At 36.9% G+C, this 115,343-nt stretch carries 113 protein-coding genes, 12 tRNA genes and 1 pseudogene (1 of these 126 running past the window's edge); 43 read left to right on the top strand and 83 right to left on the bottom strand.

The window, feature by feature from the left end:
- Position 1: 1 nt before the first annotated feature.
- From carA to CVT13_RS03155, 6 genes and pseudogenes are all read right to left on the bottom strand, one after another.
- A complete protein-coding gene (gene carA, locus CVT13_RS03175) occupies positions 2-1,120 on the bottom strand; it encodes a glutamine-hydrolyzing carbamoyl-phosphate synthase small subunit (RefSeq protein WP_107811582.1) in 1,119 nt (372 codons plus the stop codon).
- Entirely contained in the window at positions 1,120-1,671 is a 552-nt protein-coding gene (locus CVT13_RS03170) for a DUF507 family protein (RefSeq protein ID WP_107811581.1), read from the bottom strand. The genes carA and CVT13_RS03170 overlap by 1 nt, the downstream gene beginning before the upstream one ends.
- A gap of 49 nt (positions 1,672-1,720) precedes the next feature.
- Positions 1,721-2,161, bottom strand: coding sequence for an isoleucyl-tRNA synthetase (locus CVT13_RS03165; protein WP_107811580.1), 441 nt, complete (start codon positions 2,159-2,161; stop codon positions 1,721-1,723).
- 163 nt (positions 2,162-2,324) lie between these two features.
- Positions 2,325-2,459, bottom strand: a pseudogene (locus CVT13_RS10630) (hypothetical protein); the annotation flags it as partial.
- On the bottom strand, positions 2,449-3,252 hold the full coding sequence (locus CVT13_RS03160) for a DNA-methyltransferase (protein WP_234411954.1): 804 nt from the start codon (positions 3,250-3,252) through the stop codon (positions 2,449-2,451). The gene CVT13_RS03160 and the pseudogene CVT13_RS10630, both read right to left, overlap by 11 nt.
- Complete coding sequence (locus CVT13_RS03155) at positions 3,245-3,580, bottom strand: type II restriction endonuclease (protein ID WP_234411967.1); 336 nt, start codon at positions 3,578-3,580, stop codon at positions 3,245-3,247. Before CVT13_RS03155 ends, CVT13_RS03160 begins: the two co-directional genes overlap by 8 nt.
- Between CVT13_RS03155 and CVT13_RS03150 the strand changes: the two genes are divergently transcribed.
- On the top strand, positions 3,569-3,916 hold the full coding sequence (locus tag CVT13_RS03150; protein ID WP_107811577.1) for a DpnII family type II restriction endonuclease: 348 nt from the start codon (positions 3,569-3,571) through the stop codon (positions 3,914-3,916). The two genes, CVT13_RS03155 and CVT13_RS03150, sit on opposite strands and share 12 nt — an antisense overlap.
- Here CVT13_RS03150 and CVT13_RS03145 read toward each other — a convergent pair.
- The 15 genes from CVT13_RS03145 to CVT13_RS03075 all read right to left on the bottom strand — a co-directional run bounded on the left by CVT13_RS03145 (position 3,872) and on the right by CVT13_RS03075 (position 18,462).
- Positions 3,872-4,033, bottom strand: coding sequence for a type II restriction endonuclease (locus CVT13_RS03145; protein WP_234411966.1), 162 nt, complete (start codon positions 4,031-4,033; stop codon positions 3,872-3,874). The genes CVT13_RS03150 and CVT13_RS03145 overlap by 45 nt on opposite strands.
- Positions 4,034-4,055: 22 nt before the next feature.
- Positions 4,056-4,256, bottom strand: a complete 201-nt coding sequence (locus CVT13_RS03140; RefSeq protein ID WP_103576874.1) for a DpnD/PcfM family protein — start codon at positions 4,254-4,256, stop codon at positions 4,056-4,058.
- Positions 4,256-4,969: a hypothetical protein gene (locus tag CVT13_RS03135; RefSeq protein ID WP_107811575.1), complete on the bottom strand. Its 714-nt coding sequence runs from the start codon at positions 4,967-4,969 to the stop codon at positions 4,256-4,258. Before CVT13_RS03135 ends, CVT13_RS03140 begins: the two co-directional genes overlap by 1 nt.
- Positions 4,966-8,226, bottom strand: a complete 3,261-nt coding sequence (gene carB / locus CVT13_RS03130) for a carbamoyl-phosphate synthase large subunit (RefSeq protein ID WP_107811574.1) — start codon at positions 8,224-8,226, stop codon at positions 4,966-4,968. The genes CVT13_RS03135 and carB overlap by 4 nt, the downstream gene beginning before the upstream one ends.
- Entirely contained in the window at positions 8,226-8,981 is a 756-nt protein-coding gene (mreC, locus tag CVT13_RS03125) for a rod shape-determining protein MreC (RefSeq protein WP_103649545.1), read from the bottom strand. Before mreC ends, carB begins: the two co-directional genes overlap by 1 nt.
- Positions 8,971-10,008, bottom strand: a complete 1,038-nt coding sequence (locus CVT13_RS03120) for a rod shape-determining protein (protein WP_021090637.1) — start codon at positions 10,006-10,008, stop codon at positions 8,971-8,973. Before CVT13_RS03120 ends, mreC begins: the two co-directional genes overlap by 11 nt.
- Positions 10,009-10,017: 9 nt before the next feature.
- Positions 10,018-11,250, bottom strand: coding sequence for an ATP-dependent Clp protease ATP-binding subunit ClpX (gene clpX / locus CVT13_RS03115; protein ID WP_021090629.1), 1,233 nt, complete (start codon positions 11,248-11,250; stop codon positions 10,018-10,020).
- Positions 11,250-12,038: an acyl-ACP--UDP-N-acetylglucosamine O-acyltransferase gene (gene lpxA, locus CVT13_RS03110; RefSeq protein WP_107811573.1), complete on the bottom strand. Its 789-nt coding sequence runs from the start codon at positions 12,036-12,038 to the stop codon at positions 11,250-11,252. Before lpxA ends, clpX begins: the two co-directional genes overlap by 1 nt.
- A 21-nt stretch (positions 12,039-12,059) precedes the next feature.
- Positions 12,060-12,506 (bottom strand): 3-hydroxyacyl-ACP dehydratase FabZ, encoded by a 447-nt coding sequence (gene fabZ, locus CVT13_RS03105; protein ID WP_021091063.1) that lies wholly within the window; start codon positions 12,504-12,506, stop codon positions 12,060-12,062.
- Positions 12,507-12,655: 149 nt separating this feature from the next.
- On the bottom strand, positions 12,656-13,729 hold the full coding sequence (locus CVT13_RS03100) for an epoxyqueuosine reductase QueH (protein WP_107811572.1): 1,074 nt from the start codon (positions 13,727-13,729) through the stop codon (positions 12,656-12,658).
- Positions 13,730-13,755: 26 nt separating this feature from the next.
- Positions 13,756-14,505 (bottom strand): ATP-binding cassette domain-containing protein, encoded by a 750-nt coding sequence (locus tag CVT13_RS03095; protein WP_107811571.1) that lies wholly within the window; start codon positions 14,503-14,505, stop codon positions 13,756-13,758.
- Positions 14,502-15,182 (bottom strand): ATP-binding cassette domain-containing protein, encoded by a 681-nt coding sequence (locus tag CVT13_RS03090; protein WP_107811570.1) that lies wholly within the window; start codon positions 15,180-15,182, stop codon positions 14,502-14,504. The genes CVT13_RS03095 and CVT13_RS03090 overlap by 4 nt, the downstream gene beginning before the upstream one ends.
- A complete protein-coding gene (locus tag CVT13_RS03085; protein WP_107811569.1) occupies positions 15,179-15,979 on the bottom strand; it encodes an ABC transporter permease in 801 nt (266 codons plus the stop codon). Before CVT13_RS03085 ends, CVT13_RS03090 begins: the two co-directional genes overlap by 4 nt.
- Positions 15,976-16,914, bottom strand: coding sequence for an ABC transporter permease (locus CVT13_RS03080; RefSeq protein ID WP_107811568.1), 939 nt, complete (start codon positions 16,912-16,914; stop codon positions 15,976-15,978). The genes CVT13_RS03085 and CVT13_RS03080 overlap by 4 nt, the downstream gene beginning before the upstream one ends.
- Positions 16,915-16,926: 12 nt before the next feature.
- A complete protein-coding gene (locus tag CVT13_RS03075; protein ID WP_413784297.1) occupies positions 16,927-18,462 on the bottom strand; it encodes an ABC transporter substrate-binding protein in 1,536 nt (511 codons plus the stop codon).
- 171 nt (positions 18,463-18,633) lie between these two features.
- Here CVT13_RS03075 and CVT13_RS03070 point away from each other — a divergent pair, with 171 nt between their 5' ends.
- Positions 18,634-21,942: a DUF748 domain-containing protein gene (locus CVT13_RS03070; protein WP_107811566.1), complete on the top strand. Its 3,309-nt coding sequence runs from the start codon at positions 18,634-18,636 to the stop codon at positions 21,940-21,942.
- On the opposite strand, the gene CVT13_RS03065 is transcribed toward CVT13_RS03070, so the two are convergent.
- Positions 21,939-22,343 carry a hypothetical protein gene (locus CVT13_RS03065; protein WP_054196078.1) on the bottom strand — a complete coding sequence of 135 codons (405 nt, stop codon included), beginning with the start codon at positions 22,341-22,343 and terminating at the stop codon, positions 21,939-21,941. The two genes, CVT13_RS03070 and CVT13_RS03065, sit on opposite strands and share 4 nt — an antisense overlap.
- A gap of 115 nt (positions 22,344-22,458) precedes the next feature.
- Between CVT13_RS03065 and CVT13_RS03060 the strand changes: the two genes are divergently transcribed.
- The 9 genes from CVT13_RS03060 (at position 22,459) to CVT13_RS03020 (ending at position 29,510) form a co-directional block, all read left to right on the top strand.
- The gene (locus CVT13_RS03060) at positions 22,459-22,662 is read left to right on the top strand and encodes a tautomerase family protein (RefSeq protein ID WP_072593947.1); all 204 of its coding nucleotides are present in this window, start codon (positions 22,459-22,461) and stop codon (positions 22,660-22,662) included.
- A complete protein-coding gene (gene bcp, locus CVT13_RS03055; RefSeq protein ID WP_107811565.1) occupies positions 22,659-23,156 on the top strand; it encodes a thioredoxin-dependent thiol peroxidase in 498 nt (165 codons plus the stop codon). Before CVT13_RS03060 ends, bcp begins: the two co-directional genes overlap by 4 nt.
- Before the next feature lie 9 nt (positions 23,157-23,165).
- Positions 23,166-24,881 carry a phosphoethanolamine transferase gene (locus tag CVT13_RS03050; RefSeq protein WP_107811564.1) on the top strand — a complete coding sequence of 572 codons (1,716 nt, stop codon included), beginning with the start codon at positions 23,166-23,168 and terminating at the stop codon, positions 24,879-24,881.
- Positions 24,882-24,905: 24 nt separating this feature from the next.
- Complete coding sequence (locus CVT13_RS03045) at positions 24,906-25,547, top strand: thiol:disulfide interchange protein DsbA/DsbL (RefSeq protein ID WP_107811563.1); 642 nt, start codon at positions 24,906-24,908, stop codon at positions 25,545-25,547.
- Between the two features lie 104 nt (positions 25,548-25,651).
- Positions 25,652-26,566 (top strand): branched-chain amino acid transaminase, encoded by a 915-nt coding sequence (locus CVT13_RS03040; protein ID WP_054196075.1) that lies wholly within the window; start codon positions 25,652-25,654, stop codon positions 26,564-26,566.
- 17 nt (positions 26,567-26,583) lie between these two features.
- Complete coding sequence (locus tag CVT13_RS03035; protein WP_021090685.1) at positions 26,584-27,702, top strand: prohibitin family protein; 1,119 nt, start codon at positions 26,584-26,586, stop codon at positions 27,700-27,702.
- A gap of 2 nt (positions 27,703-27,704) precedes the next feature.
- Positions 27,705-28,445, top strand: a complete 741-nt coding sequence (hisIE, locus tag CVT13_RS03030) for a bifunctional phosphoribosyl-AMP cyclohydrolase/phosphoribosyl-ATP diphosphatase HisIE (protein WP_107811562.1) — start codon at positions 27,705-27,707, stop codon at positions 28,443-28,445.
- Positions 28,429-28,959, top strand: a complete 531-nt coding sequence (locus CVT13_RS03025; RefSeq protein ID WP_087576542.1) for a DUF2393 family protein — start codon at positions 28,429-28,431, stop codon at positions 28,957-28,959. Before hisIE ends, CVT13_RS03025 begins: the two co-directional genes overlap by 17 nt.
- The gene (locus tag CVT13_RS03020; RefSeq protein WP_021090969.1) at positions 28,959-29,510 is read left to right on the top strand and encodes a DUF2393 family protein; all 552 of its coding nucleotides are present in this window, start codon (positions 28,959-28,961) and stop codon (positions 29,508-29,510) included. Before CVT13_RS03025 ends, CVT13_RS03020 begins: the two co-directional genes overlap by 1 nt.
- 120 nt (positions 29,511-29,630) lie before the next feature.
- Here the strand turns inward: CVT13_RS03020 and CVT13_RS03015 are convergent, their stop codons facing one another.
- The 24 genes from CVT13_RS03015 to mqnP all read right to left on the bottom strand — a co-directional run bounded on the left by CVT13_RS03015 (position 29,631) and on the right by mqnP (position 46,656).
- Positions 29,631-30,293 (bottom strand): hypothetical protein, encoded by a 663-nt coding sequence (locus CVT13_RS03015; RefSeq protein ID WP_107811561.1) that lies wholly within the window; start codon positions 30,291-30,293, stop codon positions 29,631-29,633.
- The gene (purF, locus tag CVT13_RS03010) at positions 30,290-31,627 is read right to left on the bottom strand and encodes an amidophosphoribosyltransferase (protein WP_107811560.1); all 1,338 of its coding nucleotides are present in this window, start codon (positions 31,625-31,627) and stop codon (positions 30,290-30,292) included. The genes CVT13_RS03015 and purF overlap by 4 nt, the downstream gene beginning before the upstream one ends.
- A 9-nt stretch (positions 31,628-31,636) precedes the next feature.
- Complete coding sequence (locus tag CVT13_RS03005) at positions 31,637-31,945, bottom strand: DUF2314 domain-containing protein (protein ID WP_107811559.1); 309 nt, start codon at positions 31,943-31,945, stop codon at positions 31,637-31,639.
- On the bottom strand, positions 31,938-32,708 hold the full coding sequence (gene dapB / locus CVT13_RS03000; RefSeq protein ID WP_107811558.1) for a 4-hydroxy-tetrahydrodipicolinate reductase: 771 nt from the start codon (positions 32,706-32,708) through the stop codon (positions 31,938-31,940). Before dapB ends, CVT13_RS03005 begins: the two co-directional genes overlap by 8 nt.
- 146 nt (positions 32,709-32,854) lie before the next feature.
- A complete protein-coding gene (locus tag CVT13_RS02995; protein ID WP_107811557.1) occupies positions 32,855-33,793 on the bottom strand; it encodes an NAD(P)/FAD-dependent oxidoreductase in 939 nt (312 codons plus the stop codon).
- 9 nt (positions 33,794-33,802) lie between these two features.
- The gene (locus CVT13_RS02990) at positions 33,803-34,249 is read right to left on the bottom strand and encodes a hypothetical protein (RefSeq protein WP_107811556.1); all 447 of its coding nucleotides are present in this window, start codon (positions 34,247-34,249) and stop codon (positions 33,803-33,805) included.
- The gene (gene trxA / locus CVT13_RS02985; RefSeq protein ID WP_012001054.1) at positions 34,249-34,563 is read right to left on the bottom strand and encodes a thioredoxin; all 315 of its coding nucleotides are present in this window, start codon (positions 34,561-34,563) and stop codon (positions 34,249-34,251) included. The genes CVT13_RS02990 and trxA overlap by 1 nt, the downstream gene beginning before the upstream one ends.
- Positions 34,564-34,635: 72 nt before the next feature.
- The gene (locus CVT13_RS02980; RefSeq protein ID WP_107811555.1) at positions 34,636-34,977 is read right to left on the bottom strand and encodes a YraN family protein; all 342 of its coding nucleotides are present in this window, start codon (positions 34,975-34,977) and stop codon (positions 34,636-34,638) included.
- A gap of 1 nt (position 34,978) precedes the next feature.
- The gene (locus CVT13_RS02975; protein ID WP_107811554.1) at positions 34,979-36,241 is read right to left on the bottom strand and encodes a homoserine dehydrogenase; all 1,263 of its coding nucleotides are present in this window, start codon (positions 36,239-36,241) and stop codon (positions 34,979-34,981) included.
- Positions 36,238-37,446: an LL-diaminopimelate aminotransferase gene (locus CVT13_RS02970; RefSeq protein ID WP_084109200.1), complete on the bottom strand. Its 1,209-nt coding sequence runs from the start codon at positions 37,444-37,446 to the stop codon at positions 36,238-36,240. The genes CVT13_RS02975 and CVT13_RS02970 overlap by 4 nt, the downstream gene beginning before the upstream one ends.
- 9 nt (positions 37,447-37,455) lie before the next feature.
- The gene (locus tag CVT13_RS02965) at positions 37,456-38,238 is read right to left on the bottom strand and encodes a hypothetical protein (RefSeq protein ID WP_107811553.1); all 783 of its coding nucleotides are present in this window, start codon (positions 38,236-38,238) and stop codon (positions 37,456-37,458) included.
- Positions 38,232-39,173 (bottom strand): phosphatidylglycerophosphate synthase, encoded by a 942-nt coding sequence (locus tag CVT13_RS02960; protein ID WP_107811552.1) that lies wholly within the window; start codon positions 39,171-39,173, stop codon positions 38,232-38,234. The genes CVT13_RS02965 and CVT13_RS02960 overlap by 7 nt, the downstream gene beginning before the upstream one ends.
- Positions 39,166-39,846 carry a 23S rRNA (guanosine(2251)-2'-O)-methyltransferase RlmB gene (rlmB, locus tag CVT13_RS02955; RefSeq protein WP_054196059.1) on the bottom strand — a complete coding sequence of 227 codons (681 nt, stop codon included), beginning with the start codon at positions 39,844-39,846 and terminating at the stop codon, positions 39,166-39,168. Before rlmB ends, CVT13_RS02960 begins: the two co-directional genes overlap by 8 nt.
- Before the next feature lie 111 nt (positions 39,847-39,957).
- The gene (gene rsmI / locus CVT13_RS02950; protein ID WP_107811551.1) at positions 39,958-40,773 is read right to left on the bottom strand and encodes a 16S rRNA (cytidine(1402)-2'-O)-methyltransferase; all 816 of its coding nucleotides are present in this window, start codon (positions 40,771-40,773) and stop codon (positions 39,958-39,960) included.
- Between the two features lie 3 nt (positions 40,774-40,776).
- Positions 40,777-40,977, bottom strand: coding sequence for a 50S ribosomal protein L31 (rpmE, locus tag CVT13_RS02945; protein ID WP_002942443.1), 201 nt, complete (start codon positions 40,975-40,977; stop codon positions 40,777-40,779).
- Positions 40,978-41,060: 83 nt separating this feature from the next.
- Positions 41,061-41,717 carry a 16S rRNA (uracil(1498)-N(3))-methyltransferase gene (locus CVT13_RS02940; protein ID WP_107811550.1) on the bottom strand — a complete coding sequence of 219 codons (657 nt, stop codon included), beginning with the start codon at positions 41,715-41,717 and terminating at the stop codon, positions 41,061-41,063.
- A complete protein-coding gene (locus CVT13_RS02935) occupies positions 41,718-42,119 on the bottom strand; it encodes a hypothetical protein (protein ID WP_107811549.1) in 402 nt (133 codons plus the stop codon).
- Positions 42,116-42,319, bottom strand: coding sequence for a hypothetical protein (locus CVT13_RS02930; protein ID WP_103588789.1), 204 nt, complete (start codon positions 42,317-42,319; stop codon positions 42,116-42,118). Before CVT13_RS02930 ends, CVT13_RS02935 begins: the two co-directional genes overlap by 4 nt.
- Positions 42,319-42,900 carry a 6-pyruvoyl trahydropterin synthase family protein gene (locus tag CVT13_RS02925; RefSeq protein WP_107811548.1) on the bottom strand — a complete coding sequence of 194 codons (582 nt, stop codon included), beginning with the start codon at positions 42,898-42,900 and terminating at the stop codon, positions 42,319-42,321. Before CVT13_RS02925 ends, CVT13_RS02930 begins: the two co-directional genes overlap by 1 nt.
- Positions 42,900-43,655 carry a 7-carboxy-7-deazaguanine synthase QueE gene (locus CVT13_RS02920; RefSeq protein WP_107811547.1) on the bottom strand — a complete coding sequence of 252 codons (756 nt, stop codon included), beginning with the start codon at positions 43,653-43,655 and terminating at the stop codon, positions 42,900-42,902. The genes CVT13_RS02925 and CVT13_RS02920 overlap by 1 nt, the downstream gene beginning before the upstream one ends.
- Positions 43,655-44,623 carry a GTP 3',8-cyclase MoaA gene (gene moaA / locus CVT13_RS02915; RefSeq protein WP_072593973.1) on the bottom strand — a complete coding sequence of 323 codons (969 nt, stop codon included), beginning with the start codon at positions 44,621-44,623 and terminating at the stop codon, positions 43,655-43,657. Before moaA ends, CVT13_RS02920 begins: the two co-directional genes overlap by 1 nt.
- A 138-nt stretch (positions 44,624-44,761) precedes the next feature.
- The gene (locus tag CVT13_RS02910) at positions 44,762-45,268 is read right to left on the bottom strand and encodes a DUF6115 domain-containing protein (protein ID WP_107811546.1); all 507 of its coding nucleotides are present in this window, start codon (positions 45,266-45,268) and stop codon (positions 44,762-44,764) included.
- 9 nt (positions 45,269-45,277) lie between these two features.
- Positions 45,278-45,799 carry a hypothetical protein gene (locus CVT13_RS02905; RefSeq protein WP_107811545.1) on the bottom strand — a complete coding sequence of 174 codons (522 nt, stop codon included), beginning with the start codon at positions 45,797-45,799 and terminating at the stop codon, positions 45,278-45,280.
- Entirely contained in the window at positions 45,796-46,656 is an 861-nt protein-coding gene (gene mqnP / locus CVT13_RS02900) for a menaquinone biosynthesis prenyltransferase MqnP (protein WP_107811544.1), read from the bottom strand. The genes CVT13_RS02905 and mqnP overlap by 4 nt, the downstream gene beginning before the upstream one ends.
- A gap of 105 nt (positions 46,657-46,761) precedes the next feature.
- Between mqnP and CVT13_RS02895 the strand changes: the two genes are divergently transcribed.
- Both CVT13_RS02895 and miaA read left to right on the top strand, forming a co-directional pair.
- A complete protein-coding gene (locus CVT13_RS02895; protein ID WP_107811543.1) occupies positions 46,762-47,976 on the top strand; it encodes an FAD-dependent oxidoreductase in 1,215 nt (404 codons plus the stop codon).
- A gap of 2 nt (positions 47,977-47,978) precedes the next feature.
- The gene (gene miaA, locus CVT13_RS02890; protein WP_087585265.1) at positions 47,979-48,854 is read left to right on the top strand and encodes a tRNA (adenosine(37)-N6)-dimethylallyltransferase MiaA; all 876 of its coding nucleotides are present in this window, start codon (positions 47,979-47,981) and stop codon (positions 48,852-48,854) included.
- A 30-nt stretch (positions 48,855-48,884) separates the two neighbouring features.
- Here miaA and CVT13_RS02885 read toward each other — a convergent pair whose 3' ends face one another.
- From CVT13_RS02885 to ccoG, 12 genes are all read right to left on the bottom strand, one after another.
- Positions 48,885-49,877: an iron-sulfur cluster assembly scaffold protein NifU gene (locus tag CVT13_RS02885; RefSeq protein WP_054196048.1), complete on the bottom strand. Its 993-nt coding sequence runs from the start codon at positions 49,875-49,877 to the stop codon at positions 48,885-48,887.
- Positions 49,878-49,895: 18 nt separating this feature from the next.
- On the bottom strand, positions 49,896-51,086 hold the full coding sequence (locus CVT13_RS02880; protein WP_087585266.1) for a NifS family cysteine desulfurase: 1,191 nt from the start codon (positions 51,084-51,086) through the stop codon (positions 49,896-49,898).
- Positions 51,087-51,501: 415 nt separating this feature from the next.
- Complete coding sequence (locus tag CVT13_RS02875) at positions 51,502-52,854, bottom strand: thioredoxin reductase (RefSeq protein ID WP_107811542.1); 1,353 nt, start codon at positions 52,852-52,854, stop codon at positions 51,502-51,504.
- Between the two features lie 3 nt (positions 52,855-52,857).
- On the bottom strand, positions 52,858-56,607 hold the full coding sequence (locus CVT13_RS02870; protein ID WP_107811541.1) for a hypothetical protein: 3,750 nt from the start codon (positions 56,605-56,607) through the stop codon (positions 52,858-52,860).
- 2 nt (positions 56,608-56,609) lie between these two features.
- A complete protein-coding gene (locus tag CVT13_RS10180; protein WP_159071099.1) occupies positions 56,610-60,113 on the bottom strand; it encodes an Mbeg1-like protein in 3,504 nt (1,167 codons plus the stop codon).
- Positions 60,114-60,806 carry a tRNA 2-selenouridine synthase gene (locus CVT13_RS02860; protein WP_234411952.1) on the bottom strand — a complete coding sequence of 231 codons (693 nt, stop codon included), beginning with the start codon at positions 60,804-60,806 and terminating at the stop codon, positions 60,114-60,116.
- Between the two features lie 27 nt (positions 60,807-60,833).
- Positions 60,834-61,061, bottom strand: coding sequence for a hypothetical protein (locus CVT13_RS02855; protein ID WP_021090435.1), 228 nt, complete (start codon positions 61,059-61,061; stop codon positions 60,834-60,836).
- Between the two features lie 17 nt (positions 61,062-61,078).
- Complete coding sequence (locus tag CVT13_RS02850) at positions 61,079-62,461, bottom strand: efflux transporter outer membrane subunit (RefSeq protein ID WP_107811540.1); 1,383 nt, start codon at positions 62,459-62,461, stop codon at positions 61,079-61,081.
- Positions 62,451-65,576 carry an efflux RND transporter permease subunit gene (locus CVT13_RS02845; protein ID WP_107811539.1) on the bottom strand — a complete coding sequence of 1,042 codons (3,126 nt, stop codon included), beginning with the start codon at positions 65,574-65,576 and terminating at the stop codon, positions 62,451-62,453. Before CVT13_RS02845 ends, CVT13_RS02850 begins: the two co-directional genes overlap by 11 nt.
- A gap of 10 nt (positions 65,577-65,586) precedes the next feature.
- Positions 65,587-66,747 carry an efflux RND transporter periplasmic adaptor subunit gene (locus CVT13_RS02840; protein WP_107811538.1) on the bottom strand — a complete coding sequence of 387 codons (1,161 nt, stop codon included), beginning with the start codon at positions 66,745-66,747 and terminating at the stop codon, positions 65,587-65,589.
- 108 nt (positions 66,748-66,855) lie between these two features.
- Positions 66,856-67,443 (bottom strand): TetR/AcrR family transcriptional regulator, encoded by a 588-nt coding sequence (locus tag CVT13_RS02835; RefSeq protein ID WP_107811537.1) that lies wholly within the window; start codon positions 67,441-67,443, stop codon positions 66,856-66,858.
- A gap of 68 nt (positions 67,444-67,511) precedes the next feature.
- Complete coding sequence (gene ccoG / locus CVT13_RS02830; protein WP_107811536.1) at positions 67,512-68,837, bottom strand: cytochrome c oxidase accessory protein CcoG; 1,326 nt, start codon at positions 68,835-68,837, stop codon at positions 67,512-67,514.
- A gap of 138 nt (positions 68,838-68,975) precedes the next feature.
- Between ccoG and rpsU the strand changes: the two genes are divergently transcribed.
- From rpsU to CVT13_RS02695, 27 genes are all read left to right on the top strand, one after another.
- Positions 68,976-69,188, top strand: coding sequence for a 30S ribosomal protein S21 (gene rpsU / locus CVT13_RS02825; RefSeq protein ID WP_009294994.1), 213 nt, complete (start codon positions 68,976-68,978; stop codon positions 69,186-69,188).
- 103 nt (positions 69,189-69,291) lie between these two features.
- Positions 69,292-69,924, top strand: coding sequence for a DNA-binding protein (locus tag CVT13_RS02820; protein WP_107811535.1), 633 nt, complete (start codon positions 69,292-69,294; stop codon positions 69,922-69,924).
- On the top strand, positions 69,921-70,538 hold the full coding sequence (locus tag CVT13_RS02815) for a UPF0323 family lipoprotein (RefSeq protein WP_107811534.1): 618 nt from the start codon (positions 69,921-69,923) through the stop codon (positions 70,536-70,538). The genes CVT13_RS02820 and CVT13_RS02815 overlap by 4 nt, the downstream gene beginning before the upstream one ends.
- A gap of 2 nt (positions 70,539-70,540) precedes the next feature.
- Complete coding sequence (locus CVT13_RS02810) at positions 70,541-71,722, top strand: glutathionylspermidine synthase family protein (RefSeq protein WP_107811533.1); 1,182 nt, start codon at positions 70,541-70,543, stop codon at positions 71,720-71,722.
- 2 nt (positions 71,723-71,724) lie between these two features.
- A complete protein-coding gene (locus CVT13_RS02805) occupies positions 71,725-72,660 on the top strand; it encodes a D-2-hydroxyacid dehydrogenase (RefSeq protein ID WP_107811532.1) in 936 nt (311 codons plus the stop codon).
- Positions 72,660-73,418 carry a hypothetical protein gene (locus CVT13_RS02800; RefSeq protein ID WP_107811531.1) on the top strand — a complete coding sequence of 253 codons (759 nt, stop codon included), beginning with the start codon at positions 72,660-72,662 and terminating at the stop codon, positions 73,416-73,418. Before CVT13_RS02805 ends, CVT13_RS02800 begins: the two co-directional genes overlap by 1 nt.
- A 17-nt stretch (positions 73,419-73,435) precedes the next feature.
- Positions 73,436-73,933 (top strand): YajQ family cyclic di-GMP-binding protein, encoded by a 498-nt coding sequence (locus CVT13_RS02795; protein ID WP_107811530.1) that lies wholly within the window; start codon positions 73,436-73,438, stop codon positions 73,931-73,933.
- A gap of 223 nt (positions 73,934-74,156) precedes the next feature.
- Positions 74,157-74,948 (top strand): DUF2314 domain-containing protein, encoded by a 792-nt coding sequence (locus CVT13_RS02790; protein WP_107811529.1) that lies wholly within the window; start codon positions 74,157-74,159, stop codon positions 74,946-74,948.
- A 30-nt stretch (positions 74,949-74,978) separates the two neighbouring features.
- Positions 74,979-76,094, top strand: coding sequence for a hypothetical protein (locus tag CVT13_RS02785; protein ID WP_107811528.1), 1,116 nt, complete (start codon positions 74,979-74,981; stop codon positions 76,092-76,094).
- A 55-nt stretch (positions 76,095-76,149) separates the two neighbouring features.
- A complete protein-coding gene (locus CVT13_RS02780) occupies positions 76,150-77,019 on the top strand; it encodes a hypothetical protein (protein WP_159071098.1) in 870 nt (289 codons plus the stop codon).
- 194 nt (positions 77,020-77,213) lie between these two features.
- Entirely contained in the window at positions 77,214-78,578 is a 1,365-nt protein-coding gene (locus CVT13_RS02775; RefSeq protein WP_107811526.1) for a coproporphyrinogen III oxidase family protein, read from the top strand.
- Positions 78,578-80,212 carry a cyclic peptide export ABC transporter gene (locus tag CVT13_RS02770; RefSeq protein ID WP_107811525.1) on the top strand — a complete coding sequence of 545 codons (1,635 nt, stop codon included), beginning with the start codon at positions 78,578-78,580 and terminating at the stop codon, positions 80,210-80,212. The genes CVT13_RS02775 and CVT13_RS02770 overlap by 1 nt, the downstream gene beginning before the upstream one ends.
- A 105-nt stretch (positions 80,213-80,317) precedes the next feature.
- On the top strand, positions 80,318-80,707 hold the full coding sequence (locus CVT13_RS02765; RefSeq protein ID WP_021090439.1) for an NAD(P)H-quinone oxidoreductase subunit 3: 390 nt from the start codon (positions 80,318-80,320) through the stop codon (positions 80,705-80,707).
- A complete protein-coding gene (locus CVT13_RS02760) occupies positions 80,689-81,201 on the top strand; it encodes a NuoB/complex I 20 kDa subunit family protein (protein WP_012001120.1) in 513 nt (170 codons plus the stop codon). Before CVT13_RS02765 ends, CVT13_RS02760 begins: the two co-directional genes overlap by 19 nt.
- On the top strand, positions 81,198-81,956 hold the full coding sequence (locus CVT13_RS02755) for an NADH-quinone oxidoreductase subunit C (protein ID WP_107811524.1): 759 nt from the start codon (positions 81,198-81,200) through the stop codon (positions 81,954-81,956). The genes CVT13_RS02760 and CVT13_RS02755 overlap by 4 nt, the downstream gene beginning before the upstream one ends.
- The gene (nuoD, locus tag CVT13_RS02750; RefSeq protein WP_107811523.1) at positions 81,953-83,182 is read left to right on the top strand and encodes an NADH dehydrogenase (quinone) subunit D; all 1,230 of its coding nucleotides are present in this window, start codon (positions 81,953-81,955) and stop codon (positions 83,180-83,182) included. Before CVT13_RS02755 ends, nuoD begins: the two co-directional genes overlap by 4 nt.
- A complete protein-coding gene (locus CVT13_RS02745) occupies positions 83,179-83,409 on the top strand; it encodes an NADH-ubiquinone oxidoreductase subunit E family protein (RefSeq protein ID WP_087577200.1) in 231 nt (76 codons plus the stop codon). The genes nuoD and CVT13_RS02745 overlap by 4 nt, the downstream gene beginning before the upstream one ends.
- Complete coding sequence (locus tag CVT13_RS02740) at positions 83,406-84,116, top strand: hypothetical protein (RefSeq protein ID WP_107811522.1); 711 nt, start codon at positions 83,406-83,408, stop codon at positions 84,114-84,116. Before CVT13_RS02745 ends, CVT13_RS02740 begins: the two co-directional genes overlap by 4 nt.
- Positions 84,113-86,413: an NADH-quinone oxidoreductase subunit G gene (locus tag CVT13_RS02735; protein ID WP_107811521.1), complete on the top strand. Its 2,301-nt coding sequence runs from the start codon at positions 84,113-84,115 to the stop codon at positions 86,411-86,413. Before CVT13_RS02740 ends, CVT13_RS02735 begins: the two co-directional genes overlap by 4 nt.
- Positions 86,406-87,401, top strand: a complete 996-nt coding sequence (nuoH, locus tag CVT13_RS02730) for an NADH-quinone oxidoreductase subunit NuoH (RefSeq protein WP_107811520.1) — start codon at positions 86,406-86,408, stop codon at positions 87,399-87,401. The genes CVT13_RS02735 and nuoH overlap by 8 nt, the downstream gene beginning before the upstream one ends.
- Before the next feature lie 8 nt (positions 87,402-87,409).
- Positions 87,410-88,027, top strand: a complete 618-nt coding sequence (nuoI, locus tag CVT13_RS02725; RefSeq protein ID WP_107811519.1) for an NADH-quinone oxidoreductase subunit NuoI — start codon at positions 87,410-87,412, stop codon at positions 88,025-88,027.
- A 23-nt stretch (positions 88,028-88,050) separates the two neighbouring features.
- Positions 88,051-88,587 carry an NADH-quinone oxidoreductase subunit J gene (locus tag CVT13_RS02720; protein WP_107811518.1) on the top strand — a complete coding sequence of 179 codons (537 nt, stop codon included), beginning with the start codon at positions 88,051-88,053 and terminating at the stop codon, positions 88,585-88,587.
- A complete protein-coding gene (gene nuoK / locus CVT13_RS02715; RefSeq protein WP_103577233.1) occupies positions 88,584-88,886 on the top strand; it encodes an NADH-quinone oxidoreductase subunit NuoK in 303 nt (100 codons plus the stop codon). The genes CVT13_RS02720 and nuoK overlap by 4 nt, the downstream gene beginning before the upstream one ends.
- A 3-nt stretch (positions 88,887-88,889) precedes the next feature.
- Positions 88,890-90,728: an NADH-quinone oxidoreductase subunit L gene (gene nuoL, locus CVT13_RS02710; protein ID WP_107709404.1), complete on the top strand. Its 1,839-nt coding sequence runs from the start codon at positions 88,890-88,892 to the stop codon at positions 90,726-90,728.
- Entirely contained in the window at positions 90,728-92,239 is a 1,512-nt protein-coding gene (locus CVT13_RS02705; RefSeq protein ID WP_107811517.1) for an NADH-quinone oxidoreductase subunit M, read from the top strand. The genes nuoL and CVT13_RS02705 overlap by 1 nt, the downstream gene beginning before the upstream one ends.
- Complete coding sequence (gene nuoN, locus CVT13_RS02700; RefSeq protein ID WP_107811516.1) at positions 92,236-93,726, top strand: NADH-quinone oxidoreductase subunit NuoN; 1,491 nt, start codon at positions 92,236-92,238, stop codon at positions 93,724-93,726. The genes CVT13_RS02705 and nuoN overlap by 4 nt, the downstream gene beginning before the upstream one ends.
- 22 nt (positions 93,727-93,748) lie before the next feature.
- Complete coding sequence (locus CVT13_RS02695; protein ID WP_107811677.1) at positions 93,749-96,124, top strand: tetratricopeptide repeat protein; 2,376 nt, start codon at positions 93,749-93,751, stop codon at positions 96,122-96,124.
- A 581-nt stretch (positions 96,125-96,705) separates the two neighbouring features.
- Here the strand turns inward: CVT13_RS02695 and CVT13_RS02690 are convergent.
- The 19 genes from CVT13_RS02690 to tig form a co-directional block, all read right to left on the bottom strand.
- Positions 96,706-96,780, bottom strand: a tRNA-Glu gene (locus tag CVT13_RS02690).
- 8 nt (positions 96,781-96,788) lie between these two features.
- Positions 96,789-96,864 (bottom strand) — tRNA-Lys (locus CVT13_RS02685).
- 121 nt (positions 96,865-96,985) lie between these two features.
- Positions 96,986-97,062 (bottom strand) — tRNA-Asp (locus CVT13_RS02680).
- 8 nt (positions 97,063-97,070) lie between these two features.
- Positions 97,071-97,146, bottom strand: a tRNA-Val gene (locus CVT13_RS02675).
- A gap of 18 nt (positions 97,147-97,164) precedes the next feature.
- Positions 97,165-97,240: transfer RNA gene (locus CVT13_RS02670), tRNA-Glu, on the bottom strand.
- Between the two features lie 13 nt (positions 97,241-97,253).
- Positions 97,254-97,329, bottom strand: a tRNA-Lys gene (locus CVT13_RS02665).
- Between the two features lie 126 nt (positions 97,330-97,455).
- A tRNA-Leu gene (locus CVT13_RS02660) sits at positions 97,456-97,540 on the bottom strand.
- Positions 97,541-97,555: 15 nt separating this feature from the next.
- A tRNA-Arg gene (locus CVT13_RS02655) sits at positions 97,556-97,632 on the bottom strand.
- A gap of 15 nt (positions 97,633-97,647) precedes the next feature.
- A tRNA-Arg gene (locus CVT13_RS02650) sits at positions 97,648-97,724 on the bottom strand.
- Between the two features lie 6 nt (positions 97,725-97,730).
- Positions 97,731-97,807, bottom strand: a tRNA-His gene (locus CVT13_RS02645).
- Between the two features lie 9 nt (positions 97,808-97,816).
- Positions 97,817-97,894 (bottom strand) — tRNA-Pro (locus CVT13_RS02640).
- A gap of 427 nt (positions 97,895-98,321) precedes the next feature.
- Positions 98,322-99,044, bottom strand: a complete 723-nt coding sequence (locus CVT13_RS02635; RefSeq protein ID WP_107811515.1) for a TerC family protein — start codon at positions 99,042-99,044, stop codon at positions 98,322-98,324.
- Positions 99,037-99,624 carry a phosphoribosylglycinamide formyltransferase gene (gene purN, locus CVT13_RS02630; RefSeq protein WP_107695656.1) on the bottom strand — a complete coding sequence of 196 codons (588 nt, stop codon included), beginning with the start codon at positions 99,622-99,624 and terminating at the stop codon, positions 99,037-99,039. Before purN ends, CVT13_RS02635 begins: the two co-directional genes overlap by 8 nt.
- Complete coding sequence (locus CVT13_RS02625; RefSeq protein WP_107811514.1) at positions 99,606-101,009, bottom strand: NAD(P)H-hydrate dehydratase; 1,404 nt, start codon at positions 101,007-101,009, stop codon at positions 99,606-99,608. Before CVT13_RS02625 ends, purN begins: the two co-directional genes overlap by 19 nt.
- A 1-nt stretch (position 101,010) precedes the next feature.
- Positions 101,011-102,516, bottom strand: a complete 1,506-nt coding sequence (locus CVT13_RS02620; protein ID WP_107811513.1) for a YifB family Mg chelatase-like AAA ATPase — start codon at positions 102,514-102,516, stop codon at positions 101,011-101,013.
- Positions 102,513-103,031 carry a peptide deformylase gene (def, locus tag CVT13_RS02615; protein WP_107811512.1) on the bottom strand — a complete coding sequence of 173 codons (519 nt, stop codon included), beginning with the start codon at positions 103,029-103,031 and terminating at the stop codon, positions 102,513-102,515. The genes CVT13_RS02620 and def overlap by 4 nt, the downstream gene beginning before the upstream one ends.
- Positions 103,032-103,045: 14 nt before the next feature.
- On the bottom strand, positions 103,046-104,068 hold the full coding sequence (locus CVT13_RS02610) for a GGDEF domain-containing protein (RefSeq protein ID WP_107811511.1): 1,023 nt from the start codon (positions 104,066-104,068) through the stop codon (positions 103,046-103,048).
- Positions 104,069-104,076: 8 nt separating this feature from the next.
- Positions 104,077-104,667: an ATP-dependent Clp endopeptidase proteolytic subunit ClpP gene (gene clpP, locus CVT13_RS02605; protein ID WP_054196008.1), complete on the bottom strand. Its 591-nt coding sequence runs from the start codon at positions 104,665-104,667 to the stop codon at positions 104,077-104,079.
- The gene (gene tig / locus CVT13_RS02600; protein ID WP_107811510.1) at positions 104,667-105,998 is read right to left on the bottom strand and encodes a trigger factor; all 1,332 of its coding nucleotides are present in this window, start codon (positions 105,996-105,998) and stop codon (positions 104,667-104,669) included. Before tig ends, clpP begins: the two co-directional genes overlap by 1 nt.
- A 137-nt stretch (positions 105,999-106,135) precedes the next feature.
- Between tig and folE the strand changes: the two genes are divergently transcribed.
- A complete protein-coding gene (folE, locus tag CVT13_RS02595) occupies positions 106,136-106,708 on the top strand; it encodes a GTP cyclohydrolase I FolE (protein WP_021090409.1) in 573 nt (190 codons plus the stop codon).
- An 11-nt stretch (positions 106,709-106,719) separates the two neighbouring features.
- On the top strand, positions 106,720-108,012 hold the full coding sequence (fliI, locus tag CVT13_RS02590) for a flagellar protein export ATPase FliI (RefSeq protein ID WP_413784296.1): 1,293 nt from the start codon (positions 106,720-106,722) through the stop codon (positions 108,010-108,012).
- Between the two features lie 602 nt (positions 108,013-108,614).
- Here fliI and CVT13_RS02585 read toward each other — a convergent pair.
- The 5 genes from CVT13_RS02585 to CVT13_RS02565 are packed head-to-tail and all read right to left on the bottom strand — an operon-like array spanning position 108,615 to position 114,593.
- Entirely contained in the window at positions 108,615-110,348 is a 1,734-nt protein-coding gene (locus CVT13_RS02585; protein ID WP_087578205.1) for an ATP-binding protein, read from the bottom strand.
- Positions 110,348-112,024, bottom strand: a complete 1,677-nt coding sequence (locus tag CVT13_RS02580; RefSeq protein ID WP_107811508.1) for a fatty acid--CoA ligase — start codon at positions 112,022-112,024, stop codon at positions 110,348-110,350. The genes CVT13_RS02585 and CVT13_RS02580 overlap by 1 nt, the downstream gene beginning before the upstream one ends.
- Before the next feature lie 12 nt (positions 112,025-112,036).
- A complete protein-coding gene (locus tag CVT13_RS02575) occupies positions 112,037-113,278 on the bottom strand; it encodes an OmpP1/FadL family transporter (RefSeq protein WP_107811507.1) in 1,242 nt (413 codons plus the stop codon).
- The gene (gene nfo / locus CVT13_RS02570) at positions 113,275-114,126 is read right to left on the bottom strand and encodes a deoxyribonuclease IV (RefSeq protein ID WP_107811506.1); all 852 of its coding nucleotides are present in this window, start codon (positions 114,124-114,126) and stop codon (positions 113,275-113,277) included. Before nfo ends, CVT13_RS02575 begins: the two co-directional genes overlap by 4 nt.
- Entirely contained in the window at positions 114,123-114,593 is a 471-nt protein-coding gene (locus CVT13_RS02565) for a hypothetical protein (RefSeq protein WP_107811505.1), read from the bottom strand. Before CVT13_RS02565 ends, nfo begins: the two co-directional genes overlap by 4 nt.
- A 68-nt stretch (positions 114,594-114,661) precedes the next feature.
- Between CVT13_RS02565 and CVT13_RS02560 the strand changes: the two genes are divergently transcribed.
- Positions 114,662-114,736 (top strand) — tRNA-Glu (locus CVT13_RS02560).
- Positions 114,737-114,819: 83 nt separating this feature from the next.
- Here the strand turns inward: CVT13_RS02560 and CVT13_RS02555 are convergent.
- On the bottom strand, positions 114,820-115,343 hold the 3' portion of the coding sequence (locus CVT13_RS02555; RefSeq protein ID WP_107709444.1) for a manganese efflux pump MntP family protein. The gene runs 37 nt beyond the window's last position; 524 of the gene's 561 nt are visible here — the last part of the coding sequence; the start codon falls outside the window, past its right edge; the stop codon is at positions 114,820-114,822.

The raw sequence follows: 115,343 nt of genomic DNA, 5'->3' as shown, positions 1-115,343 counted from the left end.
CTTATAAAATTTCTAAAAACTGCTTAAATATATATTTACTCTCGCTTGGGCCACCACTTGCTTCTGGGTGGTGCTGAACTGAAAAGATCGGATAGTCTTTGTATCTCACGCCCTCGATCGTATTATCAAATAAATTTCTATGAGTCACAACTGCTACTTCTACGATACTCTCAGGCACATTGTAATTGTGATTTTGTGTTGTTATCTCGATCGCTTTTGTCTCTAAATTTAAGACTGGATGGTTTGCTCCGTGCTGACCAAATTTAAGTTTATATGTCTCATATCCAAAGGCATTTGATAGTAGCTGGTGGCCAAGACAAATACCAAATATCGGTATCCTAGCCTCAATCATCTTTTTGATCTCGCCTATTTCGGCCTTTAAATTCTTTGGCTCACCAGGACCATTTGATAAGAATACCCCATTTATCTCGCCATTTTTAAATTTTTCTATCAAAATTTCAGCCTTAGTATCGTGTGGCACGACAATGACTTCAAGACCAGTTTCACATAGCTCGTTTAAGATATTTCTCTTTACACCAAAGTCAAAAACAGCTATCTTTTTACCGATACTTTTTAGCGGCTTATATGACTTTAAATTTCTATCCCAAGCGCCTTTTTTGTGCTCGTACTCATCCATCGCGCTAACTGTTTTTACGTAGTTTATATTTTCGATACGCCCACTACTTTCAAGCCTACGTTTTAGCTCATCTTTGTCACTTATTTGTGTTGAAATATAAGCCATCAAGGCACCTTCATCGCGTAGCATCTTTGTGAGGTATCTAGTATCAACGTCATAAACGCCAAATTTACCTTGCTCTTCGAAAAATTTTCCCAAAGATTTTTGCGAGCGGTAGTTTGATGGAATTTCATTGTAGCTTCTCATTATAACGCCGCTTGCATGAATTCTAAGGCTCTCCATATCGTCTTCATTTATACCTACTATACCTATTTCTGGCATCGTAAAGACGATAAACTGACCAGCATAGCTTGGATCGCTCATGATCTCTTCATAGCCAGTCATCGAGGTATTAAAAACGAGCTCACCTGCACACTCACCATGAGCACCAAAAGCTTTTGCTTCTAAAAAAACACCATTTTCAATATAAATGTAAGCTTTCATTAAAGCATGCCTCTTTTTTTAAGCTCATCTTGATACAAACGCTCAAAGACAAGATCATATTCATCAGTTCCTGGGATTAGCTTATGTTTATAATTTTGTATCATTTCATAGACATCGTCTTCTATCTTCTCATAGTTTTTTAAGTACTCGTCTATTGAGTTATAAATCACATTTTTTACACGATTTTCAGATACATTATAATCAACAAGACCGCTCTTCCAAATAGTTTCAAGCACTTTGTGAGCGATATTACTAAATCTATCTTCGTGGGCTAAAATTACATCAAATTCACCTGCAAGCTTCTTTTTAACGAGCCAAAACATATTTTTGCGGTCAATTTGCATAGTTTGCATCTCGTCTTCATTTTTCTCCAAAAGCTCATTTACTCGCTCATCTAAAGCTCTTTCTTTTTGAATATCGACTGTTAAAATTTCACTTGTTTTTGCTACGATTGGCTCAATGCCTTTATTTAGTCTTACGAAACCACAATTTAGAAGATCTATTGCTATTTTATGTGAAATATACGGAACGTGTGGGAGTTTTAAACGCATTTTAAACCTTTAAATTTTTATGCCATTTTAACTAAATAAAGGTAAAACTTTACTTTGAAATTTTAACGACTTTATTATTATCGCTTCTTAAAAAATAAATTTCTCTTCGTCCTTCATAAAGTATCTTTCCATCAGTCTTTTGCTCATTTTCTAAATTTGATGAGATATCTAAAGATAGCGATTTGCTCATAAAATAATTCTCTCCTAAAGTGCGTCCAAAGTCATGATACCAACTAAAAGCACAAGCTATCAGCAAAACTAAATAAAAGGCTCTAAAAATTTTTCTAAAAGGCGCATAAAAAAAGCAATACCCAAATATAAAAAATACGGGCAAAAGCCATAAGAAAGGCACATTATCAACAAAAATAACATTAAAATACTCGCTTATGCCATAGTAAGAAAAGTAGTTGTTGTAAATTCCAACAAATAACGTAAAAATAGGAGCAAGGACAAATATAATACCCGTAAAAAAAGCATTTAAAATTTTCATAATCTCTCCTTTTGAGTGAGATTATATTAAACATAAGCTTTAATATTACTAGATTGATGAAAGCTAGACTAAAATTCAAAGCAAAATACCATATATGGATATCTACTGCTTCCAGCAATACTTTAAAAACAGTTTAGCTATAAGCTAAACTGCCTTAAATTTATTATTTTTTAGATAAATACTCCTGCAAGCTTTTTACCTCAAGTGCTTTGCCGGTTTGTACCGAGCTTAGCGACTTAGCAGCAGCGAGTGCTGCACGGATCGTTGTAAAGTAAGGTATCTTGAATCTAACCAAATTTTAAGCTATCGAGCAACTTTATATCACTAAATTTATCTCTAAATTTTATAAAATTTGCTTCTAGCTCAGTCTTTCGCTTAAGTGCTATATAAATAAATTCCTGCTCTTTTTCGATACCAACAAAATCTCTACCTAACAAATTTGCAGCTATGCCAGTTGTTGCTGAGCCTGCAAAAGGATCACAAATGATGCTATTTTCGTTACTTGCCATCAATATAAGCCTTATCAAAAGAGAAAGTGGCTTTTGTGTAGGGTGCTTGCCGCATGCTTTCTCCCAAGGAGCGATCGCAGCAAAGCTCCACACATCTTTCATTTGCTTATCGCCATTTATCCGCTTCATAAGCTCGTAGTTAAAGATGTGCTTATGTTTCTCATCTTTTCTAGCCCAAATGATCTGCTCAGTACTATGCGTTAGATACCTACAGCTAAAATTTGGCGGAGGATTAGTCTTTTGCCATGTAATGATGTTTAAAATTTTATAATCAAGCTTTTGAAGCGCTCTACCTATAGAAAAGATATTGTGATACGTCCCACTTATCATCACGCTACCGTTATTACTAAGTGCGTTTTTAGCGAGCTTGAGCCATTCTAGGTTAAACTCATCAATTTCATCGATATTTGTGCCCTCATCCCACTTGCCTTTATTTACACTAACTATCTGTCCATTTTGGATGCTAAGCCCGCCATTTGAAAGAAAATACGGCGGATCGGCAAAAATGAGGTCAAACTCGCCTTTAAATTTAGCTAGTTCGCTAAAGCAGTCGCCATTTATGAGCCTGAAATCGTTATGCATTTTTAAGCTCATTTATAAAAAGGTGCAAATTTGCAAGGTTATAAATCCTCACACACTTATAGGCCTCTTGTAGCTTATTTCTAGCATCGTGCCAACCCCAGCCATCAGTGATCCAGATAAATTTATACTCTGGCAAATAGGAGATCCTTTTGGCTATTTCGATGTAAGCTCTTGCTACTTCGTTTAATTTTGAGCCACCGGCACTATAAAAATTTGCTTCGATTAGATAAGTGATATTTTGTATGCGAGTCGCAAAATCAAATATCTTCACATCACTACCTAAATTTAATGAAAAATTTGAGCTTGATACTTCAGCTTGAAAGCAGATATTTTCACACTTTTTAGAGAATATCGAAGCTGCTTTGAGGTACTAAATTTACTAATTGCCGTTCGAGAAAGTGGTAGAAAAGTTGTGAGCTCAAGCGGCAGTTTACTTGAGCTAAAGAGTTATTTTGATGAGCCAGAGAAAATTTACAGCTTTCTTTTAGAGACTGGGCTTGATGAAGTTTTCAAGGATAGAAAAATTAAAAATTTATGTGATTATGTATTTGGCGTGGAAGTTGGACTTGATACAAACGCTAGAAAAAACCGCAGTGGAACAAATTTTGCGAATTTAATTTCAGAAAGGTTTCATTCTGAAAATATCTGTTTTCAAATCTTTTGAACCAAGCAAAGAATTTAAAGCATTAAGTTTGATAGCGACCTTCGCAAGGTTCTTAGAACATTTTTCAAAATCACAAAAGTAGCCAAGTGTAGCATTTGTCTCTTTTAAACTTGCCATAAATTCATCAAAAGGAGTTATATTATTCATTTTTTACCTTGATCTTTTGGCTTACTTGTGGACAAGATTTAAATTTCACCTCAGTAAAATCATCAGCTCCAAGCACGATCTCGCTCTTTTCATAAGCCTTTTTGGCGATCTTACATGCCTCATGCTGATCTTTTGCTTTAAACTTTATTTTTTTACTTAAAATTTCAGTTATCTCAACTTCAAATTCACTCATTAAATCCCCATTTTTATAAATGCTTGCTCACTCTCTCTTTCAAGCTGCCTTGATATATCTTCGTAACTAGCAAATTTTACCTTTTGAGCTATCTGCTCGTAGATGCTAGCTCTCAAAACGCTTTCATACTCTCTTTCCCTCTTTTTGTCTGCGACTATAAACATCCTAGCATTAAAGTCTTGAAGCTCAAAAAATTTATTTAGTGAATTTTTAAAGTCTGTACTATGTTCAACTTCGTAAAACGAGTTTGGCAAATTTCTTTCGTTAAACCATATTGCATCTATTGTTTTTGCTCTTTTAACGATATCTTCATAACTAAATTTATATATCTCACTCAAGCTCGCAAGCTCGCAAAGTTTCTTATCTGATTTATAAATTTTGTTCTTATCTTGAGCTGGGATGAATGTTTGAAAATGTCTTAAATTTCCTATCTCAACGATAACGCCTTGAAAATAAGAATGTGTAAATTTCTCATTTTGCTCACTCTTACTATCGCCTGTTTTGGCTAAATTTTTATCTCTGAACTCACAAAGCCCCCAAAGTCCGGCTCTGATCTTATAAAATTCTTTATTAGTCTGTACTATCCGTCTTATGCTAGCAAATGGAGTTTTACTACCCCAAGTGCTAACATCAGTTTTATGATAAAGATCAAAAAGCGTTGCCATGCCACCAAGGCTAGCTAACGCTTCTACTACGCACTCTTTTTGGTTCATTTCTCGCTTAGATACTCTTGCAAGCTTTTTACCTCAAGTGCTTTGCCAGTTTGTACCGAGCTTAGCGACTTAGCAGCAGCAAGTGCTGCGCGGATCGTTGTAAAGTAAGGAATTTTAAATCTAAGCACGTTTTGACGGATCTTTTTACCATCATCCACGCTTGATTTTGTATCGCTTGTGTTAATAACAAGTGCGATATCGCCGTTTTTGAGCCTATCTTCGACGTTTGGTCTGCCCTCGCTTATCTTATAGACAAACTCAGCCTCAACGCCAGCTTCACTTAAAATTTTATGTGTACCACCAGTTGCGATGATGCTAAAGCCAAGCGCTATTAGCTCTCTTGCAAGGTCTGGCGCGTAAGACTTATCAGCGTCAGCTAGCGTTAAAAAGACCCTACCCTTGCTTGGCAAAGTATTGCTAGCAGCGATCTGGCTCTTTGCAAACGAGCTTGCAAAATCGTGGCTTATACCCATGACCTCGCCAGTGCTTTTCATCTCAGGGCCAAGGATGAGATCGGCGCCGCTTAGCTTGTTAAACGGTAGTACGCACTCTTTTACACAAATATGCGAACTTACGCGAGGTTTTAAGATGTCGCCATCTTCATAAACAACTTTGTAATCATCATAAAATTTAAGCGCCTCACGTAAATTTCCTTGCCACATAACTCTTGTTGCCACCTTTGCCATAGGCACGCCAGTAGCCTTGCTCACAAATGGCACGGTTCTACTCGCGCGAGGATTTACCTCGATCATATAAAGCTCATTTTCATAGATGGCAAACTGGATATTCATAAGGCCAACGACGCCTAAATTTAGAGCAATATCTCTGGTTTGCTTCTCCACTTTTTTTATCATTTCTTCGCCTAAGCTCATCGGTGGCAATATGCAAGCTGAGTCGCCAGAGTGAATTCCAGCCTCCTCGATGTGCTCCATTATCGCGCCAATATAGACCTCTTTGCCATCACATATCGCGTCTACGTCGAGCTCTTTTGCATCTTGTAAAAATTTATCAAGTAGTACTGGCGAGTGGTTGCTAACTTTGACCGCTTCACTCATATACTCTTTTAGCTCGCTCTCGTTATGCACCCTTCTCATCGCCCTGCCACCAAGGACGTAGCTTGGACGAACTAGCACTGGATAGCCGATAGTAGCGGCTTTTTGCAAAGCTTCTTCTAGGCTAGTGGCGGTGTCATTTTTAGGCTGAAGAACACCTATTTTATTTATAAATTCGCTAAATTTCTTTCTATCCTCGGCCACATCGATCACTCTTGCAGTTGTTCCGATGATCTTAGCACCGATCACGCTTAGGCGTTTTGCAAATTTAAGCGGAGTTTGGCCGCCGAAATGCACGATCACGCCGTCTGGCTTTTCACGCTCGATGACTGATCTAACATGCTCAAAATCAATCGGCTCAAAGTACAAAATATCACTCGTATCGTAGTCAGTCGAGACGGTTTCTGGGTTGCAGTTATACATTATCGTTTTTATGCCAAGGTCTCTTAGGGCGTAGCTTGCGTGCACGCAGCAGTAGTCAAACTCTATGCCCTGACCGATCCTATTTGGACCACCACCTATTATCATCACCTTTTTAGCGTCTTTTGCTAGCTCTTTTTTAGGGAATTTAGTGATATTTGCGGTTGAGTAAAGATACGGCGTTAGCGCCTTAAACTCGCCCGCACAAGTATCGACCTCGTTGTATTCAAGCTCGATGCCAAGCTTTTGCCTAGCAAAATAGATATCATTTTGACTAAGCTCAAGATCGTCTTTTTCATTTATAAGCACAGCTATCATCTTGTCTGAAAAGCCCATACTTTTGGCCTCTCGCAAAAGCTCTTCGTTGTTTAAGATATCCATGTCGATCTTATCTTCAAATTTAACTATCTCATAAATTTGCTCTAAAAACCAAGGATCGATCTTGCTAAACTCATGCACTTCAGCCACACTAAAGCCATCTCTAAAGGCTTGCGCTAGATATAAAATTCTCTGCTCGTTTGCATTTCTGATGCCATAAATCAAAGCATTTTTCTCTAAACTAAGGCTGTTAAATCCGCAAAGATCACGCTCTAAGCTGCAAAGCGCCTTTTGGATACTCTCTTTAAATGTCCTGCCTATCGCCATCACCTCGCCAACTGACTTCATCGCGGTGCCTAGATATGGGTTTGATCCTGGGAATTTCTCAAATGTAAAGCGTGGGATCTTTGTCACGATGTAGTCGATCACCGGCTCAAAGCTAGCAGGCGTGCCTGTAATGTCGTTTTTGATCTCATCTAGACTAAAGCCAACCGCAAGTAGAGTCGCGACCTTTGCGATAGGATAGCCAGTAGCCTTACTTGCAAGGGCTGAGCTTCGACTAACACGTGGGTTCATCTCGATAACGATCATACGGCCTGTTTTTGGGTCTATGGCAAACTGCACATTGCTGCCACCAGTATCAACACCAATCTCACGAAGTATGGCAAAGCTTGCATCACGCATAGCCTGATACTCTTTGTCTGTTAGCGTTAAAGCTGGCGCAACCGTGATGCTATCACCTGTATGCACGCCCATTGGGTCAAAATTTTCGATCGAGCAGACGATAATGCAGTTGTCATTCCTATCTCTGATAACCTCCATCTCGTACTCTTTCCAGCCAAGCAGGCTCTCTTCTATCAAAATTTCATGTATCGGGCTTGCGTCAAGGCCGGTGTTGGCTAGCTCTTTAAACTCATCCATATTATAAGCCACGCCACTTCCTGCGCCACCAAGCGTATAGCTAGCTCTTATGATGAGCGGAAAGCCTATCTCATTTGCCGCATTTAGTGCGTCGTCCATGTTGTAGGCATATCTACTCTCAGGCAAGTCCATGCCGATCTTTTGCATGGTCGCTTTAAAAATTTGTCTATCTTCACCCTTTTTTATCGCTTCTGGGTTTGCACCAAGAAATTTCACATCCTTTAAAAGACCGCTCTCAAAGACCTCCATAGCGGCATTTAGCGCTACTTGACCGCCCATCGTTGGTAAGATGGCGTCAATCTTTTCTTTTTCGATGATTTTTAAAATGCTCTCTTTTGTGATCGGCTCAATATACGTTGCATCGGCAAAATTTGGGTCGGTCATGATGGTGGCTGGGTTTGAGTTGATAAGCACTACGCGGTATCCAAGCTCTTTTAGCGTCTTGGCTGCTTGCGTGCCTGAGTAGTCAAATTCGCAGGCTTGACCGATGACGATAGGGCCTGAGCCGATTAGCAAAATGGTATTTATATCTGTTCTTTTTGGCATTATTTTTCCTTTGTTACAACGTACAGGTAGTTTGGTATGTTTAGCTTTGCATAGGGCTCAACTATCACACTTTGATAGGAGCTCTCTTTTAAAATTTTACTCACACGCCCTACTGGCACCCCACTAAAAAATATCCCATCAAGCCCGCTCGTAAATACCTCGTCGCCCTCTTTTGGGCTGAGCCATTGTGGGATAAATTTCACCATTATTTGACCTTGATTTCCATGCGCGACGCCTGGAATTTTGTCATTTCCTATGTAAACTGCAAATATACTTTTTGGGTCATTTTGCAAGTAAGCTAGTGGCTTGCCATCTTTTGCGATGACGATGCCAGCGCTATTTCCTTGATAGATGAGCCCGTAAATTTTATTTGGATCGTATCCTTCAAACTCGCTTATCCAAATTTTATTATAATCCCCGATATGCACGTAGCTAAGCCCTTTTACAAGCTTTACAGCTGGGGCATAGGCAGTTGAGTTTTTATCTTTTAAAATTTGATTTAGCTCATTTGCAAAAGTAGAAAGAAGCGTGGCTGAGCGCTCTAGCTCTTCATTTTGCGCTCTTAGCTTTTCTATCTCACTAGCCTGCCTAAAATATTCGTTTATATAGTCTTTCACGCCTTTAGCAAAATTGTCGTATGAATTTGTAGCATAGTTACTAAACCCAATAGAAAGATTACTTAAAATTTCTCCCTTGAAAACTGAGACCGTAGCAAGCAATGCTATAAAAACAAAAAGAACAATCTTACTCTTCATTTGTCAGCTGTTGTAAAAGCCCAATCTCTTCAAGTGCCTTGCCTGTTCCTCTAGCAACCGCAAGGAGTGGCTCGTCAGCTACAAAAACTGGAAGTTTAACGATATCAGATAAAAATTTATCAAGTCCTCTAATAAGCGCTCCGCCGCCAGTTAGCACGATACCTGTCTCCACGATATCGCCCGCAAGATCAGGCGGCATCATCTCAAGCACGGTTTTAAGCGCATCTGCGATCTCTTTTAGTGGCTCTCTCATCGCCTCTCTTACATCTTCGCTTGTTAGCTCGACTCTACTTAAAAGACCACTTACTTGGTCGCGACCTTTTACCACTACGCTTAGCTCTTTTTCAAGCTGCACAGCAGAACCTACGGCGATCTTTATCTCCTCGCCAGTTCGCTCACCTATTAGTAGGTTATATTTCTCTTTTATGTAATTAACAATACTAATATCAATCTTATCACCAGCTGTGCGGATTGATTTTGAGATGACTAGACCGCCGAGTGAGACGACACCAATCTCAGTCGTACCGCCACCGATATCAACTACTAGGTTGCCTTGTGGCTCACGAACTGGTAAATTTGCGCCAATCGCTGCTGCCATAGGCTCTTCGATCAAAAATACCTCTCTTGCTCCAGCACTTAAGGCACTTTCTCTAACAGCCTTTCTTTCGACCTGAGTAAGTCCATAAGGAACTGAGATGATGATCCTTGGGCGTAAAAAGCTTTTTCTTTTGTGAGTCTTTTCTATAAAATAGCGTATCATACGCTCAGTCATATCAAAATCCGCAATAACGCCATCTCTCATTGGCCTTATCGCCTCGATATCGCCTGGAGTTTTTCCTACCATCTCTTTTGCAGCATGTCCAACCGCTAAAATTTTTTGTTTGCCATATTTCTCACGCCTTACCGCAACAACAGAAGGCTCATTTATTATTATGCCTTTATCCTTTACCAAAACAAGTGTATTTGCAGTACCGAGATCTATGCCCATATCACTTGAGAAAAAACCTATAACCTGATCTAAAAACATCTATTTCCTTTACGCTATTTTCTTATCGTGCTTTATTAAAATTGGCTTTGCCTTATCTTTTACAGTCTCTTTTGAGATAACAATATCATATTCTTTTAACTCTGGCAGCTCATACATTATGTCTGTCATGAGCTCTTCCATTATACTTCTAAGCCCTCTAGCTCCGGTTTTTCGTTCAATGGCTAGACTTGCTATCTCTTCAAGTGCCTCATCATCAAATTTAAGCGTAGCGCCATCAATCGCACAAAGCTTTTGATATTGTTTTAATATCGCATTTTTTGGCTCAGTTAAAATTTTAACCATATCTTCTTTTGTTATCTCGTTTAAAGTAGCTACTACGTGAAGTCTACCAATAAGCTCTGGGATGAGGCCATATCTTACAAGATCGTCTGGCTCAAGTAGGCTTAGTAAATTTTCTTTTTCATTTTTACCACGTTTTTCTTGGTTAAATCCAAGTACGTTTTTACCAACCCTTCTTTCAATAATATCAAGAAGTCCGTCAAATGCACCGCCACAAACAAATAAGATATTTGTCGTATCTATCTGGATGAAGTCTTGATTTGGATGCTTTCTACCACCTTTTGGTGGGATGTTCACGACGCTTCCTTCGATGATCTTTAATAATGCTTGCTGTACGCCTTCACCCGAAACGTCTCTTGTGATGCTTCTATTTTCACTCATTCTAGCGATCTTATCGATCTCATCGACAAAGACAATGCCCTGCTCCGCCTTTTTAACATCGCCATTTGCAGCTTGTAAAAGCCTAGTAAGGATATTTTCAACGTCCTCGCCGACATATCCAGCCTCAGTTAGGCTTGTGGCGTCGCAAATCGCAATAGGCACGTCGAGAAATCTCGCCAAAGTCTGAGCCATCAATGTCTTGCCACTTCCTGTTGGTCCAACAAGCAAGATGTTTGATTTTGAAATTTCAGTATCGTCTTTGATGTCGCTTTGTTTAAAAATTCTCTTATAGTGGTTATATACGCCGACACTAAAGACCTTTTTAGCCCTGTCTTGACCGATCACATAGTTATCAAGTACCGCTTTTAGCTCCTTTGGTGTGAGCTTTTGATACTCTATCGTTTCGTCGTTTTTACTCTCTTCTACGCTAGTATCTCCATGTATCATATCGTATGCGGCTGCTATGCAGTACTCGCATATATAGGCATTTCCTTCGATATCAGCGAGTAATCTTCTCTCGGCAGACTCTGCCTCTCCACAAAAATTACACTTTCTAGCCATTAATCTCTTCCTTTTGCAAGCGGAATTCCTCTTGTCGTTTCTAATATAAATTTACACATTTTTTTAACGTTTTCGTCGCTGGTTTTTGCGATTAGCTCATTTGCTTGATCTTTTAAGCTTATACCTTGATTAAACAAAAATTTATAAGCGCGAACAAGCTCTTCAACCTGCTCTTTGTCAAATCTACGCCTAATGCCGACTAAATTTAAGCTTCTTATATATGCTCTGTTGCCCTCAGCTAGGCAAAATGGCACAACATCTTGACTAAGCGCGCTTGCACCTGCGATCATGCAGCTTTCACCCACTCTAACAAACTGATGAATAGGCGTAAGACCACCCACAACAGCGTAGTCACCAAGCTCGACGTGACCTGCCAGGGTTGCGTTATTTGCCAAAATGACGTTGTTGCCTATTATACAGTCGTGTGCAATATGCGAATACGCCATGATAAAAGCATTATCACCGATCCTTGTTATGCCATCGCCTTTGTGCGTGCCTGAGTTTATCGTGCAAAACTCACGTATAGTTGCGTGCTCGCCAATAATAACGCCGGTATCAGTCTCATCTTTATAGCTGATATCTTGCGGGATATCGCCCACGATCGCATAGCTAAATACACGAGAGTTATCGCCGATTTTAGTCTTGCCAAGTACCCTTGCACCTTGCTTTATCGTGACGTTATTGCCAAGGACTGCATCTTTACTTACAAATGCATAAGCCTCGATATTTGCGTCATCTCCAATGATCGCTCCATCTTCTATAACGGCTGTTTGGTGGATATTTTTCATTGTATCTCTTTTTCTTAAAGCCTATTTATCGACTATCATCGCTTTTAGTTCAGCCTCGGCGCAAAGTGCGTCATCTACATATGCCTTGCCTTCAAGCACCCAAATATTTCCCTTATGCTTTAGTACATTTAGTCTATACTCTAGTCTATCTCCAGGGCGAACAGGATGGCGAAATTTTGCTCCGTCTATGCTCATAAAATAAACCACTTTATTCTCGATACCAGCCTGATGCTCGTCGCTCATACTCTTAAACGCTAGCACGCCACCAGCTTGTGCCATGCCTTCAATGATCATCACGCCAGGATAGATCGGGTGACCTGGGAAGTGCCCCTGAAATATCGGTTCGCCAATGGTTACATTTTTGTAAGCGACAATGTTTTTTGCAGGCTCTAGCTCGACAACTCTATCTATAAGTAAAAATGGGAATCTATGTGGGAGAATTTTTTGAATTTCTACGACGTCTATCACGTTTTAGCCTTAGTAATGTAAATTTGTGGCGATTGTAACAAATTTATACTAAGAAAAAAATTATTAGCCTCTTTTAAAAATCTCTAAATTTCGCCTTATGTGGCAAAATTTAATTCACTGCTTTAAGATAAATTTTATAAACTCACCTTTTAGTCTAAAACCAAAATTTCTTCACTATCGTTATAAAAAACAGCCTTTGCGTAAATTTCGTAGCTACCCTTTTTGACCTCGTCTAGGATGATGATAGGATTTTGCGAAAACTCCCCGCTTATCTCACGGCGAAATTTCATCTCAGCGCCAAGCTCAAGCGGCCTTTTGCAAAGCTCATCAACGCTTTTAAATTTGCTGTTTGTAAATTTATTAAATCGACTTAAGCTCATAAAAACCACGCCCTCTTTTAGCTCATCGTCCATTTCGCAGGAATTTTCTACATTTAGCTTCAAATTTTCTCTTTTAAAGCCAGAGTAGAGCACAAAGTAGCTTGGTATCACAGCGTTTTGAAATTTCACACTAGCGTGCAAAAGCCTATAGTTTAAAAATCGCCTTCTAAAAAGGTGAAATTTCTCACCTCTTGCCTCGCACTCTCGCACCTTTTTATAAAGCTCAAGCCTAGCTTCTATGCTGCCATAAAGTGCCCTTGCGTGTAGCTCGCTCATTAGCTCACTTTGGGGCAAATTTTGCGAGTCGCGCTGTTTTTTTAGCGCAAAGACACAGCCGCAGTAGTTTTGGTGATAGAGCTTATCTTTTTTAGCCAGGATAAACTGCTCGCTTGTGCCGCCATTTTTTCTATAATCAACTGCGACTGCCTCTAAATTTGAGCCAGCCACCGCCTCATCAAGCGCCTTTTTAAGCTGAGAAAAGTCCTTTTTTGGGCTCATCAAAAGTGTCGTCGTGATCTTACCAAATCCTAGCTCAAGTGCCTTTTTAGCGGAGTCTTTCATACGAAAATCAAAGCAGTATTCGCACCTTTTGCCCTTTTCTGGCTCGTTTTCAAGTCCTTTTGTGCCACCAAGCCACGCTTCGTAGTCATACTCGCCGCATATTAGCTCGATGCCTAGCTTCTCACAGCTTCGTTTCACGTCCTCAAAACGCAGTAAAAATTCGCTATATGGATGTATGTTTGGATCGTAAAAATAGCCTACTATTCGTTCATTTGAGTAATCTTTTCGTAGGCGCTGTAAAAAGTAGTGGCTATCGACCGAGCAGCAGATATGAACTAACAAATTTAACCTTTTTTGCTTGCATTATATCAAAGTTTGGCGTCATAAAATTTAGCTGCATCAAGGTATTTTTTAAGGACATTTTGGCTTGCAAGATCTTCAAATTTACCAAAAGCCACTTGCTTGCCAGATTCGATGATTAGCACCTTTTGCGCTATTTTCATCGCACTTAAGATATCGTGCGTGATAAAGATAATGCTGATCTTTTCATCTAAGTTTAAAAGCAAATTTATGATCTTTTGTTTTGTTTCGTTGTCAAGCCCGCTTGTTATCTCGTCGCAGATTAAGATTTTTGGCTTTGAAAGAAGCGCTAGCAGTATCCCAACCCTTGTCGCCTCGCCGCCACTTAGCTGTGATGGGTATTTCTCTAAAATTTCATCTTTTAAATTTAAATTTGCCAGAAGCTCTTTGAGCTCATTTTCGCTAAAGCTAAGCTTAAGATATGACCTCACATGAGCGATGGCGGTTTTTACTTTTAGCGCTGGATTTAGGGCTTGTTTTTGGTTTTGCAAGATATATCTGATATCTTTTTTGAGCTCATTTTTGTCCGTGATCTCTTCATTATTTATATAAATTTTGCCCCCACTTTTTGGCTCGCTAAATGATATGAGCTTTGCAAGCGTGCTTTTGCCACTGCCACTTTGCCCCAAAATGACTAAATTTTCGCCATCATCAAGTTCAAAATTTATCCCATTTAAAAGGTGTAAGGTTTCACTTTTTGCATTAAAATGCTCCTTAAAGCTTAAACTTTTTGAGACGTTTTCAAGCCTGATTTTCACGCATTTTCCTTTAAATTTAGCCGCTTATCTCTCATCTGCCAAATTTCATCACTAAGATAGTTTGTTAGCGCCTCATCATGCGAGATAAAGATGACGCTCATCTTGCCTTTTAGACTCTCTAAGATACCTGCTACGTGGCTAGCGCTAATGCTATCAAGCCCACTTGTTATCTCGTCGCAGACTAAAATTTTTGGCTTCAAGCAAAGCGCAAGAGCGATCTGCACGCGGCTCGCCTCACCGCCACTTAGCTCGTATGAGTATTTGTGCCAGATGAGATTTGCATTACCCAGCCCAAACTCCCTAAAATAAGCAAATGCAAGCTCTTTATTTGATTTATTATCGCCGCCAAGATAGGCGTTGAAGTGATCGCCGACGTTTAAGAGCGGATGAAGGCTGGCAACAGAGTTTTGAAAAACGAGCGCAGCGACCTTTCTGCGGTACTCCTTTAGCTCATTTTGGCTAAGTTTTAAGATATCTTTTTTATAAATGCTAAATTTATCCGCCCTCACTCTAAAATCATCATCAAAAAGCCTTATTAAACTCTTTGCAAAGAGCGATTTGCCACTGCCACTTGCACCCGTGATACCTATAAATTTACCCTCGCCCATGGTAAAATCAAGCTCTCTCAAAAGCTTTTTATCCTTATAAAAAACGTTTAAATTTTTAATCTCTATCATATTTTTATATTGCCATTTTTTGAATTTGACGTGATGATCGAGGTTGCGAGGATGAGCAAAAAGAGCGTCACGCCAGGGAAAAGCACCATCCACCAAGAGCCCAGAAAAAGTGCTTCTTTGCTCTCATTTAGCATGATGCCAAGGCTTATTTTATTTGCGTCGCTACCCACGCCAAAAAAGCCAAGCGTGGCCTCCATAACAACAGCATTTATCGCGTTTATGCCAAAGATACTAACTATTAGATGCTTTAAATTTGGCAAAATTTCAAAGCAGATAAGGCTAAATTTACTAGCTCCATTTATCACAGCTTGCTCGGCGTAGTCGCACTTTTTACTAAGTCTTAAATTTTGCATAAAGACTTTTGCGCCTTGCATAAACGAGCAAATGGCGATGATAAAAGAGGTTATAAGAAGATCTCCGCTACTAAATGAGCTAAAAAGCATGATAAAAACGATGTTTGGTATGCTTAAAAAAGCATCAAGCCCCTTATCAAAAAGGCTCTCACAGGCTCTGCTCTTGCTCGTGCCAAAATATGCATAGATGAGTGAGAAAAGCGTCGTTAAAAAGCCAGCAAGAAGCAAGATAAGAAGCGAGTTTTTAAGCGCATAGGACACTCTTATGAGATTGTCCCTGCCTAGTATATCAGTGCCAAAGATATGCTCGCTACTTGGGGCTAAATTTACCGCCATAAAGTCAGTGAAATTTGGCTCAAATTTAGAGAAAAACGGCGTCATAAAGGCAAATGCAACAAGCGCTAAAAAGACAAAGCAAGCTAGAAAAAATATGACTTTTCTCATAAATTTCTCTTATCTGCCAAGATTGCGAAAATTTTAGCCAGTAAATTTGCAAAAACGACAAAAACAGCAGTTAGTAAAATGGTCGCAAGCGCTACTGGATAGTCTTTAGCGATAACTGCATCAAGGCTAAGCTTGCCTATGCCTGGAAATGAAAAAATGCTCTCAATGACGTATGAGCCAGCAAAAACGCCAGCCACAAGGGTTGCGAAATAATAGACTATGTCGGTGCTTGCGTGCTTTATCGCAAATAGATAAATTTTGCCCCGCCCCAAGCCTCTAGCGTGAGCCGCCTGGATAAAATCAGCGTTTAGGCTTTGATTTAGCGTGTCTCTTACAAATTTCACGTTTGCGCCAAGGTGTGGCAAGATGATGGCAAGCGTTGGCAAGATGATAAATTTAGCCCCAACTCCGCTAGATCCTAGCTCGTTTGCGCCTGAACTTGGCAGCACGTTTAGATAGACGCTAAAGATCGCTATTAGCACGAGTGCTACGTAAAAATGCGGCAATGAAGCCAGTAAAAAGGAGCTAAAATTTATAAAGATATCGGCAAATTTATTCTTATAAATGGCGCTTAAAAGCCCCAAAAAAAATGACAAAAAAACTATCAGAAAAAACGAAGCAAAAAATAAAATAAGCGAGTTTAAAAGTCTCTCTTTAATGAGTAAAAAAACGCTTGCCCCACTTACAAAGCTAGTGCCAAAGTCCCCCGTGACAAAGTGAGCCAGCCATCTAAAATACTGCACAAAAAAGCCATCTTTTAGCCCCAAATTTTCTAAAATTTGCTCTTTTATAGCCACGCTCACCGCCTCACTTCGCAAAAACATCGCATCAGTGACGTTTCCTGGCAAAAAATATATGAGCAAAAATAGAAAAAACGAGATAAAAAACAGCAATCCAAGGCTTGAGATCGCTGTTTTTAAAATGGCTCTAAACAAAGTTTTTATCCACTATTTTACTTGCCACTCTCTTATGTTCCATAAAAATCCAGCCCCATGGTGGCCTAAAATTTGCGTCTTTATGCCTGAAATTTTGTTGTTAAAAACGAGCGGATAGTCAAGATAAGCTATAAAAATGTAAGGTGGATTTTCAAAAAGCGCTTTTAGAAATTCTTTGTAGTATTTTTTCCTAAGCTCCACGTCCTTTGTATATCTCGCGTTTTTTAAGGCACGATCGACGTTTGCATCCTTATAGTGACTAAAGTTCCAGCCATTTTCATTCACACTCACATCAGCAAATCCGCCAAAAATTCTATACGTGTGAAAATCTGGATCAAATGGGCTTCCCCAGCCGATGATAAAGCTATCAACCTCGCTTATGCTAAAGGCTGTTCTTGGCTTAGCGTAGGCTTTTGCTCTCACGCCAAATTTATTTAGCTCACTGCTTAAAATTTTGGCTAGATTGACCCTTAAAATGTCGTTATTAAAGGCGTAGATATCAAAGCCAAGCTCCTTGCCATCCTTTTCAAAAAAGCCAGCCTTGTTTTTCTTAAAGCCACTCTTTTCAAGCAGCTCCCTAGCCTTTTGCGGATCGTAGCTAAATTTAAACTCGCTGTCATTTGCAAAGCTTTTTTCTATCGGATTGTTCGCCACGCTTGCATATCCGTGAAATAAATTTTTAACTATCTCATCTTTATTTACAGCGTAGTTTAGGGCAATTCTTACATTTTTATCTTGAAAAAGAGGATTTTCAAAGTTAAGCATCAAAGCTCTATAGTCCGCACTTTTAAACTTAAGCAGGCTTAATTTTTTATCATCTTTTATAAAATTTACACCAGTTGGAGAGATGAGCGCGACGTCGATCTCACCGCTTTTTAGCCCTACAAGTCTTAAATTTTCATCACCAACTATCTTTAAAAATAGCCTTTTTATCTTTGGCTCACCCTTGTAAAATTTATCATTTGCCACAAACTCCAAACTCTCATCTTTTTTCCATTTTACAAGCTTGTATGCGCCAGTGCCAATAGGAGCGTCATTAAATTTATCAGTCGCGATATCTTTGCCCTTTAAAATGTGCTCGGGCAAAATGCCAAAGCTAAGTGCGTCAAGAAACGGCGGAAACGGCTCTTTTAGCGTGATCTTTACCTTATAATCGCCTAAAATTTCAACGCTTTTTACCACCTCATAGTTTGAGATAGCAGGCGCATTTAGCTTCTTATCTTGAGCCGCTTCGATAGTAAATTTAACGTCCTTTGCGCTAAATTTCACCCCGTCATGCCAAAAAGCATCATCTCTTAGCTCAAAAACATACTCCAGCCCATCATCACTCACCTGCCAAGACTTGGCAAGCTCAGGCACGACGTGGCTATTTTCATCATGGCTAGTAAGTCCAGAAAAAACCAGCGAAAGCGTAGGATCGTGATCCTCGTCGTAGAGTGGATTTATACGAGGTGTTTGCTCCTCGATAGCGACCACGACTTTGCTCTCGTTTGCGTAAAGGCAAACGCCAAATAACAAGAAAAATGCAAGTAAAATTCTCTTCACAATTATCTCCTTTGATTGAAATATTTGTGAAATGGTAATACGAATTTTATAAAAGTATTATTAACTAAAATGCAAATTTGAACGTCTAAAAATTTGGAAATTTCTAACTAGAATTTAACCTTATTTAAAGTAAAATCAAAGTTTATTTTAGATCACTTCAAGGTAAAAATTTAAATGAATAAAAATAAAAAAATAGCCCTAATTTCAGGCATAAGTTTAGTTTCACTTTTGCTTTTTTATACGCTTCTTGGCTTTTTTGGTGTTCCTTATGCTATCAAAAATGTTGCTCCAAAGTATCTAAAAGACTACAATGCAACGCTTTTTGTGGCAGATGCTAAATTTAATCCATTTACCTTCGAGCTAAATGCCACAAACACCGAGTTAAACACTACTTCGCCACTTTTTAGCACAAAGCAAATCGACATCAAGCTAAAGCCATTTTCTATTTTTAAAAAATTAGTTGAAGTTGATATTTTTAGGCTTCAAGAGCCAAATGTCAAAATTTTACGAGATAAAAATTCAAAATTTAACTTTAGCAATTTTATAAGCGACGATAACGCGACTACCGAAGATAACAGCACTAGCTCTATAAATTTTGCCTTAAATAACGCAAAAATCATCAAAGGCTCATTTTCATATAGCGATCAAAATTTAACAAAGCCATTTAACGTAAATTTTGATGATATAAACTACGAGCTAAGCTCGCTAAATACGAAGAAAAATAGCGCAGGTAGCCATATTTTTGACTCAAACTCGAGCTTAGCTCACAAGATCGATCTAAATGGCGATATCAAGCTAAATCCACTAAAAATCGAGGGTAATATCAGCATAAAGGATTTTAGTATCGATCCAGTCGCGATTAGCTTTATTGATAACGACACACTAAATCTTAAAAATGCGGTCATAAATTTAGGAATAAATTACGCTTTAATTGCCGATGAAAACGCTACAAATATAAATTTAAAGGATAGCTTTTTAAATGTAAAATCACTAAGCATAGATGAGGGCAAAAATGAACTAAGCCTTGGTGAGCTAGAGCTTCCAAAATTTGATCTATCAAGTAAGATAGCAGACAAGATAGATGCTAAATTAGAGCTAAATGCCATGAATTTAAGCGATGTGTCATTTAAAAATGCAATAACAGCAAGCTTAAAATCACTAAATTTAAACGATATTTCGCTTTTAGCAAATTTAAATGAAAAAAGTGAGCTAAATGCAACAGCTACGCTAAATAGCATAAATGCAAATACCCTAAAAATAGACGAAACCAGTAAAAATTTAGTAAATCTAAAAGATATAAATGCCTCAAATTTAAATGCAAATTTAGCAAACAACAAAACCGCCCTAACGCTTGAAAAAATAACGTTTGAAGGTATCAATGCCCCGCTTAGTAAAAATGCGAATGCAAATGTGACAGGGGCTAAATTCTCAAACATTAGCTTCACTCAAGATACCAACAAAAGCCTTGCAAATCTTAATGAGCTTAGTATAAATGGCATAAATTTAAAGGCAAAAAATAAAGAAATTTTAGATATCGCTGATGTGCTTACAAAAACGATCAAATTTGATATTTTAAATATGGCTTTGAGTGCTGAGAATATCGATGTAAATAGACCAAAATTTAACTCAGAGTTAAATGGTAGCGGCTTAAGCGCGATAAACCAGCTTGGACTTGGTGAGCATGGGCCAGCAAAAACAGCCAATCATCGCACTAAAACCAAAAAAGAGAATACATCAGCTTCAAAAAGCAAAGAGAGTGAGTTTAAATTTGACATAAAAAATATCAATGTAAATAACGCCAATATCGCTTTGACGCATCTTTTTGAAGGCGAGAAAATCGCTCATAAATTTGATAATTTGTTTGTAAAAATAGCAAATTTAAGTAGCGATTTTAGTAAGCCATTTGACGCGAAAGTGGATATAAAAAGCTCGCAAAAGCTAAATTTGGACCTAATCTCAAAGATCAAACTTGAACCTCTTGATATAACTGCTAAAATCAAAATTGAAGATAAAAATTTGCCAAAATATTTTGCCTACGCAAAGCCATTTTTAGAGGCAGATCTTTCAAGTGGAGAGATGAGCGCAAACGCCGAACTTTACTATGCAAAAGATATAAAAGCGGACGCAAAACTTAGTGTAAAAGATATTAGATTAGATGATAAAAATAAAGAAAAGCTAATCGCATTTAAAAGTTTAGATGTAGATAAAATTTCACTTTTTAAAGATAATCTTGAAATTACTGGAGTTGCTCTAAATTCGCCATTTATCAAGGCTCATCTAAGCAAAGAGCGCGAATTTAATCTAAGCAAAATCGTAAAAGAAGATAAAAGCAAAGCCCAAAATGAGCAAAAAGCTGAGAGCAAAAAGGCAGCTAGTAAAAAAGATGACGAGCTAAATTTTAGTATTAAAAATTTCTCACTTAACAACGGCGAGGTTGATTTTTCAGATGCGTCACTATTTATGCCATTTGCTACAAAAATTTCAAATCTAAATGGCAAGCTAACTGACATCGATAAAAAACGTCCAAGTTCGGGCGAGTTTAAAGGTACAGTTGGTAAAAACGGTTTTTCTCAGATTACAGCAAAACTATTTCCTTTTGAGTTAAAGCAAAATACCGATATTAAACTTGATTTTAAAGACATCGATCTAATCGACATAACACCATACAGCGGGCAATTTTTGGGTTATAAAATAAAAAAAGGCAAGTTAAATTTAAATCTAAATTATAGCGTTGTTGATTCAAAACTAAACGGCTCAAATCTTATAAATTTTGACACACTCACACTTGGAGAAAAGGTTGATTCAAAAGATGCTGTAAATTTGCCACTCTCGCTTGCTATATCGATATTAAGCGATCAAAATAATCAAATAAATATCGACCTGCCAGTTGAAGGAAATTTAGACGATCCTGACTTTAAATATGGCGGTGTCATTTGGGCTGCTGTTAAAAAACTCTTTGCAGACATTACGTTAGCTCCGTTTAGATTTTTAGGTAATGCTCTAGGACTTGGCAGCAAGGATCTTAGCTCTATTGATTTTCTTGCTGGAAGCAGCGAGCTAATAAGCTCAGAAGCACCAAAAATAGCTGATTTTATAAAATTAACCACTGCAAAGCCTATGATGAAACTTAGCATCACGCCTACTTACTCTGAAATAGATGTGCTCTACTTTAAAGAAAAAAAGCTTGATCAAAAGATAAATCAAATAATCGCCTCAAGTGGCAAAGATTATATTACCGTGCTAAATTCTCTCGTTCCAAACGCTAAAGATAAAAGTGATAAGGCCTTAAGAGAAGAGGCAATAAAAACCATCGAAGTGGATAAGGAAAAACTAGTTGAGCTAGCAAATGAGCGTGCAAATGCAGTAAAAGAAGCACTCATAAAGGCTGGGCTTGAGACTGGCCGCATAAATGTAAATGATGCAACAAGCTCAGAGCCTAAGCAAAACACCTACGCAAGTGTGCTTATGGGAGTGGCGAACTAAATTTCATTTATCTCACTGCTTCTTGCGTTGTAAACAAACCAGCTAAGAAACATGAGCATCATAAATGCGCCAAAAACTAGGCTTGCGTAAAAATATAAGCTAAAGCCTTCACCTAGTAAATTTGCATTGTGAAGAGCGATCATAACGCCAGCAAGTGAAATTAAATAGCCAATTAGCTTAATGATAAAAATTTTTGGATTTACAAGGATGAGTAAAAGCCCGCAAAGCATGACACCAAGGGCTATTTGTAAATTTAAAATGTTAGTTTGAGCACTTGAGCCAAATGTCAAAAAACCAAGCAAAAATATGACTAAAAACATCAAAACAGCATAAACTGCCCTGCTTCGTCCAAAGCTATACATAAAGCAAACAAAGCCTTTGTTATGTTTGTTGTAGTCCATTTTTCGCTCCTATGTAACAAATTTTTGTATTTTAATGCCAAATTCTTAAATAAAGGCTTTAATCTGAAATTTCACTCATTTTGGCTAATATTTTGCATCTTAAAAAGGAGCAACAATGCCTTATGTTAATATCAAAATAGCAGGCCCAGAGCCGACAAAAGAGCAAAAAGATCAAGTTTTTAAAGAGGTGACTGAGACGCTTGTAAGAGTGCTTGGCAAGAAAAAAGAGGCGGTAATGATTTTCATAGAAACTCACGACGCTAGCAACATCGGCGTAGGTGGCGAAAGCGTAGAAGATAAGAGAAAGGGGATGAAATGAGCGAATTTAGCAAAGCAGATATGGAGAGAAAGATAACGCTTGAAGTTGGCGACAAAGCGCCAGAGTTTGAAGCGCTAAATCAAGATAGCGTAAAGGTCGCACTAAAGGACTTTATAGGCAAAAACGTAGTGCTTTACTTCTACCCAAAGGATAACACCCCAGGCTGCACGACTGAGGCTTGCGAATTTAGCGCAAACTACGATCAGTTTATCAAAAACGACACAATTATCATCGGTGTTAGCCCAGATAGTGTGAAATCTCACGTTGGCTTTATCGCAAAGCAAAATTTAAAGCACATTCTATTAAGCGATGAGGATAAAGAAATTTCAAAGCTTTATGGCGTTTGGCAGGTCAAGAAAAACTACGGCAAAGAGTATCTTGGTATCGCAAGAAGCACATTTGTGATCGGCAAAGACGGCAAGATAGTTAAAATTTACAAAAGCGTAAAAGCCAAAGATCACGCCGCAAAGGTGCTAGCTGATCTTGTAAAATAAGGTAAAAAAATGACAAAATTTTTTAATACCGTTATAAAGAGCCCTTTTATAAATATGTTTGTGGTTACAACGCTTGTAATGTTTATCGCAAATGTCTATAAAATTTATTTTTTTGAAGGAACTGACCGCATAGCTCTTATGCATATGGCAAGAAGCTTAACTACTATATTTTTATTAAATTTAGTTATAACACATGTTCTTTACTTGCTAAGCCGTGGACTATTTAAAGGGGTTTATCTAGTTTATGCACTAATCATTTTCGTTCTATGTTTTATAAATTTTTTCACTTTAACAAGTTTAAAAACAGATATAAATATAGCAATAATAGATAGTGTGCTACACACAAATCCAGATGAAGCCGGTGAGTTTTTCCAGACATTTTTTGAAGCTAAATATTTAGTAGTTGCTATGCTTTTGTGTATCATCTTTTACGCTATGACAAGATATAAAAGATCTAACACAAAAGATTTTAGCCGAAAAACTATCATCGTCCTTTCGGTGCTTTACATAGCCTTTGCAGCAGTATTCTTTACAAAATCAGCAATGAGAATATCGTCTAATAAAGCTGATAGAGCTATAAGTAAGCTCTCAGAACATATCCTGATAAATTACGCTTTTGTTTTAAAAAAATATCTTTTAGATGATAATTTTTTAGCTAGCAATAAACAAATTTTAAAAGATTATGATGTATCTAAAGCAGCAAACCAAAACATAAAAGCTGAGCAAAAAGTAGCAAATGTAGTCTTTGTGATCGGTGAAAGTTTGCAAAGAAACGAGATGAGCGTTTATGGATTTGGCTTGCCTACTACACCAAATTTAATGGCATTAAACCAAAGTGGCAATGCCATAATCTATACAGATACTACCGCTCCTGATACATATACAAACGGTTCTCTTTCAAAGGTTTTAAATTTCTCAAACTATGAAAGCAAAGAGCCTTGGAGTAAGAGCTTAAACATCGTTGATATGTTTAGCCTAGCAGGATACAAAACAGCATGGATAAGCAATCAAAGCAATATCGGCGGATACTCTACAACACAAAAAAGTGTCGCAGATAGAAGTGATATCACATTTTTTACACAAAAATTTGCATCAGCTACAAATTATGCCGGTAGAGAAACAGATGGCATACTTTTGCCTGAAATTTCAAAGATAAAACAAAGCCTTGGAGAGTCAAATTTTTATATCATTCACCTAATGGGAAATCACTTTAAATACGACCTAAGGTATCCAAAAGATTTTGCAAAATTTACAGCCAATGATCTACAAAACAAAATGAATTCTGGACAAAAAGAGAGCTTTGCTTGGTATCTAAATAGCGTGCTTTATAATGACTATGTGATAAATGAAATTTATAAAATTTTCAAAGACGATGAGGCTTTGATAGTCTATCTCTCGGACCATGGTGAGGCTCTTTTTGAGGTAGATAGCATAAGAGGTCATGGCATGACAAACCGCTTTGTTTTGGAAATTCCGCTCATTTTTATAGGCACTGATAAATTTAAAGCAAAATATCCACAAATTTGGCAAAAACTAGAAAGTGCAAAAGATTATAAATTTATGAGCGATGATATTGTTCATACTTTTGCTGATGTTATTGGTGTAAAGCCACTTGAATATAATGCATCAAGAAGCCTAATAAGTGGTGAATTTAATGTGAGTAGAAAGCGTCTAGTAAATGGTACTGACTACGAAAACATCAAAAATGTAAAGCCGCAATGGTAAATAACAAAATAATAAGGAGCAAAGATGAAGCTTATCAAAATGCTAATTTTAAGTGCGTTTTTTGCACTAAATTTATCAGCGCTAACTGAAGGTGTGGAGTATCAAACTCTAGCAAAACCGCTTAACGTACCTAAAAACTCGGTCGTTAAGGTCTTTAGCTACGACTGCCCACACTGCTATAAATTTGACCGAACGATTACAAAAAAGCTGATGTCAAAGCTTGAAGATGTGAAATTTATCACATATCATCTAAGCACAAAAGGCAAACTTGGCGAGACCGCAAGTAAAATTTTTGCCGCTCTTATATCGATAGATGAGGCAAATGGCACTGATCTACTAAGCGATGAGTCAAAATTTAAGCAAGCAAAATTTGCGATCTATAAAGCAAGACATGATGAAAAAGATGATTTTGATGATGGCAAAGACAAAGAGAGATTTATAAATTTAGCCCTTAAAGCAGCTCACGTGAGCAAGGACGACTACGAAAAAGCACTAAATAGCGAAAGAGCAAAAGAGCTTTTAGACGCATGGTTCGCCTCTTATGATGTTGCAAGTATCAGCGGTGTGCCAGCTTTTGTAGTAAGCGGCAAATACTTAATAAACTTAAGCGCAGCTTCGTCGATCGACGAGATGGCAAAGATCATACAAGAGCTTTTAGATAAGTAGTTTTAGCGGGTAATATCTGCAAATTTTGGTCTTAGAAATGTAAATTTAAAGCAATTTTAGATAAACTCAGACCAAAATTTCTAAGAAAAAAGAAAGGTTTAACAATGAATGCTTCAGAATTTATCTGGATGGATGGAAAATTAGTTAAATGGGACGATGCAAAAGTACACGTTCTAACTCACTCTTTGCACTACGCTAATGCCGTATTTGAGGGCACAAGAGCTTATAAAACAAAAAAAGGTCTAGCTATTTTTAGACTTCAAGATCATACAAAAAGGCTTTTAAGATCAGCAAAAATGACTGTTTTAAATGTACCTTACACTGAGGAAGAGCTTGAAAAAGCGCAAATAGAGCTTCTTCGTGCAAATAAATATAATGGCAATGTTTATATCCGCCCACTTATATTTTTAGGATACGGCGTAATGGGTGTAGCTCACACAAAAGCGCCAGTGCAAACCGCTATCGCTTCATGGGAATGGGGTGCTTATCTTGGCGATGAAGGCCTAGAAAAAGGCATTAGAGTTAAAATTTCAAGCTTTGCCAAACTCGCACCTGCTGCTCAAATGAACAGAGCAAAAGCTAGCTCAAACTACCTAAGCTCACAAATGGCAAACTACGAGGCAAAAGAGGCCGGATACGACGAAGCACTACTTCTTGATAGTGAAGGCTTTGTAGCTGAGGGTCCAGGAGAGTGTTTCTTTATCGTTGAAAACGGCGTTTTAATCACTCCACCAAACGACAATAGCCTACTTAGCATCACTCAAGATACAGTCATAAGACTTGCTCACGATCTTGACATCGAAGTAAGAAGGGAGCGCATCACAAGAGATCAGGCTTACACAGCTGACGAGGCATTTTTTACTGGCACTGCAGCTGAAGTAACACCGATAAATAGCATAGATAACCGCATTATCGGCAACGGAGCTAGAGGCGAAGTGACAAAGAGACTACAAAAAGCTTATTTTGACGTAGTTTATGGACTAAATAAAAAATATGAATCATTTTTAACATATATTTAAAAATTTAAAGGAACGAAATGCCCGCTGATTTAAACGATTATTTCAATAAAAAAAAGCCAGGTAATGACAACAGAGGCTCTAGTCAAAATAGCGACAAAGAGCCGCCTTTCAAAAAGGACTTTAAAATGCCAAATTTACCAAGTGGTTTTGGTAAATTTGGAGCACTTGCCTACATTGTAATTGCAATTATTGCTATTTTTGCTATCACACAGCCATTTAAAGTGATTCACTCAGGTGAAGTTGGTATTAAGTCTACAGCAGGTAAATATGAGCCAAATCCTTTACAGCCAGGCTTTCACTTCTTTTTACCTTTTATCCAAGACATCATCATCGTGGACACCAGAGTTAGGATCATAAACTATACTTCTGGTGAGGATATGGGCGAATCAATGCAAAAATCATATCAAGGCGTTGGCGCTGGAATTTTACGTAAAAATTCTATTTCAGTGCTTGATGCTAGAAATTTGCCAGTTAGCATTGATATTACTGTGCAATACCGTTTAAATCCAGAAAATGCCCCTCAAACTATTGCCTCTTGGGGTCTTAGCTGGGAGAGCAAGATAGTTGATCCTGTCGTTCGTGACGTGGTTCGTAGTATCGCTGGTAAATATACAGCAGAAGAGCTTCCAACAAAGAGAAACGATCTAGCAAGACAAATCGATGATGGCATAAGAAAAGACATCGACTCTCAGCCAAATAAGCCAGTTGAGCTTTTAACAGTCCAGCTTCGTGAGATCATCTTGCCTTCAAAGGTAAAAGAGCAGATTGAGCGCGTCCAAATCGCTAAACAAGAAGCCGAAAGAACAAAATACGAAGTAGAAAGAGCAAATCAAGAGGCCTTAAAACAAGCCGCACTTGCTGAAGGTACAGCTAAAGCTGCGATCATTGAAGCAAAAGGTAAGGCTGATGCAATTAAAATCGAGGCTGACGCAACTGCGTATGCAAACAAAGAGGTTGCAAAAAGTGTCGATCAAAATCTACTAAATTTAAAGCAGATCGAGACGCAAAACAAATTTAACGAGGCTCTAAAAGAAAACAAAGATGCTAAAATTTTCTTAACACCTGGCGGAGCTGTGCCAAATATCTGGCTGGACGCAAAAGATAAAGCAAGAGCTAGCTCAGTAAGCGAGAGATAAAAATGAATAGCGTAACAAAAAGTATAGACTGGCAAAAGGTTGGTGGATTGCTTCCAGTAGTGGTTTGCGACCATGCCACAAATGAAGTTTTAATGCTTGCTTACATGAACGAAGAAGCATTAAATTTAAGTCTATCTAGCCGTTACGCTCACTACTTTTCACGCACCAAAAATAGAATTTGGAAAAAAGGCGAAGAAAGTGGCAACACTCAAGAGATAAAGGCTGCTTTTTTAGACTGCGACAACGATACTTTGCTTTTAAAAGTGATTCAAAACGGAGGCGCTGCTTGTCACACTGGAGCAAGGTCGTGTTTTTTTAATGAGATAAATTTACATGACGGCAAAATTTTAGATACAAAAGTTGAAGTCAAAAAAATAAATTATGGTGTGCTTGACGAGCTTTACCATGTAATAGAAGATAGGAAGTTAAACGCTAACCCTGAAACTTCATATGTAGCAAGTCTTTTTAAAAAAGGTGAAAATCAAATTTTAAAGAAAGTTGGCGAAGAGGCTGGCGAATTTATAATGGCTGCAAAGGATCTTAGTTTCGCGGAAAACTCAAAGCAAGATGAGCAAAAAGCAAAAGATGATCTGATCTACGAAGCAGCCGATCTTTGCTTTCATGCACTTGTAGCACTTTCAGCCCATAATATTCATCCAGATGCTGTAAAAAACGAACTTGCAAGACGTTTTGGTATGAGCGGCATTGAAGAGAAAAGATCGCGAGATGTTAAACAGCATTAAGCACAACTTGCTTTTTGTATTGCAAAATGCAAAGCTCATTGATTTTCTAACCTATGGCTGGATATTTTTAGCTTTTATACTAATCGTACTTTTAGGAATTTTTATCGCGATAAAATCGTGGTGGCAGATAGGATTTTTATTTATTTTGGCTGCTTTTTTCGGACTTTTTGTAGGTAATTACTACGCAAACAAATATATAAATGAAAATTTAAGGCCAGTTAGTATAAGCAAAATAACCACCAAGCAGCTTCAATATGTTGATGCGCTAATGGTTGATTTTAATATTACAAATAATTCAAATAATGCACTTAGTATCTGTAAAATCGAGCTTGACTTCTATCTAAGCTCAAGGCAAAATACGAAAGACTTTTTTAACTCACTTAATCCATTTGCTAGAAAAAGAATCATCTTAAACGAGGAATTTTTACCAAAGCAAAGCATTGAGGTTAAAGAATTTGTCAATGATTTCGCATTTATAGACTACAATATCTCTAAGAAAGTGGAGTGTTTTTGATGAGCTCAGCATATTTTACGATCGTTCATATTATCGTTCTTTTTGCGATTGCTCTACTTTCTATTTTGTTTCTTGTGTTGTCGCTTAGAGCTGAGCGAAAGCTATTTTTATCACTATTTTTTACAAATATTCTAGTCTCAACCACTCTTGCTGTTTTTTTGATGCTAGTGCTTGACAAATATACAAAAAAAGGCATGCTTGAAAATGTAAAAAGTGAGCGAATTTTACGAAATGAGAGTATTGTTTTTAAGGGACAAGTGAGAAATATTGGTAAATTTACAATTAGCAACTGCACGCTGACAGTCAAACTAATCAATCAACCGCTAAATAAAAATGACCTTGGCGGTGAAGCATTTTTTAAGCCAAGTGGGCTTTCATTTTTCTCATGGGTTCTTGGCACAGATAAGGACGAGAGGCCAAATACAGTTGAATATAAATTTGATGTAGCCAAAAATTTACCAAAGCAAAAAAGCACACCATTTACCGTATATATGCCATATCCGCCTTACTTTAAAAACGGCATGAATATCACAAAGCTAAATTGCTACTAATCAAATTTAAAGCAAATTTTTACAAATTTCATAGGATAAAGCACTAAGTCTTAGTTTGATTTTAGATTAAATTTTATCTTTTAAGTATCTGCAATGAATACAAATTTTTAAAATAAAGTTTTAAAAAGTACAAAGTATATCAAGTAGCCTGCCCAATTTTTGTAGGTCATTTAAAAAGAGCTGCTTTGTCTTTTGTGTAAATTCTTTTGCTTCCTCTAGGATTTTAGTCTCGGCTATATTATAAACAAACTCTTTTTTTAGGATCTTTGCACCTTTTTTATAAAAGAAATTTGCCTCTATTAAGCTTGCAAAAAAACTATCATCTCTTAAATAGTAGTTTGTTGCTACATTTACATACACCGGTTTTTGCAACAAAAAATCGCCACAAACACTATTTTGTGAGCTAAATTTAACACTCTCAAGCGCATCAGGTCTTATCTCATAAAATTTTATATCATTAGCTTTTTTTAAAGCCAGAATATCACTTGATTTATTTAAATTTATAGAGTTGTTATTTACTTCAAGTACATTTATAGTACCCTTTGCAAGAGAATAAGCATTTAAAATTTTATCTTCTGCTAAAAAATTTACTATACCAAAAAATGGCACACTAGTATTTTGTTCTGCAAAATTTTGAGCAGTTTTTATTTGTAGCTGCTGTTTTGTGCCATTTATCTCATAGTAGCTTACGTAAATAGAAATTTCATCTTTTTTGCTTGGACTCTTTTGTGAGCAACCACTAAAAAATATTGCAACAAGCAAAAAAATGGCTAAATTTTTCACTTTATGAAATAGTCACCATCAAAGCTTACAAGCGAATATTTTCGCTCATTACCGATACTTTCTTTAAGTTCGTCTATACTTAAAAATTCTAAGCTATCTGCACCGATATATTCTCTTACTTCCTCTGCATTTTTTTTAGAGCTTATTAACTCTTCAAAGCTTGGCGTATCGATACCGTATCGCTCTGGGTATTTAAGCTCAGGGCATGCGACTCTAAAATGAATCTCTTTAGCGCCCGCATGTCTTAAAAGATCAACCACCTTTTTTGAAGTAGTACCGCGAACGATACTATCATCAATAACAACGATACTTTTACCCTTTAGAACCGATGACATCGGGTTAAGTTTTAGCTTAACTTTTAAATTCCTCATCTCTTGGCTTGGCTCAATGAAGGTTCTACCCACATAGTGGTTCCTAGTGATAGCTAGCTCAAATGGGATTTTGCTCTCATTTGCATATCCAAGTGCTGCTGGTACTCCACTATCTGGTACAGGTACGACAAAATCTGCTTTAATTTTGCTCTTCTTAGCTAGTACTTCACCCATTTTTTTTCTAACTTCATAGACACTTTTACCTTCTATCACGCTATCTGGGCGAGCAAAATAGATATATTCAAATGCACAAATTCTAGGATCTGGATCATAAATTTGGATACTTTGAAACTCACTTTTTCCATGTTCAAAAACTATCATCTCACCAGGCCTAATATCTCTTATAAAGCTAGCCCCCACAAGATCAAAAGCACAAGTCTCGCTAGCTACGATATATCCACCATCTTTTAGCCTGCCAAGACTTAGTGGCCTAACACCCCAGCGATCTCTTATGGCAAAGGTTTTATGGCGTGACTGGATAAGCAGACAATAAGCACCCTTTATCTTGTCAAGTGCCGCAATAATGCGGTCCTGCAAGTGTTCGCTATGGTTTCTTGCGATTAGATGGATGATATTTTCAGTATCCATATTTGTCTGAAATATCGCACCATCCTTAATAAGCTCATCTCTAACCTCATCTTTATTTACCAAATTTCCATTATGGACGATTGAAATTTGTCCCAAAGAATAGTTAGCGGCTATTGGCTGGGCGTCACGACCTGAGTTTTTACCAGCAGTTGCATAGCGGTTGTGACCGATCGCCATATCACCTTTTAGTGATCTTAAAATTTCTTCATTAAAGACCTCTGTAACTAGGCCATTACCCTTGTGAGTAGAAATTTCTCCGTCATCACAAACGCTAATACCACTTGCCTCTTGGCCACGATGCTGCATAGAAAATAACGCATAATACGCGGTCTTTGCTGCATCTTTAGAATTTATAATACCAACTATTGCACACATTTTTTTCCTTTAGTTTTCATCATCTTTGTAAATTTCAAGAACATTTTTGTAGTTAAACTTGATCTCATCGCCAGCATTTAAACAGTCTTTTGTAAATGGTTCATTGTCTAAAATGCCGGTAAATTCGCCGTTATTTGTCTCACTAACGACCACCCACATGCGCTCAACCTGAGCAAATTCATCATCTTCAAATCTAAATATAAGCTTTACTATATCGCCAGTTCTTAAATTTTGACGCTTTTCACGCTCCGGCAGGTAGAATTTATCACCAAATTCTAGCTTGTAGCTCTCTACATCATCAAGCTCAAATTTAATCATCAAGTCCTAAACTATCATCTATCGAGTAAAGGCCACTATTTTGATCTTTTAGCCAAATAGCAGCCCTGATCGCACCTTTTGAAAAGGTTGCCCTACTCGTTGCGGTGTGATTTAGCTCAATAAACTCGCCGTCATTATAAAAGCCAACTGTGTGGCGACCGACCACATCGCCACCACGAAGCGCCATGACTGCGATCTCGTCTTTGCTCCTAGCCCCTACCATGCCAGTTCTACCAGTTACTAAAACATCTTTTAAATTTAAATCCCTAGCCTCAGCCACGCAACCAGCTAAAGTCATCGCTGTGCCGCTTGGAGCATCCTTTTTGTGCCTGTGGTGTTGCTCTACGATCTCTATGTCAAATTCTCTTAATGTTTTTGAAGCAATCCTTGCAAGGCGGTTTAGTACAGCTACGCCCAAACTCATATTTGTTGCGTAAAGAATAGGCATAGCTCCCGATGCTAGGTGAAGTAGGTTTTTATCTTCGTCATTTAGTCCGGTCGTACCGATAACTAGTGGTTTTGGATTAGTTCTAGCGTAGTTTAGCAGCACCATGGTCGCCTCTTTTTGACTAAAATCGATTATTACATCGCATGCTTCAAAAAATTTAGCAAAGTCGTTTGTCAAAAGTTCGCTACTTAAATTTTCAACCTGATTTTTTTGGCTAAAAGCGATGCTTAAAGTGGCATCTTTTTCATCTTTTAAACAAGAAATGATACTTTGAGCCATCTTTCCGCTAGCGCCGTAAAGGCCTATTCTTACCAAAATTTATCCTTTGATTTTTGGTTGAAATTTAACATAAAATTTATTATAGATAGATTACAAATAGGCTTTAAAAATACGTATAAAATCAAAAATTTGATAGAAAAAAAGAAGAAAAATTTAGCCAAAAATTTGGCTAAATTTAAGTATTAATGTAAGCTTTCTATATAACTCATAGCGCTTAGTGCAGCCACTGCGCCATCACCTGCTGCTACGATGACTTGCTTTGGAGCGTCCTCTCTGATGTCGCCTGCTACAAAGAGCCCTTTTAGACTAGTTTGCATCTTAAGGTTTGTCTTAACCTGTCCACCATCAACCATCTCGCAGATAAATTTGCCATTTTCATCTTTTAAAATTTCGTTATTTACATTTAGTCCCACAAAGGTAAAAATTCCTGGCACATCAAGCACGCGCTCACCATTTTTGGTATCAAGCACGATCTTCGTTAGTCCCATTTTATCGCCAAGCGCCTCTTTTATCGTCGCACTTGTTATGAACTCGATCTTCTCATTTTTTCTAGCTTTTTCAACTGTGGTTGGCGCTGCTCTAAACTCGTCACGTCTATGGATTAGATAGACTTTTGAGCAGATATTTGCTAGATAAAGTGCCTCTTCAACGGCTGTGTCGCCACCGCCAAGAACAGCTACCTCTTTGTTTTTGTAAAAAAAACCATCGCATGTCGCGCATGTGCTAACGCCTTTGCCAAAGAACTCATCTTCACCCTTAAAGCCAGCACGTCTTGGAGTTGAGCCAGTTGCTACGATGACAGCCTTTGCCTGCTCGCTCTTGCCGCCTTCAAGTAAAATTTCAAAGCTGCCGTCGCTATTTTTTCTAACGCCAACAACGTTTGCCCATTTATGAACTAGCCCAAATGCGCTGCACTGCTTCCACCAAGTGCTCATAAAGTCAAAGCCGCTCTCGCCAGGGGCTTTTTGACCTGGGTAGTTTTCTATCTCTGAGCTAGAGGTGATCTGACCGCCAGGCTCGCCTTTTTCAAACATTACAACATTTTTTAGTCCGCCTCTAGTGGCGTAAAGTCCGGCGCTTAGTCCTGCTGGACCGCCTCCGATGATCGCTAAATCAAGCATAAATTTCCTTTATTCTAAAACATTTATGGGCGAATTTTGTTTATAAATTTCACCCCTTTGATGAACTATCTCAACACTACTTGGAAGCTTTGTAATGCTCAAATTTCGCATCAGCTCTAGGACCGTATTTATATCCGAGCTTATGTATTTTAGTGTTGAGTTTGACTCATATCTTTTTTGAAAGATATCGATTGCCACAACTGTTTCATTTTTGATTGGTAAAATTTCATCTAATTTTAATTGATTTGAGCTGAAGATTAAAAGCGTGTATTTTGGCTCTTTTGGAGTGAAAATTTCGCTTTTTTCGTAAAAAACTAGCTTCGCAAAATCAACAAATTTATATTGTGAAAAACGATAGTTGCTATACGCAAATACAGCTGCTATCATAGCTGCACCAAAAAATGAACCAAATATATATGTAAGAGGAAGTAGGCTTCCTCTTCTTTTTTCGCTCATTAAAGAAGCGAATTTAGTTTGTCAGTTAAGGCTTGTTTTGACTGTGCACCGACCATTTGCTCAACTAGCTCGCCATTTTTAAAAAATAGCAATGTTGGGATCGATCTGATGCCAAATTCAACTGCAAGATCTTGTACTTCGTCAGTATTTACCTTGCAAATTTTTGCTTTACCGTCAAAGTCTTCAGCAAGTTCTTCGATCACTGGAGCTAGCATACGGCAAGGTCCGCACCATGGAGCCCAAAAGTCTACTAAAGCAACGCCCTCTTTTGTAACATCAAAATTTTCTTTTGTAAGTTCGATGTATTTTCCCATTTTTTCTCCTTATTTTTAAAATGTGGCAATTATACAAATTAAATTTAAATTTTATCTAAATAATAAATTTTATTATAAACTAATATTTTCTATCAGTTCTAAATTTTTATTTTTTATGACGAGTAAATCGACTTGAAAATCTCTATTTGGCTCATTTTTCATCATATAAAAATTTATAGTTTTTAAAATTTTTATATATTTTGCCTTATTTAGTCGGTATTCTGCCTCGTATTCTCCACTAGTTGCTTTTACCTCTATAAAGTGTAAAATTTTATCACTACTTAGTGCAATAATGTCGATCTCACCAAATTTAGAGTGAAAATTTCTCTCTAAAATTATAAAACCAAGCTTTTGTAAAAATTCACACGCCCTATCTTCTGAGCTTTTGCCAAAGAGATACTCTTTTAACCCCAAGCTACTCCTCGATCCTCATCATAAATGGCTCTTCTTTTATATACTCTTGCTCTTTTAAAATTTCAATTGTCCTTCTTACATCAGCCTCAAGACTCGTATGTGTCGTAAAAAACAATACCGCAAATTCGCTCTCATCTTTTGGTTTTTGAAGTATGCTATCAATCGATAAGTTATTTTCGCTCATTAAATTTGTAATCTTTGCTAGCACGCCCATTTTGTCTTCGACTTTTAACCTAAAGTAGTACTTCGTCTTTATCCTATCGCGGTCAAGTAGCTCAAGCGTATTTAATTCAAACGGCGCTTTATATCCAAGCATCGGCGATTTGCTATCTCTTGCGATGTCGATAAGATCGCTGATCACCGCGCTTGCCGTTGCATCGCCACCAGCTCCAGGTCCATAGTACATCGTCTCGCCAACGACCTCGCCAACGACACTGATCGCATTTGTTACGCCACTTGCCTTTGCTATCATTTTATTTTGCGGTACAAGTGCTGGATGTACACGTAGTTCGATTTTACCCTCGCTTTTTTTGGCAATTGCTAGAAGTTTTATTGAGTATTCGAAATCTTTTGCAAAAAATATATCTTCAGGTGTAATATTTTGAATACCTTCTATCAAGATATCCTCTGGATCGCCGTGCACACCGTATGCGATGCTTGCCAGTATAAGAAGCTTATGAGCCGTATCAAAGCCACCCACATCAAAAGTAGGATCAGCCTCAGCGTATCCAAGCTCTTGCGCCTTTTTAAGTACGTCTTTAAAATTTGAGCCCTCGTCCATCATCGAGGTTAGGATAAAGTTACTAGTTCCGTTTAGTATGCCATTTATACTAACGATATGATTTGCGCTTAAGCCTTCTCTTAATGCTCTAATGATCGGTATGCCCCCAGCCACGCTTGCTTCAAAGCCAAATGGTATATTTTTGGCTAAATTTTGCAAAGCATATCTGTGATAGGCCAGAAGTGCTTTGTTTGCGGTCACGACTGCTTTTTTTCGCTTTAAAATTTCACTCACAACCCTAAAAGGCTCTTCCACACCACCCATAAGTTCGACAAAAACGTCAATATCATCGCGGTTTATAATGCTATTTATATCGTCAGTCAAAGGGATGCCAGCATCTCTTTTTTTATTTAAATTTCTAACCACTCCGATGACTGGTACTATCTCCTCGCCACTTCTTGCTGCGATTAGCTTTTTATTTTTTAGTAAAATTTTAACAACTGACTCGCCAACTGTTCCAACACCTAATATCGCTACATTCATTCAAATTCTTTCAAATATTTTTTTATATTTCTTGCTGCTTGTCTTATTCTATTTTCGTTTTCGATAAGAGCTAGACGCACATAGTCGTTTCCGCCCTCGCCAAAACCGATACCAGGGCTAACTGCGACTGATGCCTTTGTAAGAAGCTGCTTTGAAAACTCAAGACTGCCTAAATGGCTAACTTTTGGTGGTAGTTTCGCCCAGATAAACATACTAGAGCTTGGTTTTTTAAGCTCCCAACCAGCCTGAGCAAAGGCCTCTATCATCACATCTCTTCTTTTTTCATAAATTTGGCGTATCTCTTCAACGCAGCTTTGATCGCCATCAAGTGCAACTGTGGCAGCCACCTGTATCGGCGTAAACATGCCGTAATCAACCCATGATTTTATCTTTTTAAGTGCTGCGCAAAGTCTTTTATTTCCACACATAAAGCCAACTCTCCAGCCAGCCATATTGTAGCTTTTTGAAAGAGTGTAGCACTCGACTGCGACATCTTTTGCGCCATCTACTTCAAAGATACTTGGCGTTTTGTAGCCATCAAACGTAAGATCAGCGTAGGCGATGTCAGAGATAACGTAAAATCTCTCTTGTTTTGCGATGCTTACAAGGCGCTCGTAAAAGCTCTTTTGCACAGTCACAGTCGTTGGATTGTGAGGAAAATTTACGACTACATATTTTGGTTTTGGCGAGCTTGCATGTATCGTTTGGATCAAATTTTCAAAAAATTTATTCTCATCTAGCTCAAATTTATCATTATAGTGAAGTGGCATCTTTGCGACACTTCCACCAGCAAATAAAAACGCTTGCGTGTGTATCGGATAGGCAGGATCAGGCACGATAGCCACATCGCCTGGGTTTATCACAGCTTGAGCTAAGTGAACAAAGCCCTCTTTACTACCCATCGTGGCGACCGCTTCAGTGTCTGGATCTAAATTTACGCCGTATTTGCGCTTATACCAGTTGCAAATGGCAAGACGAAGCTTATAAATTCCAGCACTGGCTGAGTAGCCGTGAGTCTTGTCCTTTTGCGCACTTTCGCATAGTTTATCGACAATGTGCTGTGGCGTTCTGCCCTCAGGATTACCCATAGAAAAGTCGATGATGTCCTCTCCAGCTCTTCGTGCTGCCATTTTTATTGCATTTACTTCGGCAAAAACGTAGTTTGGCAAACGCTCAATTGTATTAAATCTTATCTCATCAAACACTGCTTACTCCTATTTTATAAGCTTGATAATTATCTCATTTTTTATATTATTTATATCAACATTGTCGCTAATTAATGCGTATTTTGCGCCTATTGCTAAATTTATAGAAACGGCGGTTTTTGCTTGCTCCTCTTTTATAGAGTCAATCTGATTTAAATTTTTATCATAAATTCTAATAAGTGGCATCCATCTATTTGACTCTTTTGACGCGATATCCAGACTACTTGCACCCTCAACATCAACAAAATAAGTACCACCGCTTTTTAAAAGTGGCGTCTCTTCATCAAAATTTACCTTTGTAGCCTTAAGAATCATATTCTGAGCATCTAAAAATATCTCCAAATTCCCATCAACTCTATCAAATCCTAAAATTTTAAAACCGCTTTGACTAAGTGTTATGCTTAATAAACTTGGATCTATTCCGCCATTTTTTATGGCCGAAATTCCATAAGAAATTTGATCTCCATTTTTTAGAGAATTTATCCTTGAAATACTTATATTGGCATCATCTAGAGTTGAATTTATTGATTTTACAAATAATGCAGAAGGAACCTTTTGCTCGCTTATAAATTTTAAATTCAAACTATTTGAACCAAATGAAATGCTATCGTAACTTGAGTTTTGTTTTAATCTTGATACTAGCTCACTGACATTGAGTGAGCCATTTTGGTCTAAATTTTCTAAAGAGATTTGCACATTTTCAGCATTGCTTAAAGCACTTGCACTAGTTTGTAAGCTAAAAGCATAGGCAAATACACTAAAAGCGGTGAAAATCGCTATTTTTCTTACCAAGATTTACCCTTGTTAAGTTCTACAAACTCATCATAGCTCACAAATTTCATCTCTCCATTTTCCACTAAAAATCTAGCTGGACGACTTGGATTATATTTTGTTACCTTATCGCCGATCTTTAGCTCAATGTTGCCATTTCCACAAACTACGAGCTGTCTTTGGTCTAAATTTATATTTATGCTTTTACTTGTGTCGTTTGATACTTTTTGACCATTTTCAAGATTAATGATGCCTATCCAGACGCGTTGTTTTGGTGTAATGACCGCCTCATTTAGTGGCTTTGTAATGTTTTGCTCTATCTTAGGAGCTGGCTGAGCTGCCATGCTTGGCTTTACAGCATTTTGCTCCATGTTTGCAGGACTTGTTGTCACATTTTGCTCAACTGGAGCTGAAATTTTCAAGTTTGATGCGTTTGCCTCTATTTTAGGGCTATTTTGAGAGATGGTGATATTTGTATCGATGATATTTTTCTTCACCTCATTTACTATGCTTGACTGCGAATAGCTGACGCTTTTATTCTCATCATTTAAAAACGATAAAAAATTCTCGATATATTTGTAAGCATCAAAATGATATGCCCCACCAGCGATAATAGCTAAAATGATGAGCCAAAATAAAAATCCAGCACCGCCACTACCGCTTTGTTTTTGTATGGTAATATCTTTTGGAGTGTAAGAAGAAATTTTTGGAGTAACTTTAGTTTTGTGACTCTCATCTGGAGTATTTTCTTGCATAAAGGCATCATATTCAGCGAGCAACTCGCTCAAATCAACATTATATTCACGTTGTAAAATTTTGGCATAACCTCTAATGTTTAAACGTGATAATTTTTCAAAATTTTTATCAAAAATATATTGTAAAAATGTAGGCTCAATATGCGTTTTACGTGAAATTTCCTTTATGCCTATCTCTTTTAAATTCTCTAATTCATTCATCTATCATCCTGTCACAAATTATTGCAAAAGCTGCACTTACATTTAAGGAGTCCCAGCCCTCTTTTAACTTTATACCAATACACTCATCGCACTTTGCTAGAGCCTTTTGCGGTATGCCTTCGCCCTCTGAGCCCATCACTAAAGCTCTTTTACCGGCAAACTTCATCTCTTTTACGTTTTTGCCATTACTTGCTGTTGCATAAATTTTAAAACCAAATTGCTTTAGTTCATTTAACAAACTAAGCCCGTCTTCAAAAATCGCTATTGGTATCTCATAAGCAGCACCACTACTTGATCTTAAAACGCCTTGCATATTTATACTTTTTGCTACTATTACAAGACCTTCGCAGCCTAGAGCATAAGCACTTCTAGCGATAGCACCGATATTGCCAACGTCACTTATGCCGTAAAGAATGGCGATAAAATTTAGCTTTTTAAGCTCAGCAATGTCTGAAAATTCAAACTCACTAACATTTGCTAAAAAACCTTGATGGTTTCCGCCGCGAGCTAAAGACTGCGCTTTTTGATTATCCACGCGAATAATTTTTTTGCCTGTGCCACAAATTTTAGAGAAGAGTTTTTTGTCACACTCTTTTGATAGATATATCTCTTCTAATATCTGCGGTCGCTTGTTCAAAATATGTAAAAATAGTTGTTTTCCGTATATTATCATGGTAACTTATGGTAGCTAAAGTCAATTAAAATTTAACTTATTTTTGTATGCAACTAGAGTAAATTTTGCACTTTCGTTTTAGTGTCACTTAGTAGTTTTGTAGGCTATAATTTAAGCTTTTATAAGCTCATCATATATCTTTTTTACATCTTCTCCAGTTATTTTATTAAGCAATTTTGCTTTTACTTTTGGAGCAAGATCAAGCGAAAGTATCTCATCTTTTGTGATATTTTGAGTGGCTGTTTTGTCACTTTTTGAGATGACGACTGCCCACTCTCCACTTAAATTTGCTTTTTCTAAAATTTGGACTAAATTTTTGGCTCTATCCTTAAATTTAGTCTCAAATTTTTTGGTGGCCTCTTTTATAGCAAAAATTTCTCTCTCAGGTTCTAAATTTGCGATGCTTTGCACCAAGCTTAATATACGTTTTGGGCTTTCATAGATCACGGCTGGATAGGCTAAATTTAAAGCATTTTGTATAGCCAAAGACCTATCTCTGCCAGTATTTGGCAAAAATCCTAAAAATACAAATTCCTTATCGCAAAGTCCGCTTGCAGCTACACTTAAAAGTGCAGCATTTGCTCCACTTAAAATTTCATATTCAATGTTATTTTTTTGAGCGTATCTTACTAGACTTACTCCAGGATCGCTGATACCTGGCATACCAGCATCGCTCATGTAGGCTACATTTTTACTAAAAAAATCATCACTTAAATTTGTGAAAAAGTCATCTTCATTATGAGTGTGAAGTGAAATAAATTTTGAGATATTTATACTTGCGTCAAAGCGTTCGTTTAGCAGATTTACAAGGCTTTTGCAAACTCTTGTATCTTCGCAGATGGCTATCTCGCATTCACGCAAAATTCTAATCGCACGAAGCGAGATATCTTCTAAATTTCCTATTGGAGTAGGAATAAAGTAGAGCAAGGCTTATTTTTGAGCGTATTTTTTCTTAAATTTCTCAACACGGCCAGCACTGTCAACTATCTTTTCGCTGCCTGTGAAAAATGGGTGGCACTTGTCACAAATGTCAATTCTGATCTCGCTTTTGTTTGACTTTGTTTTAAAAGTGTTTCCGCAAGCACAAGTTACAGTGCAATCTACGTATTCTGGATGGATATCTTTTTTCATCATTTTTCCTTTATTATTTTTGGGCTAATTATCTACATTAAAAGTTGCTGATTATATAAAAAGAAATCTAAAAATCAAATAAATTAAGCTAGGAATTTTGCCGCTACTGAGATAACCGCAGTCTGTGATTTTAAGATATTTTTAGTATTTAGGCAGTAGCTATTTTTAAACTTAGCCATCTCTTCCTCGCTAAACCCACCCTCTGGGCCGATTATTAAAAGCTCGTCATCTTTTTTTTCATTTAAGCTTTTGCCACCAAAATTTATAGCTGAGACATTTTTATAAATACTCATTAGTTCGTCTAAATTTTTATAAATTTCAAACTCCATTAGTGAAGTTCGTCCACACTGCTCGCATGAAAGTGCATTTATATAGTTTAGCCTTTCAATATCTATCTTAAAATTTGCTTGAGAAAATTTAGTATAGACAAAAGCTATTTTACCAACGCCAAGTTCATTTAAAAATGGCAATGTCTTTTCTATCGTCTTTGGATCGACGATAGCCCAAGCGATCGTAAAGTCGAATTTTTGCTCGCCATTTGAGCTGGCAAAGACAAGACTTAAGCTCGCACTTCGCCTATCAATCTCATTAATTTCATAAATATACTCTTTAAAATCTCGTAAATTTCTAACACTTATTCGCTCACCAGCTTGCATTCTTCTAGCTTTTAGGTGCAAAAAAGCTTCATTTACTATCTTTAAGCTTTCATTACCTGCATTTTTATCATATAAAAATTTCATCTAAATCCCTGCAACTAGGACTAAAACAAGATCACAAAATCCCTTAATAAGGGCAAATTTTTTAAATTTTTCTAAATCGTCATTAGCTGCATAAATTTTTAGCCTTTTAAAACCTATGGCACTAAGTGCGATTAAAATTATTAAGATGATTAACATTTTTATGGCATTAAATTTAAACTCATATCCATAATACGCCCATAAAATAAGCCCGGTTAGCACAAGAAAACTAAGTAGCATATGATAAATCGGTAAAAAATATCTTATACGAAGCACATAGTTTTTACTATTGCTACCAAACTGAGTAAGTATTAAATAAAGCATATTACAGGCAACTAGTGCATAAAAAAATATCACATGAAAAGGCAAAGTGTATGCAAAAAGCAAGGAGAGATGTTCGTTCATTTCTTATCTTTAGGAGACTCGTTCTCTTCGACGACTGGCTCAGGTGGGAGTTGTTCATCGATTGTGACATTTGCGTCTGGTTGGGCTATGGTCACGTCACTCGGTACTGGCTCGCTAATATCATTTTTAGCCTCATCTTTATCTCCACAACCCACAAATAGACCAGCTATAAATAAAAAAGAAGTTATAATTTTTTTCATCAAACATCCTTTGGAATTTCTATTTTTAACCTATTTTTCATCTTCTCGAATAAATTTTTATCTTCCCACTCTTCTATGATAGCGTCTGAAAATTTGATCTCATCTAGCTTTATCTCGCCCATTTGCGCATTTACGGCATCCTCTTTAAAGCACTGTGCATAGCCAGTATCAGTCTCATGCACGATAATGCTATGAAGCTTCACTTCACGCTCACCGTTGTTCATCACGCTAAGCTCAAGTAGTCGCTCTATCATAACAAAAAATATACGGCAAAACTGCTCTGCACTTGGATTTAGCGGGATCTCGATCCATCTTGCCGAGTGCTTTTTTAGATCATTTTTATACTCGTCATTATCGTCTGAAAATATTGTCGTAGCATGATCAAAACTATCGACGATCGTTTTTATGTTTTGCTTCATTAAACCAAAATCATAAACCATGCCGGCATTATCAAGAAAATTTGAGCTAAGTAAAATTTCAGCCACATAGCTGTGTCCGTGGATGCTAGTTCTACAACGCTTTGAGCTACAAAATCTCACAATATGTGCATTTTCAAATCTAAAAAGCTTTCTAATAATCATCAAACACCTTCTTTATCGCTCCAAAGCCTGATGTGAATACGCTCTGAGTAGTTAAATCCATGCTTTATGGCAAATTCTGCTGTTTTTAAAGCATTTTCGTTTAGCTCAGCTTTATTCGCCCCTATTGCCATACACCAAACTGGCAAATCAGCTTGATTTTTTATATTTATAATCTCGTCCAACTCACTTTTGTCAAAGTGCGAGAGGACAAATTTTAAAAAGCTACTTCTTGCATTATTTTTAATAGCTAAAATAGCGTCTAAATTTATGCGTTTTTGCTCGCTAACTCCGCTATTTACTAGCTTTACACCAAGTGCAAAGTGGCATTTTTTATAAATTTCATATTTAGCAAAATTAATTAAGATAGTGCCATTCGTCTCAAAATGCACTTCATAATCTTCAAGCAATTTCTTTACCAAATTTATAAAATTTTCATTTTCATGCCAGATGAGCGGCTCGCCACCGGTTAAAACGATGATCGGTTTTTGCATTAAGCCTTTACATAGGTTATCAACTATGCCTAAAATTTCATCTACATCGCAAATTTTATAATTAAAATGCCCTTTAAAAACAGCCCTTATACTATCGCATCCTAGTAGGCTTTCACCAGTTTTTAAAGACTTTGTTTGCACGCCAAAGCCAGAGCAGTTTAAGTTGCAACCTAAAAAGCGTAAAAATATAGCGAGTCTACCTTGGTAAGCTCCCTCGCCTTGGATGCTTAAAAACGCCTCAACTAGCTCTAGCTCTTTGCTCATCAACCACCAGTTTGATAAAAGGCACGCGAAGAGGTTTCATTGCTAGCACCTATCGCCCATTTGTTCTCTTTTGGTTTGTTTGCTAGTACTTGCCTTAAAATTTCACTTGCAGCTACGATATCACCTTTTTCAACTGCTTTTTTGATACTTAGTGCTTCTTCAAAGTAAAGGCAAGGTATCAAAAGTCCTTCAGCACTTAGCCTGATACGGTTGCAACTCTCGCAAAAGTCGTGCTTGTGTGGATCTATGATACCAAATTTATAACCATCATCAAGTCTATAAATAGACGCAGGCGCATTTGGTAGTTTTCCATCTTTTGTAACATTATATTTTTGTGAGATAATTTTTAAAATTTCATCGCTACTTAGCCCTTTTAGATCATCTTTAGCGTGTGAATTTTCCATATACTCAATAAATCTGATCTGAGAATCTCTAAATTTAGCAAACTCTAGCAAATTTATAAGCTCATCATCATTTACACCTTTTAGTGCGACAGTGTTGATTTTTACCTTTAATCCAGCATCATGAGCTGCTTCAAAGCCAGCTAAAACTTCGTGCAAGACACTTTTTTGTGCGATAAATTTAGCCTTTTGCTCATTTAGCGTATCAAGCGACATATTTATGCGCTTTAGTCCAGCGTCTTTTAGCCTTTTGGCAAAATGTGAAAGCATATAACCATTTGTAGTAAGCGCTAGATCAATGTCTGGATTATAATCACTTATCATCTTTATAAAAACGTCTAAATCCTTACGTACAAGCGGTTCGCCACCAGTGATTCTTATCTTTTTTATACCTTCATCGATAGCCACTTTTACAAATAAAAATAACTCTTCAAAAGTTAATAAATTCTCTCTTGGCGTCCAGCTAAATGGCGTTGTAGGCATGCAATACCTACACCTAAAGTTGCAACGCTGAGTTACAGAAATCCTTAAATAATCAACAACCCGACCATATTTATCGATTAGCATAAAGCACCTTCTTAAGCTTGGTTAGAGCTTTTTATAATTTTTTCAATTATATGTTAAAAGATTTAAATCAAAATAAAAATTTAAGCCAATTTTTGTAGTTTAAGAGTAGATTAGTCTTTTTAAAATTAGCCTGCAAATTTAGGCTAATTTATGAAATTTAAGCACAAACTCGACTCGCCCCATTCCAACATGAAGGTCCTTTGCGATCATTGCTGCACTTTTTCCATCTTTAAACATTTTTAAAATTTGCTCTTCCTCATTGATGACGCTTGGTGCGATTTTATTAATATCTCTTGTTCGCTCTTCAAGACTAACTATCCTATCTTTTTGCTCCGTTGCAAAATCATCAATTACTCGCTCGATGCTCTTAATCGCACGAATTATTGGTACAATTTTCTCATTTACTTGCAAATCAATATTTTCTTTTATCTGTTTTTTAAGTGGCTCATATTGTTCACTATTTTTAAATGCCTCGCCCTCAAGCATTGAAATTTGCTTTTTTAGATTGAAATTTTCTTGCATAACGCTTTCTATCGCTCGCTCAAATCTCGCAAATTTTTTATTTGTCTCACTATCTTTTATCAACATTAAAGCTACTATTATCGCCAAAACGATACCAAAGCCTAAAAAAATATAAATTTCCATATTTTTCCTTTACGAATTCGCTCTCATTTCTCTTATCATTACACGCTCTCTGGCTGTTACGTAAGCGTTCCAGTCGGCCTCATCCTCTTCGTGCATATTTTCTATCTTTGCTAAATTTTCACCAATAGCTCTTAAATAAAGGCTCAAATTTCTCTTTGGAAAGATAGGCATAGCAATCCTTGCGTAGTAAATTTCATCTTTTATAAATTTTTCTTCTCTTATTTTTATATGTGTAAAGCCGATTTCTTCGACACTAGCCCTCTCTTTTAGTGGCAAATATTGCTTATGTTCATTTTTAATATAATCACTCAGCGCATCGACTTTTCTATGAAGCTCAATCAGCAAAGTTAATAAAACTTGATCGCTCTCTTTGGTTTCGCCACGTGATTTAGCTCGTTTTAGCCAAGCCCCAAGCGCGTCCTCTTCGCCCGGCAAGATAGAGTCAAACTCTCTTTTAAATTTCTCACTCCCATCTTTATCAGACTCAAATTCCATATCAAGAGGCGCTTTAAACAGCTTAATCTCACTCATAATACGCTAATCCAAACAAAGATAAAAAATAAAATTCCCAAATAGCCATTTAACGTAAAAAATGCTCTATCTATCTTGCTAAAGTCGCGTCTTACGATCCTATGCTCAAAAAATAAAATAACGCCACTTACTAAAATTCCAAAAAATGCCATCGCTTCAAGCCCAGCCGCCCAAGCAAAAAGTAGCCAAAATATAAAAGCTAAAGCGTGAAAAATAGCCGATAAAAAAAGTGTAGCCTTGTCGCCGTAAATAGCTGGTATGCTAAAGAGCTTGTTTTCTTTATCAAATTTCATATCCTGAAGTGAGTAAAGCAAGTCAAATCCAGCTACCCAAAATGTCACACCAAGGCAAAGTAATACGCTCCAAAGCGGTATAGCAGCGCTCACTGCGACCACGCCAGCAATCGGAGCAAGACCTAGGCTAAGACCAAGCACCAGGTGTGCTAGCTCGCTAAAGCGTTTAAATAGCGAATACCCACCAAGAACAGCTAAAATAGGAAAACTTAGCCAAAATGCTAGCGAATTTATAAAATAAGCGCATACAATAAAAATAAACGCATTTGCCACGATAAAAAGCTGCATATTGCTCCTACCTATACGACCATCAACACTTGGGCGGCTTGCAGTTCGCGGATTTAGCTTATCGATATCTTCGTCTTTATATCTATTAAAAGCCATAGCAAAATTTCTAGCACTAACAGCGCAAAAAGTACCTAAAATAAGCAGTTTTAAGCCAAACCAAGCCGAGCCACTTTCTATCTTGCTAGCAACTATCATCGCAACAAAAATAAAAGGCAAAGCAAAAACAGAATGCTTAAAAACGATAAGTTCAGCGATAATTTTTAATTTTTCTATCATTTGATAAATTTCCATTTTCTTTAAAAATGGTTGATTTTACACCATTTTGCTTTAAATTTGAATTTATATTATCATTACAAGAATAATTTAAAACAAAGGGTTATTATGGGCAAAGTAGCGATTATTGGAGATAGTTTTAGTGCGTTATTTACGGCTTACGAATTAGCTAAAAAAGGTGAAGAAATTTTAATTATTAGCAGCCAAAAAGATGATTTTACAAATGGAATTTTAACGCCTTTTGGTACACACGCTCTTGCAAAAGATGGAGCGATATCTAGCTCATTTATGGGGCTAGTTAGCAAAAAAAGCGAGCTTGATATAAGTATTTGCTTAAATGAAACCTTTAGAGCTTGGATGACAAATTTTACACTTAAATCAACCAAAGCTCACGACAAAAAGATGCAAATTTTGTTTTCAAAATTTGGCAAAAAAAGCTTTGAAATTTTAAGAGAGCTAAACAACAAATATCCGCAGATAAATTTCGATGAGAGCGGCGTTTATCTACTTTTTAGCAATGACGAAAGCTTTAAAAAAAGGCTTGATGAGATAAAAGTTGCCCATAGCGAGCAAGAAATTTTAAGCGTAGATAAAGAACTTGCAAATTTTGGGCTAATAAATAAAAACATAAAAGGCGCTATAAATTTAGCCAAAAACGCAAGTATTGACACAAATGAGCTCAAAAAAGCTTTGATAAATGAGCTAAATTCTCTTGGTGTAAAATTTATAAATGATGAAATTTATGAGCTAAAAACGCAGGGGCAAATAGTGCAAAAAACTATCGGCAATAACGGCGAATATGAGGCCGATAACTTTGTGATCGCTTCAAAAAATTTAGAGCTTTCAAATAAGCTAGGCACGAGCTTAAATGCGATTTTGGCTAAATTTTACACCATTGATCTTAGCCTAAACGAAGAGCAAATCCCTAAAAAAGCAATCATTTTAAATGATCTATTTGCCAAAATTTATCCAACTAAAAATGGCGTTACGATTATTACAAATTTACAAGTCGGCGCTATCGATACGCTTGTTAAAACTGAAAAGATTAATGCATTTTTAAATGAGCTAAAGATACATCTTGGCATAAGCGAGCTAAAAGAGCCTAGCTTTAGAGCAAACTACGTGCTTCTTAGCTCAAACGATAAGCCAGCTCTTGGACGCGATAACATATATAGCAACTTGATCTATAACCAAGCTTATGGACTAAATGAGCTTAGCTTTGCTCCGTATTTTGCCGGTGTTTTGGCTAGTCTTATAAAAGATGGCAAAAATAACGAGGAAAATGATGAAATTTTACTCTTTAGCTCGTTTTACGAGGGCTAGACTTGTTTAAAGAATTTGCAATAATTGGCACCACAGCAAGCGGCAAAAGCGATCTTGCATTTGAGCTTGCAAAGAAGCTTAACGGCATCATCTTAAGTCTTGATTCGCTTGCACTTTATAAAGAGATAGATATCGCCAGCGCAAAGCCAAATAAAGAGCAGCTTGAAGCCATAAAGCACTTTGGTGTAGATGAAATTTATCCTGATGAAGAATTTAGCGTTGGGGCATTTTTTGAAATTTATAAAAATGCAAAGAATTTTGCGCGCTCACAAGACTGCCCACTCATCATTACAGGAGGTAGCGGCTTTTATCTAAAATCAATGCTTAGCGGACTTGCACCAGATGTGCCAAAATGTGAGCTAAATTTAAGCAATGAAGAAATTTATGAGCTAGCTGTAAAAATTGATTCTGAGTTTGCAAGTAAATTTAGTCAAAATGACTCTTATCGCCTCGAAAAATGGTATCAAATTTATAAATTTAGTAGCCAAATTCCAAGCATTTGGCTAAGAGAAAATACTAAAGAGAGTATCGTAAAAGAGCTGGCGATATTTGAAATTTTATGGGATAAAGATGAGCTTAGAGAACGTATCAAAATGAGAACAAAAGGTATGCTTGAAGCTGGGCTCATAGATGAGGCAAAATTTTTATTTGATAAATACAAAAGTGAGCCAAAACCCCTAAAATCAATAGGTTTAAAAGAGTGCAAGCAAGTTTTAGATAAAGAAATTTCTCAAAACGAGCTTGAAGAACTCATAGCTACGCACACGGCTCAGTTAGCAAAACGTCAGAGAACCTTTAATCGCTCACAGTTTGAAAAAAAATTTGTAGGTGATTTGAACCAAATTAGAAGTGAAATTTTAAAATTTTTAAGAGAATAAAAACTAGCCCACAAGGGCTAGTTAATAAAATCAAATAGGCATAACCCTAATTTTTGGGCTTAAGCTCTCTTGCAAGACATTTTCAATCGCATAAAGAGTGCCAGTTGAGCCACTTGCACAGCCCGAGCAAGCACCAAGATAGCGGATATAAATATCAGTATTTTCGCCGTTATCATTTCTAATATCTAAAATTTCTAAATTTCCACCATCCATCTCGAGCATTGGGCGAATTTCTTTATCTATGACAGACTCTACTGCCTTTAGCTGCCCTACCATCGTCATATTTTCAAAGCTAATGTCACCTAAAGTGTGATTTGCTTGGGCATTTGCCTGAGCTTCGATCTTCTCACGCTCCATCTCAGCCCTAGTATCACGCAAAATATCTACCAAATAATATTCTCTTTTTTCATGGCCACCAGGCTTTACGCAAGACTTGCAAAATGCACCAGCTTTGGTGTATTGCGTAATCTCCTCAACTGTGTGAAGGTCATTTAGTCTTATCACTTCTTTAATCGTACCAAGGCTTACCCTAGCGCACTCGCAAACGATGATCTCATCTTCAAAATGCTCTGGGTCTATGCCTTTATAGCTTGCAGCTGCTGCTTTTATAACGTCATACGCCATAACTGAGCAGTGCATCTTTTGAGGTGGAACTGCTGGCGTTTCTGGATTGTCGCGCATAGCCTTTTCGACATCAAGGTTTGTGATCTTGACTGCTTCATCAACTGTTTTGCCGATACAAAGCTCAGCCATCGTATCAGAGCTAGCTATCGCTGTGCCACAGCCAAAGCTTTTAAATTTAGCATCTATTATTTTGTCTGTCTTTTCATCAACAAGCCAGTATAGCCTAACCGCATCACCGCAACTTTCTGCACCAAAGTCAGCCACAATAAGCTTTGCATTTGCTTTTTTAGCATCTTCTTCGGTTATCTCTCCCATAAATTTAGGATTATTCATCCTGTCTTGCACTACCTTAGAATACTCATCCCAGATAGAGCCTCCGATCAAATTATTCTTTGCCATGTTATTTTCCTTTAAATTTTATAATCCGCTCTTATGCCATTCTGGGGCGTAGGCAAATGTACTAGAGATACCTCTTAGTCTATTTACCGCTTTTGTTATATGCTCGATCGCATAATCAATCTCTTCTTCTGTATTAAATCTAGAAAGAGATAGTCTAAGTGCGGTGTGAGCCAGCTCTTTATCTGCCCCTATGGCCTCCATTATTGGGTTACTCTCTAATGTTTCACTTGCACATGCTGAGCCAGTTGAAGCTGCGATGCCAGCTTTGTTTAGATCCCAAAGCATAGCTTCACCTTCAACGCCTTTTATAGAAGCTAAAATGGTATTTGGCACACGTTGTTCTTTTTTCCCTACAACACTAACGTCAGGAATTTTTAAAATTGCATCTTCAAGCTTATCACGCAAACGGCGAACATGAGAGTGCTCATAATCCATAAATTTATTTGCCAGTTCGAGTGCTTTACCCATACCGATGATGCCAGGTACATCGAGCGTGCCACTTCTGCGTCCACCCATATGCTCGCCACCGTGAAGCAAGCTACTTAGTGGCATACTATTTTTTATAAATAGTGCTCCAACACCCTTTGGTCCGTGAAATTTATGCGCAGAAAAGCTTAAAAAATCAACGTCAAGGTCTTGAACATTTATCTTGATCTTACCAACTGCTTGAACCGCATCCGTGTGGAATAAAGCTCCATATTCATGAGCGATACTAGCAAGCTCTTTTACAGGAAAGATCATGCCAGTTTCGTTATTTGCGCTCATTATAGAAACAAGTGCTACATTCTCATCCATTACAGCTCTTAGCTGTTCTGGTGTGACTATACCATCGTTATTTACATCTAAAACAGTAAGCTCTACGCCATATTTTTCTAAAAATTTACAAGTCGCCAAAATAGCTGGATGTTCAACTGCGGTTGTTACGATACGCTTCCTCTCGCCAGTTGCTATTTTGTCAAAGTAGATGCCTTTTACTACCCAGTTGTTGCTCTCAGTTGCACATGAGGTAACGACGATATCATCACTATCTTTTGCGTTTAACCCAGTGTAGAGCTGATCTAGTGCTGTTCTTAAAGCTGGATGTGTTTCAGAGCCAAATTTATGAAGTGAATTTGGATTGCCGTATTTTTCACAAAAATATGGTTTCATAAGCTCAAAAGCTTCAGGATCAACCATTGTTGTAGCGTTATTGTCTAAATATACCCTCAAATTTAAAACCTTAATTAGGATAAAAAATATCCTTTTTATTTTTGATGGGATATTATAACAAAAAGGTTAAAAGCAAGTTTAAAAATATGCTTTAATTTTTTCAAAATTTAGCTCATTTTGATATTAAAATATATTGAAATTCTTTATCAAGATTTGTATAGATCGCTATTTGCGATTTTTCTTATAAAAAAGGTCTAATTATCTCCTAAAATTAATTCATTTTTTTAAGTTTATAGTGTGATAAACATATTGCCTGCGTGCATTACCTTTTTATAGTTTTCTTCTAGTTTTTCATATGAGGTTTTATAAAGTTCTATTAGGTCGGTTACCATATAGATGCCTATGTCTTTGATTGTAGTGGCTTAATATATTTATATTTGGTTTCAAGTGGAGTCAAAGATATTAAATTTATTATTTATTCCTTTATATTATGCTCTTTGGCATAGCTTAGTATCTTAGCTCTAAGATCTTCAGGAAAACTTTCTCTATACATTACTGGCGTTAGTGGATTTAGCTTTTTATCTAATTTACCAGCTTCATATAGTCTTGTTAGTTCTTCAGGTGTGTTATAGTATGGTGCATTAGGATAGCCCTCTGGTGGGGTTAAAGACATTATTTTGGATTCTAGGATGGTGGAGTCGATGTAGAGACTTAAGTCACGATCGTCCCATGTGTTTGGATAACCAACTTCGTCAAACTTTTCCTTATAATCTTCTAATACTTTTTTTGAATATTTTTCAAATTCTTCCCTTGTAGTCTCATTTGCGTCTAGATCTCTAGGGTCTAGTAGTTTTCCTTCATCTTCTACGAGCTTTCTTAAATGCCTATGGATTGAGCCATCTGGATTATTAACGACCCCGCCCCTATTAAAATCCATCACAAAGTAATTACCTACTATTTCATCAAGATAAGGCATCATACCATATTCATCTAGTGGAGGATTAGTAAATAGTTTTCTAAACTCTTCTGCCATTTGTAAATTTTTGTTTAGACCTATATCATAAGTAGTGTATTCAAATAGATCACCTAAAAAATCTAAAGCCTTTACTACTCCTAATTGAGCTGCTAAGAAAATTCTTTGATAATCTCTTGCTTTAAAGCCTGCTTCATTTCCATGTGAAAATCCCATAGGATTTCCAAGTATGCCAGCACATATTCCCCACTCTGCAGAAAAAAGCATTGATTTTAATGTACCTTTGTGAGCATTTACTTCATCATAAATTTCAGTGTATTCTGGTTTAGTTAGTTTGCCTTTGCTATCTACTCTAGCTATTGCATCTTCAGGAATATCTATCATAGTGCATTTTAGATTACTTCTTTTTACTAGATAGATATATCTATCTCTTTTATCTTTTAAACTTTCATAGTAAGCTTTTTCTGATTTAGTCCAAGGTGATAGTTTAGTTGAGTTTGGTTTATAGCTGACATCTAGCCATGGTTTAAATGATAGATAGTCTGTTTGACCTAAAGAGTTTGGTTTAGGATTATAGTATAGTGGTTTATAGTTTTTATATGGAGATGAGTCTAGGATGGAGCGAGCTTGAACAACTAACTCAGAAGCTTCTTTGTTTGCGATCCTGTTTTTAGCATCTATTTTACTATCTGGCTTTGCTACTATTAAATTTGTATTTTTATCAAGCCAAACCTCCTTTCCATTCGGAGCTATTACTATATATGTATTATTGTTACTCATTAAATTTCCTTTATTGATTATTAATAGTGATCCTACTGCTAAAATAGCTATGATGATAAATATTATTTTCTTCATATCTTATCCTATATAAAGACCATCTTCCATTACTATGGTGGTAGCTAGACGACCTACTAGGCGAGGAGGGATTGTACGATCACTATCGGTATTTGCCTTTTTACACCCCACATATATCCCCTTTATGTTATTGTTGCCAATAGTATCTAGTGCCTCTACCAGATCTCTTGAGAGATTAGAGTGATTGTTTTCATCACTGGTGTTAAAGATTCCTTTTTTAAATTTGTTTATTATCTCAACAGCCTTTTGATAGTCTTTTATAGCATAAGAGAAGCTCATTCTATCTTGGCCATTGCCTTTATTGTATATATCATAAATTTCTTTCTCCTCTTTCACATCCAAATTTAATCCTCTTATCTCTACATCTGAGTTGGTATATCTGCTTCTAGCATATTTAAAGTAGTTTGCATCTACTTCATTGCCAGCTCCTCTTAGTTCATCTAAGCATAGATAAGCACTAAGGTTATTTAGTGCTAGCTTTGAAGCAAGGTTATGTGGGAGTTTGCTTTGTTTATTGTTTATATCATAGTAGATAAATGAGTTATAGTCTAGTCCTCCACTATTTATATTAGCTCCTAGAAATAGTCTATTTAAATTTAGGCTTATATAGTTTTGATAGATCATTACTGGATAGTAGCAATAGCTATTTGTACTATTTTTATCATAAGCTTCTTTTATAGACATAGGCTTATATGAGATATTATTTAGTGCGTAAGCTTCATTAAATTTATATGTATATCTTGTATGCATTATTTCGTTGTAGTTTTCTTCTAGTTTTTCATATGAGGTTTTCCAAAGTTCCACCATACCTTTTAGAAAAGCCACTCCTACATCTTTGCCTAGTGATTTGCCATATCCTTTTAGCATATTTCTCATAGCTTCGACATCTTTTGGGTTAAACATATAAGTTTGTTTCATAAAAGCAAAGCTTCTCATGCTATTCCAGATAATACTTATGTTATAGCGACCTATTAGGAGACGAAGTTTTACAGAGTTAATAGCCTGTTTAAGTAGATTTCCTTTTGATTTCCTTAGGATTTCAACATTTGTTTTAGAATTTGTTACATGCTTTATAAATTTATCCACATTTTCAGTATTATTCATAGTAAATAGCTGTCTTACAATGTTTAATACGCCAAGCTCATCAAGAAGCTCATCTGTTGCCTCTTTTTTATTTGGATCAAATACAAATGAACCAATAGAATTATAAATTTTTGATTGACCATCTTCACTAAAGTACTCTGCAAAAGGAAATAGCCCTTCTATGGCGGTTTTTACTATAAGCGTTGGAGCTTCTTTCTTCATATCTTTTTCTATGGTTTCATAAGGGATATCTTGCATGTTTAAAGTCTTTTTCAAGATAGCATCGTCTTTTTTCCAACAATCCTCTATCTCTTTTGCTTGTTTATCAAGTAGCTCTTCTATCTGCTTATGCTCCTTTAACCCCAAGATAGAAGTGTCTATGACCTCATGTTTATTCTCATTATTTGCTTTTAAGAGTTCTTCCACACTTGCTACGTTACCTTTTTTTGAGTATTCCATATAGTCTCTTAATTCTTCGATGCAAATATATTCACCAACATTTGCATTTATACTATCTTTGTAAAAAAACAAAGCTTGCTCTTTTTCGCCAAGTCTTATTGTTGCGTTTTTATGGATAACCTTTATCTTTTTTTCTGCTATCTCTATATATTCCCCATCATTACTAACAGATTTCTTTACTAGGTCTCCTGGGTAGCTTTTAGTTATTATAAAGTAAGCCACGGCAATAGAGAGCACTTCTGTTAAAGAGTAGTGGTCTTTTGGCATACGATCGATTATTTCGCTTGTAAGTTCTTTAGCATCTTCTATATTCATTTCATCTTCGTATTTTTTCATATTAACCATATCATCTACACTAGGATAGTTTGGGTCAAAACTTCTTTCAGAAACATTTTTATTTATCTTTTCAAAAATATCTTTAAAAGTTAGAGTGACCTTATCCATATAAGCTTTTTCATTTTCTTTTATCTTCTCCATATCGTTTGGCTGCTTAGCATAAGCATTTATATGTACAAAATTCACATTATAAAGCTCGTCATTTCTTAGTTGATCTGGTACATATGTAAAAGAAGTTTCGTTTACTTTTTTATCACTTGCCTTTTTTCTCTCTACAATATTGTCTATATAATTCTTGTCTATCCTTGCAAATGGAGATAAATTTAAAACAAGAGTTGATTTATTGTTGTCCTTGTTGATATCTATACTATATTGGCTATAGTCTTTTATAGGCTCTAAGGTTTTTATGTCAGTAAATTTTTGTTTTACTACACTACCATTGTTTGATCTATTTATTCCGTCTTTTATCTCTTGATCTAAGCTTTTGCTTACAACTTCTTCTCTTAATCCTGCACTTGATCTAAAAGGGGAGTTTGAAAGAACGATATAGTTTTTATTTAAATTTGAGAAGTCTTTACTATTCATCTCATCATTTACTGAAGTATTATTTTTATCGGATTTATCTGCTATTAGATTAGCTAACTTTATAGAGTTAAAATTTGAAGCACAGATAAAATTTAAATTTGCATTTGTACTTTTTATCTCATCTTTTAATCTACTAAATAAGGTATCATCACTTGAGCCAAATCCTAAGTTTTTATTTATGATATCGTAAGAGCAAACATCTTTAGTATATTCAAACACTGATACATCATCTAAATATCCATATACGCTATATCCTTCATCTGCATTGCAGTTTATCTCCTTTGCGACTGAATTAATCTGAAAAGGGACATAGTCTAAATTTAAATGTGTAAAGTCTATAAAAAATCCAGCCTTAGAATTCTTATTACTTTTGAACACCAAGACATTGCAATTTGAGTTTATATTTAAGGTATTTATAATAGAAGCAAACCTAGATGTAAAAAATCTTAGTATAGGCAAAGATACTCCATAAAACGCTTTATTGTCATGATACTTATATGCTTCAGTGGAAAAATTAATAAGTTCCCAAGCAACAGTACCCCATCCTATTAATTTTTTACCCACTGATTTTGCGCCTGACAAATCAACAAGGCTTAATATAGAAAGTATGAACTGCTTTATAATAAATTCTCCATCATCCTCGTTTAGATCTTTTAAATTTTTATCTAGCTCATCAAAACACTCTTTGACGCTTCTTTCAAATTTAGTTTCGTTTAACTCCTCATTAGACATTAAAGGCTTGGCATCATTTATTAGATCGTCTTTTAAAGTACTTAAACACTCTCTTAAAATATCTTTGCTTTTGTTATAATAAGATATTATAAATTCAAATATTTCGGCAAAATTTTCTACTGGTCTAGCTTGATATTCTCTTCCTGGACCATACTTTATTTTTTCTGTTTTAATTTTTATAGGATCGATCTTCTCCTTTAAATTTACAAAGAATTTATCAACTGCACTCTTTTTATGAACTACTTTTACTGGTATGCCTCTATATTTAAATTCTCTTGTTCTACTTAGGTTTCTATCCTTAAAGCTCTCTTTATCTATATAAAAGTCAGTCACGATAAATATAGTCCTATCTTCTTTAGAAAAAAATTCTTTCCAAGAACGAGGATTTAGAAATGTCGATAGTTCATTTCTTATTAAGACTGCCATACTGTCAAAGTAGTTTGACTCAAGAGAATTTAAACTAGACGTATAAAGCGTTACGCTCTTTGCATCAGCCATATACTCTTTTATCTTTTTTAAACTCTCTTCGCAAGAGTAGGTTATATTTATATCATTCATCGTTATGCCACCACTACTGTTTTAATTATATTTATATCATCGCTATATTCACTATCTAATCCACAAGCAAATTTTATACATACTGCTTTTGCCTTACTTGGCGTAATATAGATAAGGCTATTATCGTCGCTAATATCATCTACAAATTGAAAAAATCCTATTCCGCTCTTAGGAAGCGTCATATCTTTATAGATAGGCTCAGTATATTTAGGGGTAATAAAAATAAAATTTTTATTCATAAGCGAGTATTTAAAGTTAAATGATGAGATGCTAAATTTATCATCTCTAAATCGGGCCTTTAGATACTCTTTTAGCTTCTTATCTTTTATATCAGAGCCTTCGTCTAAATTTAGCTTCATTTCTTTAAATCCCTCTTGGTTTTTATATTCCACATCATTTAGCTTATATATACAAACGGCAAGATTATCTGTTTGATTAAGGGCTGATTTTATATGAAGCCTTATGTAGGCATTATTTAAATTTATATCTTTTATTACTTCGCTACTATCTTGCATACCAGGATTACTTAAACTATGCTCTAGTTTTAGTTTATTCTCTTTTTTTATGCACCTTAGCGAAGAGCCAGTGTTGCTTAGACAGTTTGGCACTAGATCTTGCATTACAGCGTAGTGATCATTCATGCTTTTTATACTAAGTGCTGATCTTGGTACATAAGACACTATGACGCATGGAATCCTAGCTGAGCAGCCCACTATCGGTGAGTTTATAAAATCAACATCGAGTATCACGCCTTGATCGTCTGATCTTATGCTCCTGCCCGCCCTACTTTTTAAGATCACATGACCGCCATGTGGGCAAATGATAGTGTCATCCTCTATGACAGGGCATGAAGTCGCAATGGATGAAATTTCTTTAGATTGATTATCTTTTTGTAAATTTTGCCTTTGATTTAAATTTGAAAGAGCCTCTTTAGTCTTTTTGCTCATTGGTTTCAGATCGATATTTAGACTCTTATTTAATAGTGAATAATTTAATACATTTGCTTGAGAATTTCTATAAGCAACACTTAGCCTTCCTATATCTTTATCCTCATCTCTTGGCTGATGAGTAAAATTTAGAGGGATATTCTCATCACTATTATATTTTTCGTCTTTAAAATAAAGTGGATAATCCTCCTCTTCATTGGCTTTAGACAAAAGGGCAGAGTTTAGATATATTCTTTGATTCATATTTTTACTATCTAGCTTAAATATCTCCTTTAATACTTCAACATCAACTATACTTTTATCCACTGCACTTACACTAAGGGTGTCGTTATTTTTATAAAAGATACTTCCCACGCTCTCATTCATAAGAGCTTTTATATCATCGGTTGCTACTTTATTATTGTAAGCTACATCATCATTATTTTGAGCGGATTTATTATTAGCTATTACTATAGCTTCATCGCTAGAGCTTATGTCATTAGAGTCTATGCTAGCTAAAAAATTTTCATTTTCTTTTAACTTTACTAAATCCGCATATTTTAGATTTATTATGCTCTTTAGCATATCTATTCTATCTTTTACGAAGATGCTAGCCTCTGCTATATCTACTCTATTATCTCGTAGTATCGTTATATTTTTATAGATGTTTTTGCTATAAGAGAAGTATTTACCAAGTTCATTTACATCTATCTTTTTTTCAAATACAAATAAATTCAAAGCACAAATTGCCACTAGCATATCTATATCGCCAGCTCTAGCGTCACTTACTATCTTTGTCGCATCTAGTTTGTCTAGATCATCTATATCTAGTATCTTTACTAGATGTGCTTCTTTGTTGCTATTTTTATCTATGATGCTGCCTAAATTTTCTATTATATACCCGACCATATCTTGCTTAAAATTTTCATCACTAAATTTGCCATATTCGTAAAAGAGATTTAAATAAGCATAAAAGATATATAAAGGCGTATCTAGCATAGAAGCATCACTTATATCATCTATATTTACATCCAAATTTAACTTCGATCTTATGCATTTTAGTTTAAATTTAAGCGACTGGATATATTCATTTAGATAATCAAGTGCTTCAGCTATATCTTTGCCTTCTATTTTGGCTTCATTTTCTTTGTTTTCCAAGAGATAACACAACATATATAAAACCAAAACGCTCTCTTTTAAAAAGTGAGATCTAATTAATATATTCACCAAGTGTCTATTCTCGGTATTTTCATACTTTACTTCGCCAGTTGTATCTATGCCTAGCTTATAGCCTAGATCAGATATGACTGAAAAGGTAGGCTCTATCAAAACAGCTACATCTTTTGAAAAGCTATCTTCATCTCTATTGATACTTTGTTTAACGCTCTCTACGTGATGTATCTCTATGTCTATATCTTTTTCTTTGCTAGCTTTATTTATATTAGAGCTTACTTTTTTATCTGCAAGAGTCTTTTGGGCTTGTTCATTATTTTTAACTACATCTACGTATTCATCTACACTACTCTTATCATCTTTAAAGCCAAACATGCCTTTTATCTTATTAAAGACTGAGCCTACCATCTTTCCTATAAAGCCATCTTTGTCTATGACTCTTGCTATCCATCTTGTACCTTTTGCTATGGCTTTGGCTACAAAGCTAAGAAGCCTTAAGCTCCAAGTAAAAGCTGAAGCTAATATGCCACCATAAATTCCTGGAGCGTTATAAGTATAAAGTTCTTTTACTCCGCTATCTTTAAAGGTTACTGCATATATTTGAGCTAGATGGCCTCCTAATGAGTGACCTGATAGGATAATGTCTTTGGCGGTATTATCTAAACCACTTAAGTTTTGACTATGAGAATTTATAGCTTCTTGCATAGAGGATTGAAGTGATTTTAAGGCAGATATTTGCATAAGCGCTCTTGATGTGATAGCCATAAAGGCATCATCTAAGAGATCATTCATTTTCATCTCTGTTCCTCTAAAGCCTATTATATAGTTTGACTTAAGCGTGTCATAAAATATAGTTGAGCTAAAACCAGATTTTTGATTAGGTATGTGCTTTACTAGCTCATAGCGATTAACAAAGAGTTTTGTGCGAGGAGAGAGGGATTCAGGGGTGTAGAAAATTTCTGCTTCTTGATAGCTACCGTCTTTACCTAATGGCGTATCTATAAAATTTGTAACATCATTGTCTGACTTAATAAATTTTTTACCAGTATATGGCTTTTTGATAATCTTATCAGCCATAAATCTAGCTTCAATACAAAGAGCATAAGCAGTGGGATTACCTGCTTTTTTTACCACATTTCCATCTTTATCTTGGATATCACCATTTAAAATATCACCTTTTCTTATGTTGTCTTTATATCTCCAAATAGGCTTTTTTATTTCATCTTCTCTATAAGAATTTACAATGTTTTCAGGGACATTATCTTTACCAAATTTATCATAAAGCTCATCAAGTCCATTTCTTTCATTTTCAAATACATTATGAAGCATTGCATAACTTGCATCAGCTATATCAATATAGTCTTTAAAGCAATTTATTAGCTCTTTATTTGATTTTTTAGTTAGCACTTACTTGTCCTTGTTTGCTTTTATGAATTTGTTGTTTGTTAGAATGAATTTGTTTCCACCACTTACCGAAACTATACTTTTTTTACTAAAGCTTATTCCCATTCCTTCATCTCCAAATAAGCCATATCTAGTACTATATGTTTCATAATAAACATCTATGCTTATAGGAACTATTTCTCCATTATCATCTACATATAATTTTCCTAAATCTAAATATGGTTTTTCTTTGTTAAAATTTTCTAAACCTATAAACTCAATTATTTTATTTATATAGACTTCAGAAGTTTTGGCTTTCTTACCAGTTTGGTTTTCATAATATATCCAGCGAGTGTAGTATTTTTTACCATTTGAGAGGGCTTGAGGGAGTTTTTGATCCATGATTTCTAGGTCAGCTCTTTTAAAATTTCTTTTATTATTTTTAAAGAAATCATCCATATAATCGTTTCTTTCTCTTTCTCTTCTCTCTATCTCATCAACAGACCTCTCATCAAATATATATACTCCACCATATTGTTTAGCTAAGTTTTCTAGTTCAGAGTTACTTATCTTTTTGTTTGCTTGATTGGCTGAGCAAGCTATTAAGAATATACTTGTTAGAAGTAGTAATATAAATGCGGTAAATTTCATAAATAAATTTTTAAAATAAATAATCAAAAATCTAAGAATTTTACATAATGAAGTCAAGGAGTTCATCTAAGGATTTTGTCCTTAGATGAAAGATTAAGATTTTTTGATCGCTCTAATAGGAATAACAAATATTGCTGCGATCACATAAAAGGCGATACAAAAAACAGCCGCCATCATAAATATCTCACCGATATCATAAAAGCTTGACTCAAGCCTAAATGTATCAACGTAATTTATCGCAAACCATAATGCTACGCCAAGAGCGATAGCAAAAACGAAAAAACCCCAAGAAAACAAGAAATTTAATATCTTAGTTCCCAATTGCTCTCCTTTTTTAATTATTTTTCTAACTTAAAACCGCCGCCAAGTGCTCTATAAACTTCGACTGCACTATCAACCTCATCAAGCTTAGCTGAGACGTCTTGTAATTTTGCTTGAAGCAAATTTCTCTCCGCATCAAGAAGCTCTAAGTGGCCGATATAGCCAGCGTCATATTGCTCTTTAGCAAGCGAGTAAATTCTTTGTTGAGATTTTAGCAAATTTTTCACTTGTTCCAAAGAAATTTTTGCATTTTGCCTTGAAACAAGCGCATCTCTTACTTCGCCAAGAGCCGATTTTACCGCTGCTTCATAATTAACAGCGGCAATTTGTTCATTTGTTTTAGCCACTGCGACATTATTTTTTGTCCTACCAAAATTAAAAATTTTCTGCGCTAAAGAGCCGCCTATGCTCCATGTATTGGCATTTCCAACAAAGATATTTTCAAAATCAATACTTGAAAAGCCAAAAAGCCCAGTCAGTGAAATGCTTGGAAAATACTCAGCCCTTGCAACACCAACAAGAGCATTTGTAGCTTTTAAATCAGCCAGTGCCTTTGCCACGTCGCTTCTTCTTAGCAAAATTTCAGAGCTGATGCCAGCACTTATCTCTGAAGAAACTGGTAAATTTTGCGAGCTAGCAATAGCTCCATTTAAAATTTCATTATTACTTTTACCAGTCAAGATGGCTAGTGAGGTGATAGCCTTTGACTTTTCGTTTAATCTAGAAGTAAGATTGGTCTTAGCGCTTTCTACTGCTGCCTTGCTTTGCAAATAGGTCATCTCGTTTATGCTTCCAAGATCAAGCTGTGTTTTACGAAGTGCTAGCGTGTCTTCATAGGTTTTTAAAGTCTCTCTTAGCACAGCTTCTTGCATATTTAATGAAACTAACGCAAAGTAGCTTTTTGCAACACTTGAGCTGATACTTAGTCTCGCGCTATCGTAGTCAAATTTGGTTGCATTTAGGCTTTCTTCAGCTGCTGCTACATTATTTCTTACTCTACCCCAAAGATCGATCTCATAATTTAATCCTAAATTTATATCTGATTTTCTATAACGAGTTTGTGGTTGTTTAGTATATGTTTCGCCGCTACTTTTTGCTTTTTCGTAGCCTACATTTAAATTTATACCAGGAAGCAAATCCGCCTCAGCTACGCCAAGGCTTGCTTTTGCTTTCTCTAAATTTAAATAAGCAACACGTAAATTTGTATTTTTCTCAAGTGCATTTTCCACTAGAGAATTTAAATTTTCATCTTTAAATTCTCTCCACCAAAGATCCCTTATATCACTTGTCTCATAGGTGTAAGTAGATGTGAAATTTGTATCTACATTTGGCATATCTGGACGAAATGAGCAACCAGCTAAAAATGCCGCCGTTATAAGTATAAACGCCTTATTTTTCATCTTTTTTTGCTCCCTTTTTCCAGTATTTCTCATTTAAATTTTCAAGCAAATAATAAAACATTGGCACGAAAAATATAGCTATCGTCGTAGAAGCGATCATGCCACCAACCACGCCAGTTCCTAGTGAGTGGCGAGAAGCTGCACCAGCACCTGTGCTTATAACCATCGGGAAGACGCCAAGCGTAAATGCAATTGATGTCATTACGATAGGTCTAAAGCGAAGTTTAGCCGCATTTATCGCTGAGTCAAATATACTCTTACCACTATCATGCTCTTGCATTGCAAACTCTACGATCAAAATGGCATTTTTAGCCGCCAGACCGATGAGTAGCAAGAGTCCGATCTCAAAGTAGATATCATTTGTTAGGCCTCTTATCCAAACAGCTAGCAACGAGCCAAATACCGCAAATGGCACGGCTGTGATAACCGCAAGTGGAATGAGCCATCTCTCGTACTGAGCAGCAAGGATGAGAAATACAAAGATCATACCAAAGATAAAAGCAACCGTGCCAGTTCCCTGAGAATTTACCTCTTGATACGCCGTTCCCGCCCAGCTTATAGCGTAGTCCTCGCTGCTTAGCGTGTCATTTACGACCTCTTGGATCGCTCTGATCGCATCACCTGATGTATAGCCAGGTTTTGGATCGCCCATGATCTTAGCTGATGGAAAGAGGTTAAATCTATCAACGATATCAGGTCCGATCGTTCTTGTAAGTGTTGCTACTGAATTTAGTGGCACCATGCCGCCATCATATGAGCGGACGAAAATTTTTCTTAGATCCTCAGGATTATTTCTAAAACCTTCTTCAGCTCTTGCATATACTCGGTAAGATTTACCAGCAAGATTGAAGTCATTTATATAGTAAGAGCCAAAAGTAGCTGCTACCGTGCTAAAAATTTCGCTCTCACTTACGCCAAATAATTTAGCTTTTTCTTTATCAACTGTTATCTTGAACTGACGATAATTTGTCTCAAGCGTAGTTCTCACATTTGTTAGCTCAGGTCTTGCGTTTGCTGCTGCAGCTACCTTTCTAGCATCTGCTTCTATCTCGTTGTAACTCTTGCCGCTTTTATTTTGTAGATACATCTCAAAGCCACCAGTCATTGATAGACCCATAATAGGCGGTAAATTTACAACGAATGTCATTGAGTTTTTTGAGCTCCAAAGCATACCGTTAAACTGGCCAGCCAATGTATCAGCTCCATTGTTAGCGCCTTTTCTCTCACTCCAATCTTTTAGCTTTATAAAGCTAACGGCTGAATTTTCCCTAAGCGAGCTAGCTAGTATGTCATAACCTGCAAAAGCCATAGTGAACTCAACATTTGGATTGCTTAAAATGGCGTTGCTAATCGAGACTACTTCTTCTTTTGTCTTTAGCATATTTGTTGAAGGCGGAAGTGAGGTGATAACCATTAAAGCACCCTTGTCTTCTGAAGGCACAAGTCCTTTTGGCACAGCATCAAATAGCTTATAAGTGGCAAATCCTAAAATACCAATTACAATAAAGCTAATAATAATATGCCTTAAAATTTTAGCCACTCCGGCCGTAAAGAGTCTGGTGCTAAAGTCAAAGAAGTCGTTAAATTTCTGAACTATCCAAAATGGCTTGCTCTCTTGCTTTTTAAGCATAACCGCACAAAGTGCTGGCGTAAGAGTAAGAGCAACAAAGCCTGAGATACAAACAGAAACAACAAGTGTTAGAGCAAACTGCTTTTGTATAACGCCTACAAAGCCTTCCATAAATGAAACTGGCACGAAAACTGCGCAAAGCACGAGTACGATAGAGATAACCGGAGTTTGTACCTCCTCCATCGCCTTAAAAGTCGCGTCTTTTACGCTTATTTCTTTATCTTCATGTAAAATTCTCTCGACATTTTCTATGACGATAATAGCGTCATCTACGACGATACCGATGGCAAGGATCAGGGCAAAAAGTGTGATCAAATTTATACTAAAGCCCATCACATAAAGCCCACCAAATGTGCCTATGATAGAGACTGGCACGGCAAGCATCGGAATGATAGTTGCACGAAAACTTTTTAAGAAAAAGTACATTACGATTAAGACGAGCACCATCGCTTCAATGAAAGTTTTTATAACCTCATCAATTGAAACATCTATAAATTCTGTTGGATTGTAAGCTATGGTGTGCTCTAGTCCAACAGGATAAGTTTTCTTTAGCTCGTTAAGCTTTTCTTTTACAGCATTTGCGGTAGCAAGAGCATTCGCATCGTTTTGTAAAAATAGCAAAAGAGGAATAGCCGGTTTGCCGTTTAACATCGCATCGTTAGCATAGCTAGCTGCTCCAAGCTCTATGGTAGCTACATCTTTTAGCTTCAACACTGATCCATCGGAACTTTTAATTATTATATCGCCAAACTGGGCTGCATTTTTAAGACGTCCATCGGTACGAACAGAATAGACATAAGGATTACCACCATCCGATGGCTGTTCGCCTATCTTGCCAGCGGCATATTGTGAGTTTTGAATTTTTACTTGAGAAATGACGTCGCTTGGAGTTAGTTTAAAATGAGCGAGCTTGTCTGGCTTTAGCCAAATTCTCATAGAATACTCTTTAGCGCCTATCAATACTGTATCGCCTATACCACTAACCCTTTTTATCTCATCAGCAATATTTAAATTTACATAGTTATATAGTTCGATCAAATCCATATTTGGATTTGTAAAGCCAACAACTTGAAGGATCGAGCCGCTTCTTTCACGCACCGTTACTCCCATATTTTGTACTTCTTGAGGTAATCTTGAAAGAGCTGCTTGCACGCGGTTATTTACATCGATTGTAGCTTGTTTTGACGATGAGCCGATCTTAAAATATACGCTTATATTCATCGTGCCAGCAGAGCTTGAGGTGCTTTGCATATATAGCATATTCTCAACACCATTTATCTGATCTTCGATCGCACTTGCGACCGAGTCAGCGATAGTCTGCGCATCAGCACCGCTATATGTCGCAGTTACAGAGACAGTAGGCGGAGTAAGACTTGGATACTCTTCTATTGGGAGTCCCTTGATACCCATAAGACCTGCTATAACTATGATAATAGATATAACAGTCGCAAATATCGGGCGGTTTATGAAAAATCTTGAAAACATCTATCTGCCTTTACTTGCTACTTGTAGCGTTTGCATCTTTGCCATTTATAAATTCTGCACTTAGGTCTTTATCAGTTTCAACTGGTGCACCAACTCCGATTTTAAGGAAGTTATTAACGATTATCTTATCGCCATCTTCAAGACCTTCAGTGACTGCTACCATATTTTTTGTTTGATATCCTATTTTTACATTTTTTTGGCTTACTTTGCCATCTTTTACGACTAAAACATAAGAGTTTGTAGCGCTTTGTTGAAGGGCAACTTGTGGGATGTTAAAGGCATTTTTTTGAACAAAGCCACTCATCTTTATATGACCAAACGCACCTGGTAAAATTTTACCCTCGCTGTTATCAAAGCTAGCCTTTGCCAAAACGCTGCCAGTTGCGGTATTTACGACACTATCTATAAATTTTACTTTACCATTAAAATTTTCGCCATTGACGCTTAAAACAGCTTCACTATTTAACTGTTGCCATGAGCCGTTATCCAAATTTGTCTTTCTAGTTAGATTATCCACATCGGCGATATAAAATTCTGCTTCAATAGGATTTATTTTTGTAAGTCTTACAAGCTTTGTTTGGTTTGCTATGACAAGTGAGCCAACATCTACTTGGTTATCACCCACTACACCGTCAAATGGCGCTGTAATAGTCGTGTATCCTAGATCTATTTTCGCATTTTTTAAATTTGCTTTTGCGCTTACTAAATTCGCATTTGCAATGTCATAGGCTGCAACTGCTGCGTCGTAGTCTTTTTGAGAGACTGCATTTTTCTTATAAAGGGCAGAAATTCTTTTAAACTCAGTCTCGGCATTTTTTAAATTTGCATTTGCTACGCCAACAGAGGCATCAAGTGAGTCAAAGCTAGCTTGATATTTTTCTGGATCTATCAAAAATAACTTATCGCCCGCTTTTACTTTACTTCCTGGCTTGAAAAACTGCTTTATGATAGTTCCGCCAACTTTTGGATAGATAATAACATCTTGACTACTTACAACCGTTGCGGTGTAATCAAAACTAATAGGTATGTCTGTTTTTTGTGCGATAAAAATATCCACATGAGATAGTGGCATCTGGCGACCTGCTGCCGCTTTATTCTCTTTATTTTCGAAACAACCACTTAGAAATAAAACTGCAACCGAAAGCACAAGAGCACTTTTAAAATTTGCCATAAAAACCTCTCTTAATTTTAAATTTTAATATCATATTTAGTTTTTGTAATAATTGTTACAAAAATTTAAAGTTTTCGATTCTATTAGAAAACAAATAAAAAGTCAATTTTATTTTTTACTAATTCCATTCAAAAACAACTCAACACACAAGCCAACATGCTTTTTACGTTCTTTTTCACTAAGCTTTGGCTCTTCATTTATCAAAAGCGAATCGTAGTAATAAGCTCCAATCACACTTTGTATAAAGTACTTTGCAGCAAATTTGGCTGAAAATTTTGAATCAAGTTTGGCTTTTACCTCATCTCTTTCAAAGAAATTTATAAGCACAAGATCGATCTTTTTTAAAATTTGATCCAAAAATGTCTTACCAAGTTTGCCACCATTCTTAGAACCCTCACTCATCATTATCCTACCAAGAGAGATATGCCTTTTGCTGCAAGTAATAGAAAATATTATGGTTGCAAATTTGGTTAAAAATTCCTCCAAGCTATGAGAAATTTTAAGATCTATTTTCTCATCGATCTCTTTTATAAGGCTATCTATCTCTTGCTCAACGATCGCCTCAAAAAGCCCCTCTTTGTTCTCAAAAAATGTATAAATGCTAGAAAGCGATCCGCCACTTATCGCTACGATATCGCTTAAACTTGTCTTTTCGTATCCTTTTTCTAAAAATAGCTCAAGTGCTGTTTTTACGATAAGTTCGTATCTTTTTTACCCTTTTCTGATATTGCCATCTTGCTTCCTGTTAAATTTTTGCCATTTTATCATCTTTTAGGATAGATAAAAGTACTTTGCCTTTGCACACTGATAGCTGGCTCGTCAGTAGCGTAGGCTTTTATATTTATATGTTTTAAAAGATCTTTATCGCTTAAATTTTCATTTTTTGATTTTAATGTGACGATGACTCGTTGTTTTACACCAGCTTTTAATATAAATGGCTTATTTGGACGAGAAATTTCTATATTCTTATCATCTACTTCAAAGTAAAAGGCGTGCTCTTTATTTTGTGTGTTTTGCACCAAAAATACGTAAGAATTTTCGACTTCATTTTCATGTAAAATTTTATAAAGCTCACTTGTTCTATTTATGTTTAAAAGCATGCTTTCTTTTTTGCCACTCATTAATACCCCAGCTGTTAAGACAATACCCAAAATGACAAGATAAGCAACCGTTCTAAAGCGTAAAATTTTGACTCTTTTTTGCTCTTTTATAGAATTTATACTTCTCCACTCAATAAGCGAGCTTTCATCAAAATGCTTCATCACCTTAGCGCAAGCATCGCTACACTCTAGACAATTTATACATTCAAGCTGCATACCTTTTCTTATATCAATGTGCGTTGGGCATACTCTTACGCACGCCTCGCAGCCAGTACACAGCGCGCCCTCTTCTTTTGGTTTTTTAAATTTCTCTTTTCCATTATAGATTACGCCGCCTCTTTTTTGATTGTAAATAACTTGGATCGTATCGTTATCAAACATCACTGATTGCACCCTAGCGTAAGGACAGACATAAATGCAAAAATTTTCTTTTAAAATGATGACATCATAAACTAACCAAATAGCGATAACAAGCCAAAATGCAAGCAAAACTTCGTGTTCGCTTGGCTCTTTTAAATAAGCAAAAAAATCAAGCGGTGGCACAAAATACCATAAAAAATTTGCCGAAATAACAAGAGCTAAAACGCACCAAATTCCAACTGCTAAAGCACGCTTTAAAATTTGTCCTTTTGGCTCATTTTGCTTATTTTGGATATTTTTTCTGATCTTTAAAATTTTAGTTTGCAAAAGGTCACGAAATATCGTTCTAAAAATAGTTTGCGGACAGCTCCAACCGCACCAAACGCGCCCTGCAAGTGTTGTTAGGAAAAATATACTTAAGAACAAAATGATAAATAAAAATGGCAGCAAATAAAGCTCTTGCATATCAAATTTTGTAAAAAATAGATCAACTCTACTTTTATCAAAACTTAGCAAAAATAGCTGCGCGTCATTTACCCTGATAAATGGCAAAACAAAGACAAATAGCGTGATACAGGCAAAAAAAATGTAACGCCTCTTGGCGTAGCTAAGATGAAAATCCTTTGACATAATAAGCCTTTTTTGAAATTTTATGATTATAAAGCTTATGGCATTAAAAGAGTTTTAAAAAAAAATAGTTAAAAGCTTAAATTTATGAAAATTAAACTATACTCACGGCTTATTTTAATCTGAAAGGTGGTGAGGACGTTGCCTGGTATTAAGGTACATCCTAACGAGTCATTTGACGAGGGTTACAGAAAGTTTAAAAAACAAACTGACCGTAACTTAGTAGTAACTGAAGCAAGAGCTAGACGCTTCTTTGAGCCTAAAACTGAGATCCGCAAAAAACAAAAAATTGCAGCTCGCAAGAAAATGCTTAAACGTCTTTATATGCTTAGACGCTACGAGTCAAGACTCTAAAACCAAGACAAAGAGGGCTTTGCTCTCTTTGTTTAACTCTTCTTTTAGCCTTATTTTTTTATAATCAAAGCAAATTTTTTATTTTATTTTAAACGGAAATTCGATGCAAAAGCTAGCTATAAACGAAGCTGCAGAAATTTTAGGCATAACAAAAGAAGCAGTCTATAATAGAATCCGCCGTGGTTCGATAAATACAGTCATTGAAAATGGCATAAAATTTGTCATCCTTGATGAGAAACCAAGTAGCGAAAAAGCCACAAAATCCACTCCAAAAAGTACAAAAACTAAATCCCAAAATGATGAGTTTGTAAATTATTTGCTAAATGAGTTAAGCGAGCTAAAGAGCTTAAATTTAAACTTACAGGCTGATAAAGATAGGCTTTTTAAAGAAAAGGAGCAGATGCTAATCGAGCGAAAAAATGAAATTTTGCAAATTTATAAAGATAGAGATGAAAAGCTCATGCAGTTTCTAAATACCATGCAAAGGCCGCTTTTAGCACAAAAAAATGACGATATGCCAAATAACGAAGCGATAGAGGCCGAGATAGAAAATGAGTCAAAATGGATAAATTTAAGTGAATTTTTAAAGGAGCTAAATCTAAAGCCAAAGGCAACGAAAAAAGCCAGTGAAAAGATAATAAAAGCGATACACCACTCAAAATTTATAAAATTTAAACGAGGTGTGATACTTGTTAGAAGACATAAAAATTTAAAAGAGTTGATAGGAGAGATATGAAACACATTAAAAAAATAGCTACTTATGCTGCGGTAGGCGGATTTGGTGCGATCGTTATGGCTGGCCTTGCTGGTTGTGGCAATAACAATGGCGGTGATGAAAACGCACTAAATGAAGTTGCACAAAAAAATGGCGCCTTTGTCATTATCGAAGAGAGCGCGCCTGGAGTTTATAAAATTTTAGAAGAGTATCCAAGTACTGAAACTAGAGTTGTGCTAAAAGATATAAACGGTACTGAGCGTGTGCTAAGCAAAGACGAGATCGATAAGCTCCTAGCTCAAGCAAACGCAAATATCGACAATGGCACTTCAAATTTAACAAAAACGAGTGACGCACAGCTAAGTAGCGGTGGGCTAAGTCTTGGTGAGACGATACTTGCCTCAGCTGCTGGCGCGATACTTGGTAGCTGGATAGGTAGCAAGCTTTTTGGAAATCAAAATTTCCAAGCTACTCGTCAAAATTCTTACAAAAATCCAAGCGCATACACAAGAAGCGTTGATAGCTTTAACAAGCAAAAGGCGGCAAATTCTGCTGCAAGAAGCAGTGGCGGCAAGAGTGGATTTTTCGGTGGTGGCTCAAAGTCAAGCTCTAGCTCATCAAGCTTTGGAGGCTGAAAATGATAAATTTAAGAAAAATCACTCCGTTAAACAACGAATTTATGGAGAAGATCGGCTTTGCGTGGCATACAGATAACGATAACAGCTCATATATCGCAGATGAGATCGTACAGGTAAAAGCAAGTGAAGCGGATGCTTACTACGAAGCAGCAAACGAGCTATATGATATGTATGTAAATGCCGCTCAACACGTGATCGACAACAACCTTTTTCACGAGATAGGCATACCATTTAATCTCGTTGATAGTATCAAAAAAAGCTGGGAAAACGACGTTCACTGGCACCTTTATGGTAGATTTGATCTTGCAGGCGGACTCGATGGCAAGCCTATAAAACTGATCGAATTTAACGCCGATACGCCAACAGCAGTTTTTGAGACAGCGATCATTCAGTGGGCGATGCTAAAACTAAATCATATGGACGAAGCAGAACAATTTAATAACCTTTATGAAGCTCTAAAGCAAAATTTTAAACGCCTTATCACACTTGGTGACGATAATGTAAATTTTGAGGATGTTTACGAGGGTTGGGGGATACTCTTTAGCTCTATCGCTGGTAGTATCGAGGATGAGCAAACCGTGAAATTGCTGCAATACATCGCAAAAGAGGCTGGCTTTAAGACAGACTTTGCTTACGTTGACGAGGTCGTTTTTGACGATAACGAAGGCATTTTTAAAGGTGATGAAAATTTTGAGTACTGGTTTAAGCTTGTGCCTTGGGAGAGCATAGCGATCGATGAGGGCGAGCTAGCACTTATACTTTCAAATATCATCAAAAATCAAAAAGCCATCATCATAAACCCAGCCTACACGTTACTTTTCCAAAGCAAAGGAATTTTAAAAATTCTTTGGGATCTTTATCCAAAGCATCCACTCTTGCTTGAGACCTCAAATGAGCCACTAAAAGGCAAAAAATATGTGAAAAAGCCGGTATTTGGTAGAGAGGGCGCAAACGTCTCGATACACGATGAAAACGGCGCACAAATAGCAAGTAACGAGGGCGAATACGACTCAAATAAAGCTATCTATCAAGAATTTTACGAGTTTAATCAAGATGCAAGAGGCGATAACTACCAAGCAGGCGTATTTTACGCTTATGAAGCGTGTGCGCTTGGATATAGAAAGGGCGGCAAAATTTTAGATAACTACTCTAAATTTGTAGGACATTTCATTAAGGACTAAAGATGAAGATCGTTTGTTTAGACGCGGCCACGCTGGGAGAAAACATAGATCTTAGTGTTTTTAAGAAATTTGGCGAGTTTATCAGCTACCAAAAAACCAAAAGCGATGAGGTCGTGCCTCGTCTAAAGGGCGTTGATATCGTCATCACAAACAAGGTCATCATCGACAAAGCCGTGATGGAGGCGACAAATTTAAAGCTTATCTGCATAAGTGCAACTGGGATGAATAATGTCGATCTAGAGCATGCAAAAGCTAAAAACATAGCTGTTAAAAACGTCGCTGGCTACTCAACCGCAAGTGTCGTGCAGCACACATTTGCCATGCTTTTTGAGCTAACAAATCGCATCAAATTTTATGATGAATACGTAAAAAGCGGAGAGTGGGTGAAGAGTGAAATTTTTACCTATCTTGGCGCAAATATCAGCGAGATCGCTGGCAAAGAATTTGGCATCATCGGACTTGGCGAGATAGGACGCAGCGTGGCGTCAGTGGCGCGTGCATTTGGCGCAAATGTGAGCTACTACTCGACAAGCGGAGCAAATAAAAATAGCGAATTTAAGCAAAAAAGCTTAGATGAGCTACTAAAAAACAGCGACATCATCAGCATCCACGCACCGCTAAATGGAAAAACTAGAAATTTACTGGGCGCAAATGAGATAAATTTACTAAAAGATGATGCGATAGTGCTAAATTTAGGACGCGGCGGCATAGTAGACGAAGCTGCTATGGCAAGGGCGATAGATGAGAGAAATTTACGCTTTGGTACGGACGTTTTAGAAAGCGAGCCAATGAGCGAAAATAGCCCATTTTTAAATGTAAAAAATAAAGAAAATCTACTCATCACGCCACACGTAGCATGGGGTAGCTTGGAGGCCAGAAAGACACTCATTACAAAGATCGTGGCAAACATCGAAAATTTCATCAATGAGAGCAAGTAATGGGCTATGATATAAGCTATCACGCTATTAGCGAAGATGAAATTTCAAAGTGGTATTTTGAGGCACTTGAGCTTGCAAGGACTGGTAAATTTGACGAGGTTTTAGCGCTTGCTAGTAAGGCTGGCGTAGAGGAATTTTACGCGCAAAAGTACAAAGATACGCTAAGTGCTGCGTTGCAGTATAAAGACGATGAAATTTTTAACAAAACTCACGGCTTTTGTATCGCCGTCACGCAAGGATTTTTTAGAAAATATTTCTACACTCGCGGCACAGCACTAAGCTCTTTGGCCCGGCAAAATGAGAAATTTAAAAACTACATTAGCAACTGGCGAAAAATTTTACCAAGTGAGTTTTTGGATAAATTTAGTGGCGAAATTTATAATGAGATCACCGAAAACTACTGTTGTGGCGCTTATGTGAGTGCTAAAAACGTAGCTAAACTAAAGGCTGACTATGAAGCAGGTGGCGAGATAAAAGAGGCGATTGATGGTTTTTACGCTCAAAATTTACCTGCCTTTTTAGATGCGCTAAACTACGCATTCGAGCTAGAAATAGGCCTGCTCGAGGCCACTGAGGTAGTGGAGCCAAATCCTCTTGATCTAAACAAATCAAGCTCATATTCAAACCTCTTTAACTGCGATCCAAAGGGCGCTATCATTTACGCACAGACCGCGGTGCAGCAGATTGGCGAGGCGATAAAGCAAGAAGAGACTGGCAAAAAGTCACTTTTTGAGAAGATCAAAGGGCTATTTAAATAAATTTTGAAAGGATAAAAATGGCAACTGAGCATAGTTTTGATATAAGTGCCGAGGTCGATATGATGGAGGTCAAAAACGCGCTGGAGACGGCAAAAAAAGAGATCGCGGCGAGGTATGACTTTAAGGGGCTTGCAGCTGAAGTCGAGCTAAACGAAAAAGAGAAATTTATCACGCTTCTTAGCTCAAGCGACAACAAGATCGACGCACTAAAAGATATAGTTATCTCAAAACTCATCAAGCGCAACATCCTACCAGTAGCGATCACAGAGACAAAAAGAGAGCCAGCGAGTGGTGGAAATTTAGAGGCGACACTAAAGCTAAACGACACGCTTGATGGTGAAAACTCAAAAAAGATCACCAAAGCCATCAAAGACTCAAAGATCAAGGTAAGCGCGCAGATCAGGGGTGAAGAGATCAGAGTAACAAGTAAAAGCATAGACGATCTGCAGGAGTGTATAAAGCTGGTGAGGGGGTTAAATTTGGAGCTTCCGATCAGTTTTAAAAACCTAAAGTAACGGCTTCTCGTGAGTGCCTTTAAATGAGCTAGAAAAATTTTCACTCCGCAGGCTATATGCCTAGCGCACGCTTAATTTTTCGTCGCAACATTTAAAATCATCTCACGACGTTTTGTGATTCACTTTGTCATTAAAATTGCAAAACTGCCACTTGATTTTTTCATACAAAATTTGGCAATTTTTTGTAATTTTTCACTTAAATTTATTTCACCAAGGACAAAAAATGAGCTTTTTTAAGAAAATTCTCGGTAAACAAATCGATCTTGGCAAGCAAATGCCGATCTATTTTGTAAGTAACGACGAAGAATACATGCAGCGCGCGTTTGAGCAAGCTCGTGAGAGCTTTAGGTATTTTTGGCGTGAGGTTTATTGGGAGCGCCACAGGATCGTACCTATGCTTGATTATGCGATGGTAAAAATTTGCTTCTTAGATGTCGTAAATGGCGAAGAAGTCGGCGAGCACATGTGGATAGACGATGTGGAATTTGATGGCGAAACGATATATGGAACACTCGTAAACGAGCCTGACGCCGTGCAAAACGTTAAAGTAGGCGATCAAGTAAGCGTGAAGATAGATGAGATGAGCGACTGGCTCTTTGCGATAGATGGACGCGCATACGGTGGATTTAGCGTGCAGGCGATGCGTTCACGCATGCAAAAGAAAGAGCTAAAAGAGCACGATAAAGCATGGGGGCTTGATTTTGGCGATTTTAACGATATTTTGGTAGTTTACGAGCAAAAAGAGCACCCTGAAAATTTGATAGAGCATCCAATGAGCAAAAATACGCATGAACAGGTGGAGCAGTACATAAAAGAGCATCCAAGTATGGTCACGGACGCCGATGAATTTGGCTATACGCAGCTTCACCACGAGGCGATCGCTGGAAATTTAAATCTTGTAAATCTCTTGCTAAAATACGGCGCTGATAAAAATGCTCGCACAAAAAGTGGAAAAACGGCGGCTGAATTTGCTGAAAATTTGGGCTGGAGCGAAATCGCAAAGGTGCTTAAATAGCAAGTTTTTATAAATTTTTAGGATTTAAATTTGAGTTATCAAGATAATTTAAAACAGAAAGAAAATAATATTACTAGGATAGCTGAAATCATAAAATTTTTAAGAGAAAATTTTGATGGCTTGGACAAATATGATAGTAAATATAGCCAGTTAATAGTTCTTTTAAATAAAGAAAAGAGGTTGTATAGTAATTTGGATAAAAGTGATCCTGATGTTTTTTATAATGAATTAAGAGAAATAAAACGTCAAATAAGTTTTAAAATTTTAGAAATTAAATATGAGCTATTAGATACATTCGAAAAGAAAAAATTTAAATTTACTATAATGACAAAATTATGCGGGCAATATTTAGACAAATTATTAATTGAAAAATTTATAGATAATATAAAAAATAAAATATGTAAAAAACTTGACGAAATCTCAGTTAAGAAAATAAATGAAAATTCCAATGAAATTAAAAAATTATTGGATGAATTTTTTATTTGTACAAACGATGGTTCTCCACATAAAGAAATTTTAAATTTAATAGATAGTGAAGACAATAGCGACACAAAACAAGAGGGATTCAAAAAAAATATATCAAAAATAAAGAAACAAATAACTGAAATCTCTAAAGAAAAAGATTTTAAAACTAAAGCAAATTTTAATGAGCACTATATTAAAGATATTAACAAGAAGACAAAAGAGATATCAAAACTTGCCAATGAATATTTTAAATATTATTTAACAAATTCTTTTGAAGAAAGAAGTGCAAAAGACTATTTTAATGCTCTTTTAAAATTTCATCCATTGATACTATCTGGTATTAGCTTGGTTGGCATGATCTATTATTTTGCATATTTTGGATTTGAGTTGAAATATTTTCCTGATTTAGGTGGAGCAGATGTAGCATATGTTGGTGTATCATTATTTTTTATGTTAGCCACTATTTCTCTTTTTTTTATTTTGCCTTGTTTATGTTATCCAGGCTATCATAAGAAAGATGCAGGATGGACAATTTTTTTTGGGCTTTCTTTGCTTCCTCTTTTTACATTAATTTGTATGGCGGCATTAAATACTATTACTATAATTAGACCACTTAATGAATTGTTTTGGTATTCTTTAGGTATCGACTTTTTGCTTGCTTATTGTTATTTGCATAGATAAATTTGTAACTTTCTTTCGGCTTTCTTTGCTTCTTTTCTTTACATCAGTTTATATAATGGCATTAAATACTATTACTATAATTAGACCACTTTATGAATTGTTTGGGTGTTTTTTTATTATTTTGTTGTTTGTTTTTATAGATAAATATATTTTACGTAAAGTTTCTATAGTAATAATTAGAACTATCGTAGTAGTGCTTATAGTTATTATATGTATTAAATTCAGTCTATTACTTTTTCTTTCAATAGCTGGACTTTATCTTGTGATACTTATATACTTTAAAGGTTTTAAAGATTTTTACAACAATAATGACTTCCTTCAGTTTGTAATTGCTTTCATAATTGTAGTATTTGCAATTCTTTCTTGGTTTGTAACAAATGAATTCGCAAATAAGCTTGGTATAGCAAATGTAGAATATAAATATTTATCTATTGAAAAAAGTGCATTGGGTGCTTTACCAAAAGAGATTTGCGATATTACTAATATAAATTTGGCTGAAGAAAATCTAACTATTTCGTATGCTGATAATAAATTAGCTATAAAAGATGAGAATAATAATTCAGCATTATGCGGCAATGTTTTCCCTGAATATATAAAATTTAGTTGCGAAGATAATGAATGCAAAAATATAAAAGAAGCTACAAATATAAAATATCAGAATAAAAACCTAAGCTATGCGATAGTAGATAAGAATACATTAAAAGAAAATAATTTTACTATTGGAACTACTGTTAAGGTAACCCCAAAAGAAAATATAACTTATATAGAAAAACAAAATGATGTCATTTTACTTCATAACATAAAAGCCACCTCAACTCTTGGTAAGTTTTATTATTTGGAAACAATTGGTTATAAAAATGAGAACAATGAGGAAACAAAATTTGAGCTAGACTCAAGCAAGATCATCTCAAGAGCTAAGGAATAAAATATTAAATTTATCACTTAAGGTGGGTATTAAAAACTAAGCCAAATACTAAAAATGGTATGTTTTTATAAGTAAAAGTCTTAAGTGATTTTTATCTTTTACTAAATTTTTATACCGATGCAAGGCTAAATTTATTAAAAGTTAGCTATCCTAACACATCAATTTAAAACCAAACTTATTTAAGGCGATTAGTTATGATCTTTAAAAATATTATCGAGAATTTTGCCGTAAATTACGCTCATAATTCTATTCAAAGATCACTATATAATGAATTTAATATAGACATTTTAACCACAACCTACACCAAAACTCCAAAAAAAGACAAAAAGTATATGCTCTACGCACATGTGCCATTTTGTCACACATTCTGTCCATATTGCTCGTTTCATAAGTACCACTACGAGCAAGAGCTTGCAAAAGTTTATTTTGAAAATTTACGTGAGGAGATGAGGCAGGTTAAAGAGGCTGGATTTGACTTTGATTCACTTTATGTTGGTGGTGGCACAACGCTTATAAATGAACCTGAGCTTGAGAAAACGCTTAAGCTTGCAAAAGAGCTTTTTAGTATAGATGAAATTTCAGCAGAAAGCGATCCAAATCACATCTCCCCCGAGAGTTTAGCTAGATTTGATGGATTAATTGATCGCTTAAGCGTTGGCGTACAAAGCTTTGATGATGAAACGTTAAAGAGAGTTGGCAGATATGAAAAATTTGGCTCAGCCAAGGAGATAAAAAGAAAGCTTGAGCTCGCTCTTGGCAAGATCCCAGTCATTAGCCTCGATCTCATCTTTAACCTGCCAAATCAAACAAAAGAGCAGCTCATAAACGACATAAATACTGCAAAATCGATCTCTCCGCAACAAATCACCTTCTATCCACTTATGAAATCAGAGCTAACAAGAGAGAATATAGCTCGCTCGCTTGGTGTTTCAAACGTAGATAACGAGCGTGAATTTTATGAGATAATCACTGAAGAATTTAGCAAAAGTAACTACAAACAAAGCAACGCTTGGGCATTTTCAAATGAAAAAAATGCTGACCTTCGTGACGAATATGTTGGCTCAAATTTAGAGTATCTTGGCGTTGGTAGCGGAGCATTTAGCTTTCTTAATGGCGAGCTTGTAATAAACGCGTTTAATCTACTTGAATACGGCAAAAGGATAAAAAATAGGCAAAGCCCAGTCATCGCAAAATGTGGTTTTAGCAAGAAAGAGAGACTTAAATACACGTTTTTAACAAGGCTTTTTGATGGCGGAGTTGATATTAAAAGATATAACAATGAAAATAACACAAACATCAACAAAGCCTTATTTATGGAGCTTAGCTTGCTTAAGCTTGTAAATGCAATATATGAAGAAAATGGTATTATCAAGCCGACATTTTTTGGCAAATATATTTGCATCGTGCTTATGCGTGATTTTTATGCTGGCATGGACAAAGTGCGTGCGATATTTAAAGATGACGCTAAGATAAAACGAAGCAAGGTGCTTCGCATAATGAGCGAAAATACTGAACAAAAGTATGAGCCAAATATCATTCAGCCACGAGCTGCGATATAATGCTTGCAAATTTAATCAAAAAAAACATATATCAAATTTCTAAAATAGTGTTATTAACACTCCTATTTAGCGGACTTGGTGTCTGGACTCTTTCGTTTATAAACAATGAGCTTGTAAGCTTAAAAGAATTTGATCCGATTCTTGCGATTAAATTTATAGCAGTCTTACTTTTATTTTTTATAAGCGCCATCGCCGCAAATATATCGCTTACAAATTTTGGGCATAAATTTATCTATGAGCTAAGATATCAAAGTGTAAAGCAAATTTTAGATACACCAAATAGCGTGATAAATGAGATCGGCAAGGCAAAGATTATAGCTAGCCTAAACAATGACATAAAAACGATCACATTTGCTTTTATGAGTGCTACTGGCTTTATACAAAGCTTAGTTTTTATCGTCTGTGCTAGCATCTATCTTTGTGTAATCGCTCCAAAAATTTTTATCTTTTTATCCATTTGGATCGGTGCGACTCTTTTTATAAATACGCTTTTTATGAAAAAAATTCATCTTTATTTTAGGCATTCTAGAGTTCAAGATGATGCATTGCAAAAGCACTACGACGATATCGTAGAGGGGCATAGAGAGCTTAGTTTAAACAGGGCAAGGGCAAGTGCCTGCTTTGATGAGTTAAATTTTACAGGCGATAAAAAACGCCAAAATATGGTAAAAGCCGATATTTATCACGCATTAAGCGATAATTTTACAAACATTATACTACTTGGCTCAGTAGGACTTTGTGTATTTTTGTGCGTGGCATTTGACTGGGCGAGCCTGCAAACAGCACTAAGCATCAGCCTAACGATACTATTTTTAAGAGGCTCGTTTATGAGTATGGTTGGTTCCATACCGGCCGCACTTAGCGCAAAAGTGAGTTTAGAAAAGATCATGAGTTTAAATCTAAATAAATTTAAGGAAGGCTTTAAATTTGATGATAGCCTAAGTGACGAGTGGCGAAGCATTAGACTAAAGGATATAAATTTCAACTATACTCACGGCAAATTTAGCCTAAAAGATGTAAATTTAGAGATCAAACGCGGTGAGATAACGTTTATCATCGGTAAAAATGGTAGTGGCAAAAGCACTCTTATAAATTTACTTTGTGGCCTCATTCGCCCAAGTGGTGGCGAAATTTACCTTGATAGCACAAAGATAGATGAAAGAAATTTACAAAGCTATCAGGCAAAGATTAGCGCTATTTTTGCTGATTTTTATCTATTTTCACAAACGCTCTCTCATAATGGCTTTGCTAGCCAGAACGAAATAGACGAGCTTTTAGCCTTGCTTGAGATCGACAAAAAAGTAAGTGTCATAGATAATAAGCTTAGCACCACGCAACTCTCAACTGGCCAGCGAAAGCGTCTAAGTCTTTTAATAGCCATCTTAGAGCACCGCTCTATCCTTATCCTAGATGAATGGGCGGCCGACCAAGATCCGCTATTTAAGCGAAAATTTTATAAAGAAATTTTGCCATTTTTACAAAGTAAAGGCATCAGCATAATCGCTGTTAGCCACGATGATAGCTATTTTGATGTAGCAACTAGGATCATCTTGGTAAAAGATGGCTTTGTGCGTGAGCTAGATGAGAGCGAGCGAATAAGTGCTGCAAAGGATGCAGTCGAGAAGATAAAATAGGAGTAATTTTTACACAAAAGCACAATACTCACCCTGCTCTTAAGCCGTTTCAAGCTCAAATAAATTTAAATTTAGTAGAATCTTAAAAATTAAAAAAGGCAAAGTATGTCACATTCAGAGCTTGAAAGTACCTATTTTGGTGCATTTATCATACTTTTACTAGCGACTTGTTCATTTTGTTTAATAACATTCTTATCTTCAAAAATAAGTAAAAAATTAGCCAACCGCAATACCCAGCGTCTAAAACTTGGCTTTTATGAGTGTGGTCCAACCACCGTAAAACAGCCAAATAAGATAAATATCCACTACTTTTTTTATGGAATTTTATTTATTTTGTTTGATGTTGAAGTCATTTTTATGTATCCGTGGGCGGTGGATTTTAGGCTACTTGGAATTTTTGGACTAATCGAAATGTTGCTTTTTGTGGCGATTTTACTTATCGGCTTTGCTTATGCTTGGCAAAAAGGAGTCTTTAAATGGCAAAGCATCAGATAAACTACGCTGCAAATGGTGGCTTGCCAGTCGTTTTAACAACCGTTGATAAGCTCGTGCAGTGGGGTAGGAGCAACTCGCTTTGGGCACTTAGCTACGGGCTTGCTTGCTGTGCGATAGAGATGATGGCAAGTGGAGCTAGTAGGTATGATTTTGATAGATTTGGTACTATATTTCGCGCCAGTCCAAGACACTCAGAGGTGATGATAATAGCTGGCACGCTAACTAAAAAACACGCCGAGTTTACAAGGCGTCTTTATGATCAGATGCCTGAGCCAAAATGGGTCATCTCAATGGGTAGCTGTGCAAACACTGGCGGCATGTTTAACACCTATTCAACCGTTCAAGGTGTCGATAGAATAATACCAGTTGATATCTACATCCCAGGCTGTGCTCCTCGCCCAGAAACGCTTCAATACGCGCTCATGATGCTTCAAAAAAAGATAAGAAAACAAAGTGCATTTAGAGCGCAAAAGCCAAGAAAGCTTGAGATATGAGAGAGTATAAGCCAAATAATGATCTGCAAAAAAAGCAGTATTACAAAGAGAAATTTTACATAGAAAAGCAGACGCCAAAAGATGAGGTAAGAGGTTCTAAATTTGATGAGGAGCTAGCCATCTTAGAGCAAAACGGAGTAGAAATTTTATCTAGCTATGTGGAGTTTGACCAACTTGTTCTCTACGTAAATTCTAGTGAAAATTTTAAAGCTCTTGAAGTATTAAAATCTTTTGGTTACGAACAGCTTAGTGAGCTCGCAGCGCTTGATTTCATAAATCAAAAAGATGGATATGAGGTCTTTTATCAGCTTCTTAGTATCAGTAAAAATAGACGCGTCCGTGTAAAATGCTTTGTAAAAAATGATGAAATGCTAAAAAGCGTTTGTGAGCTTTACAAAAGCGCAAACTGGGCTGAGCGCGAGATGTATGATCTAAGCGGTGTTTTGATCAAAGATCATCCAAATTTAAAGCGTCTCATCATGCCTGATGACTGGCACTCACACCCGCTCTTAAAGAGCTATCCGCTAACTGGCGACGAGGCAGCCAAATGGTACGAGGTGGATAAAATTTTTGGGCGTGAGTTTAGAGAGCAAATTGGCAAAGAGAACCGCGATCCAGCTTATATTGAAGAGAAAGATACCTTTGGATTTTCAAGGGCATTTAGCGAAGAGTATGAGTATCAAGAAGATGGCGGCGTAAAATTTGTCAAAAAGGCTAAATTTAGCCAGAGCCAGATAGTAAAGGAAAGACCTTGAGCCAGGCACCAAACCGCTTAAAACCATTTTTTGAAAATTTAGAATTTGAGCAAAATGACGGCAAGATGATACTAAATTTTGGCCCACAACACCCAAGCGCACATGGTCAGTTAAAGCTTGTGCTTGAGCTTGATGGCGAAAAGGTCGTAAGGGCCTTACCAGAGGTTGGCTTCATGCACCGAGGCGTTGAAAAAATGGCTGAAAATATGACCTATCAGGAATTTATCCCAGTGACTGACAGGGTCGATTACATAGCATCGAGTGCCAATAACTACGCGTTTTGTGCGGCCGTAGAGAAGCTTTGTGGTATCGAAGTGCCTCGCCGTGCGCAGATTATTAGAGTGATGCTTTTAGAGCTAAATCGCATCAGCTCGCACCTTTTATTTTTAGCTACACACGCACTTGACGTGGGGGCAATGAGCGTCTTTTTATACGCATTTAGAGAGCGCGAATACGTCCTTGATCTTATAGAAAAATACTGCGGCGCAAGGCTAACTCATAGCTCCATAAGGATCGGTGGCGTGCCGCTTGACCTACCTAATGGCTGGTGCGAGGAGCTGCTTAAATTTTGTGAGAAATTTCCAAGCGACATCACGCTTTACGAAGATCTGCTAAGCGAAAATAGAATTTGGCAAGCAAGGCTTGTAGATGTGGGCGTAATTAGCAAAGAGTTAGCCCTTAGTAGCGGCTGCTCTGGTGTCATGCTAAGAGCAAGCGGTGTGGCGCGTGATATAAGAAAAGAAGAGCCATATCTCATCTATGATGAGCTAGAATTTGACGTGCCTTACGCCACCAAAGGCGATTGCTACGCAAGGTATCTGCTTTACATGAAAGAGATGCGTGAGTGCGTGAAAATTTTAAAGCAGTGCGTTAGCAAGTATCAAACAAGCAGCCCCGCTATCATCGCCGATGCGCCAGATTACGTGAGCGCTTCAAAAGAGCAGATAATGAGCCAAAACTACTCACTAATGCAGCATTTTGTGCTAATAACTCAGGGGCTAAAACCACCAAAGGGTGAAATTTACTTTGCTAGCGAGTCGCCAAAGGGTGAGCTTGGAATTTATATAAACTCAGACGGCAGCGCAAGCCCGTACCGCCTAAAAATTCGCACGCCAAGCTTTTGGCACTGCGCTATTTACGAAGATTTATTAGTAGGTCAGTACATCGCTGACGTCGCTACGATAATTGGTAGCACAAATATCATCTTAGGCGAGGTCGATAGATGAGAAGGGTCGATCTTAGACACTTAAAAAGTGAGTTTTTGAGCGCTCTTGGACAGCAGATAAAGGCTAGCGAGGCTGGCGAAGTGATTATATTTTTATTTGAGATAGGCGATTTTAGCGGCGTGGCAAAGGCTGTAAATTTAGCCTATAATCTAAACTGCGAAGTGATGAACTCGCTTAAATTTAACCAAGTTGATTGGGTATTAACCATAAAAAAGGGCAAGATATGAAATTTAATGATTTAATAGCAGGCAAAAGCTTAAGCATCGCAAATTTACTAAGCTTGAGCGACAAAAATTTAGCAAAAAAGATAAAAGAGCACGAGTTTAAATACATCTCTTGCATCGAAGATAGCGAGCTTGGCGGCGAAAATTTAATCCGCTGCGAAATAGGCTCAATAAGCTACGTCTTGGCTCTTCTTTGCAAATACGCAAATTTATCTTGCGATGAGTTTTTTAGTGAGCTTGATGATGGGCTGATAAGTGGCGAGTGCAATGTTGGTGAAGAGGAATTTGAAGAGCTTGGCGAGTGGATAAAGGACGTTAAAAACATCGTTATTGATGATTCATTTTTTACTCATCCAGATAAAGATGCGATCTTTTGGCTACTTGAAATTTTAGGCAAAAATGTCGTTTTAGCTGGTGGTTGCAAGAAAGAATTTAATGATTATCACAAAATAGACGAGCTAAAAGAGCTTGAAAATTTTGACGGAGCAGTCGTTTATCTAAACAAAAATGCAAGCGATGAGATCGTAGGTGGCGTGCAATTTGGTATCGTAGCAAAGGCAAAAGATGGCGATATACTAGAGCTTAAAGCAAAAGATTTTAGCGTGAAGGCAAAATTTAAACTAGACCATTCGTTAAAAGGCACAGTTGCGATATTTGGCGCAAAAGAGTTTGATGGATACGCATTTAAACAAGTAGTAGTTAGTAAATGAAAATAAGCATAAATGATCAAATTTTAGAAGCAGATGAGGGCGAGAGCATCCTAAATATCGCAAGAGCAAATGGAATTTATATCCCAGCTCTTTGCTATCTTAGCGGCTGCTCACCAACTCTTGCTTGTAGGCTTTGCATGGTCGAGGCAAATGGCAAAGTAGTTTATAGCTGTAATGCCAAAGCAAAAGAGGATATGCAAATTTATACAAACACGCCAGAAATCGCTGCCGAGCGAAATGCGATCATGCAGACTTACTGCGTAAATCATCCGATTCAATGTGGCGTTTGTGACAAAAGCGGCGAATGTGAACTACAAAATTTAACCACGCATCTAAAGGTAAATGAGCAAAAATTCGCCATCGCCGATACGCACAAACCGCATAAAAAATGGGGGCTAATCAACTACGATCCAGCTCTTTGCATAGTCTGCGAAAGATGTGTCACTGTTTGTAAGGATAGGATCGGTGAGAGTGCGCTAAAGACCGTACCAAGAGGCGTTGAGGTGCCAAAAGAGCTAAAAGAGAGTATGCCAAAAGATGCCTACGCAGTTTTTAGCAAGATGCAAAAAAGCTTAATAGGCCCAAGCGTGGGCGAGAGTCTTGACTGCTCATTTTGTGGCGAGTGTATCAGCGTTTGTCCTACTGGAGCACTTATTAGTTCGCATTTTCAATATAGCACAAATATCTGGGAACTAAACCCTATCCCAGCAGCAAATCCACACCAAAGTGATTGCGAGCTAATTTACTATGACGTAAAAGAAAAGAGTACTAGCGACAGAAGTAAGCAAATTTACCGCGTCAGCAATGATTTTACATTTGGCGAAATAAGTGGAGCAGCTAGGTTTGGTTATGACTTTCACAACGAGCTTGCCTGTAAAAATGAAGAGAAATTTGAAGAGATTGTTTTAAATATTAAAAATGGCGAGATCAAAAATATAAAATTTAATAGCTTTATCACGAACGAAGAGGCGCTTATTTTAGAGCGTTTAAGAGAGAAATTTGATCTAAATTTAATAAACAATGAAGCGCTAAACTATCAAAAATTTTTAAATAAATTTAGCGAATTTAGTGGGCTTAGCTCATATAACGCAGACTATGCAGATATTAAAAATAGCGATTTTATCATCACTGCTGGCAGTTTCTTAAGACACGAAAGCCCAGTGACAAGCTTTAAGTTAAATAATGCTTTAAAAATGAATAAAGCAGCTGGAATTTACTTTCATCACATAGCCGATGAGATCGTTAAAAAATATTCTAAAAATTTTATCTGCGTAACGCATGAAGCTGGAAAATTAGAGCAAATTTTACTTTTTATACTTAAAAACTGGGGTGAAAATTTACCTATCGCGCTTACATCAAAACTTGAAAATTTTGATGAAAATTTTGGTTTAGATATACCAGCTTTAAGCGAGGGTAAAAGCAAATTTACGCTCATTTTAGGAAGCGATTTTTACACAGATGAAAATGCGAATTTACTAGCCGCACTTACTGGAGTGATCGCAAGAGCTACGCCGTTTCGTGTGATGCTAATACCACCACGCACAAACTCACTTGGCGTTGCTAAAATTTGCACTCTTACAAGCGAGAAAAAGCTTGGCAAGACGCTTGGCTATAACAAAAATGGTGATTATAAATTTAGCATTTTTGAAGGTGACATTGATGCTAGCGCGCTAAATCAGCAAGAAGGCACATTTACAAGCATAAATAACGCCCTAGTGCCAACAAATGTAGCGATACCGCACAAAGGTTATTTTCTAAACGATATTGCAAATGCACTTGGACTAATGGCTAAAAATACGATTGATTACACGCCAAATTTACCAAAAGAAAAGGGTTATAGAGGCATTAAATTTGATGATTTAGAAAATTTTTACGCAAACGACGGAACAAGTCACAGAGGCTACAAGCTTGAAATTTCAAATTTTACACCAAATGATGATATAGAGCCACTTTTAAAAGATAGCAAGAGTATAAATTTAAAAGACGACGAAGCACTTATAAGTCTTGCAAATCCTATAAATTTGCCATCGTTTTTTGCAAACTATGCCACACAAACAGCTAAAAGAGCGAAGCTTTATGTAAGTAGCGAGTTTATGGCTAAATTTGAAATTTCACAAAATGAAGCAATTATTTTAGAAAAAGATGAGCATAAGCTTGCCATTTGCGTGGAGCTTGATAGCGAGCTTGGCGGAGTCGCTGCGTATTTAGGCGATTATGACGATAAGCTTGATGTGGGGGTTATATTTAATGGCAAAAGCTACGCCGCAGTTAAAATCATAAAGGCAAAAGATGAGTGAAACACTATTTTTTGTGCTAAGCACTATCATTAAAGCCGTGATCATCTTAGCCGTCATGGCAAGCCTTGCAGGGCTTGCAACTTATGCTGAGAGAAAGGTACTAGCCTACATGCAGCGCCGCGTGGGACCTGATATGGTAGGACCTGCTGGGATTTTACAGATAGTAGCTGACATGATAAAACTCTTTACAAAAGAGGATATCGTGCCAGCAAATACGAATAAATTTATCTTTTTAATAGCTCCACTAATATCAGCCATTGCCGCGTTTGCAGCGCTTGCACCTGTGCCATTTTTACCTGAGTTTGAAATTTTTGGATATACATTACGTCCGATTCTCTCAGATATAAATGTTGGTATTTTATACATCGCTGGTGTTGCTTCAGTTTGCGTCTTCTCTCCACTTGCAGCAGGTCTTGCAAGCTATAATAAATTTGCACTAATTAGCGCGGCTCGCGCAGTAGTCTCACTTCTTAGTTTCGAAATAGTCGCTGGCATGGCTCTTTTAAGCGTCGTAATGGTAACTAGCTCACTCTCACTTGTGGATATAAACAACTATCAAAAAGGAATTTTTGGCTGGCTTATATTTAAGCAGCCACTTGCCTTTTTGCTATTTTTAATAGCAAGCTTTGTGGAGTGCAATAGAACGCCATTTTGCTTAACAGAAAACGAAACAGAGATAGTGGCAGGCTATGGCACCGAGTATAGCGGCATGAGATGGGCAATGTTTTTCATCGGCGAATACACAAATATGATCGCTGCTAGCATCATCATTACGATTTTATTTTTAGGTGGATTTAACGAATTTTTATTTATCCCAGGTGCTTTAATGATCATCTTAAAATCAAGCATTGTCTTTTTCTTTTTTCTTTGGGTAAGGGCTTCATGGGCACATTTAAGAGTTGATCAGTTAAGTGCATTTTGCTGGAAAATTTTGCTTCCACTTGGAATTTTAAATATCGTAATCACTGGCTTTATGCTACTAATCTAAGGCGAAAAATGAATGAGAAAAAATATATTTTAATAGATGAAAAGTTAAAGCCAAAGAGCACGTTTGATAAATTTAAGCACTTCATCGCTATCACATTTAAGCCTGATCTTTTGATCGGACTAAAAGTCACGATAAAGCAGATGCTCTTTAGCAAGTCGCACACTTTAAAATACCCTATGCAAAAGATGCAGCTAAATGCTAGATATAGGGGTATTCACAAGCTTTTGAAATTTGTTGAAAGTGAAAATGAACGTTGCATTGGGTGTGGGCTATGTGAGAAAATTTGCGTTAGCAATTGCATTTCGATGAAGACTTCACTTGGCGAAGATGGCCGCAAAAAGGTCGCAAGCTACTCGATAAATTTAAGTAGATGCGTGTATTGTGGATTTTGTGCTGATGTTTGTCCTGAGCTTGCAATAGTTTGTGGACAAGAGTACGAAGTCGCAAGTGAGAGCAGGATTATATTTGGCACAAAAGATGAGTTTTTGACAAAGGATAAATTTTTAAAAGATCAAAGCGAGTTTGAAGGATACGGAGCGCTTCCTAAAAATTCTGACAGCTTAATCAAAAAGACGCCAAATGCATTTATAAGCGAAAATGAAGATGAGACAAAAAGTGATGAGTAGTATAAATTTTAAAAGGGCAAAAGATGTATGAGAGCTTTGCATTTTATCTTTTTAGTGCCTTTGTTTTAGTTAGCTTTTCTTTTAGTGTATTTTGTAAAAATGCACTAAATGCAGTCTCTGCGCTAGCTGCTGGCATGGTATTTATCTCGGCTATATTTTTCTTACTTGGAGCGGAATTTTTAGGCGTAGTACAGATCATCGTATACACAGGCGCTGTGGTCGTTTTATATGCATTTGCAATGATGTTTTTTGATAGCAGTAAAGAATGTGAGCCAAAAAGTAGCAAAAAAGCAAAGATCACCATCTATCTTTTAAGTAGCTTTATAGCGCTTCTTTTGATATTTATATTTTTAGTACCTATTTATGGTGTAAAATTTGATGGATTAAGTCCCATTGCTAGCGAGCTTGGCAATATCGAGGCTATTGGAATTTTGCTTTTTAGCAAGTATTTAATCGCTTTTGAGATGTGTGCTGTAATGCTTCTTGTGGCAATGGTTGCTGGCATTATCTTGATACACAAAGACCTAAATACTCAAAATACGCTAGAGGAGATGCTATGATAGGACTTACTCACTATCTCATCCTTGCAAGTCTAGTCTTTGTCATAGGGCTAATTGGCATAATGCGAAGAAGAAATTTGATCATGCTATTTTTCTCAAGTGAAATTTTACTAAACTCGGCAAATATCGCACTCGCAGCTATCTCAAAATACCACTTTGATCTAACCGGGCAAATAGTTGCATTTTTTATAGTTGCCATCGCGGCTAGTGAAGTCGCCGTGGGGTTAGGGCTACTAGTGCTTTGGTATAAAAAGACTGGCAGTATCAGCCTAGAGTCGATGACAAATATGAAAGGCTAAGGGATGACTTTATTTTGCATTTCACTATTTTTCCCTCTTCTTAGCTTTATCATTTCCGGACTTTTTTCACATAGCAGTAAAAATTTTTTACTTGGTATCTTTTGCTCACTTTTAATAATAATCAGCACAACTGCCTCACTCATGCTAACAGCTAGCCTTGGCATAGATGAACCGCTAAATTTATCACTAAAAGAGTTTATAAATTTTGGCGGTCTGGATTTAAATTTTGGCTTCTATCTTGACGCCATTAGCCTTGTTATGCTTAGCACCGTTGGTATCGTGGCAAGCATCGTGCATATCTACTCGGTTGGCTACATGAGAGATGATGCAAGTTTTAACCGCTTTTTTAGTTATTTGGGGCTCTTTGTCTTTTGCATGAACATCCTTGTATCAAGCGATAACTTTATAGGGCTATTTATCGGCTGGGAGGGTGTTGGACTTTGCTCTTGGCTACTCATTGGCTTTTGGTATAAAAGGCCTAGTGCAAACGTCGCTGCAAACGAGGCCTTTATAATGAATAGGGTTGCTGATCTTGCTATGCTTGTTGGTATCTTTTATATATTTTATAGCTTTGGCTCACTTAAATTTAGCGAGGTTTTTAACGCTAGAAGCGACTTTTCTGGGCTAAATTTAGGCATTATTGCCACACTTCTTTTCATAGGCGCCATGGGCAAAAGTGCGCAGTTTCCGTTTCACACTTGGCTTGCAAACGCCATGGAAGGACCAACACCAGTTTCTGCGCTCATCCACGCAGCGACCATGGTAACAGCTGGCGTCTATCTAGTCATACGTGCAAATTTTATCTTTATAAACGCGCCTGAAGTCTCGCATTTTATCGCCTGCCTTGGCACATTTGTAGCGGTTTTTGCGGCTAGCATCGCGCTTGTGCATAACGACCTTAAAAAAATAGTCGCCTACTCGACGCTTTCGCAGCTTGGTTATATGTTCGTAGCTGCTGGACTTGGCGCTTATAAGATCGCACTTTTTCACCTTGTCACACATGCATTTTTCAAATCACTTCTATTTTTATGCGCTGGCAACGTCATGCACGCGATGCATGATGAGCTAAATATCAAAAAAATGGGCGGACTTTATAAATTTATGAAGCCAACTGCACTCCTTTCTATCATCGCAAGCTGTGCGCTAGCTGGATTTTATCCATTTGCTGGCTTTTTCTCTAAAGATAAAATTTTAGAGGTTGCCTTTAGTGAAAATAAATTTTTATGGATCATTTTACTCTTTGGCGCTGTACTTACGGCATTTTATAGCTTTAGGCTTGTTATGCTCGTCTTTTTTACAAAGCCAAAGAGCGAGAAACACGTGCATGAAGCTAAAAACTATATGCTAGCTGGCATGGGCGTACTTGGAATTCTCTCAGTCATAAGTGGCTTTTTTTGGAGCAACTTTAGTGAGTTTTTAGAAAAAAGTTTAAAAGATTTTCCACTAAATTTATCTCACAGTAGTGAAATTTTCTTGCTCGTTTTAACACTTAGCCTAGTGCTAGCAAGTGCTGGCTTTGCTATATTTGCCTATAAAAGAGAAATTTTTAAAGAGAGTGTTTGTGAGAGCAGAATTTATAAAATTTTGCAAAATGCCTACTTTATCCCAAAATTTTACGAGAAATTTTTCATAAATGGCTATACGTTAATTTCACAAATTTGTAAGAAATTTGACGAGATGATAATCGATCGTAGTGTCGATCTAGTCGCAACAGCGCTAAATAAATTTGCATTTTTAGCAAACAAAATGCAAAGTGGCGACTTAAGCATCATGCTTAGATTTATGGTTGCAGGATTTGCCTTGCTTTTAAGCTTTATATTTTTATTAAACGGAGCCAAATAATGCTAAGTGTAATCATATTTTTCCCTGCAATAAGTGCAATACTTGGCTTTTTGATAGAAAATAAAAGCATCAAATTTTATGGAGCAAGCATCGCTCTTATCGAGCTTTTGCTTGCCATTTTTATCTGCGTAAATGTTGATTTTCAGGGTTATGACTTTGTTTTAACGCATCAAGTCTCGCTCATACCAAGCCTAAATATCAGCTATTTTGTCGGCATCGACACTATTTCGCTTGTGCTTATAGTCCTTAGCGCATTTATAAGCTTCATCTCTATCGCCGCACTTAGCGATGATGGAAATTTAAAGCACCTTGTTATTAGCGTGCTATTTTTAGAGAGCACGATGATGGGCGTCTTTAGCGCGCTTGATATGATCTTGTTTTATAGCTTTTGGGAGCTTAGCCTCATACCGCTACTTTATATCATCGGCGCATTTGGTAGTAAAAATAGAATTTACGCTGCGATTAAATTTTTCATCTATACATTTTTAGGCTCTGTCTTTATGCTAGTAGCGATCATCTTTATCGGCTATTTATGCTATCAAAAAAGCGGCGTCTTTAGCTTTAGCTTGCTTGACTGGTATAAGCTTGGTATCGGGCAAAGCGCTCAAATTTGGCTATTTTTAGCGTTTTTCTTTGCCTTTGGTGTGAAAACTCCGCTATTTCCATTTCACACGTGGCTACCTTACGCGCACGGACAGGCTCCGACTATCGGCTCGGTGCTACTTGCTAGCGTGCTTTTAAAGATGGGCACTTACGGCTTTGTGAGATTTTCACTCCCACTTTTTCCAGATGCGAGCCTGCTTTTAAGTGGCTTTGTCTGCATCATAGCCATCATCATGATCATCTACGCAGCCCTTGTTGCCTACGCACAAAGCGATATGAAACAAGTGATCGCTTATAGCTCCATTTCACACATGGGCGTCATCATGCTTGGCATCTTTTCTTTAAATTTAATAGGCCTTGGCGGCTCAATATTTTTAATGATAAGCCACGGCATCGTAAGTGGAGCGCTATTTTTATTAGTTGGCGTCATCTACGAGAGGGCTCACACAAAAGAAATTTGCGAATTTGGCGGGCTTACTAAGGTGATGCCAAAGTATGCGCTTATATTTTTTATAGCAACGCTTGCAAGTATCGGCCTGCCACTAACCATTGGCTTTGTGGGTGAGTTTTTGAGCCTGCTTGGCGTCTTTAAGCTAAACAAGCTCTTTGCGCTACTTGGCGGCTTTAGCATCATCGTGGGCGCTGTTTATATGCTGGTGCTTTATAAAAGGGTATTTTTTGGCGAGTGCAAGGAGAAAAATTTAAGCCTTAAGGATCTAAATTTTAAAGAGTTGGCCGCTCTTGTGCCGCTTTGCTTGCTTATAATCGCCCTTGGTATCGCCCCAAATTTAATCCTAAAACCGCTTGAACCAAGCGTGCAAAATATCATAAGCAAAATGCAAACTAGAGCCGTAAATAGCGACACAAAGGATAAAATTTTATCTTTAAATGGTGGGAGCAAACTATGAACGAAATAGCCTTTTTAGACCTTAAAGAAATTTCTTTATCTTCAGTTGCTCCGATGCTTAGTATGATAATCTTTGCGCTTTTTATCTTAATCGTTGGCACTATAAAAAAAGACCTTTCGAGAAATTTCTACTGCGTATTTTGTATCATCGCAATATTTGTAAATTTGGGTCTAATACTTGATTTTAACGGTCTTAGCCTTAGCTTTTGGGATATGCTTTTAGTCGATGGCGTTTCGGTCATCTCTCAAGTCATCATCCTAATCGCCTCAGCCCTTTTTATCCCACTCGCACTTAGCACAAAAGAGTATTTTGAGTACAAAATTTATGAGTATTACGCGCTATTTTTGTTTATGATCGCTGGATTTTTATTTATGGTGAGCTCAAATAACCTACTCATCATCTTTTTAGGCCTTGAGATCAGCTCGCTTTGCCTCTACACCCTAATCGCCCTTCATAATAAGGCAAAAAGCGTAGAAGCTGCCATTAAATACTTTGCTATGGGCTCGCTCTCGGCTGGCTTTTTTGCGATGGCGATAGCGATGTTTTATCTAGCGACAAACTCAATAGACATCGCTCGTATCGGCATTGTGATAAAAGATCTTAGCCTAAATCAAAATTTGATCATTTTGCTTGGCTGCGTTTTCATCGCCTCAGCCATTGGTTTTAAGCTCTCACTCATACCATTTCACACATGGATCCCAGACGTTTATGAAGGTTCAAATGCCCCACTAGCAGGCTATATGTCGATCGTGCCAAAGGTGGCAGCTTTTATCGTTGCGTTAAGAATTTTCGCGATGCTTGAGAGCTCACAAATCTCATGGATAAAAGATATGCTCTACATCATCGCCGTGCTTACGATGAGCCTTGCAAACATCATGGCGCTAGTGCAAAAAGACGTAAAAAGGATGCTTGCTTTTAGCTCCATAGCTCACGCTGGTGTCGTGCTTTGTGCACTTGTGGCAAATTCTCACGAGGCAAATGTCGCCTTATTTTTTTATTGGATTATGTTTTTGTTTGCAAATTTGGGCGCATTTTCTATGCTCTGGGTCGCAAGGTGCGACGATGTGGTCTGCTGGGATAAGCGCTTTAAGCATCCATTTGAGAAATTTTCAGGGCTTATAAAAATTTTACCAAGCTATGCCGTGATAATGGGAATTTTTATGATCGCCCTTGCTGGCATTCCGCCTTTTAGCGTCTTTTGGGGCAAAATGATACTTGTTTCATCGCTTATCAAGTCTGGTTATATCGTACTTAGCGTTATAATCATGATAAATTCTGCCATTGCGATTTATTACTATTTAAAGCTAATCGTCTTTATGTTTTTAAAAGAGCCAATCGTAAAAGATAAAAATCTCTACACCGCAAATATCTCGATGGCATTAAAAGTAATTGTTGGCATTGCGGTAGCTGGAACGGCCTTTTCGTTTTTATTTTCTGGAGCGATTTTGGAATTTATTGAGCATTTTGTCTTTGCTTCAGGATTTTAGAAAATTTAACTATAATTGCGGCATGAAAAAGCTCTTAATTATTTTATTTTTTCCGCTTTATCTAACCGCTTTTAATCTTAGCCTAAATAGCGGCGCAAATGGTGATAAACCTTATAGCGTTCTTCAGCTAAGTGATGAGCAAGAATTTGAATGCGTGGAGCAAATTTTAGCTTACGACACCAAACGCTATGTCTGCATGCTTGATGATGAAATTTTGCCAAAAATTGAAGATACGACACTGCCATTAATGGATATAAAATATAAAAAGCAAGATGGCAAGCTTTTTATCGTCATAATGCCAAAAGCACCGTCAAAACTGCTAAATATAAAAACTGAGCTTTATAGTAGCCAAAACGTACAAGATAGCCCAAAAACAACCATTTCAAAACACTTTAGCATAATCATAGATACTTCACTCAGTGAAAATAATAAGAGAAAGTCTGGGCTAAATTTTAAACCTGATTTTAAAGATATGCTAAATCCTAGTATCGGAGCGCTTGATCTTAACAAAGCTCCTATTGCTGGGCTTGATAGTAATGACATTGATATCTATATAAGCATAAAACGAGCTTATGAAAAGGGCGCTTATGAAAATGTAGTAAAAGATACTCAAACAGCGATAAAAAGGCATCCAAATAGCCTTTTTTCAAGTGAATTTTTACTATTTCGTCTAAGGGCTCTTGATAAAATTTTTGAGACAAAAAATGAGTTTGAAGAGATTGAGCCAAAAGATATCGTAAGCGAAGGTAGGGCTTGGATCAGAAAATTTCCATCTGATGAAAACTATCCAGAAGTGCTATATCTAATCGCTAGAGCCTACCTAAAAGATAGCATCGCAAGTGATGCAAAATATATGCTTGATATCTTAAACGAAGAGCATGCAAACTCAAAATTTACGAAACTTGCAGCGCTTGATTACGCTGATTATCTCTACAAAATAGGCAGACAAAAGGAGGCGCTAAAAGACTATGAAAAAGTGCTTTACTCCACAAACGACATCGACCTTGCAAGTAGAGCAGCACTAAGCCTAGCTGATGCAAATATCGATAAAGAAAAATTTGATGAAGCAAAGAAATTTATACTAAAAATCGCAAATGCGAATGAAAAATTTTTTATGAATAACCCAACAAAGTCAATGAATCTTGCAACCACATTTGCAAGTAAAGATATGCCTGATGTGGCTGCTAAAATTTATGAAATTTTGATAAATAATAGCGATAGGACGAAAGATTTTTATGAAGTTGCTTTAAAAAATTTAGCACTCAATCTAGCCAAAACAAAAGATGAGAAAAAAGCATACGAATACTTAAATAGATATGAGACAGAGTTTAAATATGGTGATTATATCGATGAAGTCACCAAGGCAAAAGATGGATTATTTTTTGAAGAAAAGGATAAAAATGCTACTGCACTTCATGCTAGATACAAAGAGCTAATTGAAAAATATGCCGGGACAAATATTAGCCAAAAGGCTCTAATAAGCGAGCTTGAGCTGGATATTAAAGAGCGTAAATTCTCCGATGCACTATCTTACAAAACCATGGCAAAAGATGGAAATTTAAGTAAGGCAATGGAGCTGATAAATGAGGCTGCGCTAGAGCTTACAAAAGAGTATTTTATAAAAGATGATTGTACAGCTGTTATAAATTTACTTGAAAACTACGATATAAACAAAATCTCATTACCACAATTTAAGCTCTTTAATTGCTATTACAGAACGGCTCGCTATAACGATGCGCTTGAGCTCGCAAAAGCTCATGCAAAAGATGAAAATTTAGAAGATAGGGTCGAGTGGCTGGTAAATTTGAGCAAAATTTTATATAAAAATAAAGACTACGAGCATGCGATCATTGCCGCAAATGACGCACTTTCACTTGGCTCATCAGTCGAATACTCAGATCCAACACCATCTCTTTTTGATAGGTTTTACTCATTGCTTGCATTAAAACGCTTTACGGAGGCGATCTCAACCATTAGCGCGATTGAGCAGCTAAGAGGCCAAGACTTTAAGATTATCGAAGCATATACAGCCATAAGTGACTATGCGATGAAAAGTAATGACTACGCCATCGCTACAACGTATGCCAAAAAAGCTCTTGAACTACAAATAAAAGCTAGGATAAATACATTTTCGCCAAAGATAAATTTTAACTACTCAGAAGCTTTACTAAAGACAGATAACCTAGGTGAGGCGCTTGATGAGGCGAAATTTATACTAAACATGAAGCTTGAGCCAGAAGACCGCTTACACGCTTTAAATTTGATAAGCGAAATTTATATAAGACAAAAGCAGTTTAAGTTAGCTAGGACTTATTTAAATGAGTGCTCTGACTCAAATTTTGTAAGCCCGTATAAAGATGCTTGCAAAGCTAAGCTTGATATGATAGGCAAAAACTAAATACAAAGAAATAGCTTGTTTGCTAGTTTTATATTTGAGCTTAAATTTTAACCTTTATTTTTGCTATTTAAGTTGAGCTTTCTTTATAATTGCGTCTTTAATATTTTTACATTGCCATCAAATGCTCTTTATATTATAAAAAGAGCTATATTTTATCGTAAGCCTTAATATATTTTTACGCATGGATCCTGGCTGGTATGATCTTAAAAATTTTAAGTACCTTTCTAATAAACAAGAGAATTGGCCATTTTATTACCAAATATAGCTGTTTTATGTTTTATAAGCTTAAAAATTAAAAATGTTTATAAGTTTTTTGTCCAATAGATCAAAGCAAAAAACTTGTAACGCTATGTAATCACGTTTCTATGATGTACTTTTATTATATTTATAAAGATTTTTTAGCTTACTACAAGCTAACTTCTAGAATTTATCGCTTAATACACACTCATTAAGCACAACATTATAAAAATTGGTTTTACGTTTTTAATAGCAATTCGCTAAGCAAATAAGTATACATTTTTAAGAAATTTTCTATAAAAATTTCTGTGTAACAAATTAAAAAGAAAAAAGGATTAGAAAAATGGTGACCCATACGAGACTCGAACTCGTGTTACCAACGTGAGAGGCTGGTGTCCTAACCGCTAGACGAATGGGCCAAAATGGATGGTGCCCCGTGTAGGCCTCGAACCTACGACCCCATCATTAAGAGTGATATGCTCTACCAACTGAGCTAACGAGGCAAGATTAAATAGTAATAATAAATCTTAAAGTGTTATCTTAGAACTTATAATCTTAAAATTTAATTTGACACTCAATAATGGGTGCTCTATGAGACATAACCTTAACCTAAGGTTTAATAGATGGCGCAGCGGACGGGGCTCGAACCCGCGACCTCCGCCGTGACAGGGCGGCATTCTAACCAACTGAACTACCGCTGCACCTAAAATGGTGGTCGCTATAAGACTCGAACTTATGACATCCACCTTGTAAGGGTGGCGCTCTACCAACTGAGCTAAGCGACCTAAAATTTAAAAAATATCTGGCGACCCTTAGAGGATTTGAACCTCTGTTTCTACACAGAGAAAGTAGAGTCCTGAGCCACTAGACGAAAGGGTCATAAACCCAAAAATGGTGTCCTGCGTTGGATTCGAACCAACGGCCCCCTCATTAAAAGTGAGATGCTCTACCGACTGAGCTAGCAAGACATTTATTTAAAAAAGAATTGAGATTATACAAAAAACATTATTACATGTCAAGAAACAAGAAAAATATCTAATATTTTCTACAATAAATGCTGATTATATAAGATTATTTTAAATAATAAAAAAGAATGGTGCGGATGAAAGGACTTGAACCTTCACGCCGTGGGGCACCAGATCCTAAGTCTGGCGTGTCTGCCAATTTCACCACATCCGCACAACAATAATAAAGTGGTACGCCCATCAGGATTCGAACCTGAGGCCTACGGCTTAGAAGGCCGTTGCTCTATCCAGCTGAGCTATGAGCGCATAAAGTATTTTAAGTGGCGCGCCCGATAGGAGTCGAACCCATAACCTACAGATCCGAAGTCTGTCGCTCTATCCAATTGAGCTACGAGCGCCCAAAATGGGGTGAGTGATGGGAATCGAACCCACGACCCTCAGGACCACAATCTGATGCTCTAACCGACTGAGCTACACTCACCATTTAACATGGTCGGGGTGAAAGGATTCGAACCTTCGGCCCTCTGGTCCCAAACCAGATGCGCTAACCAGACTGCGCTACACCCCGCCTGAGTCGTGTTTGTAAGTTTATGCCACTACCTCATTAAAAAGTCGCATTTTAACTTGTTTTTTTTATAAAGTCAATTAAAAAACACTTAAATTAATAGAAATTATATATAAAAAATAATTCAATCAAAAATATTAATTAATACTTCACCAAATACTTAATTTTTACACAAGCAAGCTTTTTGTGCTTCTCTATCTTATTACCCAACCATAAAGCATGACCTTTATTTCACGGATTTTTAAGTATCCTGGCACGAATATTTTAACTAATATTACAAAGGAATAAATATCAACTTATTATCTATTATGCATTTTATGCTTATCAAAATTTTACCTTCAAATTTAAACAGATTTATCTTTTCGGGCTAGAATTTTTTGATTAACATTTTATCCATCATATCATTAGCTTTTTCATCATCGTAAAAATATTATTTAGCTATTGCTTTCTTTTTAGCATAGATATTTATACTTTCCACTGCCAATGAAAATGCCATTGCAAAATAGATATATCCCTTTGGAATATGAAATCTTAATCCTTCAGCAACGAGCGTCATGCCCACAAGCACCAAAAATGCAAGTGCTAAAATTTTTATAGTTGGGTTATTATCTACAAAATTAGAAATACCTTTTGACGCTACCATCATTACACCAACTGCTAAAATAACAGCTATGATCATTATCTCTATATGCTCGGCCATTCCAACAGCCGTTATAACACTATCAAGAGAAAAAACAATATCCAAAACAGCTATCTCGCTTACAATAACCAAAAAATTTGCATGTGATTTTTTACTATTTTTATGCTCTTCGCCTTCACCCGAAACACTAGAATGTATTTCAAGGGTTGATTTTACAAGTAAAAATAGACCTCCCAGTATAAGCACCAAATCTCGGCCGCTTATGCTAAATTCTGCGATAGTAAAGAGTGGCTTCGTAAGCTTCATGATCCAAAACAATGAAAGTAAAAGTAAAATTCTAGTCACCATAGCTAGCCCTAAGCCAACAATCCTACCACTACCGCGCTGCTCTGGAGGTAACTTACCTACCAAAATAGCAATAAATATAATGTTATCTATGCCTAAAACTATCTCTAAGCCAGTTAACGTAAGTAGCGATATCCACGCCTCTGGCGAACTAAACCATTCAAACATTTGCTTCCTTTGTTAAAATTTTTATTATGCTATCAGGCAAAATTTCATGCTCTATCGCATGGATTTTGCTCTCCCAATCCTCTAAGCTCATACCATCTTCTCTTTCAAACGCTCTTTGTGCGATGAGTTTACCTCCGTCAAGCTCCTCGCTCACGTAGTGCACGCTCACACCACCTATCATCATATCGCTCTCAAAGCTCTCCTTTATCGCATGAGCACCTTTAAAAAGTGGCAGTATAGAAGGATGTAAATTTATGGCTTTTATCTTCGATGTAAAAACAGGAGTTAATATCCTCATAAATCCAGCAAGTACTGTTAGCTCGGCACCGCTTTTTAAAATTTGCTCCACAACTGCAGCGTCAAATTCCTCACGATTTTTAAATTTAGCACTCTCTATTATCGTCGTCTCAAGCCCAAATTTCTTAGCGCGCTCTATGCCATATGCGCCTGGCTTGTTGCAGATACAAAGACAAACTTCGATTTTTATACCATTAAAAATTTGATTATGAACTTTTTTAAGTATCGCTTCTAAATTTGAGCCACTACCGCTAAAAAGTACGGCTATCTTTTTCGTAAGCATTTTACTCCTTTTATAATGTCTGTTGGCTCGAGCGCGTAGCTGTTTTTGCCAAAATTTCTAAGGCTAAGCGCATGAGCTAGTGTAGCCGAGATAGCAGCATCCAGTGGCTCGTAGCCTTGAGCTAAAAGGGCAAGCACAAGTCCGCTTAGCACGTCACCACTGCCACCTTTTGCAAGCGTATTTTTACCATAAGGCATGATGTAAATTTGCCCGCCTTTAGCGATTATCGTATTTGCGCCTTTAAGTACTAGCACGGCCTTAAATTTCTCGCTCCAAGCCTTAGTATAAGCAAATCTATTTTCTTGTAATGTTTTTACGTCGATATCTGCTATATTACAAAGCCTTAAAAGTGAGCAAAATTCCTTTGGATGGGGCGTTAAAACACAGTTTTCATTTAATAGATCAAGCACTTTTGCGCTGTAAAAGATATCAGCGTCAAGCACTAGCTTTTTGCTCTTTAAAATTTGCGTATCAAGCTCTTCTATGCCCTTTTTGCCAAGCCCCATGCCAACGGCTCCAGCGTTCATTTTCTCGCTTATCTTGCTTGCTTGCATGATCTGCGTTGGTAAATTTAAGTCCTGCTTGCCTATCACGCTAACTAGCCCAGCCCCAAAGGCAAATGCCGCCTTTGCACAAAGCTTGCTAGCTCCTATGTGCTCGCCAGATATGATAAATGCATGGCCAAAGTCGCCCTTATTTACGCACTGATTTTTTCTATTTGGAAGTACAAGGTCGCATTTTTCAAGCAAATGATAGTCGCTCTTGCACTCATAGTTTTGAGCGCTTATACCAAGATCAGCGACCTTTATCTTGCCAACAAAGTCTTTTGCAGCGTCGCTATAGAGCCCAAGCTTTCTAGCTCCCATTGTGATCGTGATGTCCGCTTTTACGCAAGCACCTAGCATCTTGCCGTCACTACTTAGCCCACTTGGCATATCACAAGCGATAGTGTAGGCAGAGCTTTTGTTTATCTTTGAGATAAGCTCTATGTGCTTTTCGTCTAAATTTCTATTTAGCCCTGAACCAAAAAGTCCATCTATGACACAGTTCGCTTCTTTTAAACTAATATCTATATCGTGGCTTTCGTGCACATTAGCTAGTTTTGCACGTTCAAGCTGTTTGGCGGCTAGTGGCTTTAAATTTTTACTAGCTAGGATAAATTCACACTCAAACTCACTCTCAAGCATTCTTAACGCACAAAGCACGTCTGCGCCGTTATTTCCACCACCACAAACGCCTAGTACTCTCATGCCTTTTTTAAATTTTTTACGTATAAAATTTGCTATGCCGGCGGCGGCGTTTTCCATTAAAATTTCTTCACTGAGGTCAAATTTCTCGCCTGCCCTCTCGTCCAAAATTCTCGTATCTAAATATAAATTTTTCATTCTATGCCCTAAAACTAAGTGCCTCTAAGATGTGGGGCTTTAAAATTTGCTCGCTCTCATCAAGGTCAGCGATACTTCTAGCCACTCTAAGTGTTCTTTTTATGCCTCTTTGAGAAAGATTGTACCTCGAGGCTGCCTTTTGTAAAATTTCTCTTGCTTCATTATCCAGTAGACAAAATTTTTCTACTTGTGCGTCATTTAGCTTGCCGTTTAGCTCATCTTGATTGCGTTTTTTTTGAAATATAAAGGCTTTTAAGACCATATCACTCATCTGCTGTGAGCTCAAACTAGCCTTGTCGCCTGGCGAGCTCTCGTCCATAGCAACTTTTAAATCAATGCGGTCAAGCACTGGAGCTGAAATTCTTGATTTGTAGTTTTTTATCTCATTTTCGCTGCATTTGCAATTTAGGTTGCGAGAGAATAAATTTCCGCAAGGGCATGGATTTTGAGCTGCTACGAAGATAAATTTAGTCTCATAAGTCACTTTTGAATTCACTCTTGCGATGTGGATTTGGTTGTCCTCTAGTGGCTCTCTGAGGCTCTCGATCACTTGTTTAGAAAAGTGTGGAAATTCGTCAAAAAATAGCACTCCACCATTTGCAAGTGCGATTTCGCCGATCTTTGCGACATTTGAGCCACCACCAAATATTGAACTTTTTGTCGAGGTATGATGTGGTGAGCGAAAAGCTCTAGTGCTTGTAAATTCACTATCTTGAAGGTTTAAAGAGCGGTAAGCGGCAGACTTTAGTACCTCTTCTAAGCTTTGTGGCGCCATGATGTAAACTAGGCGTTTTGCACACATACTTTTGCCACTACCTGGACTGCCTTCAAATAAAATATTGTGCATGCCAACAGCTGCAACAACGCAGGCTCTTTTTGCGCGATCCTGACCCAAAACATCCTTAAAATCAAGCTCGAAGTTTAAATTTGGAACATATCTTTTGCCAGAAATTTCTATCACGTTTGAAAATAGCTCATGTGTAGCGTTAAAACGTATGCTTTTTGCAAATTCTATGTCATTAAAAAATCTAATCGCTTCCTCTAGAGTACTAACCGCATAAATCTCTAAATTTGGGATCATAGAAGCTTTTTGTGCTATCTCTTTTGGCACCAAGACTTTTACGTTTTTTACCTGCGTGCTTAAAAAAAGAAGGATTGAGAATAAATTTGCTGTGCTTTTTACGCTTCCATCAAGCCCGAGCTCGCCAAATACAAAAATTTTCTCTAAGCTTTTTGCCTTTTGAAGAGCTATAAGAAGAGCGATAGCTAGGTCAAAATGTGAGCCGCTCTTTGGTAGATCTGAAGGGGATAAATTTATGGTTATCTTTTGTGCTGGAAAAGAAAAATCAAGTGCCAGAAGCGCTGCCTTTACGCGTTCTGTGCTCTCTTTGATGCTTGTGCTTGCAAGCCCAACGATGCTAAAACCAGGAAGCCCGCGAGAGAAGATAGACTCAACGTCAATTATCTTTAATCCATCGCCGTAAGTAGCACATCTTAAAGACTTCATGAAACTTTTTCTTTTTTTTGCTTTTTGTATTCCTTGTCAAATTTTTTGCGTTTATTAAAGCCGATTTTTTCTATAAAAAGATGTCCATCTAAATGATCGTTTTCATGCTGGATAGCGATAGCTAAAAGCCCATGAGCCTTTAAGCTTTGCTCTTTGCCAAAGCGGTCTTGATATTTGATAGCCACAACCTCATTTCTTTTTACATCTTCATAATATCCAGGCACACTAAGGCAACCCTCTTGATAGATGCATTCTCCTTCACGTAGTTCAAACTTTGGATTTATGATTTCGATTAAATTTTCTTTATCTTGCACGCCCTCATCATTGGCTAAATTTATAATAAAAATTCTTTTTGCAACACCTACCTGAATAGCAGCAAGGCCGATGCCTTCTTTTGCAATCATCGTATCATACATATCATCAAGTAGTTTGTGAAGTTCCTCGTCAAAAATTTTAACCTCTTTTGAGACTTCATAAAGCTTTTTATTTGGATAAGATAAAACCTCTAAGATCAAGCTCAAACTCCTATTTATTCACCCAAAAATATAGGCTGCTCATCATCTTGTGTTAGTATTAGTTGATCTAACGAGTAAGAGATTAATTCTTCAGCACTTCTTGTTTTTGTTATCATGCTTGAAACCACTTGGATATCAAGCTTACACTCTTCACCATCTATCTTCCAAGGTATAGATGAAAGCATATTTAAAATTCTGCTACCGGCTTGTTTTGTGCCATTTTCATCAGTATATTTCATAACCATAGCAAAACAGCCATCACCGTAATGAGCTACTATATCGCTTCTTCTAGAAGTTCTTAAAAGAAGCTGTGATATAGCTTTATACATATTGTTTCGCTCTTTTAAATTTTTAACACGATTTGTAAATCTATCTTTTGCTCTTACTAATAAAAACGATGCGTTATAGCCATATCTTTTAACGGCTTCTACTTCACTTTGTACTGTGGCTACTAGAAATTTTTTATTATAAACGTCATATGTCGTATCGTAAATCGACTGCTCTTCAATAGATTTAAGCATCTTGGCTACTTCGTCATAGCTTACTTTAATGACATCAAGATGCTTATCCATAAGGCTGTTTAATTTTATTAGGTCATGATTAAATGCGCTTAAAACATTTTGAAGAACTAGGATATTTGTATTGTTTTTGAGTGCATCCATGCGCTTTTGCACTAGGCCTCTCATGATGCCTAAATTTTTATAGATTAGCACCACGGCTTGAAGCATGCTTTTTATCTGGATAAATCCTTGCTTTATCTCTTTTTCAATAGAGATATTACCATTTGTAGGCACTGAAATTTCAGAATTTGCGACTATAATATCACCGATCTCTTTTCTAAATTCATCAGGCTGTCCATCAAGCATTTTCTCAAAATAAATAGAGTAATTATTTGGCGTAGATGGAACATTATCGTCGCTTAATTCATGCAAAACATTTTCTGAAAATCTGTAGATATCTACCTTTTCTTTTTCTAGAACATGTTTTACCTCAACCACTTTTTTCTTAGGGTCTGGTGCATTATCTATCTTTATCACTTTGGGCCTTATTTAAAACTTTTCTCCAAAATTTTATCAACAAGTCCGTACTCTTTGGCTTCGGCCGAACTCATAAAAAAGTCACGTTCAGTATCTTTTACGATCTTACTTAGCTTTTGACCTGTATTTTTGGCCAAAATTCCGTTTAAAATCTCTTTCATACGTAAAATTTCACGAGCTTGTATCTCGATATCAGTCGCTTGTCCTCTAGCGCCGCCAAGTGGTTGATGTATCATGATGCGAGAATTTGGCAACGCATATCTTTTACCTGGTGCGCCACAGCTTAGCAAAAATGCACCCATGCTAGCAGCTTGGCCGATACAGATCGTGCAAACATCTGGCTTTATGTAGTTCATCGTATCATAGATGCTAAAGCCACTTGTTATAACGCCACCTGGTGAGTTTATATATAGATAGATATCTTTATCTGGATCTTCAGCCTCTAAAAATAGAAGCTGGGCGACAATAGAAGCGGCCATGCCGTCCTCTATCTCACCACTTAGCATAACGATCCTGTCTTTTAAAAGACGGGAGTATATATCATAGCTTCGCTCACCTCTACTAGTTCTTTCAACTACGACAGGAACGTAATAGCTCATTACTCGACCTTCTCTTTTTTACTTGCTTTTTTCTCGTCTTTTTCTTTGTTAAAGAGCTCACCAAATAGCTTCTCTTCGATCATTGACATCTTTATAGCTGGAAGCATGCCTTGGTTGCGGTACATCTCAAGGTGTGCTTTTGGATCTTGACCGCTTCTATATGCCTCAAAATAGATCGCTTGAATGACCTCTTGATCGCTTACTTTCACGCCTCTTACGCGAGCTAGCTCATCGATAATGAAAGTTAACCGAACGCTATTTTCAGCATCTTTTCTAAACTCATCACGTTTTTTAGAAAGAGCGTCTTTGTCCTCTCTAAATTTTTTCATATCATCTGGAGTAAATGAGCTCCATGCGTTTCTAAACTGCATATCGATCTCTTGCTCAACAATATTTTTTGGCACATCAAATTTAAATTTCTCGACCGCAGCTTCAGCAAATTTTGGCTTAAGCTCATCATTTATAAGTTTATAAATTTTCTCTTGGCGGATTTGCTCTTTTATACGCTCATCAAGTAATTCTTCAGTTGGCTTTTCTTCATTTGGAAGTAAAGTTTTTAGCATCTCTTCATCTAGTTTTTCAGGAATTTTTCTCTCTTGAATTTCATGAAGTTTTATTTTAAAGATAGCGTCTTTGCCAGCTAAATGTGCAGCGCCATAGTTTTCTGGGAATTTAACCTCGATATCTTTTTCGCCACCAGCTTTTATGCCTACCATACCATCTTCAAAGCCTGGGATAAATTGATTTGAGCCGATCTCAAGCACATAGTTTTCAGCCTTGCCACCATCAAATGCAACGCCATCAACAAAGCCCTCAAAGTCAAATTTAGCAAAATCGCCAACTTTTAGGCCTCTTTTGCTCTCTACTTTTTCAAGTGGAGCTATCATTTTTAAAAGTTCAGTTTTTTTCTCATCGATATCTTTTTTCAAAACACGTGGGTTTGAAAACTCAGGTATCAAGCTCTCATAGCCGCTCACATCGACACTTGGCTTAAATGAAACTGTTAGCTCAACATCGATCTTACCATCTTTTCTGTCAAATTTTGAAACAATAGGCTCGCCGATAAGATCATCATTTTTTTTGCCTGCTTGTTTTATAGCCTCATCAACAACATCTCTTAAGACATCTTGCTCAGCATCATTTGTTAGCTCTTTCTCGTAGCGTTTTAGCACAATAGCAACTGGCACATGGCCTTGTCTAAAGCCATCTACTTTCATAGTTTTTGCTGCTTTTTTTGCTAGTTTCTCTACGCTAGACTTTATAGCATCTGCACTTACAGTTGTGCTAGCTAGGGTATTTACGCTATCTAGAGCTTTTGTTTTGATTTCCATCTAATTCCTTTATGAATACAAATTTTTAGCCCAAAATATAGCAGAATTTTCCTTATTTCATTGTAAATTTGTAAATTTTTATAGATATAAAAGGCGTTTTAACGTAGAATCTGGCAATAAAATTATGGAGAAAATTTATGCAAGAGAGTTTTGAAAATTCGGTTAAAAACATGCTAACGATTATAGGCGAAGATCCAAACAGAGAAGGCCTTATAAAGACGCCTGAGCGTGTCTTTAAAGCATTTAAATTTCTAACTAGCGGATATGATGAAGATCCAAAAGAGGTTCTTGGTGACGCACTTTTTACTAGCTCAAATAATGAGATGGTTTTGATGCGAAACATCGAATTTTACAGTCTTTGCGAGCACCATTTGTTGCCTATTATCGGCCGTGTGCATGTGGCGTACATCCCAAATGGCAAGGTCGTTGGCCTTAGTAAAATTCCACGCATGGTAAATATCTATGCAAGACGCTTGCAAATTCAAGAGCAAATGACTGAGCAGATAGCAAAAGCACTTGAGGACGTAATAGCTCCAAAAGGCGTTGGAGTTGTCGTTGAGGCTAGACATATGTGCGTTGAGATGAGAGGTGTGCAAAAGATAAACTCAACCACTACGACCTCGGCACTTAGAGGCTGCTTTATCAAAAACGCAGACACAAGACGAGAATTTTTCTCGCTTATAAACTCTCCTAGGGAAACGCATTTTTGAGCTTAGAGCATATAAATTTAAAGCTTAAAGAGGGTGTGAAACTCTCAAACACCTTTGGCATCATAACTAAAATCACAGCTACGACTATCGAGATCACTGGACTTCGTCCAAGTATTGGTGATATCGTGCGTATAGTTGCAAAAGATAAGAGTAAAAATGGCCTTGGCATGGTTACACAAATAAAGACAGATGGCGCTTATATCAGTCCATTTGGCTTTGTTGAGGGTTTTAGGATAGGCGACTTCGTCTATGAAAGCGATCAAGGTATGAGCATACCCGTGGGGCCAAATTTACTAGGCCGCGTGGTCGATCCATTTATGAAGCCGATTGACGGCAAAGGAGCGATCGAGACGACTGAATATATGCCGATCATGAGAGCACCGATAGATGCGATGAAAAGAGGGCTTATAAACGAGCCTTTTAGCGTTGGTATAAAGACTATAGATGGACTGCTTACTTGTGGTAAAGGGCAAAAACTGGGAATTTTTGCAGGTTCAGGCGTGGGTAAATCAACGCTCATGGGTATGATCGTAAAAAACACACTAGCTCCCATAAAAGTAGTCGCACTAATAGGCGAGCGTGGCCGTGAGGTGCCTGAATTTATCGAAAAAAACCTAGGCGGCGACCTGGAGGGCACAGTCATCATCGTAGCGACCAGCGATGATAGCTCGCTCATGCGAAAATACGGCGCATTTTGTGCGATGAGCGTGGCTGAGTACTTCAAACAGCAGGGCAAAGATGTGCTTTTCATCATGGATAGCGTAACACGTTTTGCGATGGCGCAGCGTGAGATCGGCCTTGCGCTTGGCGAGCCACCTACATCAAAAGGCTATCCACCAAGCTCACTCACGCTCTTACCACAGCTAATGGAGCGCGCGGGCAAAGAGGAGGGTAAGGGCAGTATCACGGCATTTTTCACCGTGCTAGTTGAAGGCGATGATATGAGCGATCCGATAGCTGACCAAAGCCGCTCTATCCTAGACGGACACATCGTGCTAAGCCGCGAGCTAACGGACTTTGGCATCTATCCACCTATCAATATCCAAAACTCGGCCTCGCGTGTCATGGGCGACGTGATAGGCAAAGAGCATAAGCTAAATGCGATGAAATTTAAGCGCCTCTACTCACTTTTAAAAGAAAATGAAGTTTTGCTTCGTATCGGCGCATATCAAAAGGGCAGCGACAAGGAGCTTGACCTTGCGATCTCGAAGAAAGAATTTATGGAGAACTTCTTAAAACAAAGCTCAGAAGAGGCCTTTGCGCTTGAAGAGGTCGAAGAACTACTCGATAAGATCAATCAGTAAATTTCTAAAATTTATAAGCCTTTTTACAAAATTTGGCTACTAAAAATATAATCAATTTTTTATACTAATTGTTAAAGTGATCACGCATTACTTCTTTACTTCGGATGTAAAAATCGCACTCAAAGACCTATAAATTTCTATTTTCTCATCTCTTTTTTGATTTCAAAAAGCGCTGCTACAAATATCATGAAAGAGAATTTGAAATTTATGAGGCTTTTTATTTTAGACTTCGTGAGACGGCTATTTTTGTATTACACAAAATGACAAGATTTTAATAAAACTTTTTTAAAGCACCAAACGTGCAAATATACATTCCAAGCAGCGGTCATGGAGTGGATAAACTCCAAAAATTTAGGATTTTTTAACAAAAACTACTTGTTTAGCAAAGACCATGTTACAATTTTAAGGCAAATAAGCGGGCCAAATTTATACTAAGTAATTATGTGCTGATGTCTGTCTTGCTATAAATTTTGGTGGCAGTCATAGCGCAAATTTAATTATAAAATCAAAATTTTACGTTTAGTCCAGTAATCCCTAGCACTTTAGACTTTACCTCTTGGCAAAAGCGTATAGCCACACGAGATAGTAAAATTTGGAAGAGATTAAGAGCCAAATCCCATCTTTTTATCCTCGCCAAAGCTAGAGTTTAGCTCACGCTCTATCGTGGTTTTGAAGTCCTCAAAGGTAAAAATCCCATCATCTTTTATAGCAACTTTTAGTGCGGTATTTTTTAGCGCGAGGACGATTTGAGCGCCACTTAGGTTAAACTCAGCCAGCCTTTCTACGCTAAAGCCATCTTCAAAGCTTGCATTTTCGGGCAAAATTTTACGCCAAATGGCAAGCCTGCCGTTATAATCAGGCTTTTTAAACTCGATCTTGTAGTCAAATCTCCTAGAAAACGCCACATCAAGGCTTTGTAAGAAATTTGTCGTGGCGATCAGCACACCCTCAAAGCGCTCGATCTGCTCTAAAAAGATATTTTGCATTTGATTATGCATCTTCTCAGCCCCGCTCGAGCTCTCCACTCTCGTGCTTAAGAACTGATCGGCCTCATTTAGCAAGAGCACCGGCTCGCTGCCACTTTTTTTGCAAATTTCTTTGTAAGTATCAAAAATTTTCCTTACATTTTGCTCGCTCTCTCCGACATATTTGCTTAAAATTTTTGAGCAGTCAAAGCTTAGAATTTGCTTCTTTAGGCTCTTTGCAAGCCCAACGGCACTCATGGTTTTACCAGTGCCAGGCTCGCCGTAAAAGATGATCTTGGCGTCTATATTTTTTCTAGTTTTTATGCCCCAGCTGCTAAGTCTGGCGAGTACTTTTTTATCTACTTGCTTTAGTATCGTGCTTAAAAGCTGCTTTGTCTTTTCGTTTAGCACGACGTCTTCTAGGCTAGTTACTGGCTCTATTAGCTCAAAAATTTCTTGCTCTTTTACCAGGCTTTCGATCTTGATTTTCTTGCTGTTTTTGTCATTTTTTGGGTGCATTATGCTTTGCAAAATTTCTTCGTTTATAAAAAAACTCTTGCTTACGTTGCCATAAGCGTTTAAAACCTCGTCGTAGTCGATTAGTGCGCCTTCAATTAGCCTTGAGCCATCCTCTAAAAGAGTACGATTTTTGATGCGTTCAAGCTCGTCTTTGCTTATTAGCCCAACTAGCGTGTTTAGGTCGCGACCATTTTCAAAGTCGCCCGCGTACTCCTCTTTTAAAAGGGCTAAAAATATGATCTGCTCTTTTTCGTCAAGCGAGTTTTCTTTAAAAATTTGCTCTATCTTTAGGCTGATCTTACTTAGTTTGACGCGCTCATTTATACGCTTTGTTAGCTCAGAAATTTGCTCATTTATACGCTTTTTGGCATCACTTGAGCTGTTTTCAAAAATAGCAGCCTTTGAGTAAAGCTCCACCTTTAAAAACTGATCTTTTAAATACTCCAAATGATCCTCATATGGCGTAAGCTCTGGTAAATTTATATCAGCGTTGCCATCTTCAAGAATTTTTAAAAATGTGGCTGATAGAGAAATTTCAGAATGAAGCAACGAAAGAAGCCCTTGAGCTGAAGCCCTTTGTGTGCTCTCAGGTATTTTAAAAAGACTATAATTTTGTACAATCCAACCGCTATCAAGCAAGTTTTTTATAAATTTTAGATACAAAAGCTGCTTATCATTTTGTGTGCCAAAGACTGCTCCAAGTAGCTCAAAAACGCTCATATTAGCTGTTCCTTGCACATAAGCTTTACTTAGATATTTTAAAATTTCTCCCTCTTCATCGCCACACTTTATCAGCTCGTAAATTTTACTTTTTTTGAGGTCCTGGTTTAAAAAATCAAGCAAGTATTTCACTAAAATTTATCCTTCATCTGCTCTATTTGCTCTTTTAATACACGTTTTAGCACCTTGCCAGTGGCATTTCTAGGCAACTCTTCGGCAAAATAGATACTCTTTGGTATCTTGAAATTTGCTAAATTTTTCTTCAAATGCTCTCTTACTGTTTTTTCATCAAGATCCATGCCATCTTTTACTTGTATGAAAGCAACGACCTCTTCATCAGCATGTACATCTTTTACGCCAATTACCGCTGTTGCTTCAACTGCTTCAAGTTTGTAAATGACTTCTTCTATCTCACGCGGATAGATATTAATGCCCTTTGATATGATGAGGTCTTTTTTACGATCAACGATATAGATAAAGCCCTCTTCATCGACTTTGCCAAGATCTCCAGTCTTTAACCAGCCGTTTATTATGGTCTCATCAGTGATGCTTGGCATACCATAGTAGCCTTGCATTACGCAATCACCCTTTATGATGATCTCACCGATCTGGCCAACTGGAAGCTCCATCATCTCATCATTTACGATCTTTACCTCATAGCCATCAAGCACTGGTCCTACACTTAACAGCTTTTGTTTATCATATAAATTTGCAGCTACGACTGGCGAGCATTCGCTAAGGCCATATCCCTCGACAAGTGTTGCACGCGGAAATTTCACTCTAAAGTCATCTATCGTCTGCTTTGCAAGCGGAGCTGCACCACTTACAAATAATCTAATGCGGTTAAACCATCTAAAATACCAAGGAATTTTTGCCTTACCGATAGCTGTATAGATAGCTGGAATTCCTAAAAATACAGTTACACGCTTTAGCAAAGTTTGTTTTAGTACATTTGAAAACGGAAATACCGACTTTACAAGTACCATAGATGCACTCGCAAATATCGGAAGCAACACCATTGCAGTTAGCGTAAAACTATGAAACATCGGCAAAAAGACTATGAAACGATCGCTTTTTTTCACTATAAAACGATCATGAGCTCCAATTAAATTTGAAAAGATATTTTTATAGCTTATCATCGCACCCTTTGGCTTGCCAGTAGTGCCTGAAGTGTAAATTATATGCATTAAATCATCTATTACCGGATGCTTTGCGATACTAAGAGCATATTTATGATTTAGAGTTTCTGTAAAATTTATGTTTTTAACAAGGCCATTATTTTCATAGCCCTTGCTCATATCCTCTTTTGAAATTTGAGGCGTTGAAGTGAGATACGCGCTCTCACCATACTCTTCGTCAGTGTCTATATATTCATCTTTTGAGGCACTTTGAAGTTTCTTTGGTATTGCTCCGATCCAGATTATCTTTCTTAAAATTTCAAGCTCATTTAATGCGATTAACTCTTTTGCAAGCGAGCTAGACGCAAAAAGCACCTTTGCACCACAATCATTTATGATATATTCAAACTCGTTTGCTTTTAAAAAAGTATTCATAGGCACTGCAATACCGCCTATTGCGGTTATCGCAAGGTATGAGATGATAAATTCTTTCGAGTTTGTAACCGCCATAGCTACTTTATCACCAAATTTTACTCCAGCAATCTGCAAATAAGCTGCCACTTTATCGACATTTTGCTTTAATTCGCGATATTTTAGCTTCTCTTTTTCTTCAAAAAGAACTGCTTGATTTGGATTTTCCTTTGCTACTTTGGTTAAAATTTCATAAAAATTATTATAAGAGTATCGCATTATTGACCCTAACTAAAATGTATATTTAAAAGTCGTACCAAGGATTTGGATCGTACCAGTATCAAATTCCCCTGACATTTTTCCATTAGCTGTTGAAATACTTGTTGCACGCTTCTTATCACGGTGTTGATAAACATATCCAAGTGCCATTTCAAGACTTGGCGTAAATTTATAATTTACTCCAAAAGAATACACCTTAGATGTAGTATTTGGAAGCTCTAATCCAGTATGCTTACTGCTTGTAATGTCTTCATCATAGGCAAAGCCAGCCATTAGCCTAAATTTTTCATTTACGTCGTAGGCAAGACCTAGTCTGTATGTATTTGTATCTTTTGCATTTTTTATGACTGGATCGTCCATAAATGTTTTGAAATACCCACTAAACGGAGAACTCGTGTGAGCTGCAGTCTTGTCGCCAAATTCAAAGTCATAGCTTTTAAATTTAGACCAATACGTCCTCTCAAAAGCTAGTAAAAGAGTAAAGTCGCTAAATTTATAGCCAGCAGCAAGCACAAGCTGTGCAGGAAGTGGGATCTCGACTTTTGTTTTGCCATGATAGCTTATAGGAGATAGCGCTCCGTTAAAATCAGCATCTGTATGGCCTTTAAGTTCTAAATTTACATTTGAGCGGTAAGTAACAGCAAAGCTTAAATCCTCAATAGGTCTATAAGTAAGCGCAACATTGTAGCCATAACCCATGCCATCGCCTTTTATCTCTCTATAGCCTATTCGTCCAAAGTCACTTGCTATCTTACCTTTACTATAAACGCCTCTAGCACCAAGAGCAAAGGCAAGCTTATCGTTTATGCGGTAAGCCACGGTTGGATTTAACTCAACAACTTGCAGCTTAAACCTTTTAGCGGTAAATGCGGTAGCTGGATCCTCCCACGATACACCAACAGCAGCAGGAACGGCAAGAGCTAAACCAAATTTCCAGTTTTCATAAATTTCTGGCGTTACAAAACTAAATGTACCAGCCAGCGAGTCAAATTTTTCTGACTTGTAGCTTTTGCCACTATCACTTTTAAACTCAAGCTTATTTATATGAAACCAGCCGAGGGTACTTTCTATGTGATGGCGTCCATCTAAAAACATCATATTTGCTGGGTTAAAATACGCCGCATCAGCCCCAAAACTAAAGGCCACGTTACTAGCAGCAAGACCTAAAGAATCAGCACTTTGCTCAGGAACTTTATAACCTCCAGCATTTAGCAAAGTAGATGCCATAATAATGCTTAATAGCACTTTTTTCATAGTTTTTCCTTTTCGAAATTTCTTAAAATTTTTATCTCGTCTTCCCAAATACTCTCGTCAATCGTCTCTAATATTAAAGGAATTTCGCCTATTTTATCATCATTTATTATATTTTTAAAAGCACTAAATCCAAGCTCACCCTTACCAAGACTCTCGTGTCTATCTTTTTTCGAGCCAAGCCCAAATTTTGCATCATTTAAATGCATACCGGATAAAAATTTATAGCCGATAATCGCATCAAATTCCCCCATCGTTTTAGCGTAGGCCTCTTTGCTTCTTAGATCATATCCGGCAGCAAATGCGTGACAGGTATCAAAGCAAACACCAACTCTGCTCTCATCGTCTACTCGCTCTATCAAATAAGCGATCTGCTTAAAACTAAAGCCTAAATTTGAGCCTTGTGCAGCTGTATTTTCGATGACTAGCTTTACACCGCTTGTACGTTTAAGTGCCACGTTCATGCAGCTTACGATATTGTCTAAGCACTCTTTTTCGCTTATTTGTTTTAGATGTGAGCCTGGATGAAAATTTAAAAGCTCTAGCCCAAGCTTACTGGCGCGATCTATCTCATCCACAAAGGCTTCAAGCGACTTTGCTCTTGCCTCCTCATCCGGATGGCCTAAATTTATCAAGTAACTACTGTGTGGCAAAACATGCTTTGTGCTTATACCAGAAATTTTTAGATTTTCTTTAAACTGTTCTATCTCGCTAGTACTTAGCTCTTTTGCATTCCACTGGCGTTGATTTTTTGTAAAAAGCGCAAAGGCATTTGCTCCTATTTTTGCAGCATTTAAAGGTGCATTAAACACGCCTCCAGCAGCACTTACGTGAGCTCCGATATATCTCATTTTAACTCTTTTATTATCACTCTTATTTTGTTTTTGCTGTCTATAAATTTGACGTAGTTATCGCAAACCTCGTATTTTATAAAATATGAACTTAGATCTTGACTAAAACCACACTCCGTATTCACCAATCCTTTGCCATCATAAATCTTTTCTTTTTGCAAAATTTCTTCAAAAAGGCTCTCATAATGCGGGGCTAGAAAAAATTTCTCATTAAACTCAGTCTTATTAAAACAAGCGCTATTTATGCAAATTTTATCTCTTATGCTTATATTTGCGGTGTTTACGCCAGAGCTATAAATTTGCAAATTTAGCTCATTTTTATATTTATGGAAAAATCCAACATCATTTATCTTGATCATCGGAGAAAATAAAGTAACTTGAAAAGCTTGTGAATTTTGCGGCGTTTTGGTAGCCACGCAACCTGTAAAAATAAAAACAGACAACAAAGTAAATAAAAAATTTTTCAAAAATTTTTCCTTATTAATCTAAAATTAAGTATAAAAGAAATATAATCCCAACTTCATAACCGACATGTGGCCCATTCGTCTAGCGGTTAGGACATCGCCCTTTCACGGCGGTAACACGAGTTCGAGTCTCGTATGGGTCACCACTTCTAAAAATCAAAATCTTATCCATATAAGCTTTAAAATATAGTTAATCTTAAATATTATTTTTAATTGTTATTTTAAATTTTTATTGAACTGTGCCGCTTTCAATTAAATGCGTTATTAAAATTTTAAAACCTAGAAAAATTAATATCGCTCCTCCCAAAAAGAGCGCTTTTTTCTCTAAAATTTCACCCATAAATTTACCTATATAAAAAGCAATCAAACTTAATGCAAAGCAGACTACGCCGATGATGAGCGAGCTTTGAAAGATGTTTATCTCTTCAAAGCTAAGTGTGACACCAACGGCAAGAGCATCCACACTAGTAGCAAATGCTCCATACAAAATAGTCTTAAATCCTATCTTAAGATACTCGCACTCCCCTTTGCTACAGGCCTCTTTAAACATTCTAAAACCAAGAAAACAGAGTATAAAAAATGCGATAAAATGATCGATTGAGCTTATAAATTTTGCAAAACTAACACCTAAAAGATAGCCAAGAAGTGGCATGAGAAACTGAAAAAAGCCAAGCATAAAAGCGATAAATAAAATTTTATTAAGAGCTAAATTTTTATACCTTGCGCCATTTGCCATATTTAGTGCCGCGCTAT

Source organism: Campylobacter concisus (assembly GCF_003049085.1).
In the GTDB taxonomy this organism is placed as follows: Bacteria; Campylobacterota; Campylobacteria; order Campylobacterales; family Campylobacteraceae; genus Campylobacter_A; species Campylobacter_A concisus_H.
The sequence above is the reverse complement of the archived record's forward strand: the minus strand, read 5'-3'. Positions and strand labels throughout refer to the sequence as shown.

What these genes read in the sequence shown, in the direction of transcription:
- CVT13_RS02755 (WP_107811524.1), top strand. Translation starts at nt 81,198, where the DNA reads ATGAGAGAGTATAAGCCAAATAATGATCTGCAAAAAAAGCAGTATTAC.
- CVT13_RS02840 (WP_107811538.1), bottom strand. Translation starts at nt 66,747, where the DNA reads ATGGCAAATTTTAAAAGTGCTCTTGTGCTTTCGGTTGCAGTTTTATTT.
- CVT13_RS03070 (WP_107811566.1), top strand. Translation starts at nt 18,634, where the DNA reads ATGAATAAAAATAAAAAAATAGCCCTAATTTCAGGCATAAGTTTAGTT.
- CVT13_RS03020 (WP_021090969.1), top strand. Translation starts at nt 28,959, where the DNA reads ATGAGCTCAGCATATTTTACGATCGTTCATATTATCGTTCTTTTTGCG.
- bcp (WP_107811565.1), top strand. Translation starts at nt 22,659, where the DNA reads ATGAGCGAATTTAGCAAAGCAGATATGGAGAGAAAGATAACGCTTGAA.
- CVT13_RS02765 (WP_021090439.1), top strand. Translation starts at nt 80,318, where the DNA reads ATGTCACATTCAGAGCTTGAAAGTACCTATTTTGGTGCATTTATCATA.
- carA (WP_107811582.1), bottom strand. Translation starts at nt 1,120, where the DNA reads ATGAAAGCTTACATTTATATTGAAAATGGTGTTTTTTTAGAAGCAAAA.
- CVT13_RS02920 (WP_107811547.1), bottom strand. Translation starts at nt 43,655, where the DNA reads ATGAGCAAAGAGCTAGAGCTAGTTGAGGCGTTTTTAAGCATCCAAGGC.
- CVT13_RS02805 (WP_107811532.1), top strand. Translation starts at nt 71,725, where the DNA reads ATGAAGATCGTTTGTTTAGACGCGGCCACGCTGGGAGAAAACATAGAT.
- CVT13_RS02875 (WP_107811542.1), bottom strand. Translation starts at nt 52,854, where the DNA reads ATGAAGAAAATAATATTTATCATCATAGCTATTTTAGCAGTAGGATCA.
- CVT13_RS03050 (WP_107811564.1), top strand. Translation starts at nt 23,166, where the DNA reads ATGACAAAATTTTTTAATACCGTTATAAAGAGCCCTTTTATAAATATG.
- CVT13_RS02960 (WP_107811552.1), bottom strand. Translation starts at nt 39,173, where the DNA reads ATGAATGAATTAGAGAATTTAAAAGAGATAGGCATAAAGGAAATTTCA.
- carB (WP_107811574.1), bottom strand. Translation starts at nt 8,226, where the DNA reads ATGCCAAAAAGAACAGATATAAATACCATTTTGCTAATCGGCTCAGGC.
- CVT13_RS02745 (WP_087577200.1), top strand. Translation starts at nt 83,179, where the DNA reads ATGAGAAGGGTCGATCTTAGACACTTAAAAAGTGAGTTTTTGAGCGCT.
- trxA (WP_012001054.1), bottom strand. Translation starts at nt 34,563, where the DNA reads ATGGGAAAATACATCGAACTTACAAAAGAAAATTTTGATGTTACAAAA.
- CVT13_RS03045 (WP_107811563.1), top strand. Translation starts at nt 24,906, where the DNA reads ATGAAGCTTATCAAAATGCTAATTTTAAGTGCGTTTTTTGCACTAAAT.
- CVT13_RS03005 (WP_107811559.1), bottom strand. Translation starts at nt 31,945, where the DNA reads ATGATTAAATTTGAGCTTGATGATGTAGAGAGCTACAAGCTAGAATTT.
- CVT13_RS02930 (WP_103588789.1), bottom strand. Translation starts at nt 42,319, where the DNA reads ATGAAAAAAATTATAACTTCTTTTTTATTTATAGCTGGTCTATTTGTG.
- CVT13_RS02850 (WP_107811540.1), bottom strand. Translation starts at nt 62,461, where the DNA reads ATGAAAAATAAGGCGTTTATACTTATAACGGCGGCATTTTTAGCTGGT.
- CVT13_RS02845 (WP_107811539.1), bottom strand. Translation starts at nt 65,576, where the DNA reads ATGTTTTCAAGATTTTTCATAAACCGCCCGATATTTGCGACTGTTATA.
- CVT13_RS02995 (WP_107811557.1), bottom strand. Translation starts at nt 33,793, where the DNA reads ATGCTTGATTTAGCGATCATCGGAGGCGGTCCAGCAGGACTAAGCGCC.
- CVT13_RS02810 (WP_107811533.1), top strand. Translation starts at nt 70,541, where the DNA reads ATGATAAATTTAAGAAAAATCACTCCGTTAAACAACGAATTTATGGAG.
- CVT13_RS02940 (WP_107811550.1), bottom strand. Translation starts at nt 41,717, where the DNA reads ATGAAATTTTTATATGATAAAAATGCAGGTAATGAAAGCTTAAAGATA.
- CVT13_RS02705 (WP_107811517.1), top strand. Translation starts at nt 90,728, where the DNA reads ATGCTAAGTGTAATCATATTTTTCCCTGCAATAAGTGCAATACTTGGC.
- CVT13_RS03025 (WP_087576542.1), top strand. Translation starts at nt 28,429, where the DNA reads ATGTTAAACAGCATTAAGCACAACTTGCTTTTTGTATTGCAAAATGCA.
- CVT13_RS02990 (WP_107811556.1), bottom strand. Translation starts at nt 34,249, where the DNA reads ATGAGCGAAAAAAGAAGAGGAAGCCTACTTCCTCTTACATATATATTT.
- CVT13_RS03060 (WP_072593947.1), top strand. Translation starts at nt 22,459, where the DNA reads ATGCCTTATGTTAATATCAAAATAGCAGGCCCAGAGCCGACAAAAGAG.
- rlmB (WP_054196059.1), bottom strand. Translation starts at nt 39,846, where the DNA reads ATGATAATATACGGAAAACAACTATTTTTACATATTTTGAACAAGCGA.
- CVT13_RS02760 (WP_012001120.1), top strand. Translation starts at nt 80,689, where the DNA reads ATGGCAAAGCATCAGATAAACTACGCTGCAAATGGTGGCTTGCCAGTC.
- CVT13_RS03085 (WP_107811569.1), bottom strand. Translation starts at nt 15,979, where the DNA reads ATGAGAAAAGTCATATTTTTTCTAGCTTGCTTTGTCTTTTTAGCGCTT.
- nfo (WP_107811506.1), bottom strand. Translation starts at nt 114,126, where the DNA reads ATGAGATATATCGGAGCTCACGTAAGTGCTGCTGGAGGCGTGTTTAAT.
- ccoG (WP_107811536.1), bottom strand. Translation starts at nt 68,837, where the DNA reads ATGTCAAAGGATTTTCATCTTAGCTACGCCAAGAGGCGTTACATTTTT.
- CVT13_RS02860 (WP_234411952.1), bottom strand. Translation starts at nt 60,806, where the DNA reads ATGAACTCCTTGACTTCATTATGTAAAATTCTTAGATTTTTGATTATT.
- mreC (WP_103649545.1), bottom strand. Translation starts at nt 8,981, where the DNA reads ATGAAGAGTAAGATTGTTCTTTTTGTTTTTATAGCATTGCTTGCTACG.
- nuoI (WP_107811519.1), top strand. Translation starts at nt 87,410, where the DNA reads ATGAATGAGAAAAAATATATTTTAATAGATGAAAAGTTAAAGCCAAAG.
- CVT13_RS02910 (WP_107811546.1), bottom strand. Translation starts at nt 45,268, where the DNA reads ATGGAAATTTATATTTTTTTAGGCTTTGGTATCGTTTTGGCGATAATA.
- CVT13_RS02625 (WP_107811514.1), bottom strand. Translation starts at nt 101,009, where the DNA reads ATGAAAAATTTATATTTAGATACGAGAATTTTGGACGAGAGGGCAGGC.
- CVT13_RS02580 (WP_107811508.1), bottom strand. Translation starts at nt 112,024, where the DNA reads ATGCGATACTCTTATAATAATTTTTATGAAATTTTAACCAAAGTAGCA.
- CVT13_RS03170 (WP_107811581.1), bottom strand. Translation starts at nt 1,671, where the DNA reads ATGCGTTTAAAACTCCCACACGTTCCGTATATTTCACATAAAATAGCA.
- CVT13_RS02870 (WP_107811541.1), bottom strand. Translation starts at nt 56,607, where the DNA reads ATGAATGATATAAATATAACCTACTCTTGCGAAGAGAGTTTAAAAAAG.
- CVT13_RS02925 (WP_107811548.1), bottom strand. Translation starts at nt 42,900, where the DNA reads ATGATTATTAGAAAGCTTTTTAGATTTGAAAATGCACATATTGTGAGA.
- CVT13_RS02735 (WP_107811521.1), top strand. Translation starts at nt 84,113, where the DNA reads ATGAAAATAAGCATAAATGATCAAATTTTAGAAGCAGATGAGGGCGAG.
- purF (WP_107811560.1), bottom strand. Translation starts at nt 31,627, where the DNA reads ATGTGTGCAATAGTTGGTATTATAAATTCTAAAGATGCAGCAAAGACC.
- rpmE (WP_002942443.1), bottom strand. Translation starts at nt 40,977, where the DNA reads ATGAAAAAAGATATCCATCCAGAATACGTAGATTGCACTGTAACTTGT.
- CVT13_RS02800 (WP_107811531.1), top strand. Translation starts at nt 72,660, where the DNA reads ATGGGCTATGATATAAGCTATCACGCTATTAGCGAAGATGAAATTTCA.
- clpX (WP_021090629.1), bottom strand. Translation starts at nt 11,250, where the DNA reads ATGGCTAGAAAGTGTAATTTTTGTGGAGAGGCAGAGTCTGCCGAGAGA.
- CVT13_RS02885 (WP_054196048.1), bottom strand. Translation starts at nt 49,877, where the DNA reads ATGGCAAAGAATAATTTGATCGGAGGCTCTATCTGGGATGAGTATTCT.
- CVT13_RS02795 (WP_107811530.1), top strand. Translation starts at nt 73,436, where the DNA reads ATGGCAACTGAGCATAGTTTTGATATAAGTGCCGAGGTCGATATGATG.
- CVT13_RS02775 (WP_107811526.1), top strand. Translation starts at nt 77,214, where the DNA reads ATGATCTTTAAAAATATTATCGAGAATTTTGCCGTAAATTACGCTCAT.
- CVT13_RS03035 (WP_021090685.1), top strand. Translation starts at nt 26,584, where the DNA reads ATGCCCGCTGATTTAAACGATTATTTCAATAAAAAAAAGCCAGGTAAT.
- CVT13_RS02635 (WP_107811515.1), bottom strand. Translation starts at nt 99,044, where the DNA reads ATGTTTGAATGGTTTAGTTCGCCAGAGGCGTGGATATCGCTACTTACG.
- tig (WP_107811510.1), bottom strand. Translation starts at nt 105,998, where the DNA reads ATGGAAATCAAAACAAAAGCTCTAGATAGCGTAAATACCCTAGCTAGC.
- CVT13_RS02740 (WP_107811522.1), top strand. Translation starts at nt 83,406, where the DNA reads ATGAAATTTAATGATTTAATAGCAGGCAAAAGCTTAAGCATCGCAAAT.
- CVT13_RS03140 (WP_103576874.1), bottom strand. Translation starts at nt 4,256, where the DNA reads ATGAGTGAATTTGAAGTTGAGATAACTGAAATTTTAAGTAAAAAAATA.
- CVT13_RS02720 (WP_107811518.1), top strand. Translation starts at nt 88,051, where the DNA reads ATGTATGAGAGCTTTGCATTTTATCTTTTTAGTGCCTTTGTTTTAGTT.
- nuoH (WP_107811520.1), top strand. Translation starts at nt 86,406, where the DNA reads ATGAGTGAAACACTATTTTTTGTGCTAAGCACTATCATTAAAGCCGTG.
- CVT13_RS02575 (WP_107811507.1), bottom strand. Translation starts at nt 113,278, where the DNA reads ATGAAAAAAGTGCTATTAAGCATTATTATGGCATCTACTTTGCTAAAT.
- nuoN (WP_107811516.1), top strand. Translation starts at nt 92,236, where the DNA reads ATGAACGAAATAGCCTTTTTAGACCTTAAAGAAATTTCTTTATCTTCA.
- CVT13_RS03145 (WP_234411966.1), bottom strand. Translation starts at nt 4,033, where the DNA reads ATGGCAAGTTTAAAAGAGACAAATGCTACACTTGGCTACTTTTGTGAT.
- CVT13_RS02975 (WP_107811554.1), bottom strand. Translation starts at nt 36,241, where the DNA reads ATGAATGTAGCGATATTAGGTGTTGGAACAGTTGGCGAGTCAGTTGTT.
- CVT13_RS02815 (WP_107811534.1), top strand. Translation starts at nt 69,921, where the DNA reads ATGAAACACATTAAAAAAATAGCTACTTATGCTGCGGTAGGCGGATTT.
- nuoK (WP_103577233.1), top strand. Translation starts at nt 88,584, where the DNA reads ATGATAGGACTTACTCACTATCTCATCCTTGCAAGTCTAGTCTTTGTC.
- CVT13_RS02935 (WP_107811549.1), bottom strand. Translation starts at nt 42,119, where the DNA reads ATGAACGAACATCTCTCCTTGCTTTTTGCATACACTTTGCCTTTTCAT.
- CVT13_RS02770 (WP_107811525.1), top strand. Translation starts at nt 78,578, where the DNA reads ATGCTTGCAAATTTAATCAAAAAAAACATATATCAAATTTCTAAAATA.
- moaA (WP_072593973.1), bottom strand. Translation starts at nt 44,623, where the DNA reads ATGCTAATCGATAAATATGGTCGGGTTGTTGATTATTTAAGGATTTCT.
- folE (WP_021090409.1), top strand. Translation starts at nt 106,136, where the DNA reads ATGCAAGAGAGTTTTGAAAATTCGGTTAAAAACATGCTAACGATTATA.
- purN (WP_107695656.1), bottom strand. Translation starts at nt 99,624, where the DNA reads ATGCTTACGAAAAAGATAGCCGTACTTTTTAGCGGTAGTGGCTCAAAT.
- CVT13_RS02790 (WP_107811529.1), top strand. Translation starts at nt 74,157, where the DNA reads ATGAGCTTTTTTAAGAAAATTCTCGGTAAACAAATCGATCTTGGCAAG.
- CVT13_RS02895 (WP_107811543.1), top strand. Translation starts at nt 46,762, where the DNA reads ATGGGCAAAGTAGCGATTATTGGAGATAGTTTTAGTGCGTTATTTACG.
- CVT13_RS03040 (WP_054196075.1), top strand. Translation starts at nt 25,652, where the DNA reads ATGAATGCTTCAGAATTTATCTGGATGGATGGAAAATTAGTTAAATGG.
- CVT13_RS03090 (WP_107811570.1), bottom strand. Translation starts at nt 15,182, where the DNA reads ATGATAGAGATTAAAAATTTAAACGTTTTTTATAAGGATAAAAAGCTT.
- CVT13_RS02695 (WP_107811677.1), top strand. Translation starts at nt 93,749, where the DNA reads ATGAAAAAGCTCTTAATTATTTTATTTTTTCCGCTTTATCTAACCGCT.
- lpxA (WP_107811573.1), bottom strand. Translation starts at nt 12,038, where the DNA reads ATGAAAAATATCCACCAAACAGCCGTTATAGAAGATGGAGCGATCATT.
- CVT13_RS03165 (WP_107811580.1), bottom strand. Translation starts at nt 2,161, where the DNA reads ATGAAAATTTTAAATGCTTTTTTTACGGGTATTATATTTGTCCTTGCT.
- CVT13_RS02620 (WP_107811513.1), bottom strand. Translation starts at nt 102,516, where the DNA reads ATGAAGTCTTTAAGATGTGCTACTTACGGCGATGGATTAAAGATAATT.
- clpP (WP_054196008.1), bottom strand. Translation starts at nt 104,667, where the DNA reads ATGAGCTATTACGTTCCTGTCGTAGTTGAAAGAACTAGTAGAGGTGAG.
- hisIE (WP_107811562.1), top strand. Translation starts at nt 27,705, where the DNA reads ATGAATAGCGTAACAAAAAGTATAGACTGGCAAAAGGTTGGTGGATTG.
- CVT13_RS03120 (WP_021090637.1), bottom strand. Translation starts at nt 10,008, where the DNA reads ATGTTTTTAGATCAGGTTATAGGTTTTTTCTCAAGTGATATGGGCATA.
- CVT13_RS03160 (WP_234411954.1), bottom strand. Translation starts at nt 3,252, where the DNA reads ATGCATAACGATTTCAGGCTCATAAATGGCGACTGCTTTAGCGAACTA.
- CVT13_RS02905 (WP_107811545.1), bottom strand. Translation starts at nt 45,799, where the DNA reads ATGAGTGAGATTAAGCTGTTTAAAGCGCCTCTTGATATGGAATTTGAG.
- CVT13_RS02780 (WP_159071098.1), top strand. Translation starts at nt 76,150, where the DNA reads ATGGCATTAAATACTATTACTATAATTAGACCACTTTATGAATTGTTT.
- mqnP (WP_107811544.1), bottom strand. Translation starts at nt 46,656, where the DNA reads ATGATAGAAAAATTAAAAATTATCGCTGAACTTATCGTTTTTAAGCAT.
- CVT13_RS03065 (WP_054196078.1), bottom strand. Translation starts at nt 22,343, where the DNA reads ATGGACTACAACAAACATAACAAAGGCTTTGTTTGCTTTATGTATAGC.
- CVT13_RS03135 (WP_107811575.1), bottom strand. Translation starts at nt 4,969, where the DNA reads ATGAACCAAAAAGAGTGCGTAGTAGAAGCGTTAGCTAGCCTTGGTGGC.
- nuoL (WP_107709404.1), top strand. Translation starts at nt 88,890, where the DNA reads ATGACTTTATTTTGCATTTCACTATTTTTCCCTCTTCTTAGCTTTATC.
- CVT13_RS02820 (WP_107811535.1), top strand. Translation starts at nt 69,292, where the DNA reads ATGCAAAAGCTAGCTATAAACGAAGCTGCAGAAATTTTAGGCATAACA.